Raw genomic sequence first — 94182 nt, forward strand, 5'->3', positions numbered from 1 at the left:
TTGGAGCCGGGATCGAACTTGTAGCCGCTCACGAAGCGGGCCGCCAGTCCCATGGCCCGGCAGACGTCCACCAGGAGAACGGCCAGGTCCCGGCAGGCCCCTTCCCGCCGTTTGAGGGTCTTGTGGGCGGGCAGGGCGTCGCCCTGGGGGCGCGCCACGTGCTGGAACTCCCGGTGGATATGGTCGGTGGCGTGGAAGAGGAAGTTCAGGGCGTTGTCGTCGCTTTCCTTCAACAGGTCCTGGGCCAGGTTGACGACCGAGGGGTCGGGCGCGGGCTTGAGATAGGGGGTGAGCCCCGCCTGATCGGGGCCGTAGCGGGCGGGCAGGTGGAGCACCAGGGGGTCGGTGATGAGGTAGTGGAAGGGATTGTCCAGGAGGGTGCTGACGCGGCTTCGCACCGTGAGGTTGAAATGGGAGTGCTTGCCGGCGAACCAGGCCAGCACCTCGTGGTTGTTGTAGAGGTCCAGGGTCTCGGAAAGCCCCTGGGGCCCGGGATCGACCTTGAGCTCGAAGGATTCCAGGCTTTGGCTGAAATCGGCCCGGGGCTTGAGGCGGATGGAGGTTGGCTCCAGGAACACCTCCCGGCTATAGGTGTAGTTCAACCGATGTTCGATCTCGAAACGCATAAGCACCTCCAACAAGAACGGCTGGAACCGCCCCCTGACCGCGAAGGAACGAAGGGGCGAAGTTCAAAAATATTTTTTCTTCCGCTTCCTCAGGGTGAAAAATTCATTTTTCAGGCAGTTTCTGAAGGGCCTTTTGGGCCCAATCGGCCGGGCAAAGCTCGACCGTTTCCCGGACCCGTTTCTTCCACCAGGCCGTGACGTTGGCCAGGTCCTCCCGCTCGTAGCGGGTCTCCAGCATCTTGTAGGTCCCCTTGCGGTAGAGGACCATGTCGATGGGGAAGTCCACGTCGGTGGCGCTGGTGCGCGTGGCCTCGAAGGCCAGGTAACCGAGTTTCATGGCCAGTTCCATGGAACTTTCGTAATGGAGCGCCCGGTCGATGAGGGGTTTTCCATAGGCCGACTCCCCGATGGCGTAATAAGGGGTGCTCTCGGTGACCTCCACCCAGTTGCCCTGGGGATAGACCAGGTAGAGCTTGTGCTCGGCGTCGTTGGAAAGCTGGCCCCCCACGATGGAGTAGAGGTTGAAGTGGTATCCCGCCTCCTCCAGGGCCTTCTTGTCCTCGTGGATGACCCGGCGCACCTGTTCGGAAAAGATGTTCACCGCCTTGTAGAGCTTGTCGTAGGAATCCCAACTGGCCTCCAGCTTCTCCTCGAAGTAGGTGAGGGCCTTGTCCCGGGCGGAGCGGAGCCCGGAGGTCATCAGAAAAAAGGAGTGGTTGCCGTTCTGGTGGACGGAAACCTTGCGGGCGGTGATCTGCTCCATGCCGCTGGTGATGCGGGTATCGGCCAGGGCCACCAGGCCCTCCTTCACCTTCATGGCGATGCAAAAGGTCATTGTTCCTGCCTTTCCTGATCGGGATCGGGTGCCCCCCAGGCGGGGGACGCGGCGAAATAATAGGCGAAAAGGGCCTCGCCCACGGAATTCAATTTGGCCTGGAAATTATCCAGGTATTCGTGCAGTCCCGAGGCGATGATCGCGCTGATATCGGCATAGTCGAGCTCGGATCGCAGGCGGCCCATGCGCTGTTCCACCGGGTTGCAGTAGGTCCCGGCGGGGGACCCGGTGATGGCCCTCAAGGAACGTTCGGATTCGGTGACGCAATAGCTCATGGAGCGGGGGAAGTCCCGGTCGAGGATGAGGAACTCGGCCACTTTCGGGGGTTGGATGAGGCTGTGTTTCTTCCGGTACATCTCGCTGGCGCTGGCCGACCGCAACAGGGCCGTCCAGAGGATGTTGTCGTAGGGGGTCCCCACGTCCTCCACCTTGGGCAGGAGGATGAAGTATTTCACGTCCAGGATGCGGGCGGTCTTGTCGGCCCGCTCCATCAGGCGGCCCATGTTGAAGAAGTGCCAGGCCTCACCGTGGGAGAGGGTGGCGTCGGTGATGCCGGAGAAAAGGTGGCTGAGGACCTTCACGTTGCGGCAGAAGGTGTTGAGGGTCTCGATGCCCGCGTCCGGGTGGCCGGCGGCGCCCTGCACCATGAGATAGAAGCTGTTCAACTGCTCCCACATCTCGCTGGAAATGACCTCCCGCATGGTGCGGGCGTTCTCCCGGGCCTGTCGGATGCTGGAGAAGACCGAATTGGGGTTGTCCGGGTCCCAGAGGAGGAAGCGGGTGACGTTCTGGGCCGAGGGTTCGTCGTAGCGCAGTTCGAAGTCGTGATAGTCGCCGGTGGTCACCACCAGGGGCTGCCATTGGCGGTAGCCGTCGAGTTCGGGCGTGTCGAGGATGAGATTGAGGTTCACCCCGATGAAACGGGCAACGTTCTCGGCCCGCTCCACGTAACGGCCCGTCCAGTAAAGGGAATCGGCGAGGCGGCTTAGCATGGGGCCACCCGTGAGGAGTTGGAAGTGGAGAGCGAGGAGTTCAAAGCCATATTCGAGCCTTTAACTCCCGACTCAAAACCCCCGGATCTTGAATTTCTCGAACCTGATCGAGCGTGATCGGTCATGACGTTTCCTTTAAGCGTTGTTACTCGATGCGATCGGTCAAACCGCCGGCCCCTCCACTCCGTATCCAGTCGGCATCTTGGCCGGGTCCTCCAGCACCCAGGTATCCTTGCTGCCGCCCCCCTGGGATGAATTGACCACCAGGGACCCTTTCTTCAGGGCCACCCGGGTGAGCCCTCCGGGAAGCACATAGACGTTCTTGCCGTAGAGCACGTAAGGCCGCAGGTCCACGTGCCGCCCCTCGAAGTGGTCCTCCACGATGACGGGGACCCGCGAGAGGGAGAGGGTCGGCTGGGCGATGTAGTTGCGGGGGTTGGCCTGGATGAGCCCGGCGAACTTCTCGCGCTCGGCCTTGGTCGAGTGCGGCCCCACCAGCATGCCGTAGCCCCCCGCCTGACCGACGGCTTTCACCACGAACTTTTCGAGGTTCTGGAGGACGTGCTTGCGTTGGTCCTCCTCCCAACAGACGAAGGTGGTCACGTTGGGAAGGACCGGGTCCTCCTTGAGGTAATAGCGGATCATGTCGGGCACGTAGGGATAGATGCCCTTGTCGTCGGCGATGCCGGTGCCGATGGCATTGGCCAAGGCCACCTTGCCGGCCTTATAGACCTCGAAGAGGCCGGGGACGCCCAAAGTGGAATCGCCGTTGAAGGTCTGGGGGTCCATGAAGTCGTCGTCCACCCGGCGGTAGATGACGTCCACCCGTTCATAACCCCGGGTGGTGCGAAGCTTCACGTAACCGCCCGAGACCACCAGGTCGCGGCCCTCCACCAGTTCGGCGCCCATCTGTTGGGCCAGGAAGGCGTGCTCGAAATAGGCCGAGTTGTAGGGCCCGGGAGTGAGCACCACGATCCGGGGTTTGGAAACCCCGCTGGGGGAAACATGGCCGAGGGTCTCCAGCAGGCGCAGGGGATAATCCTCCACGGGCTTGACCGCCATGTTCTGGAAGACCTGGGGCAGGGTGCGCTTGAGGACGTTGCGGTTCTCCAGTACATAGGACACGCCCGAGGGGCAGCGCAGGTTGTCCTCCAGCACGTAATAGCCGCCGTCCTTATCGCGCACCAGGTCGGTGCCGGTGATGTGGATCCAGATGCCCTTGGAGGGGTTGAGCCCCTGGCACTGGGTCTTGAGGCCGTGGGAGGAAAGGATCACCTCGGTGGGGATGGTCTTGTCCTTGACGATCTTGCGGTCGTGATAGATGTCGTCGATGAAGAGGTTCAAGGCGGTGATGCGCTGGATGAGGCCCTTCTCGATGGCCTTCCAATCGGGGTTGGGCACGATGCGGGGGATGATGTCGAAGGGAAATATTTTTTCGGTGCCGTCGTTGTTGCCGTAAACGGTGAAGGTGATGCCCATCTGGAGCAGTTCGGTCTCGGCGGCCTTCTGCCGTCGGACCAGGTCGCCCGGCGCCATGGCCTTGATGCGGTCGATCAGCGGCGCGGCGCTCTTGCGGGGCCGTCCGGAATTCTCGAAAAGTTCGTCATAGAAGGTCTCGGTCTGGTAGTTCTCGAATTGCATGGGGCACCTCGGATCGGCGATCGGTCATGTTGAGGTATAAGAAAAGCAATTAAGGGGCCAATTCGGGACCAGGAAACCGAAGGAAATCGCGGGAAAGACAAGCTTGGGAAGGACAATTTTGTTGGACCAGGCAAAAATGTGAAGTTAGCGAGGTAGGCGGCTTTTGCCGGGATATTATGTCTTTTCTTTTAAGGCGAGGCTAAAACCTGTTCAGCCACCGATGAACGAGATGTACACGGATGGTTAAGTCTTCCGGACTATCCCATTCATCGCCTTCATCGGTGGCCAATCCATTCTTTCGGCGGTGATTTAGTGGGCAAGATCGCAATGATGTTCCTGAAGGGGATCGGACTGGGGCTTGGCATCGGCCTGTGCCTGGCGGGCGGGGTCGCCCTTTTGTTCCGGGGTCTTTATCCCGCGACTTCAGCCAAACCGTTGATCTATATCTTCGTGGTGGGGGTCCTGAACGGCGCTTTCGGGGGTTGGGTCTTCTCGCTCCAGATGGTCCTGGAGAGCCTCCTGGGTTCGCTCTTCCTCAAGGCGGCGGAGTTAGTGCCCCTGCCGGCCCGGGTGGTGGGGCGGGAATGGGCGCAAAAGATGGAGACCTTTTTTCGGGAGGTCGTCCGGCCCTTCCCGGGGTTCTTCCGCAAGTTCATCGAGTTCTTTCTGGTGGCCCGCTTCGAGAATATCGACCGCATCAACCGCGCCCTGGACAAGGCGGAGCGCAAAGGACATTCCCAAGGGGCCACCCATCAGTGGGCCCTGATGGTCATCCTGCATTACCTGCTGGAACCGCTCTGGGTCTTTTTCTACGCGGTCTATGCGATACTATTGCTCCTGAGCTGTGCCCTTTGGACCTTTCCGTTCTTTCGGTGAAGTGAGTCCCTGATCATCCTTCGGAAGGTATCCGTTGACCGAATCCAATTACCAAAAATGGAGATCCCTTCAATCCCATTGGGATGACGACGACTTCCTCAAGTCCCTGACCGCCCTCATGAGGCTCCGCTACCGGCGCTTGGACGAGAAGGTCGAGGCCATCCTGGACAAGAATTTCCATGAGTCCGGGGCCATGACCGGCCGTCCGCTTTTGGTGGACCTGGGAGCCGGGCGGGGTGAATTCGCCGCATTCCTCCAAGCTCGTGGGCGTGCCAGGGTCTGGAATTACCTGGGGGTGGAACCCTCCGGGGAGCAGTTGAAACAAAGGGATATCGAGACTTTCGGGATAGGCTTCATCCGGGGCATGGCCGAACAGGTGCCCCTGCCCGATATGACCGCCCAGGGTGTGCTGGTGAAGGAAGCCATCGATCATTGTTACGACCCGGCCAGGGTCTTTGCCGAGGCGAGGCGGCTTTTGAAGCCCGGCGGGGTCCTGGTGGTGACGGTGACCAACGACAAGTCCTACTTCAAAAGGCTCCTGCCTTTCGTGAACAAGGCCCACAAGGCCAAGCAGACCGACCATCTTTTCTTCTTCGGTCCCGCCGAACTGAGGGAGTTGGGCCGGAAGGCGGGGTTCGAAAGCGTGACCGTCGAGACCATCCATTTCCTTAAATTGCCCCGGTTTTTGGAGAGGCTATTGGGTCTTTTGGGCGAGCCATTCGGCCGTGCAGTCCTGGATATTACGGATATAATCGGGAACGGTCTTTTGCCCGGCATGGGCGGGGGGATCGTCCTGACCGCTAAGACGAGGCAGTTTTGAGTTTTTAATTCTTAATTTTTAATGGACGAAATTAAGCATTAAAAATTCAAAATTAAGAATTAGAAGAATCCAAAACCTCAAAGGAAAGTGAAATTATGATCTCGAGCGAGCTACTCAATATCTTGATCTGCCCGGCCTGCGGTTCGGCGGTACGGGAGAAGGACAATGCGATCGAATGCACGGCCTGCCACAACCGCTACCCTGTCGAGAACGGCATTCCCGTGATGCTCGTTGACCATGCCGAAAAGACAAGAAAGAAATAGTCCACCGCCAAGACGCCAAGACGCCAAGAAAGGCTATTGAGGTCATGGCAAAACCCCCCGGCAAGAGAACCGTCTCCCAACGACCTCTCTACATCGGGATCGACGCCCGGTTGGCCTACAAGCGGGGCGTCGGCACCTATACGGCCAATCTGATCCTGGGCCTCTCCCGCGTCGACAAGGTCAATCGTTACGCGCTTTTCAACGCGCCCAAGGCCCTCCGGGACCGGCTTTCCAACCCCCGATTCCGTGGGGTCGAAGTGCCCATTTCGAATCCCGCTTATTACGAACAGGTCCTTTTGCCCAGGGCGGCCGAACGGATGGGGCTCGACCTGCTCCATTACACGGACAATTCGGGTACGACCTTTGGCGATCTCCCCTATGTGCTGACCCTGCATGACACCTTCCACTTGAGGCCCTTGCGGGAAGTGCGGCCCCACGCGGGACCCTGGTACCGCCTGGTCTATCTCTATAAACGTTGGGCCAATCCCCGCTCGGCGGAAAAGGCCCGGGCCATCCTGACGGTCTCCGAGTACTCCAAGAAATGCATCGTCGAACAGATGGGCGTCGCTCCAGGAAAGATCACCGTGACCCTGGAAGGCGTGGACCGGAGCCTTTTCCCCCGGCGGCCCCGCAAGCCCTCGAAGCTCTTCAAGATCCTGGTGCATGGCGCGGCGGATGAGCGAAAGAACATCCCGAACATCCTCAAATGCGCCAAGTGGTTGAAGGACGAGGGGTTTTCCTTCCAGATGGTCATCGTGGGGATGGACCAGGCCGAACTGCGGTCCACGAACTACCTGGAGGAGGCCATCCAGTTGGGTGTGGGCGACCGGCTGGAATGGGCGGGCCAGGTCCCATCCTGGGTCTTGGCCGCCACCTACGCCGAAGTGGACCTGTTCCTTTTCCCCTCCTTGCTGGAAGGTTTCGGCTTGCCGGTGTTAGAGGCTTTTTCGAGCGGGGTTCCGGTGGTGACCTCCAATGGTTCGGCCCTGCCCGAGGTGGCGGGGGACGCGGCGCTGACCGTGGACCCGAGGGACCCGGTGGCCATGGCCAAAGCGGTGGAGAGGGCCATGAAGAGCCCGGCTCTTCGAAGGTCGCTCATCCGGAAGGGCCTCAAGCGGGCCGCGTTGTTCAATTGGGACCGCACCGCCCGGGAGACCCTGAAGGTCTATGAGAAGGTGAAAGGTTCCGCCCTTTGAACTTCGCGATCCTTCCCGACAGTCATACGAACTTTTCTTTGTCCTTCCAGTTCCTCTGGGTCTTGCCCTTCGTTGGGTCGCTCCTTTTGTTCCTGGAATGGGCGCTGGCGAAGAAGCTCCTGCCGAAGAAGGTCGGACCCTTCTGGAAGCCGATCCTCCTGACCCATTTGCCCTGGCTTGGGTTGCTGGCGGCGCCTTGGGTGTTGTCCTTGCACTTGCCCGCCCCGCACGACTTCCCGGAAAGGAAACTGGAGGTCCTTTTCGGCGTCCTTTGGCTCACCCACCTGTTCCTTTTCGCGCGGTTGCTGTTGGCGGGTTCCTATAAGACCGGCCCCAAGGATTCCACCTTGTTCGGATCCGTCGGCCTGTTCCTTTTCCTGGGCGCGACCTTATGGACGGCCTCCGTTTGCGACCTGAGCGGCGACGAACCTCATTACCTTTTGATGGCCTATAGCCTGGCCCATGACGGGGACCTGGACCTGGCGAACAACTACGCCAACCACGACTACGAAAAGTTCTATCACCGGGGAGTTTTGGAGCCCCAAGGGTTGGAGCATGTGATCGAGGGACGGCGTTATAGTCATCATCCTTTGGGGCCGGCCTTGCTGGTCCTGCCGGGTTTCGTCCTGGCGGGACGATTGGGGGCGGCCCTGACCATGGCCCTTCTAGCGGCCCTGGCCCTTTTTCTTTCCCTCCGGGTCCTGGAGGAATCGGGGGCCAAGGGTTGGCCGGTCCACGCGACGGGCATCATCGGTCTTTTCTCGAGCCCGCTCCTTTTGTTCTCGGGACTGGTGTTCCCGGAGATCCCCACGGCGGTCTTGGTAGCCTTGGGAATGCTCCTTTTCCTCAAAAAACGTTGGAACTGGCTGGGTTTGACGCTGGGCCTGATGCTTTGGATGCACAACCGTAACGCGCTGATCCTGATCCCATTTGGGTTGGTGACGCTCTGGGAGATCTTGAAAGAAAAGGATTCACCGCGAAGACGCGAAGACGCGAAGAAAAACAAAATCCCTAAAACCAAATTTCGGGACATTTTGAATCTGGCGGTGGGATTCGCCATACCCGTGGCTTTGTTGTCCCTCTACTTCCGCGTCCTCTACGGGGTTTGGACGCCCTTGGGCGCGCATAACGAACCCTTCACTTCGCTCTTCCGGTTGGACCACTTCTGGAACGGTTTTTTCGGGCTTTTGCTCGACCAAGAGTGCGGGCTCTGGTTCCACTTCCCGGCCTTCGGTTTGGCGGTGACGGGTGGCGCCTTGCTGTGGATGGGGAAAAAGCCCTTGGGGCGTTTGGTGGTGGCGACGAGCCTCTTCTTCTACCTTTTCATGTCCTTCTACGAAAATCTGGGGCTGACCCCCGCCGCCCGTTACTGGGTGGGACTCACCCCCATGCTCCTGGTGATGATCCATCCGGCGGTGGAGGACCTGAAGAACGATGGATGGGGAAAGCGGCTGGCGTTGCTTTCGGTGGCCGTTGGGGTCCTGGTGGATTGGCTTTTGGCCGCCGTGCCCTGGATGCGGTATAACAAGCTGGAAGGCGAGAACATGATCCTCAAGATCGCCGGGGGCTTCCTCCATCTTCCCTTGGCCTCCTGGGAACCGGCCTTCCAAGCCCCGGTGGTGGCTTGGCAAAGCTACGTCGTCGGCGCTTTTTGGGTGCTCGTGTCGGTCGGGTTCACGGCCTGGGTCGCGAAAAGGAAGACCCATTGAACATCCTTGTCCTGACCCCCCTCGTCCCCTATCCGCCCCACGATGGGGACAAGCTCCGCCTTTACCATTTCCTCCGCTACCTCAAAAGCCGCGGCCACAAGATCGATCTCTTCTGCCTGACCCGGGTCGAGGAGGACTTGGCCCACCTCGGGAAGTTGGAACCGCTCTGCCGCCAGGCCACGGCCCTGCCCATCCATGACCTGGACTTCTTCTTCAACCTCTTGGGCGGGGCCTTGATCGGCCAGTCCCTGAACGTGTCGGCCTATTTCTCCCCGGACCTGCGGGAGATCCTCAAGGGCTACTGGGAGACCCCGGACGGCCGGTCCATCAATGTGGTCCTGGCCCATCGCCTTCGCATGGCGCCCGCGGCTTTCGAGGGGAACCCCGGCGTTCCCGTCGTGATGGAACTGACCGACAGCCTGGCGGGCTATTCCGGCCAACTACGGAACATCCCGAATGCCCGGTTCTCCCGGCGGATGGCGGCCAAGTGGGACCATTGGTTCCTCCAGAGGGAGGAGGTCGAATGGTCCGACAAGGCGGCCCGGACGGTCGTCATCAGCAGGACCGACGCGCAGGTCCTCCTGGAGAACGGCGTGCCCGCCGGCAAGGTCGTCGTCATTCCCAATGGGGTGGATCCCCAAAAGCCGGCGGGATCGAAGAAGGACCGGATCTATCCCTCGGATAAGGCCGTCAGCTTCGTCGGGAACATGGGCTACGCCCCCAACGAGGATGGAGCCCTTTGGTTCCTGAAGAGGGTCTGGCCCAAGGTCAAACGAGAGGTCCCGGATGCGGTCTTCGCCGCGGTGGGGGGGAGCCCCCGGAGGAGATTGGCCCGATATCACAATGGCCGGGACCTTTTGGTCACCGGATGGGTGCCTTTCGTGGAACCTTATGTGTCCCAGGCGTGTCTGACCCTGGCGCCCTTACGGGTCGCCTCGGGGATGCAGAACAAGGTCGCTTTATCGCTCGCGATGGGGGTTCCGGTCGTGGCCACGCCCCAAGCGGTGGGCTGGCTACCGGCCAAGGACCGCAGCGGGGTTATAGTAGGTGGGACCGAAGGGGAACTGGCCGCCCAGGTGGTCAAGGTCCTCAGATCCCCCCGCCGTTACCAGACCGAAGCGAAAAAGGGCAGGCGCTTCATCCTCAAGAATTACCGATGGAAGGCTTCGGGCGCCCTTTTGGAAAAAGTGCTGAAAGAGGCCGCGAGGAAAGGTGGCAAGGCATGAGAACGATCAAGAATAGGAACTGGATGGTGTTGAGTTTTTTCGTCCTGGCGGTGAGCGGGGCTTGGGCCCAGGACATTTCCAAACAACGCACGGTGCGGGTGCAGGGAGAAGGGAAGATCACGGCGGTGCCCGACCAGGCGGAGATCGTCTTCGGGGTGGTCGAGGACAGCGCCCAACTCAAGGACGCGTCGGCCAAGGCCCGCAAGAAGATGCAGGCCATCTTCGCCGCCATCAAGTCCTTCGGCATTTCCGAGAAGGACTTCCAGACCATCGATTACAACATCCAGCCCAAGTACAAATACGACAAGAACGGCAACCAGGCCCAACGGGTGGGTTATACCGTGACCAACCGCATCAAGGTCCTGGTCAAGGACCTGGACCAGGTGGGGCAGGTGCTGGAGGCGGTGACCGAGAAAGAGGTGGGCCAGGTCGAAGGGCCCAGCTTCGGTTTTTCGGACCCTTCCAAATTGGGACTGGAGGCCCTCAAGGCCGCCATGGCGGACGCCCATACCAAGGCCCAGACCCTCGCCCGCTCGGCCGACGCCGAACTGGACAAGGTCTTTTCCATCAACCAAGTCTCGTCCTATATCCCCACTCCGCGCCCCATGATGGCCATGCGGGCGAACGTCGCGATGGAGTCGAACGCGCCCCCCATCGCCCAAGGACAAAGCGAAGTGAACGCCCAGGTGGAAGTGGTCTATCTGCTGAAATAAAATTTTGAATGTTGAGTTCTTGATTTTGAATGATGGTCCATTTCCACGAAGTGGAAATTCCTCGAATTCATAATTCAACGTTAAGAATTGAAAATTGGGGTGTTCTGCATGTGCGGCATCGCCGGTTTCAACCAATTCAAGCCGGGCCTGCCGCTGAAGATGCGGCACCTGGAAGCCATGACCGAGGCCCTCAAACACCGGGGCCCGGACGATCACGGCTATTACCAGAAGGGTCCGGTGGGCCTGGGCATGACCCGCCTTTCCATCGTGGACGTAGAGGGTGGCGCCCAGCCCATGTCCAACCACCGCAACAACATCTGGGTCGTCTGCAACGGCGAGATCTACAACCATAAGGAATTGCGGGAGCCCCTTCTCGAGAAGGGACACCATTTCTCCAGCCATTCGGACGTGGAGGTCCTCGTCCACGCTTACGCCGAATACGGCGAGAAGTTCGTGGAGAAACTGCGGGGCATGTTCGCCTTCGCCTTGTGGGACGAGACCTACCAAAAGCTCGTCCTGGGCCGGGACCACCTGGGGGTCAAACCCCTCTATTACACGGTGGCCGACGGCAACCTGGTCTTCGCCTCCGAGATCAAGTCGCTCCTGACGCTCGACACGGTGCCGAGGACCGTCGATTCGAAACAGATCCTCACCCTCATGACCCTGCAATATGTGCCGACCCCCGACACCCTTTTCAAAGGCATCCGTAAGCTCCCGGCGGGCCACACGCTGGTCTGCCAGGGCGGGCGTATGGCGGTGAAGCCCTTTTGGACCCTGCCGAAGGTCACCACCCACAGCAAGGAAAAGGTCAGCGCCTCGGAGGAGAAGAGCCTGGTCGAGGAACTGCGCATCCGGTTCTCCGAGAGCGTCAAGGAACAGCTGATGGCGGACGTGCCCCTGGGGGCCTTCCTTTCGGGCGGGGTGGACTCCTCCTACGTGGTGGCGACCATGGTCCAGTTGGGCCAGAAACCCATCCGTACCTACGCGGTGGGTTTCGAGAACCAACGTGATTTCAACGAATTGCGTTTCGCCCAGAGGGTGGCCAACCACTTCAAGACCCAGCACCGGGAGATCATGGTCAACGCCCAGATGCTGAACGACCTCATTCCCAAGTTGATGAAATACCAGGACGATCCGGTCATCGATCCGGCCATCCTGCCCACTTTCGTGGTATCCCTTTTCGCCCGGCAGGAAGTGAAAGGCGTGCTGACGGGGGAGGGGGCGGACGAGCTTTTTGGAGGCTACCGCCGCTATTCCTACGACCAGCTTTCGGGCAAGGTGAGCCTGGCGCCTGGCTGGCTCAAGGCCTTGGTGCCCTTCGTGACGGGAAGGATGAAGGACCCGTACAAACAGGCCTGGCAGGCCTTGAACAAAGAGGACCTGGTGAAGCGCCATATCGCCTGGTCGAGGCTTTGCCTGGAGGAGACCCTGCAGGGGCTGGCCGGGGACAAGCTTTTGTACGAGATGGAACATTCCAAGGTCGAGGAATCACTGGAGCGAATCTTCGAGGGCGCCGAGCCCTATGGCTTCGACAACCTGAACCTGATGCTCTATATGGACCTGAAGACCTGGCTACCGGACGATCTCTTGACCAAGGTGGACCGCATGAGCATGGCGGCTTCCTTGGAGGCCCGGGTGCCCTACCTGGACCACCGTTTGGTGGAATTCGCCTTTTCGTTGCCTTCGAGCTTAAAACTCAAGGGAAGCACGGGGAAATACATCCTCAAGAAGGCTGCGGCCAAGAATCTGCCGAAAGAGATCATCAACCGCCGCAAGATGGGTTTCGGCGTGCCCCTGGGCCCCTGGTTCCGGAAAGAATTAAGGCCTCTGTTGGTGGATATTCTCCATTCCGAGAAATTTCAGAAGCGAGGCTATTTCAATATCGCCCGCACCGAGGAACTGTTGCAGGAGCATCTGTCCGGCAAGAAGGATCATCACCTGCTTTTGTATGGGTTGTTGACGGTGGAGTTGTGGCATAGAAGGTTCATCGACGAATAAAAACCGGGGATAGGCAATGTCCAAAGAGCGATTTGAAAAAGGGTTCAAAAAATTCGAAGAGATCCATGGCCCGGTCGCTAAGGCGACCTTGGAGAGCGTGAAGGACATCGCCCCGGACCTAGGGAGGTTCGTGACCGAGTTCGCCTTCGGGGATATCTATACCCGCCCAGGGTTGGACTTGAAGACTCGCCAACTGTTGACCATTGCCTCCTTGACCACTTTGGGATCGGCTCCGCTCCAACTGAAGTCCCATATCAAAGGGGCCTTGCGAGTGGGATGTACCCGGGAAGAGATCGTGGAGACGCTCCTGCAGATGTCGGTCTATGCGGGGTTCCCTAAGGCCATGAACGCGATCTATAACGCGAAGGAAGTGTTCAAAGAGCTGGACCGGAAGAAAAAGAAGTCCAAGGGATGATTTATTTAGACTGGGGTTGCTTCGTCATAAACGTCCGCCTATTCGGCGGCCATTCATCGCAATGACAGCTATTAAAAAGACCCTGCGCGTCATTTTTGAGGATCCCCACCTCATCGTGGTCGATAAGCCCGTTGGGCAATTGGTCATTCCCGGGCGGGGAGAGGAGCAAGGAACCCTCCTAGTCGATGAGGTCTCCAGCCATATCCGAAAAAAGGCCTATGTGGTCCACCGGATCGACCGGGAGACCAGCGGCCTCGTCGCTTTCGCCAAGGACGCCCCGACCCACCGGGCCTTGAACCTTCTTTGGGAAGGCCGGGAGGTGGGCAAGACCTATCTCGGCTGGGTGCAAGGGGTGCCTGACCCCCGGGAGGGTCGCATCGATTCTCCCCTGAAGACCTTCGGGTCGGGGAGGGTGGGGGTGGACCCCAAGGGTAAACCCAGTCAGACCATCTACCGTGTCCTGAAAGTGGATGAAAGCCCTGATAGCACAGGCTCCAGGGGGTCCGTCAGCCTTCTGGAACTGGACCTTTTGACCGGACGGCGGCACCAGATCCGGGTCCATCTCTTCCGCTTAGGTCATCCCCTTCTGGGGGACCCCCTCTATGGCGACCCATTGCCGGTTGGAGGCTATCCCCGCCTGATGCTTCATGCCTATCGGCTGACCCTGCCTTGGGAGAGCAAGACCCTTTCGGTCCAGGTGGACCCTCCTACCGACTTCCACCCTTAGTTGTTCAAAGGGTTTTAAAGTAAAATCTTGGGCCAAAAATAAGGCTTTTTCAGGCTTTCATACTCGACTGTTTGACGGCCTGGATAAGTTCCTGTAAAATGCCCCCTCTTTTGCCAAAAAAACCGCTAAAAATAAGGGTTTTTTTAGGTTTTTTGTGTAAAAAGTCAACAAAATAAGGGTTTTTCCTGATTCCTCTGGAGGCTTTTCGATGATCACTGTCATGGACCTGCGGGCCGGCAATATGGCCGAATTTGACAATATCCTCTACCGGGTCGTTTCTTTTCAGCACGTGAAGCCGGGCAAGGGCGGGGGGTTTGTCCGCTTGAAGCTTAAGAACGTCGAAATGGGCACCGTTACCGATAAGACCCTGGATAGCTGGGAATCGGTCAAGGAGCCGCCGGTCGAAGAGAAGGAAATGCAGTATCTCTATAAACAAGGCGATAAGTTCGTCTTCATGGATACCGAGACCTACGAGCAGTTAGAACTCACCGAGGATGAAGTGGGCGAGGGGCATCAATGGCTGAAGGACGAGATGGCCATCGAGGTCCTTTTTTACAAGGAGCGCCCCATCAGCGTGAAGCTGCCGATCACCGTCAACCTGAAGGTCGCATCTTCCGAACCGGGCATCAAGGGCGATCGCGTGTCGAACGCCACCAAGCCGGCGACCCTGGAGACCGGAGCGGAGATCCAGGTCCCCCTTTTCGTGAAAGAAGGGGACACGATCAAGGTCGATACCCGCACCGGCGAATACATCGAGCGCGTCTAACCCAACCTTTACCAGCCGTTCCTATCCGAAAGGAGCCGTCATGTCGAACGCCGCTGAAAAGAGCGAAGGATCCAAGCCCGAAAAGAAAAAGAAGGTCGAGACCCCGGCCGTGAAGAAGGTCAAGGTCAGCTCCAAACTCGCCCTCGTCCAGGACGTCATCGCCCTGATGGATGCTTCGGACCTCTCCGAGGTCCATTTCGAGCAGGGCGGGATGAAGGTCCACCTGCGCCGTGGGCCAGCCGCCGCTTACGCCGCTCCCATGATGCCCGCCATGCCGATGGTCGCCGCTGCGGCCGCCCCTGCTTCCGGCGCCCCGGCTCCGGCCGCTCCCGCCGCCAAGGCGGAATCCGGGAATACCCTGAACTCCCCCATGGTTGGCACCTTCTACCGGTCGCCGTCGCCTGACGCGAAGCCCTTCATCGAGGAAGGGGACTCCATCAAGGTGGGCCAGGTCTATTGCATCATCGAAGCCATGAAGCTCATGAACGAAGTGAAATCCGAGGTGGCCGGCAAGGTCACCAAGATCCTGGTGCAAAATGGCCAGGCCGTCGAGTTCAACCAGCCCCTGATCGTCGTCGAATCGAATTAAGACCAAAACCCGGCGCGGAGACACGGGGACGCGAAGTAAGGCCGCGCCTTGAAGAACATCAACAGACCAACAAAGGGAAACATCGAGTGTTCAAAAAGATCCTGATCGCCAACCGCGGGGAGATCGCCCTGCGCATCATCCGGGCCTGCAAGGAATTGGGCGTGAAGACCGTGGCGGTCTATTCCCAGGCCGACGCCGATTCGCTCCATGTGCACCTGGCCGACGAGAGCGTCTGCATCGGCAAGGCCTTCAGCAAGGAAAGCTACCTCAACATCCCGGCCCTCATCAGCGCCGCCGAGATCACCGACGCCGAGGCCATCCATCCCGGCTACGGCTTCCTCGCCGAGAACGCGCACTTCGCCGAGGTCTGTTCCAGCTGCCAGATCAAATTCATCGGCCCCAAGCCCGAGGTCATCCGTCTCATGGGCGACAAGGTGGCGGCCATCCGCACCGCCAAGGCGGCCGGTGCGCCGACCACACCGGGTTCCGACGGGCCGGTGAAGGACGAGAAGCAGGCCCTCGAGGTCGCCAAGCGGGTGAAATACCCGGTCATCATCAAGGCCTCCGCCGGCGGCGGCGGCAAGGGCATGCGGGTGGCCCACACCGACCTTTCCCTGACCCAGGCCTTCCAGACGGCCCGCACCGAGGCCGAGGCCGCTTTCGGCAACCCCGAGGTCTATATCGAGAAATACATCGAGGACCCGCGCCACATCGAGGTGCAGATCCTGGGCGACGAGTTCGGCCATGTGATGCACTTGGGCGAGCGGGATTGCACCATCCAACGGAACCACCAGAAGCTCATCGAAGAGGCGCCTTCCTCCGCCCTGACCGACAAAATGCGTAAAAAGCTGGGGAAATACGCCCTAAAGCTGGCCAAGGAGGTCAAATACACCTCCGCCGGGACCATCGAGTTCCTCATGGATAAGCACGGGGATTTCTACTTCATGGAAATGAACACCCGTGTCCAGGTCGAGCATCCGGTGACCGAGCTGACGACCGGGATCGATATCATCAAAGAACAGATCAAGATCGCGGCGGGCGAGCGCCTGTCCATCAAGAAGGACGTGCTGGAGCCCCGGGGACATGCCATTGAATGCCGCATCAACGCCGAGAACCCGGACGACGGCTTCCGCCCCTCGCCGGGCACCGTCACGACCTACCATGTGCCGGGTGGCCCCGGTGTGCGGGTGGATACGCACCTTTATCAGGGCTACAAGATCCCCCCCTATTACGATTCGATGCTCGCCAAGATCATCGTCCATGCCCCTACCCGGATCGAGGCCATCAAACGCATGCTCCGTGCCTTGGATGAGCTGGTGGTCGAGGGGGTGTACACCACCACCGACTTCCTGAAGGTGATCCTGGAGAGCGACGCCTTCAAGCGGGGACATTATTCGACACACTATGTGGAGCAGTTCATGAAGAACAAGAAGGACCGGGGCGGGGACAGCCAACACTGACCTGGGACCGTTGCCGTTATAAATCCGATCGATGGAGCCGCCATTGAAGATCACCGTCTATTTCGAGTTCAAGGACGCCAAGCCGACGGTCATGCAGAACGCGACCGTGGTGCTGGCGGATGTCCTGCGCGCCACGACCTCCATCCCCGTCTATCTCTACCACGGCGCCACGGCGGTGGCCATGTGCCCCGAACCGGGTTCGGCCAAGAGGATCTTCGAGAAACAAAAGCGCGGCGAGGGTCTCCTGGCCGGTGAGCGTGATTGGGAGAAGATCCCCGGGTTCCACCTGGGGGGCTCTCCGTTGGATTCGAACCGTGATAAGGTGAAGGGGAGGTTGGTGGCCTTCTCCTCACCCTCTCCCCTGCGTCTCCTGAAGAATACCAAGGCGACCCTGTTGGGTTCCTTCGTGAACCTGGGCGATGTCTATGATTCCTGCCTTCGCGCCAAGCGCGATGTGGTCGTGGTCTGTGCCGGCGGTCCGGAAGATTCGGTCTTCGCGGGCATGTTGGTGGATTTCCTCCAAAGCACCTTGGGCTCCGATCCGGTGGTCCTGAGCGAGAGCGCCAAGGAAGCGCTGGCCTATTACAAGCCTTGGCAAGGACGCATCCCTGACCTGTTACGCGAGGTCAACGAGGGAAAGGCGCTGATCCAAAAGGGCTATGGGAAGGACCTGGATTTCGCAGGCAAGATCAGCCGTATCTCGGCCGTGCCCATCCTCAAGAATGACGTTTTTGTGAAGGAAGAGGTCCCCAAGCGCAAGACTTCCTCCGACGAGGCCAGGAAGCCCGTGACCCCCCAAAAGGGCAAGTCCATCAAGATCACCGCTCCCCTCTTCCCGAAGAATCCCGAGCACCCGGTACCGGGCATGGACAAGGGCAAGAAACCCGCCGTTCCTCCGGTGGAGGACAAAAAGGCCGCGGCCGCAAAAGGCGACAAGAAGGGGGACAAGGGTGCTGCTCCTTTGGGCAAGAAGAGCGAGGTCAAAGGGACCCTCTTGAAGCCCAAGAAGGCCCCCAAGCCCATGTTCAGCAAGAAGACCGTAGCCAACGCGGTCCCCAAGATGGTCCGGAAGGAATCCTGAGGATCTCCCCTTTTTTCCCGCATGGACGAGGGTCTTTTTGAAAACTTCTCCACCGATCCGGAAGGTCCAACGTGCCCTGGATGCCAACTGCAACCGGGTCCGTGAGGGTTTGCGGGTGGCCGAGGATGTGGCCCGGTTCCTCCTGGACGACCCCGCCCTTTTGAACCGATTGAAAAAACTCCGCCACCAAGTGACCGAGGCCGAAAAGGGCCTGTTCGCTTCCGACCGCCTGCGCCGGATTTCCCGGGATGTGGCGGGCGATCTGGGGCGTGGCACGAGGGAAAACGGCGAGAAACAACGGGGCAATGCGGGCGACCTTTTGAAGGCCAACTTGAAGCGGGCCCAGGAGGGCCTGCGATCATTGGAGGAATTCTCCAAGCTCCTGGGGCATCCCGCCGCCTTGAAGTTCAAGAAGATCCGCTATGGATGTTACCGGGTGGAAGAGGGTTTGCCCTGAGGAGCCAAAGGCGTCTCGAAGGGTTGCCCTAGAGCCTGGGTTCGGTTGCAATCCCCCTTGGTCGCCTTTATGCTTTCCTTTACACGTTTTTAACTCCCTGAAAAACAAGGACAATCCATGGGCCCGAGCAACGGAAGCCGAAAAGCCATCCTTCAGGAAGGCGTGACCCGCACCCCCTTCCCCGGCTCCCGGAAGGTCTATGTTGGCGGTGGCGAACACCATGTCCATGTGCCCATGCGGGAGATCCAGCTGAACCCGACCAAGACCGGGAATGGCCAGGAAGAGAACGCCCCCTTCACCGTTTATGACACTAGTGGTCCCTACACGGACCCCACCGCCATCATCGACCTGCGCAAGGGATTGGAACCCCTTCGGAAGGATTGGATCCTGAAGCGTGGGGATGTGGAGGAGGTCGAAAGCTCCTATAAAGGCAAGGCGGCCCAAGATGTGGAAGTGTTCCCGGGAGCCGCGGGCCGCAAGCCCCTGAAGGCCAAGGCGGGGAAGAACGTCAGTCAGATGCATTACGCCAAGAAGGGCATCATCACCCCCGAGATGGAATATATCGCCATCCGGGAGAACCAACTGGTCCAGGAAGGCGCCGGTAAGGGCCGCATCCACCCGGGTCAGGCTTTTGGGGCCATCATGCCCCCGGTCATTACTCCCGAGTTCGTTCGTGACGAGGTGGCCCGAGGCCGGGCCATCATCCCGTCCAACATCAATCATCTGGAAGTGGAGCCGATGGCCATCGGACGCAACTTCCTGGTGAAGATCAACACCAACATCGGAAATTCTGCCGTGGCCTCCTCCATCGAAGAAGAGGTCGAGAAGATGGTCTGGTCGGTCCGCTGGGGCGGGGACACCTTGATGGACCTGTCCACCGGGAAGAACATCCACGAGACACGGGAATGGATCATCCGCAATTGCCCCGTGCCCGTTGGCACTGTGCCCATCTACCAGGCCCTGGAAAAGGTCGGCGGCATCGCCGAGGACCTGACCTGGGAGATCTTCCGGGACACCCTCATCGAGCAGGCTGAGCAGGGTGTTGATTACTTCACCATTCACGCCGGTGTGCTGCTTCGTTATGTGCCCCTGACAGCCAACCGCCGCACCGGCATCGTTTCCCGGGGCGGGTCCATCCACGCCAAGTGGTGCCTGGCGCACCACAAAGAGAACTTCACCTATACGCATTTCGAGGAGATCTGCGAGATCATGAAGGCCTACAACGTCTCCTTCAGCTTAGGCGATGGTTTGCGGCCAGGTTCGATCGAGGACGCTAATGACGAAGCCCAATTCGGCGAGCTCCATACCTTGGGTGAACTGACCCAGAAGGCCTGGAAGCACGATGTGCAGGTCATGATCGAGGGTCCGGGCCACGTGCCTATGCATTTGATCAAGGAGAACATGGATCGCCAATTGAAGGAGTGCCACGAAGCGCCTTTCTATACTTTGGGGCCCCTGACCACCGATATCGCCCCGGGTTACGACCACATTACCAGCGCCATCGGCGCGGCCATGATCGGCTGGTACGGGACGGCCATGCTCTGCTACGTGACCCCGAAGGAGCATTTGGGTTTGCCGAACAAAGAGGACGTGCGCGCCGGGGTCATCGCCTACAAGATCGCGGCCCATGCGGCGGATCTGGCCAAGGGCCATCCGGCCGCCCAGCGATGGGACAACGCCTTGTCCAAGGCCCGCTTCGAGTTCCGTTGGGAGGACCAGTTCAACCTGGCCTTGGACCCGGAACGCGCGCGGGAATACCACGATGAGACCCTGCCGGCGGACGGCGCCAAGGTGGCGCATTTCTGCTCCATGTGCGGCCCCAAGTTCTGCAGCATGAAGATCACCCAGGACGTGCGGGACTACGCGAAGGAACTGGGGATGACCGAGGATAAGGCGCTGGAGGAGGGCATGAAGAAGATGTCCGAGACCTTCGTTGAGACCGGGTCGGAGATCTACCAGAAGGTCTAATATTTTCTAGAAGAGATTATCGGGCAAGGTCTTCATGAAAATTCGACAGCTTTTAAGATGGCGAGTATTGGTCTATTTGTTGTGTTTCTTGATTTTCAGCTCGTTAATTTATGTTTTTGCCTTGCCTCAAGTATTGAGCCAAGGTTACCTATGGCTAGCCAACAGAAACAATGCGACCGCCCAGTTCAAAATTGGAGCTTATTTCGAACAGGGCTATGGTTTTTCGAAAGACTACAAAACGGCCTTTGAATGGTATTTGAGAGCTGCACGTGGTGGTTATTCTAAAGCTGTCGAAAAATCGGCGAACCTTTGTTCTCAAGGCTTGGCGGATATTATTGTCCGACCAAATGGCCAGATTGTCCTTGGCGATCTCCTAAACCAAACGATCGAAATAAAAGACGATTTTGATGTTTTGTATTTCAAGGCCGAACATCTGGAAGAGAAAATAAAAGTCAAAAACGTATGGGCGTTGGAAAAAGCATTTGACAACGACGTTCTTTGTTTTTTTGTGAAATTAGAAGATGGTGACTATGTCTTGTGTGGTTCGGAAAAAATTGACAATGTTGTTCAGGATTTACCCGATGCATTTTCATTGATTGGCGACGCTGTTAGACGAGATATTTTGATACAGTCGCTCACTACTGAATATAAGGGAAATGTGTTCGATCTTAGCGGGCTGAGTTATCAATATGTTATGGATGTAATTCGTGAAAAAGGCGATTACGACCCGGCAGATTTTGGAAACAACGTGAGCTTTACTGATGACGGAAGTATGAATGTCGTTACAAGTGCAACTATGCATCATAATGACGATGCTGACATAAGAAAAGTTAATGGAAAGATTGTCATTACTTACCACAATTACTCGGTCGATCCAAAAACGGCAGATAGAGGAATGTGTTGTGTTGATTGGATTGAGGAGAAAAGGGTGGAAGAGATACCTGTTCATCGAAATACAAAATGCGATCCCGCTAGCTACACAAAGGAACTCGGGAAAATGTATTACTATTTCTAGTTCTAGGGTTAGTGAAATAAAAAAGGCCGCTCCCCTTTGGGGGAAGCGGCCTTTGTCGTCTTAAGCCTTAGTTGACCAGCTTGTTGACGTCCGGACGCTTCGGAGGATCGTTGGCCGGGCGGGTGGCGACCGGAGGATTGTTCTTGAAGGTCGGGGCCAATTCCGCGTTGATCTTGGCGTATTCCGGATCCTTGTCCGCGCCTTCCACGATGGCGCCGATGGGGCAGGCCGAGTAGCAGCTGGTGCATTCGGTGCACTCCTCGGGGTTGATGATCATGAAGGGCTGGCCCTTGTAATCCCCCGGGTGGATGCAATTCACGGGGCAAACATCGACACATTGGGCATAGACCTCGCCCAGGCACTTCTCGGTAATCACATAAGGCATGATCTGCCTCCTTCTAATTTCGCTCTCCCCGTGGGGAGGGACCCATGCTTTTCCTTGAAAAAGCTTTCGTAGTTTAGAAGAGAAGAGCTTTTTATCGCAAGGCCAATTTGATCTTTTTCCCCGATAACTGCCCTCTTTACGCCCCTGAGCCCCAATGGTAGTTTGAGCGCGACGAGGCGGTCCGAAATCGAACGGACCGTGAAACCCGCCCCACGACCCTCGTGCCGGTGATTGAAACCCGGCGGCTCCCTCCCTAAATTTCAGGCGTTTGGGAGCTGAAAATGAAAGAAACCATGGCAAATAAAAAAGATTATTATGAGCTTCTCGGAGTTCCCAAGTCCGCGTCGGCCGATGACCTCAAGAAGGCCTATCGGACCATGGCTAAAAAATACCATCCGGACGCCAATCCCAACAACAAAGAGGCCGAAGAGAAGTTCAAAGAGATCAACGAAGCCTATGAGGTGCTTTCCGATCCCCAGAAGAAGACCGCCTACGACCAGTTCGGCCATGCCGGGGTCGGGGCAGGCGGCCCGGGAGGGTTCGGTGGCGGGGGCTTCCGGCCCCAGGACTTCGGAAATGCCGCCGACTTCGAGGATATTTTCGGGGACGTTTTCAGCAACTTCTTCACCGGTGGCGCCGCCGGCGGGCGGGGACGGGCCCGGTCCCAAGCCCAGGAGGGCGACGACCTTCGCTATGACCTGCACCTGACCTTCGAAGAGGCCGCCTTCGGGACCTCGAAGGAGATCAAGGTCCAAAAGCTGTCCACCTGCGAGACCTGTCACGGATCCGGCGCCAAGCCGGGATCGGGCCGGGTGGTCTGCACGACCTGCAAGGGGACCGGACAGATCCGTGCTTCCCAAGGGTTCTTCACCATTGCCCGGACCTGCACCCGTTGCGGGGGCCAAGGCGAGATGCCGGGTTCACCCTGCACCACCTGCAAGGGGAACGGCCGGGTCGAAAAAGAAAAGGTCATCTCCGTAAAAGTGCCCGCTGGGGTGGATGAGGGTTCCCGCTTGCGCCTGCGCGGTGAGGGGGAAGCCGGGGTGAACGGCGGTCCGGCGGGGGACCTTTACGTGTTCCTCCATGTGGAGGCCCATGACTTTTTTGAGCGGGATGGGAGCGATCTTCATTGCAAGGTCCCCATCTCCTTCGTGCAAGCCGCGCTTGGCACCGAGGTCGAGGTCCCGACCCTGACGGGTCCGGTCAAGATGAAGGTGCCGGCGGGGACCCAGTCGGGCAAGGTGTTCCGTCTGCGAGAAAAAGGGATGAAGAACCCGCAAACGGAAGATACGGGCGATCTGATGGCGACGGTCGTGGTGGAGACCCCGACCGACCTGAATTCCAAGCAAAAGAAACTGTTGGAGGAGTTCCAGGCCATGACCCAGGAGAACAATACGCCTCAGATGACCAAGTTCCTGCATCAAGTCAAGAACCTTTTCGCCCGCAAAAAATGACCGGGCCTGAAGGCCCACCCGAGGGACCGGTGAGCTTCATTCCGCGACTTTTCCTGAAGAAGGTGGCCGCTGACCGGACCGAGGTCCGTCTTGAGGCCTCCGCTTCTTCCTATCTTCTCAAGGTCCTGCGTTTTTCCGAAGGCGCGCCGCTCAAGGGTTTCGATGAGAGTGGCCATGAGTACGACATGATCCTGGTCGATACAGACCCGGAGGCGGCAATGGTCCGGATCGTCTCCCGAAAAGGGCCTTCTTCGCAAACGACGGGGGCGCGGATCACCCTGGCCCAAAGTCTTCCCAAAGCTTCCAAAATGGACCTAGTCCTCCGGCAAGGATGTGAGGCCGGAGCCGATGGATTCATTCCCTTCCTGTCGCGACGGAGCGTTTCCAGACCCGATCCCGCCCAGTTCGGGCATAAGAACGATCGTTGGGGAAAGATCCTTGTGGAAGCCTGCCGGCAATCGGGCCGTAATCAGGTTCCCGGGTTGGATCCGGTGACCGAGTGGGAGGACCTCTTGGCCCGGTTCAAGGATTTCGACCTGGTCCTGCTTCCCTATGAAAAGGAAGCCCCGACCCTACGCACGGTGCTAGAATCAAAATCAAAGGCGGGAAAGATCCTGGTCTTGGTCGGACCCGAAGGTGGTTGGGACCCGGACGAGGTCCGGGAAGCCGAACTGCAAGGGGCCCTCGCGGTCCACCTGCCGACACCTATTTTGAGGACCGAGACGGCCGGAGTTTCGATCCTATCGATGTTGCAATTCTTTTATGGGGGGATCTCCCCCATGGGAGCCTGACCCTGGAGGGCCGAATGAGCCGTCCTTTCCTTTTCTTGATGGGTCATCCGGTGAGCCATAGTTTTTCACCTGCCATGCAGAACGCCGCCCTACGGGCATTGAACCTTCCCTGGGACTTTGTCCCCATCGATCTTTTGTCCGAAGAGATCCCGCAAGCCCTTGAGCGCTTCAGGGCGTCCGGTGTCTTGGGTGGCAACGTCACGGTCCCGCATAAAGAGAAGATCTCCCCTTGGATCGATCGAGTGGAGGGAGCGGCACGGGACCTGGGATCGGTCAATACGGTCTATCGAAAAGGTGGACGCTGGATCGGGACCTCCACCGACGGTGAGGGATTCCTACGTTCTCTGGGACCTTGGAGGAAAAAGCTGAAGGGATCCCGTGGGTTGCTGATCGGGGCCGGAGGATCGGCCCTAGCGGTGGGGCATGCCATGGCCTTGAGCGGTGTGCGGGAGATATGGGTCGGGAACCGGACCCTTAAAAATTCGGAAAGGATGATCCGCGTCCTTCGGGAACGATTCCGAGGCTTATCCTTGGTCGCCCTGCCCCTTGCAGAGAGCGAAAGGGCGCTTCGGAGCCGGGATTGGGTCATCCAAACGACCTCGTTGGGCTTGGATACTGGGGATCCCTCACCGATCCGATTGGCAAGGGCACGTCCGGGGACCTGGGTGGTCGATCTTCTTTACCACCGGGAGACCGCTTTTCTTCGCCTGGCCAAGCGGCAAGGGTTACCCGCTTTGGGAGGTTTGGGGATGCTTCTGCATCAGGGAGCCCTGTCTTTGGAACTTTGGACCGGCCGGAAGGCTCCGCTGGAGGTCATGAAGCGGGCCTTGCTGGACCGCTTGTCCCAATCGAGGGTTCGATAGGCCCTGGTCCCACAATCGTTGACTTAAAAATTCTTGGATTTTATACTTTTTCCCGAAGTTCCGTTCCTGCCGCCACCTTTCCCATCCGAGGGTTTCCATGCCTGAATCAATGAAAAAGCGCCTCGGCGAAATGCTGGTCGATGAAGGCATTATCAGCGAGGAACAGCTCCAAGAAGCCCTTCATGAGCAGAAGATCAAGGGGGGACGTCTCGAGAAGATTCTGATCAGCCAGGGTTACGTCACTCAGGACGTCATCATGGCATTCGTCGGCACTCAGTTAGGCATCCCGCACGTTAACTTGACCGAGATAGGCGATATCCCGAACGATGTGGTCTTTTCGGTCCCCGAATCCATCGCGGTCAACCATTGTTTGATCCCCATCGTCAAAAAAGACAAGAAGCTTACTGTGGCCATGGCGGATCCCCTGAACGTATTCGCCATCGACGATATCAAGATGATGACGGGGTTCGAGGTCGAACCGGCGATTGCAGGCGAGACCGAGATCCGTGCCATGCAATCCAAATACTATGGGTCGGCTGCGGCCTTGGGCGGTGGTGGCGGAGGTGCGGAAGCCGGCGGGGACATGCAGGAGATCATCAACTCTATGGGAGCTGGGGATAACCTGGAGGTCATGGAGGAGAAGGCCGAGGAGATGGACATCTCCAAACTGGAAGCCGCGGGCGAGGATGCCCCGGTGGTTCGGTTGGTGAACCTGATCCTCACCGAGGCCGTGCGCTCAGGCGCCAGTGACATCCATATTGAACCCTACGAGAAATCACTGCGGTGCCGTTACCGGATCGACGGTGTGCTCCACGAAGTCCAGTCGCCGCCCCGGCAGTTATCAGCGGCCATTTCGTCCCGCCTCAAGATCATGTCTTCCTTGGATATCGCGGAACGCAGACTTCCTCAGGACGGACGCATCAAGATTAAGGTTTTGGGCAAGGAGATCGATCTTCGTGTTTCCATTTGTCCCATTCAATTCGGGGAAAAGATCGTCATGCGTATCCTGGATTCTTCCAACCTTTCCCTTGACCTTCCTAAATTGGGTTTCGAGGATGATATTCTTCCGAAATTCGAAAAAGCCATTGTGGAACCTTATGGATTGGTCCTGGTCACGGGCCCCACGGGGTCCGGAAAATCCACAACGCTTTACTCGGCGCTCCATTACATCAATGATCCCGACACCAATATCTCCACTATTGAGGACCCGGTTGAATACAACCTGCCTGGTATCAACCAAGTCAATGCGAAGGCTGGTATTGGCCTGACCTTTGCGGCGGGCTTGAGATCCTTCTTGCGGCAAGATCCGGATGTCATCATGGTCGGTGAAATCCGTGATAAGGAGACGGGTGAGATCGCTATCAACGCGGCCTTGACCGGCCACTTGGTTTTTTCGACCCTTCATACCAACGATGCTCCCGGGGCCGTCACTCGCATGACCAATATGGGGATCGAGCCATTCCTGATCACGTCCACCGTCCATTGTGTCGTGGCTCAGCGTTTGTTGCGGCGTATCTGCAAGGATTGCAAGGAGTCCTTTGAAGCGACCCCGGAGTTGCTGGAGGAACTCGGAATGGATCCAAATGGGGAAAAGGTGACTCTTTACCGTGGAGCGGGATGTGCTACTTGTTCCAGTACCGGTTATAAAGGCCGTATGGCGATCCACGAGGTCATGATCTTGAGCGAGGATTTTAAGAAAGGTGTTCTCCAGAGAAAACCCGCCTCTGAATTGAAGAAATTGGCTCGGGCCGGTGGTATGCAAACGCTGCGGGAATGTGGGGTCAAGAAGGTCCTCAAAGGGATGACCACGGTGGAGGAACTTCTCCGCGTGGCCCATGCGGACGAGGCGGATGATGAAGGGCATTGATGGGCCGTCAAATCGATAAAGGAGATTCCCGGACCCTATGGTAAATATCGACACATTGTTGAGGCTGATGTTCGAGCGGGGTGCGTCCGACCTTCATATCACTGCTGGAGCCCCCCCCATGCTCCGCGTGGATGGGGTCATTACTCCAACCGAATATGAAAAGTTGAGGCCCGAGACGACACAGCAACTCATCTATAGTATCCTCACCGATGAACAAAAGGAGAAATTCGAAAAAGATAACGAATTGGATGTTTCCTTCGGTGTGGAAGGCGTTGGACGTGTCCGTATGAACGTTTACCAGCAACGCGGGGCCGTTGCGGCCGCTCTTCGTAACATTCCTACCAGTATCCGTTCCTTCGAAGACCTTAAACTTCCTGCTGTGGTCCAGGACATCGTGAAGCTTCCCAAGGGACTGGTATTGGTAACAGGGCCAACGGGTTCAGGGAAGTCAACGACCTTGGCCGCCATGCTGGACTGGATCAATACAAACCAACAACACCATATCATCACCATCGAGGACCCGATCGAGTACGTACATACCCACAAGTCCTCCATTGTGAACCAGCGGGAAGTCGGGACCGATACCCACACTTTCGCCACGGCGCTCAAATATGCACTTCGTCAAGATCCTGACGTGATCCTCATCGGGGAAATGCGCGATCTGGAAACCGTCAATGCCGCCTTGACCATCGCCGAAACGGGCCATTTGGTCTTTGCAACCTTGCATACGGTCGACGCTATCCAAACCATTAACCGTATCATCGACGTTTTCCCGGCGGGACAACAACAGCAGATCCGGGCTCAGAGTTCATTCGTGCTTCAAGCCGTGCTTTCCCAGCAACTCCTGCCTAAAGCTTATGGATCCGGTCGTTGCATGGGCATTGAAGTTCTGATCCCCACGGCGGCTGTTCGTAACCTGATCCGCGAGGAAAAGATCCATCAGATATATTCATCCATGCAAACCGGAACCGAGTACGGGATGCAAACCATGAACCAATCCCTTTTCGAGCTCTACCAAAAGCAATTGGTGACCTATAACGAGATTTTTTCCAGAACCTTGGATCCCAAGGAACTTCAGCGGATGATCAAAGGTGTAATTTAGGACTTTCTTTTTTTAAGGGGAACTGTGCCAACATTTAAGTACAAAGCCAAGAACAGTATGGGCAAGGTAGTGGATGGGACGATTGATGCACAGAATGAGGCGTCCGCTGCCGCCGCGATCCGACAGAAGCGTTTAGAGATCGTTTCCATTTCGGCGCTGAACAGCATCGATGCTTTCCTAGCCTCCCTGACAAAAAAAGGCGGAAAAGTAACCACGAAGGATATCGTCGTTTTCAGTCGTCAATTCTCCACTATGGTCAATGCTGGGCTTCCGATCCTTCAAGGATTGACGATCGTTGCAGAACAGGCGGAGAATCCGGAATTTCGAACGGTCATGACCAAAGTTCGTGATGATATTTCAAACGGTGTTCCTTTATCCGAAGCTATGGCAAAGTTCCCAAAAGTCTTTAATACCCTCTATGTCAATATGGTCAAAGCGGGAGAACAAGGGGGTATTTTGGATGTCATTTTTGAACGATTGTCCGAGTACCTTGAAAAGGCAGAAGGCGTCGCGAGGAAAGTTAAATCGGCCATGATGTACCCAGTGGTGGTCATGTCAGTCGCGGTTTTGGTTGTTATATTTTTGATGGTGAAGGTTGTGCCGACATTTCGCGATGTTTTTGCTTCTTTTGGTGCCAAGCTACCGGCGCCGACCCAATTTTTGATTAATGTGAGCGATTTTCTATCTAGCAAAAAAGCACTTCTTTTACTCGTCTTTTTTGCATTAGTGTGGGTCGCCGTTGCTCTGTATCGCAAAACCAAGACGGGCGCCTATAACTGGGACAAAATGATATTGGGATTGCCTATTTTTGGAATATTGGCTCAAAAAGCGTCCGTTGCAAAGTTCGCAAGGACCCTGGGAACACTGATCAAATCAGGGGTTCCGATCATGGATGCATTAGAAACGGTTGCCAAGACTTCGGGAAATTTGGTTTTGGAAAGGGCCATTTTCAATGCCCGGGATTCGGTAAGAGAGGGGAAAACTCTTACCCAGCCTTTGAAGGAAAGTAAGGTTTTCCCGCCAATGGTCACTCAAATGATCAATGTCGGAGAAGAAACAGGTGCTTTGGACACGATGTTGTCTAAAATCGCAGATTTTTATGAAGATGAAGTTGATGCTGCCGTTGAAGGTCTTACGTCCATTATTGAGCCGATTTTGATCGTTTTTCTTGGGGTAACAATTGGTTTTATTGTTGTTGCCATGTTTATGCCGATGTTTGAAATCGGAAATGTTGTCGGGTAAGGCTCAAGTTGACAAAAAAAGTTCCGTAAAGGTAAAATTTGTACAGGCTTAATGGGTCGAAAATTAGGCCTAGAAAAATGGAGGTAGTTATGATTCGTTTGAAGAACAAGGGGTTTACCCTTATTGAACTGATGATCGTTGTCGCGATCATCGGTATTTTGGCCGCAATCGCTATTCCGCGGTTTGCGCAAATGTTGGAAAAGTCGCGCGAAGGATCAACCAAAGGAAACTTAGGTTCCTTGAAATCCGCCGCTTCGATTTATTATGGGGATCAACAGGGTATTTGGCCTACCACGTTGAACTCTTTTAGCACGTACGCTTTCAGCCGCTATTTGGACAACATTTCGCCCGTTAAAGTGACGGGGGCGTTCGTTGCCAATGCGACTAGCCCTTCGGGGAGCGGTGTGGCTTTGACCGGTCAAAGCCAGGTTCCGACAGGTAGCGCTACGGGCTGGATGTATGATTCTGGCTTGGGGAATGTTTATGTAAACAGCACTGTCAAGGATTCAAAAGGCATTCCTTATTCCTTCTATGGTTTTGAATAATTAAGGAAATTTTGGCCGCGAAAAACAATGGGCGGTATAAGCCGCCCATTGTTTTAACCTCAAACAAGAGGTGGAAATATTTTTCCGACGCCTTTACAACTCTTATCGATTTGTAAAATTCAAGCCGTACCAGCCGACTCTTCAAGCCCCAGTCTTTTTCCTTCCTGTGTTCCTTTCATTTGGCATTCCCCAATAAACTATTTTCATGGCCTTTTCAAACATAATATTTTGGTTTTAAAGCTAAGTTTTTTAGAATCAACACAGGCAGATGTTTTAAAAAAGGCAAACTAGGAAAAAAATGTCTCTCTTTTCCAAGAACATAGTCGGATTGGATATAGGTTCCTCCAGCATTAAGGCTATTCAGGTCAGGAGCCAGAATGGTCAATTTCATTTGGTCAACGGTGGGATGATCGAAATCCCGAGAGATTCAGCTGATACGAAAGTATTTGACGGACAAAAAGGCCTATTGGCCGATTCAATTAAAAAACTATTCAAAGATACCGGAATAAAAACGAAAAATGTTGTCACTTCTTTATCCGGTGACTCGGTGATCATCCGTTATGTAAAACTACCATTCATGACTCCGGAAGAACTTCGTGGAGCAATTTCGAAAGAGGCTGAGCAATACATTCCTTTGAATATCGATCAGGTGGTCCTTGATTTTCAGATTTTGGGTGAGACGCAGGAAGATGGGCAAAAAAAATTAGATGTTCTCTTGGTAGCGGCAAAAGTGGATGTGGTCGATCAACACCTTTCTACCCTAAAGAGCTTGGGGCTGATACCCAGAATAATTGATATTGATGCTTTTGCCCTTCAAAACGCTTTTGAAATTAACAAAGTCGAAGATAGTGATGAAACAGTAGCGTTGATAAACCTGGGAGCTTCTCTAACTACGATCAATATTCTCGAGGGCAAAAACACTCGATTTACGCGGGATGTTCCGGTTGCGGGAAACGAATTCACTAGAGAAATTCAAAAAGAGTTTAATATAAAGTTTTCAGAAGCAGAGGAGCTGAAAAAATCCCATGGAGCAATTTCCATGGAAGAAGATGATTTTAGTTTGTCGACCGTTTCCCAAAAAGATGACAGGGTGCTTAGGATGTCGGATGTCATGACTCCGATCTTGAATAAACTCTTGGGGGAAATTAGACGCTCGTTCGATTATTATGAAACCCAAGCTAGGAAAAAAACGGTCGAGAGAGTGATATTACTTGGTGGAAGCGCCAGACTGAAGAATGTAAATAGGTTTTTGGCCAATAAATTGGGTATCCCTGTAGAGCTTTTTTCCCCATTCAGAAATTTGGAACTGAACAAAAAAGACGCAAAGGCTGAAGCCCTTTCCGAAAAGGAATATCACATGGGAGTTTGTTTAGGGCTTGCTTTGCGTCAAGGGGAAAAATAAACGTGATTAGAATCAATCTAGTTCCCGTTAAAGAGAAAAAAAAGCGCCAAGAATTTATTTTTATTTTGGGCGGGATAGGTGTTTTAGCATTTGTGGTTTTAACTCTGGCGTATTTTTATGTCCAAAAAGTAAGAGTTGTTAATGATTTGAACAAACAAATCGAGGAAGTTCGAAAAGAGTCGGAAAGTTATCAGGATAAAATCAACGAAGTAAAAGATTTGGAAGGGAAAGAGGCGAGCCTAGCGGCTGCTAAAAAGACAATTGGAACGATCACGGAAACCCAAAGAAAGGTTCTTGTTGCCGTTGACCTAATTGCTTTAAATATGCCCGATGGTGTTTGGATAACAGCGATTACGCAAGGTACTGGAAATGATTCGAATAAATTCACAGTCAAAGGTAATTCCTTTACCGACCAGGGCTATCGAAATTTTTGGAAAAATTTTCAAAAATCGCAGGGATTAGTGAAAGACATATTGTTTGACGAAACCAATCCGGCTGCGGTGGTTGGAATCAATTCCAAAATGCGCCAATTCACCATTGATTTTAGAGTAATGGATTCAAATCAATGAAATTGACCCCCATTCAACAATACCTCATCCTTGGTGTGATCTTGGTTTGCGGATTGGTTTTTGCCTACTATCAATTTTTATTAAAACCAAAAATGGCTGAAATAGAAAAATTGCGCAGTACTTTGGAAGAGAAAAAAAAGGACTTAGAAGACGCAAAAAAGATCGTTGCGAAGTATGCTGAATTTAAAAAGCGGGCGGATACAGTTCAGCGTGAATTGGAGTGGGTGCAAAATCGGATCCCAAAAACGATTGACAAGTCTAAATTGGTTGAAGCCATTGGGCTCATACAAAACCGTTCGGGTGTTTACTTGACTAATTTCAACATGAATACCGGTCCTAGTTCTAGGGATGTTTTTGTGGAACTTCCCGCTATCGTAAGGATTTCTACGAATTTCGATGGTCTATTGCGGTTCTTAAAAGAGATAAGTCTCAATAGCGGATTTCTCATGATTGCAAAGGACCTCTCGGTTACGCCTTTGGGTTCAACCGATGATCCAAAAATAACTATTTCCGCCCAAATGACAGTATGTGGAGTGCAAGCAAAATGAAAATGCTCAGTATTTTTCTTTTGATGTTTTTTTCCCTGATATTGGATCGATCCTTTTGTCAGCAACAGGATGTTCCAGAACCGGTCTTTGTCAATTTTTCTATAACCGTTCCTTATGTTCCGACCTACAAAGGAAGAGACCCTTTTGTGCCATTGGACAACATGGATCGGCCCACACAAATTTCAATCGCCGATTTGGAATTCCACGGAACCATAGTAATGAATGGTGAAACTTATGGACTCTTTGCCTGGAAAGGGAATCCAAGCATTCGTTATACTTTGAAATCAAGAAGGCTTTACAGTGACTCGAACGAGCTTATTGACGGTGTAATAGGTGACATAACGGATAGCAAAGTAATCTTGATCCAAGGGGACCAGAAGGTCGCTTGTTCTCGAGAAAGATAAAGGAGAATTTAAATGAGATGTTTGGGTCAAAATAAAATGCTCCTGTTTGTCCTGTTCTTTTTGATGTTTAGTTTTGGTTTGGCGGCCGATCTTGACATTGATTTAAGTGGAGGAGAAAAACCGAAGGTTGTCGCCAATTCGGAAGACACAAAAAAGGAACCAATTAAGCCAAAGGGTGATCAGTCAAAGATCAAGAAAAATGATGACGAAAGTTCAATCGCCCAAATAAACCATGTGGGAAGCCCAGATGAATCATTGGAGATCATCGGAAAAGCTCTTCCTGAACCGTCAGAAGATTCAAGCGATTCTAAGATTGTTTTCAAATTCAAGAATACAAAACTTCAAATTAAATCCCTTATCAAACTTGGTGGAGAGCGTATCTCGCAAATTCGCTCTTCAATGCACGGGACTACCGCTTGGTTGGTAGTTGATGGAAGAGGTTTAAAATCATTCAAGCTTATAAAAAATGACAATGGTTTTGCTCTTGAGTCAGGATCGTCTGAGGAGAAAGCCAATGAGACTGGGGCGAAAATCCAGGCCAACAAAGAGAGTCACGAAAAGAACATTTTTTCAAGGCTTATCGATGCTTCCATACGGCCAACCAATAGTGGATTGAAATTAGTTTTGACGGCGGATGGGCCTTCAAAATATACGGTTCGCAAATTGACACAGCCTGAAAGGCTAATTATCCATTTAAACGACACCAAACTTGAAATTTCTTCAAAAGTAAAGTCTTTTAAAAGTGACGCAGTCGAGGCCAAGCAAGGAGGGCTACTCTCGATCGAATTTCGGCAGATACGCCAAGGATTCTCTCCCATGACCGAAATCCTTCTTTCGATCCTTCCTGGAACAACGTATCAGGTGGACCGAGACCTCAATCAAATAGTTGTTTCTCTTTCTGCCCCCGAGCCGGTCGTTAAGGATAATGAAAAAAAAGGAAATCTTAATCAATTGGTTTCCCTTGATGTGGAGAGTGCGGATATCAATCTTGTTGTCAAGACGCTGGTATCTGAAGCTGGGTTTGATATTAACTTTGTAGGCGGCCCTCTCAACGGAATTGTTTCTCAAAAATTTAAAAACATACCGTTTAAAGCTGCCCTTTCGGATCTTCTTTCTCCTGGTAACTATGATTATGATCTTCAAGGGAATACGTTAAGAATTGGGCAACAGGCTGTTTTGAAGCAGGCAAAAGCGAATCTTCCACATGTTACAGAGTTAGTCACGCCAGCGGGGGGGCTTAATTCTGCTAATTTGGACCTTATGGTCCGACAAATACTTCCGACTTCAAACGCTGTCAATTCAATCATCGATCCCAGCAGAAATGTAATTGTTCTTAACGGAACAAGTGCAGACATTGATGGTTACAAAAAAGCAATTAAAGATTTGAAACTAGATAGTGATTCGGCCAGCGATAAAATTACGCGTGTCGTAAAGTTGAATTATGCGGATCCAACAAGTGTTAGTACGGTTCTTAAGCCTTATATATCGGCCGTTGGGTCGATTCAAATAAATGGAAATAGTTTGGTGATATGGGAAACAGCATCAAACATGGGTGTTCTTTTGGAGCTAATCAAAGAGTTGGACGCAAAGCCGGCCCAAGTCCTGATTGAATCCAGTATTATCGAAGTCGATGATGAAAATGATCTTGGTATTGGCGTCAATTGGAAAGGGAATAAGACAACTGGAGATCCCACGTTCACCGCAGGCGTAAGCCAAGTGCCTTCGAATGGGGTGGCTGGAATCCTTACCTTTGGCACTGTGCGGAGTGGGTTGAACATCAACGCGACTATTGAAGCGATTGTCACGAAGAAAAAGGGAAAAGTAGTTTCGCGCCCAAGGGTTGCGACGCAAAGTGGTCATCCGGCCGAAATCCAGGAAACTGAGAACGTCATCATTACACAAAAGACCGACACGACTGTGCCGAATGTCGGTATTCAAACAACCACTACTTTTCAACAAGTGGGACTACCAATCGACCTTAAAGTAACACCGCTTATTACTGATGATGGAAGAATTACCACGGATATCAATGCCTCCATCACATCGCAGTCGGGGCCAGCACCACCCAGCGGCCCTCCACCCACTAACGTCCAGACCGCAACGACGAAGTTGACAACAAAAAATGGTGAAACAATCGTGATTGGGGGGTTGGTTCGGGAGGTTTCCACGGATCAAGTCAATGGTGTTCCCCTTCTTTCGAGTATCCCGATCATTGGGGGGTTGTTCCAAGATCACGAGAAGGTGAATAGGAAGCAGGAACTTATCATCTTCATCACTCCAACTATCTTAGAGGATTAAACTTAACCTTTTAAAAGCGCCTGCAAAGGCGCTTTTTTTTTGCCACAACGCTGAAGTTATGGAGTTTGAAATTGCCAATTCGTTATTTGACAGCCGGTGAATCCCACGGAAAAGGGTTGATCGCCATCCTGGAGGGTATTCCCGCTCACCTTTCCGTTCTTCCGGAGGAGATCGATCGAGATCTAGCTCGCCGTCAAAAAGGCTATGGTCGGGGTGGTCGTATGAGTATTGAAACGGACCGGGTCGAGATTCTTTCCGGCGTTCGGAAAGGGAAGACCTTAGGTTCGCCCATCACCCTTTGGGTCGAGAATAAGGACTATGAGAACTGGGAAAGGATCATGTCCCCCGAGATCGGGGAAGGGACGATCGAGCGCGCATTGGTCCGTCCGCGACCGGGACACGCGGACCTGCCCGGCGGATTGAAATACGACCATCGGGACCTTCGCAACATCCTTGAGAGGGCAAGCGCCCGTGAAACGACAATTCGGGTCGCGGCCGGAGCGGTGGCGAAGAAATTCCTGGCTTCTTTCGGGATCCAGGTGCAAAGTTTTGTCTTGGCCCTGGGACCGGTGACCGCCAAAGCGATGAAATTTAATGAGAAGTCCCTCAATACTTTGGCAGACCGTTCGCCGGTGAGGATGTTAGACCATTCCGCGGAGCAAAAAGCGATCCAGGCCATCGATCAAGCCAAATCCAAGGGAGACACCTTGGGCGGGATATTTGAAATTAGGATCACGGGTGTTCCGGCGGGTCTGGGTAGTCACGTTCAATGGGACCGGAAATTGGACGGACGGTTTGCTCAAGCCATGATGAGCATCCAAGCGGTCAAAGGCGTGGAGATCGGATCCGGTTTCGAAAATTCCCTCAATTACGGTTCCAAGGTCCATGACGAGATCGCCTATTCACGAAAGAATGGTTTTTTCCATCCGACAAATCGAGCTGGAGGCATCGAGGGGGGGATGAGCAATGGAGAAACGATTGTGATCCGGGTTGCTAAAAAACCCATTTCGACCTTGAAAACCCCCCTCCGGTCGGTGGATATCAATACAAAGAAAGTCCTCAAGGCGGCTTATGAGAGGTCTGATGTTTGTGCTTTACCGGCCGCTTCGGTCATAGGCGAATCGGTCGCTGCTTGGGTCTTGATGGACGCTTTTTTAGAAAAAATGGGTGGCGACTTCATGGCCGAGATAAAAAAGCGATATAGCCAATATTTAAATCATCTCAAAAATTACTAATTTGAAAACCCGGATCCCCGATTCAAAGAATATTGTGCTGATCGGGTTCATGGGGTCTGGAAAATCCGTTGTTGGTAAAAAAATAGCTAAAGTTTTGAATATTGGTTTTTATGATTTAGACCATTGGATCGAGCAAAAAGCTCGGTCACCGATACATGTGATCTTCAAATCGAAAGGCGAAAAATATTTTCGAAAAATAGAGCGCCAAGGAGTGCGTGTTCTCACAAAAAAAAAATCAGTTGTTTTGGCCACCGGCGGGGGGGCTTGGGCCGACCCTGAAAACCGTCGGCGATTAAGGCGATGGGGGAAGGTCGTTTGGCTTAGGGTGAAATTTAACACAGTTTGGAAGAGGGTCGTTAAAAAGAGAACTCAAAGACCTCTGGTCGGAATTTCAAAAAAACCAACTCCCGAATTTAAAAATCTTTTTTCAAGCCGAGAAAAACTCTATTCCATGGCCGATATTATGATCCGAACAGATGAAAGAACCCCAGCCCAATCCTGTAAACTACTCCTGAAGAAATTGCTAATGAAGAATTCTTCTCAATAAATCCAAAGATTTTTGGAGCTCGAGCCTTGACCTTTCGAATCGATCTTTCCCTCGGAAGAAACGGTTATCCAATATTTGTCCGGGCTGGAATGCTCAAAAATCCAGAAAAGGGGCTCGTCCGCCATTTTTTCCCCAGGAAGACGGCAATCGTCGCATCAAAGAAAATATATCGTGTCCATGGAAGGCAACTGGCCACCTGGCTCTCAAGGCAGGGGATTCCAGTTCAAAAGATATTTGTAAATGATTCGGAAACAAGGAAGAATGAGAAAACTCTTTTCGCTATCTTAAGAAAAATGGCGGAATTTGGGTTTAATCGTGATTCGGGTTTGGTCGCCTTAGGTGGTGGCGTAATCGGCGATATGACCGGCTTGGCCGCTTCTTTATATATGCGTGGGATACCCTATATCCAATGTCCAACGACACTGCTTGCACAGGTCGATGCCGGTATTGGTGGAAAAACCGCAATCGATTTCTGCGGGACCAAGAATCTGATTGGTGCCTTTTATCAACCCAAAGCAGTTTTGATAGATCCGGACGCTCTTAAAACACTTCCCCAAAGACAATTCATTTCCGGCTTGGCAGAGGTTGTCAAATATGGAGTTATTCGGGACGAGAATTTGTTCAGTTTTATGGAGGCGAATAAACAGCCGATATTGAGCCGTGATTCAAAGTTTCTTCGGTATATCATCGCTCGCTCTTGTGCGATTAAAGCCGATGTTGTTTCGCGTGACGAAAGGGAAGGCGGACTGAGAGCTGTGTTGAATTATGGCCATACCTTAGGACACGCCCTCGAGTCCTATTTTGAATACGAATATCTGACCCACGGCGAGGCAATTTCCTACGGAATGTGGTTTGCGGGGTTGCTTTCGTCCTCATTGGGACTTTGTGGTCAAGAAATCGTTGATCGACAAGTAAAGCTTCTGCAGTCACTGGGTCTCTTCCGTGCGCTCCCCAAGTTGGATAACAATCGGCTTCTCAAAATAATGGCATTAGACAAAAAGTCGAAAAATGGCCAAGTCCAATTTGTATTGACAAGAAAAATAGGCCTTGTTAACATTCGAAAAAATATTCCCCGGTCCACAATCCTTTCGGCCTTAACCCGGCTCCAGGCTGAAGCAAGAGAGTTAATTTAGGCTCATGGCCAAGGATACCCTCTCCCCCGAAATCGCCGAACTGAAGAAAAAACTCGAAGAAAATCCAGACTCCCTCGTTTTTGCCCCCCTTGCAGACAACTATCGGAAATCGGGTCAACTTGATGAAGCTCTTTCTATCTGCAAAAGAGGGCTCGAAAAGCATCCCAATTACACTAGCGCAAGAGTAGTCTTGGGCCGGGTTTTTCAAGATCAAGGAAAGACCGACGAGGCCCAAACTGAGTTCAAGAAGGTCCTTGATTCCGATCCGGAAAATATCCAGGCCCATTCATTATTGGGATCGCTTTTTATCCAAAAAGGGGAGCATCAGGCCGCCATTGAGGAATTCCAAAAGGTCTTGACGCTGAACCCGGATGATGAACAGGTCCAAGAATCTTTGCGCCAGGCCATTGAGAAAGCGGCATCCCAGCAAAAAAATCCAAAAGCAGACAAAAAAGAAACGGCCGCGATAGAAAAAAAGACGGGTACAAAAGATTCAACCGCTTCCGTTACGATCGCCGAACTTTATCTCAAACAGGGACACTTTGACAAAGCTATTGAGGTCTACCAAGAGCTTTTGGGAAATGACCCACAAAACCTGATGCTGCGGCAGAAATTGGCGGAGGTCGTCGAAAAGCAACAGAAGGAAAATTCCAAAGAGGTCTCGGGATCCGGATTGAAGAAAAGCGAGTTCACAAAACCCCCGGACCAAAAGGAAGACGTCCTTGAGGAAACGGTCGAAACAAAACAATTCGGAAAACCTAAGAAAGAAGACGACTCGAAGTTCACTAGCGATGAGATCCTCCAAGTTATGAGACGTGGAGGGAAAGATGATGTTGTGGTCGAAGATAAAAAAAGAGCGACTCCAAACACGAAAGCCCCGCCAAATTCCGGTGATTCTGTTATTCCTTCGGAACCTGCTCCGACCGCAAGTTCTTCGGGGTCGACAAAGGCTTCTGCGGTTTCGAAAGACATGGAAGTTATCCCTGCCGACAAGGTGGATGGCTATAAGGGAATCCTGGCGGACCTTAGCTCCGTGGAAGGCATCATGCGAAGCTTCATCACCGATTCCAAAGGGGCTCTTTTGGTTGCGTTAGGGGAGAGCGGGAACAATGCGGATCATGGAAAACAGGCGGCGGCCATCTTTGAAAGCACTCACCGCTCGGTTTCTCAATTGAACCAGGGGAAGATCAATCAGGTCCTGGTCACGGCTGAAACCGGTCACATTTTACTGGTTTCTTTTGCCAAATATATTCTTGTCGTGTTGGCCAACAGCAGAACAAACCTCGGGCTTTTAAGATTGGCCCTGGATTCGGCCCAGAAAAAACTCGAAAAAATCTTGTAGTTTTCTCAGCCTAAAAAACATAACATTGTTCCTCTTGTACATCCCCGCAGATGCTTTTTGGGAAGGCCATGGATTTCAAAAAAATATTGGAAGAAACACTGTCGAATGTTGAAGGCGCCATTGGGGCCGGATTGGTCGGGATGGACGGAATTGTCATCGACCAAATCTCTCATAATACCTCGTTCGATATCAATGCCGTCGGTGCGGAATACTCCAGTATCATCAAGAACGCGATGCGCGCATCCTCCAATTTTGGATTGGGAAATACAGCGGAGATATTGATCACGACGGACAAGGCCACCATGATCATGATGATGGTCGGGCAAAATTATTTTGTCACCTTGGCCATCAATCTAGATGGCAATCTAGGACGTGGACGGTTAGAACTCAAAAAAGCCATCCCCAAATTCGAGAAAGAGCTGGCCTAAAATTTGGATGCTGATCCAAATATGCTTGTTCCTTTCGATGAAGAAAAACTGCAAGTTTCCCTTCCTCCTTCAGAAGTGTTTCGCACTTGGTTCTGGTCCTATTACGATCAATTCGGATTCTTACTATTACTCAATTTGGGGTGGGCCCTTCTTGCGTTAGGGATCGCTTGGCTATGGTCTTTGATCTGGACATCGCCTCTGGGGATATTAAAGCCCTTTTTAATATTTTTTTTCGTTCTTTCCGAATCCGTAGTTTCAATCGGATGGGCCTATGGGGTTTTCAAGAATTGCATGGACCGGAAAAGCGCCTGGATGGATATTCTTGATGGGTACTCATTTTTTTGGGCCAAAGGAATGGCGGTCGCCGGGATCTTTTGGCTCGTGGCGATATTAGGCGCTTTCAACCTTCAGTTCCTATGGTTCCATCCTTTGCCACATCGAATACTGAACTATGGGTTAGTCATCGGGATAGTTTGGATCCTTATCTTTTGGATATTGATCGGGTTCTATCTTTGGCCGGTTCTTTTTTTTCAAAACGCCCCCATTTCAAAGGTTTTTTACCGGTCATTCCTACTGGCTTGGGATTCGGGTGCCAAGAATATCCTCTATTTGACAAGTATTGGAATTTTGGCAACTGTATTCACGATCTTCTGGCCTCTTTGGTTCTTCGTCGGACCGACCTCCATTTTTGCCTTACAAAGTGTTGCCCTTGAAAAGGCCTTTTTAAAATATAAAATAACCTTCAAGGATAAGGACCTTTCGGGGTTTTTAGAAAACTTGGAGCGCGAAAGGAATCGTACTTGGCGAGAGTTTTTGCGGCCATGGGAACATCGATGAAAAATTCCCAGAGAAAATGGATCGGGGCCTTGCTCGTCCTGGCCGGGATATATCTTTTCATTGGCGGGAACAGGGGACTTTGGAATCTTTATAAACTTCACGAGGATAAGGCCCAACTCCAGAAGGAAGTCGGACAATTGAAGGCCGATATCATGCGCGGCCATGCGGAATACCAAGCTTATCAAAATGATCCTTCGGTCATTGAAAAACAGGCCCGCGAGGAATTGAACCTGGCAAAGCCCGGAGAGATCATCTATCGCTTTTCCGCCGCTCCTTCCGAACATTGACGCTTTCCCGGTTGACTTGACATCGGGAGGCCGATATCCTAACCCTTCTTTCGTCCACTTGTTCGAAGTCGAATTTTTTTGGGAAAGTCTTAGGTTCCCCCGCGGCATTGTTCGGGAAAGCGAGCTGGGCCGAGCCGAGATGGCGGAACTGGCAGACGCAAGGGACTTAAAATCCCTCGGGCCTAAAGCCCGTCCCGGTTCGATTCCGGGTCTCGGCACCAAAATTCCAGGCGCGATGAGCGCCAAAAAGACGCGGGGTGGAGCAGCCTGGTAGCTCGTTGGGCTCATAACCCAAAGGTCGCTGGTTCAAATCCAGCCCCCGCAACCAACGAAGCCCCCTTTAATCCAAAGGGGGCTTTTTTTTTATCAAGGCAGCCATGGAAACTTTGAGACTTTCTATCGTGAAAAAGGACCGGGGAGGAAAGATAGTGACCCTGGTCTCTGGATTCACCCGCCGTCAAGGGGAATTGGAGGTTCTTTCCAGTCGTCTTAAAAAAGCCTGTGGTACCGGTGGAACGGTCCGGGGACAGGTCCTTGAGATCCAAGGGGATGCCCGATCGCGTCTTCGCGATCTCCTGGCGAAAGACGGCTTCGAGGTCCGAGGATAGCATGAGACTCGTTCCTTCCATCGGTCCTTGGCTCCCCGCGCTTCGAGACCTTTTGACCCAATCCGTTCTTTTAGGCGGAAAAGCCGCCGAACTTTATTATTTTTCGATCCTGGAAAAACCGACACCTGCGTTGTTGGTGCGAGAAACCCGATTCGGAGTTGAAAAAGGAGGCAAGGCCATGCAATCACTGCATGAAGCCTTGATCCGTCAAGGGTTCCAACGCCGGACCATGACCGCCGTTGGATCCAAATCCGTTTTACCTCTTTATCATCGGGAAGACCTGGGGTCCCTTGAATTCCTCTGCCCGGATCGGGGCATCCTGAAGAATCCCTATGCGACCGGTTTGGCGGCGGTCCCGGATCCGATGGTCGAGTTGCTTTTGGAGGATCCCCATGAAGTCGGCATCAAATATCTTGGCGATGATTATTCGGTCCGTATCCCCCAAACAGGTCGGTTCATTCTCGTGAACGGCCTCCAACTGAAGGTCGGCCTTAAGGCCAAACCGGAGTTACACTTCCGGGCGGCCCAAAGTCTCATTCTGATCCTCTATTTGCTGGTCCTTCACGAGGATCTTCGCGAGGAAGCTCTGAACGATCTTTTGCATGTTCGCCAGGCTTCTTTGATCAGGGACTTTCAACAGAACTTGAAAGATAATGGTCCTGGGTCAGCCGTTTGGGAAGCCGCCCAACGGTCCTTTTTGGAACTTTTCCCTGAAGCCAAAGCCGTCCAACTCACGACCTGGTATTGGAAATTCCTTCCCGCCTTGACCAAGGTATTAAAAGAGCAAAGGGAAGATAAGGAAAAATGAACGAATCTTGAAATCTTCACGCCGATCCAAAAATCCAGTTGTTTTGATCACCGGAAGCGCCAGTTTTCTGGGAGCAGCGATCAGTCGTCGGTTCGCCGAATCGGGTTATGACCTGGGACTTCATTACCGCCGTTCGAAGGGGAAGACGCAGAAATTATCCGTTGAAATGGAAGGATTGGGGATCCGGACCATGATCCTCGCGGCTGACTTAGAAGTGGAAAATGACGTGAGGACATTGGTCCCAAAAATCCTGAAGAGGTTCGGTCGCCTGGATGTCCTCGTGAACAATGCTTCACTGTTCTTGCCGGACCCGCCGCTGCATCGCTACCAAGAAAAGAAGTCACTCTTTTCGACGAATGTTTTCGCGCCTTTTCTCTTGGTGGACCAGGCTAAGCCCCATCTGAAGAAAACCAAGGGTAGTGTGGTCAACTTGACCGATATTTATGGAGAGAAGCCCATCCTGAAAGGTTATGAGACCTATAGTGCCACCAAGGCGGCTTTGATCAATCTGACCCGAAGCCTGGCCCGGGAATTGGGGCCCGAGATCCGGGTGAACGCCGTTTCGCCTGGGGCATTCTTTATCCCTAAGACCTACAGCAAGGAAAAAACAAAAAGCCTTTTGGACAAAAGTGCGCTCAAGCGGAGCGGGGAGCCCCGTGAATTGGCCGAGGCCGTCTATTTCATGGCTTCCCACCCCTTTATCACCGGCCAAGTCCTGAACGTGGACGGCGGCAGGTTCCTGATCTGACGGATCTTTTGGTCCTTGGCCTTGAAAGAATGGGCCAATTCAACGACAGGTCTTTCCAATCCAGGGATCACCAAGTTCGGGGCGATCTCCAGTAACGGAAACAGAACGAAAGCCTTTTGGGTGATGTCGGGATGGGGAAGGGTGAAACCTTCAAAATGACCCGAGAGATTTCCCCAAAGGACCATATCAATGTCCAGGGTCCGGGCTCCATTACGGTCCTTGCTCCTTTTCCGGCCGGCCTTTTTTTCGGTAGCGATGATCCATTGACGGATCGAAATGGGATCCAAGCTCGTTCCCACTGAGGCCATCAAATTCAGGAAAGATGGCTGACCCCTTCTCCCGCCAACGGGCGATGTTTCATAAAGGTGGGAAAGAGAACTGATCCCAAAACGACGGTCCAGGGATTCCAAGCCTCTTTTGATGTTGAAAAGGGGTTCAATGTTCGAGCCGAAACTGAAATAGATCCTTTCGGTATTTTCGGCCGTAGCTTCTCGAAGTATTTCAACTCCCACGTTCTGGGAGCCTCGGATGGCCCCTGGTTTTGAGACGCTTAGCCTGACGCGAGGAAGACCGAATTTTTCGATCAAATGCTGGGCCAACCGCTCGGCCAAGGTTTCGACCAATTGGTAACTACTTTTTTCCACGAAAGCGATCGTGGACTTGGCGATCCTTTTGTAATCCAGGGCGTCCTGGATCCGATCCCTTTGGGCGGCCCGGGCAACGCTGGTAGGAAAGCTCAGGTCCAAAATTACATCCTGCTTCCTTTTCCTTTCCCATTCGAAGATCCCGATGATGCAACGGACCTTTAGACCTTTCAGATGGATCAAATCGCCCATGGATGCCCTCTCGTTCTTTTACCTGAATTTCCCTTAATCCTTCAAAAAAGCTGTTGACGGGGTCTGGCCCCTTTGTTCCCATGAATCCATGGTCAAAACCCAATTCCCCCGAGCCCCTGGTCCTTGGACCGCCCTCGTCATCCTGGCCGGGCTTAACCTCATCCTTTTCGGGGATGTCCTTTTTAACGGGGGGGGGCGGGTCCTTTCAAGCGAACAGAACGATCTTTTCCTGCATTTTTCGATCTGGCGTCAGTTTGCCCTGGAACAGCTTCGACAGGGCCATTTTCCACTTTGGAATCCCCACTATCTTTGTGGCTCCCCTTTCCTGGGAAATTTCGAGTCGGCGCTTCTTTATCCCTTGTTTTGGCCAGGAGCTTGGATGGGACTCCCCTTGGCTTTGAACTTTGCGCTGGTGACGCATGTCCTTCTGGCGGGTCTTTTCACTTTTCTTTGGGCCCGCAACCGGGGTTTGTCGTTCCAAGGTAGCCTCTTGTCCGGGGTCATTTTCATGTGGGGTGGGGCTTTCTATCTCCATCTTTACGCGGGGCACCTGCCTAATTTGACGGTCATGGCTTGGGCGCCCCTTTATTTTCTCGCGTTGGACAAGTTGTCGGAAGAAAGCGGAAGTTCTTGGTTCTTTTGGGGCGTCCTCGCCTTGAGCATGCAGGTCTTGGGAGGCCATCCCCAGTATGTTTATTTCACCTCCATTTTGGGTGTTTTTTACATCGCATTTTCATGGAGAGGAAAGGTCGTTCGCACCCTGGGACGATTCGTTTCCATCTATATCGGGGCGGGGTTGATCACGGCCGCCCAATGGGGTCCCGGTCTGGAAGCCTATCTGGAAAGCGTTCGCCGGATCCCAATGGACCCAACCTCCGCGAAAGCCTTCTCATTTTCTCCGGAGAACATACTGACCCTTTTTCTCCCGGATCTTTTCGGGAACCTGCATTCGTGCCCCTATTGGGGCCGCTGGTACTTATGGGAGGTCTCGTTGTTCATGGGAGTGGCCCCTTTCATCTTGGCCGCGATAAGCGTTGTCGCCGGGGGAAAAAGGGCGATCAAGTTGGCCATCTTGGCCGGTATCGCATTCGTTTTTTCTTTGGGAGCCTTTACCCCACTTTTTCCCGTCCTCCAATGGATCCCAGGTTTTCAGGGTATCCGGGGCATGTGTAAATTCGATTTTTTAACGGCACTTTTCTTGGCGATGCTTGCGGGACAAGGGTTGGATATCCTTCCGAGCAAAAAAATCGACCGGGTGACCTTGTTGAGGGTCGTCTCCATCCTTGGGATCGGAATAGCCGCTTTTTCCATTATTTTGTTCGATTCATTGCAATCGGGATGGAGGGGACTTTGGGGTGGGTTCTTTTCCCGTGTTCCTTGGCTCACCCAAACGCTCTCGTCCATGGACCCGATCGCAAGAGGGGACTATGCCCTCCATTCCGGGCTCCAAGCCGCGCATAGTTTATTTTGGGGAAGCGGGACCATGGCCGCTTTCTGTGTACTTTTGGTGATCCGAAAAGTGCCCGCACTGTCGAGTTTTGGCGTCCCCGCATTGGCGGCCCTTGAACTGTTCCTTTTTGCCCGACCGAACCGCCCCACCTTCAATATTCATGACCTTCAAGACCGAATTGGCCAAGTCCGTGCCCTTTACCAAAGGGACCCGGGTGATTACCGGGTCTATGGATCGGTGGACGCGGCCATGGGAATGGGAGGTTACGACATTTGGGAGGATGAGCCGATGGTCCCCCTTCGTTATGCCCAATTCTTATGCCGGACCCAAGGGATCCCCGCGGACAAATTCTTTTCGACATCCCCTTTCTTCACTCGCTTTAACAAAATCTATTCCTTGATCCGGTTGAAATATCTTTTGGGTTGGGGAACCCATGGACTGGAAGCCTATCGTCTTCCTTTTGAACCGTTGCCGAGGATGATCCTTCTTTCCGATTGGGAAAAGGCCGAAGGAGGGAACACTTTGGACCGCCTTTTGGACGGTGGATTCGACCCCCGAAAGAAGGTCCTCCTCGAGCGCGATCCTTCCCTCCCTCCGATCGCGGGGAAGCCTGAAGGAAACGTTCAATGGAAGGACCTTACCAGCGATTCGATCGAAATAACCGCGGATATCCCCAAACCCGAGATCCTTTTAGTAACGGATAATTTCGCGAAAGGCTGGAAAGCCGAAGCTTTCCCGGACAGCTCCTGTGCCCGCTATATCGTCATTCCGGGGGACTATTTCCTTAGGGCCGTGCCCTTGGCGGCCGGTCATCATCATTTTCGGATGGTTTACCGGCCGTTATGGTTCGTGGCGGGGAAGTGGGTCTCGATTCTTTCTTGCCTTTTATTCGGCGCTATGTTTTTATCCTGGCGTCTTTCATCCCCGGTCATCGAGTAGCCCCCCATGAAGATCAAGGACATTTTTGGGGCCCAAAAGCGGGTCCTTTCCTTCGAACTCTTTCCCCCGAAAAGGGACGGCAACTTGGAAGGGCTTTTCCGCACCGTGGGAGAGCTCAAAAGATCGAGCCCGGATTATGTTTCCATTACCTATGGAGCCGGTGGCTCCACTCGGGAGATGACCACCGAGATCGCTTTTCGCCTCAAGGACCAAGGCCTCCTTCCGCTGGTCCATTTCACCTGCGTGGGCCACTCCCGTTCCGAGATAAGACAACTCCTGTCCAAGCTGCGTGACGCGGGCATCGAGAACCTCTTGGCCTTGAGGGGCGACCCTCCCAAAGGTGAGGCTACCTTTACGCCCGCTCCGGATGGGTTCCGCTATGCCCAGGAACTGATCCGTTTCATCCGGTCCGAGGGATTCGATTTCTGTCTTGGGGTGGCCGGCTATCCTGAAGGCCACCCGGAAGCCCTGTCCAAGCAGGACGACCTATTGAACCTGAAAGCCAAACTTTCGGCGGGTGGCGATTTCGTCGTGACCCAGTTGTTCTTCGACAACCAGGATTATTTCGACTATGTGCAACGGCTCCGGGCATTGGGGGTCGCCCAACCCATCCAGCCCGGCATTTGGTTACTGACGGATTATGTTCAGATCGAGAAGATCTGCCATCTCTCCGGCGCCAAATATCCGCAATCATTGAAGGACGTGATCGAGCCGATCAAGGGGGACAAGGAAAAGGTCGCCCAGGCCGGCATCGAATACGCGGCCCAACAGTGCGAAGAATTGTTGCGAAAGGGAGCTCCCGGCATCCATTTTTATGTGATGAATAAAAGCCAATCGGTCCAGGCGGTTTTGGCCCTTCTGAAAGATCGCGGTTTGATGTTCCATTGATACTGGCCGGGTTTTCGCCCTTTGTGAGCCGTAATTTTCGGGATATACTCCTCTTCGAGCCCATCCTTGCCAGCGGAGAAGGTCATGACCGATACCGCCTCTATCTTCAGCCGTTTGCGTAACGTCCTACAGAACACCTATTTCTTTCAATCCCTTAAACTGAACGAGTTGGATGAATTGATCGGCCACCTCCGGATGATCCGGGTCCAAAAGGGCTATGAGATCATCAAACAAGGGGATCCGGGCGATGCCTTCTATTTGATCGCGTCGGGCAAGGTCTCTGTTTGGATGAAGAAGGGTTTCCGCAAGTCCCAGGTCGCCGCCCTCCAGGCCGATGACTTTTTCGGGGAAATGGCCTTGATCTCCAATGAACCCCGCAATGCCACGGTGGTGGCCGAGGAGGTCACCGAGCTTTTCATCCTCCAACGTTACGATTTCGATAAGATCCTCATGAAGAATCCGGTCATCGCCCAAGAGCTCAAAAAAGCCTATTACGAGCGGAAGAAAAAGAACGGGTAAACCCCGCCTCAATCGAATTGACATCCCCTTTCAAGATTGGCATATTCTTCGCCCTGGCCCGGGTCTCCGGCCTTTCCCTTGGGTGTCCAAGGGCACCTCATTCACCGGATGGCGGGGTAGCTCAGTTGGTTAGAGCGACGGTCTCATAATCCGTAGGTCGAGAGTTCGAATCTCTCCCCCGCTACCATTTTCATCGGTCCCAGGCTTGTCCCCATGGAAAGCATCCTCCGTCTTCCCCAAGCTCCTTTCTCTCCCAAGGATCGGCTGATCGTGGCCGTTTCGGGCGGATCCGATTCCGTCGGCCTCCTTTTCCTTCTCCTACGGGACCTTCCCGATGCGTCCGAACGCTTGAGGGTGGCCCATGTCAATTATGGCCTGCGGGGCAAGGCTTCGTTGGCCGATGAAAAAAAGGTCCGCGACCTATGTTCGGACCTGGGGATCCCTTTTCGATGCTTTCGCATCCGGGGATTCGAGGGAATGGTCCGAAAAGAAAAAAGGTCCCCGCAAGACCTGGCCCGGACCATCCGTTACGCTTTTTTCCAAGATCTCGCTCGGCGGGAACGGGCATGGGGGGTCGCCGTTGCCCATCATTGGGAGGACCAGGTGGAGACCCTTTTGGACCGCTTGCTCAGGGGAGCCGGGCCGAAAGGGCTTTCGGGTCTTCGACCCCTCCAAACTTTGGGCCTGACCGCCCGGGGGCGGCCTCTAAGGGTCTGGCGGCCCCTGCTTGGTTTTCCCAAGGCCCGGATCCAGGGATTCCTCAAAAGTAATGGGATCCCGTGGCGGGAGGACCGGTCCAATCGAAAAGATGCCTATCGTCGCAACCAGATCAGGCATCAAATCATCCCCTTCCTTTCCCGATGGAACCCCGGCTTCTCGAGGAACCTGGTCCGACTCGCCGAGGTCCTCCAGGCTGAAAATGAGTTCATCGAGGGACTTCTCCCTTTTCTCGATAAAAAGTTAAGGAGCCGTCGTCGGGGAAAAGACCATGAGTGTTCCTCGTCCGCTTTCTTACGGATGCCCTTGGCCCTCCAAAGGCGATGGGTCCGGCGGGTCGCGGAGGGGTTCACGCCCTTGGCCCGGGGATTCTCGTTCGAAAGGGTGGAAGCGGTCCTTCGGGTCTGGAAGGGGGAGGAAAAAGGGCCTCGGGACCTCGGGTTCGGGCTTTCGGCCGATCGCCGGGGCCAAAAGTTGGTCTTAGCCTATCAGCGGCTACCCTCCAAGGTTTCCCGCCGGTGATGGATCGGTAGGGGTCCTTTTGGGCCTTTTCGGCCCTTGCTTGCAAATGGAAAAGTGGCTCGGTTATCATTCTATTCCTTGCTTCCCTGGATGATCCTTCCTAGGTTGTCCTTGGATCTCACCGCCCATTCCCGTCTTAGAGGAGCCCTTTCGTGAACCAAACCTTCAAAGTCATCGCCGGTTGGCTGGCCTTCTTCGTGATCTTCATGTATTTCGTCAAACAGTTCAACAATACCAAGACCCAGGAAGAGATGGACTATTCGCAGTTCGTGGCCACGGTCCAGAACGGCGAAGCCCAAGCGGTCACCCTCCATACCGAGGATAAGACCATCACCGGCACCACCAAGGACAAGAAGGAGTTCCGGGTGGCCATGCCGGACGATCCGAACCTGGGCCTGACCAACATGCTCCTCAAGGCCGGTGTGGATGTGAAGGTGGAACCGCCCGTCAAGATCGGGCTGGTTTGGCAGATCCTCCTGGGCGCCCTTCCTTATCTCATCATCTTCGGATGGATCTACTTCATGATGCGCCAGGCCCAGTCGGGCAGCGGGGGGGCCTTGGCCTTCGGCAAAAGCCGGGCCCGGCTCGTTACTTCGGGGCAACAGAAGGTCACCTTCGCGGATGTGGCCGGGGTGGAGGAAGCCAAGACCGAGTTGATGGAAGTGGTCGATTTCCTCAAGGACCCCAAGAAATACCAACTCCTGGGCGGCAAGATCCCCAAGGGCGTGATCCTTTTGGGCCCCCCGGGGACGGGGAAAACCCTGTTAGCCAAGGCCGTGGCCGGGGAGGCGGGCGTACCGTTCTTCTCCATTTCAGGTTCGGATTTCGTGGAAATGTTCGTCGGGGTCGGGGCCGCGCGCGTGAGGGACCTTTTCGAACAAGGCAAAAAACACGCACCCTGCATCATCTTCATCGATGAGATCGACGCGGTCGGGCGCCAACGCGGCGCCGGACTGGGAGGCGGCCACGACGAGCGGGAACAGACCCTGAACGCCATGTTGGTGGAGATGGACGGTTTCAATACGAACACAGGCGTCATCCTCATCGCAGCCACCAACCGCATGGACGTGCTCGACCCGGCGTTGCTCCGTCCCGGCCGTTTCGACCGGCAAGTGGTCGTGGACCGCCCGGACCTGGGCGGCCGCGAGGCCATCCTGCGGGTCCATGCCAAGAACGTGAAGCTGGCCGACGGCGTGGATCTGGCGGTCATCGCCCGCCGCACCCCTGGTTTTTCGGGAGCGGACCTGGCCAACCTTATCAATGAAGCGGCGCTCTTGGCCGCCCGGCGGAACAAAAAGGCCGTTGAAATGCCCGAGATGGAAGAGGCGATCGACCGTGTCATGGCGGGGCCCGAGCGCCGCACCCGGGTCATTTCCGACGAAGAAAAGAAGATCGTGGCCTTCCACGAATCGGGGCACACCATCGTGGGCAAGATCGTGGATAAATCCCACAATGTGCACAAGGTCTCCATCATCCCCCGGGGTCACGCCGCCTTGGGCGCGACCTGGTACCTGCCCAACGAAGAAAGGTTCCTTTCTTCCAAGACCGAGTTGCTCAACAGCATTACCGCCCTATTGGGCGGCCGGACCGCCGAAGAGCTGACCTTTGGGGACGTGACAACCGGGGCCGGGAACGACCTGAACCGGGCCACCGATATCGCTCGGGCCATGGTCTGCGACTACGGTATGAGCGAGAAGTTGGGGTCCATCACCCTGGGCCGGAAGGACGACATGGTCTTCATCGGCCGGGACCTCATGAAAGAAAAGACCTATTCGGAACAGACGGCCCAAATGATCGACGCCGAAGTGAAACGCATCGTGGAGGATTGCCACAAGCGCGCCATGGAGATCCTCAAGAAAAACCGGAAGACGCTCAAGCTCATGGCCGAAGTACTGTTGGAAAGGGAGGTGTTGGATGCTTCGGAGGTGGACTCCCTGATGGCCGGTAAAAAGCTGCCCCCCAAGCCTCCCTCAAAGGACAACGCACCCCCGTCCACTCCTTCCTCCCCGGCTCCCGTCGCGCCTGGTGTGGTGCTGAAGCCCCAGACATCGCCTTCCCAAGCCATCCGGGGTGGTATGGACCTTGGATAAGGCCCGGATCGAAAGAGCCGTCCGTGAGATCCTCATCGCCATCGGGGAGGACCCAAAGCGGGAAGGGCTGAGGGATACCCCCAAGCGGGTCGCCCGCATGTACGAAGAGGTCTTTTCCTGCATCGGCAAGGACCCCCAGAAGGCCATCACGGTCTTCGAAACCGAGGGGCATGAGGAAATGGTCATCCTCAAGGACATCCCCTTCTATTCCATGTGCGAACATCACCTCTTGCCTTTCTATGGGAAGGCCCATGTGGCCTATATCCCCAAGAAGGACCGTTTGGCCGGGCTCTCCAAATTGGCCCGGGTAGTGGAGATGGTCTCCCGGGCTCCCCAATTGCAGGAACGGATCACGACGCAAGTGGCCGACACGCTCATGCGGGTGCTCAAGCCCCACGGGGTCTTGGTCATCGTGGACGCCGAACACCTTTGCATGACCATGCGGGGGGTCAAAAAACCAGGTTCCCATATGACCACTTCCGCCGTCCGGGGGGTCTTCCAAAAGAACGACATCACCCGCAAGGAAGCCCTTCAGCTCATCGGAAGGTAGACCCCTCCGAACCCCGAGCATCCACCCGGTGATCTCCGATCCGCGCGAGGCCATCCCAATGAAATCCCAAGCTTGGTCCCTTCCCTTGGCCCAGGGGAAACCTTTCCGCTGGAAGGGACGCACCTTGGTCATGGGCATCCTGAACGTTACCCCCGATTCTTTTTCCGATGGAGGGCGTAGCTTGGATCCGGCCCATGCGGTCGAACATGCCCTTCAAATGCAGGAAGAGGGGGCTGATTGGATCGATGTCGGCGGGGAATCCACCCGTCCCGGGGCCCATGGGGTGACCCCCTCCGAGGAGAGAAAAAGGGTCCTACCCGTTTTGAAGGCCTGCGCCAAGGTCCTGAAGATCCCCCTTTCCATCGACACCTATAAGTCGGAAGTGGCCGAAGCAGCGGTCGAGGCCGGCGCAAGGCTTGTCAATGATGTGGGGGCTTTGAAGCTGGACCCGCGCATGGCCAGGACCCTGGCGCGTCTCCAAGTGCCGGTCATCCTCATGCATATGAAGGGCAAGCCCCGTACGATGCAAAAAGCCCCCCGTTACCGGGACTTGATGGGCGAGTTGATCGGGTTCTTCGAGGAAAGGGTCCGATACGCCGTTTCCCAGGGGATCCTAAAAGAAAGGATCCTGTTGGACCCGGGATTCGGGTTCGGGAAGATGCCTTGGCACAACATCGAAATGACGCGGCGCTTGGGCGAACTCCAGTGCCTGGGGCGGCCCATTGTTTTTGGCCCCTCCCGTAAATCCACCCTAGGCCATCTTTTGGGCGGTCTTCCGCCGGAGGAACGGGTCGAGGCCACCGCGGCCGCGGTAACGGCGGGCATCCTCCACGGAGCCGACTGGGTGAGGGTTCATGATGTCAAAGCCATGGTCCGTGTGGTAAAAATAGCCGATGGCATCCGTTACGACCGGGGGCTGACCCAACCTTGAACAACCTGTCCGCGCTGTTTTCCAACCTGCGGCTGGCCGACCTTTTGGACATCCTGGTCGTCAGTTTCCTCATCTATCAACTCCTCCTGCTCATTCGCGAGGTGCGGGCGGTGAGGATCGTCCTGGGTTTCACCATCCTTTTCCTGGCCGCGGCGGTGGCCAGCCAGTTCCATCTGCTCACCCTGGACTGGCTCTTGAGCAATTTAGGCCCCTTTTTTCTCATCGCCTTCGTGGTCGTCTTCCAGCCGGACCTGCGGCGCCTCATCACCCAACTCGGCCGGGGCGGCCTCTGGGGCGGGGTCTTCCAGGGGGATGCGGTCCTTTTCAAGGAGATCACCCAAACGGTCCGCGACCTGGTCAAATCCAAACGGGGCGGCCTCATCGTCCTGGAGCGGGACGACAGCCTCCAGAGCGTCATCGAGACCGGGACCAAGATCGAGGCCGAGGTGACCTCCGAGTTGATGGGGGCCCTTTTCGTGCCCCGCTCCCCCTTGCATGACGGGGCCGTCGTCATCCGCTCCGGAAAGATCGCGGCGGCGGGCTGCATCCTGCCCTTGAGCCAGAACCCGCAGCTCAGCCGATCCTTCGGAACCCGGCACCGGGCGGCGGTGGGAATCACCGAGGAGACCGACGCCCTGGCCATCGTGGTATCCGAGGAGAACCATACCATCGCCTTCGCCATGGCCGGCAAGGTCACGCCGGAGATCGACGGGGACACCCTGGAAGAGATGCTGACCCTTTACGGCACGAAGGTGGACTGATGAAACGGCTTTTCTTCGAGAACCTGGGGTTGAAGATATTGGCGGTCCTGATCGCCATCGTGCTTTGGGCCTATGTGGGTTCCCGCCAGGTGCTGGAACGGCGATTGAGCCTGCGGATCGAATATTCGGAGATCCCCCCCAGGATCACCCTCGGATCCAATGTCCGGACCTGGGTACAGGTCACCCTCATCGGCCGCAAGGACAGCGTGCTGGACATCAACCCGGAGGACCTGAAGGCGACGGTCAGCTTGAAGGGCTATCCGGTCGGCCAAAAGGAGATCCTGGTGCATCCCAAGGTGCTGAACCTGCCGGCAGGAGTGATCGCCAATGTAGCCGATTTCACCGTTCCATTGGTCATCCAGCCGGAGGCCAAGCCGTCACCGGGCCCAGCCAGGCACAACGGAAAGAAGTAAAGATGGCCAAACTTTGCGTGAACATCGACCATATCGCGACACTGCGCCAGGCCCGGTTGGAAGAGGAACCGGATCCGATCCAGGCGGCGCGCCTTGTGGAAAGGGCCGGCGCCCATGGCATTACCGTCCACCTTCGGGAGGACCGCAGGCACATCCAGGACCGTGATGTCCTTGAGCTGCGAAAAAAGGTCGAGACCAAGCTCAACCTTGAGATGGCCGCCACCGACGCCATGATCCGTTTCGCCCTCAAGGTCAGGCCCGACCAGGTGACCTTGGTCCCTGAAAAACGGAAGGAACTGACCACCGAAGGAGGTCTTGCTTTGGCCGGCTCTCCGGCCCGCTATGAGCGGGCCATCGACATGCTCCAGTCCCAGAACATCCCCGTGTCCCTGTTCATCGCGCCCATCGCCCGGGACATCCAGCTCTCCTCGAGGCTGGGGGCCACCTTCATCGAGCTCCACACCGGATCCTATTCCCGGGCCTTTCGACAGGGTGGTCCGGTCCGTAAGGAGTTCGTCAAGCTCGCTCTCGGGGTCCGGCTGGCCCATGACCTGGGTTTGCGGGTCCATGCGGGCCACGGGCTGACCTACCAGAACGTGTCCCCGGTGGCCGAAATGCGCGAGATCGAGGACCTCAACATCGGGCATAACATCGTCGCCCGGGCCGCTATGGTAGGATTGGAGAAGGCCACCCGGGAGATGTTGGCCATCCTGAAAAAAGCCGAACGTTAGGGGGGAACATGGGTAAATTCATCGTTGTTGTGGCGTTGCTGATCGCGGGATGGATCGGCTGGTACCTATGGAGCCAGGTCCAAGAGGCGCCCAAGGAAGCCACCTACGACGCCTATACCAAAAGGGTCGTCGCCCAGGAACAAAAGGCCAAAGTGGTGGCCTCGGGGGCGAACGTGGAAACGGTCCGCGATGCCGTCGAAAAATACAAGAGCATGAAAGGCGGCAATCCCGCTTCCTTGCAAGACCTTGTTCCCGATTATCTCGACCACATCCCGGGTGGTGTGGGTTATGACCCCGCTTCAGGCGCCGTTTCCGCCATCCAATGACCGAAGGGGATCCCACTTGAAGGGCCGGATCCTTCCGGCCCTTTTTTCTTCCCATGAAACGATCGAAGCCCCTCCAAACCGAAGACCAAGCCTACCGTTACGCCCTTTGGCTCCTGAACCGCCGGGCCCATAGCCGTGGGGAGATGATCGGGAAATTGAAGCGAAGGGACCTTCCCTTCGAACTCCAAGGGAAGGTCCTGGCCCGGTTGGAGGCCAAGCGCTTCATCGATGACCGGCAGTTCACGGAGATCTTCATCCGGTCCAAACGTTCGCAGAATTGGGGCCCCCGCAAGATCGAACTGGCACTTTTACAAAAGAAGGTGCCCCGGGAACTCGTCCAAAGGTCCTTAGGCACGGATTTCACCCGGGACCAGGAGAAGGAACAGGCTCGCGAATTATTGAGCCGGCAAAGAGCGCGTTTTATGGGCCAAAAGGAGAAAAAGCCCGGGGACCGCAAGCGCAGGGCCTTCGACTTCCTGGCCCGCAAGGGCTATTCCCTGGAGGCGGCCCGCCTCGCGGTGCTGGAAATTTTCCGCTATAATCCCGAACTTCCTTGAACGAGGAAAATTCCCCGAGGGGCCCCATGAAAGTTCCCACCACCGGTCATGAGATCCGCCAAGCCTACCTGGACTTCTTCAAGTCCAAGGACCACAAGGTCGTGCCTTCGTCCTCCCTGGTCCCCGAGAACGACCCTTCGCTCCTCCTGTCCAATGCCGGAATGAACCAGTTCAAGCCCTATTTCCTGGGGACCATCCCTTTCCCCCACAAGGTCCCCTATGCCGCTTCCTGCCAGAAATGCTTCCGCACCGGCGACCTGGAACGGGTGGGTTATACCGCCCGCCACCATACCTTCTTCGAGATGCTCGGCAATTTCTCCTTCGGCGGTTATTTCAAGAAAGAAGCCGTCGAATGGGCCTGGGAGTTCGTGACCGGCATCCTGCAACTGGACAAGTCCCGGCTCTGGGTCTCGGTCTATGAGAAGGACGACGAAGCCATCGAACTGTGGAAAAAGGCCGCCCAACTGCCCCCGGAGCGGATCGTCCGAATGGGGGAGGATTCCAATTTCTGGACCATGGGGCCGACCGGGCCTTGCGGGCCCTGCTCCGAGATCTATGTGGACCTTCAACCCGAAAAGGGCTCCCCGAAGGATTTTGAAAAAGAGGCCGATGCGGGCCGGTTCCTGGAGATCTGGAACCTGGTCTTCACCCAATTCGATCGCCAAGCGGACGGGACGCTCAAACCCCTGCCCAAACCCAATATCGACACCGGGATGGGCCTGGAACGGGTGGCCAGCGTCATGCAGAAAGCGCCCTCCAATTTCGAGACCGATTTGATCGCGCCCCTCATGCAGGCCATCGCGAAGGCCGGCAACATCCAGTTCCAGCCCGATGGTTCCCAAACCTATACCTCCATGAAGGTCATCAGCGACCACCTGCGGGCCACGACTTTCCTCATCGCCGATGGGGTGCTTCCCTCCAACGAGGGCCGGGGTTATGTGCTCCGCCGGATCCTGCGTCGGGCGGTGCGGCACGGGAAATTGATGGGGTTCAACGGGCCTTTCCTCGCCCCCTTGACCCTGAAGGTCGGGGAGCTGATGGGTTCGGTCTATCCCGAGGTCAGGGACCGCAAGGACCATATCGTGAACGTGGTGCGCGCCGAGGAAGAGCGCTTTTTTGAAACGCTGGCCGCGGGCACCGAACGTTTGCTGGAGAAGATCGAGGGTCTGAAGAAGACCCAGGCGACCGTTCTCTCCGGCGAAGAAGCCTTCACCCTCTACGATACTTATGGGTTCCCCTTGGACATCACCAAGGAGATCCTCCGGGAAAAGGGTTTCGGATTGGACGAGGCCGGTTTCGAAAAGGCCATGGAAAGCCAAAAAGAGAAGGCCCGTTCCGGCTGGAAGGGAAGCGGCGACGCCGCCCTGCCCCCTCTTTATAAAGAGATCGCCGCCAAGGTGCCCGCGACGCAATTCAAAGGCTATGAAAAGACCAAGGACCTGGGCCAAGTGATCCATTTGACCCGGGTGAAGGACAAGAAACACGAATCGGTGGCGCAGTTGAACGAAGGGGAATACGGGTTCGTGATCCTGAACCAAACCCCTTTCTACGCCGAGAAGGGCGGACAGGTGGGCGATAAGGGCGTCCTCCAAGGCTTCAATTCGGCCGAGATGTCCTGGGCCGATGTCCTGGATACCCAGATGGTTTCCGACACCCTGGTGGGCCATTGGTGCTTCATGAAGCGGGGCAAGCTCGAGGTGGGCCAGAAGGTGGAGGCCACGGTCGAGGAAAGCGAACGACGGGCCACCATGCGCAACCACACCGCCACCCACCTGCTCCACGCGGCCCTTCGGCAGGTCCTGGGCACCCATGTGGGCCAGGCCGGTAGTTACGTGGGTCCGGACCGTCTCCGCTTTGATTTCACCCATTTCGAAGGTGTCAAGCCCGACCAATTGCGCCGCATCGAGACCTTGGTCAACCAGCGCATCCTGGACAATATCGAGGTCACCAAGCAGGAAATGTCCTTCGATGAGGCCAAGAAGAAGGGCGCCATGGCCTTCTTCAGCGAGAAATACGGGGAGCGGGTCCGGGTGGTGGATGTGCCCGGGTTCTCGACGGAGCTTTGCGGCGGCACCCACGTGACGCGGACGGGGGACATCGGGTTCTTCAAGATCGAGAGCGAGGCCTCCGTGGCCTCGGGGGTCCGTCGTATCGAGGCGGTGACGGGCGAGGGCTCCATGAACCGGGTCTATCAGGAAGAAGAGACCCTGAAAGGGATCGGCCAATTGCTCAAGACCCCGGTCCCCGACGTGGCGGCCAGGGTCCAGGCCCTTCTGGATGAATTGAAGACGAAGGAGAAAGAGCTCTCCTCCCTCAAATCCAAGCTCGCGGGAAGCCTGGTGGACGAGGTCCTGGGAAAGAAAAAGGACATCAAAGGGATCCCGGTGGTGGTGGCCCGTACCGACGAACTGGATGCCGAAGGGATGCGCCAATTGATCGATACCCTGAAATCCAAATTGGGGAGCGGGGTGATCGTGTTGGGGAGCGGAAAGCCCGACCAGATCGCCTTTATCGCCGGGGTCACCAAGGACCTGACGGCCAAGGTCAAGGCCGGCGATATCGTCAAGGAAGTGGCCAAGATCACCGGCGGCGGTGGCGGCGGCCGGCCCGACCTGGCCCAGGCCGGGGGCAAGGACGCCTCCAAGGTGGATGAGGCCTTGCGGCAGGTCTTCCTTATCCTCGAAAAGAGCATTCCCTGAAGAGTGGTGTCCCTATGGAACGATCGTTCCACCATTCCGGCCGTTCGATCCCGATGGGTGAACGGCGCAAGCCGACCCTTTGTGCTGGGGGGATCGTCCGATGAAGCGTTGGCTGGCGCTGGACCTCGGTCAAGTCCGCATCGGTGTGGCCCTGTCGGACCCGCTCGGGATCACGGCCCAACCCCTGACCGTCCTCAAGGCCGCCGGCACCCAAAAGGACATCATCGCTATCGGGGAGTTGGTCGACCAGAACCAGGTCACCCAGGTCATTGTGGGGCTTCCCCTCAACATGGACGGGACCGAAAGCACGACCACGCAGCGCGTCCGGGATTTCACCCGAAAACTTGCCGGGCGGTTGAGCGTTCCCGTCCTTTTCGTCGATGAACGCCTGACCAGCAAGCAGGCCGAACGTATCATGATCGAAGGGGATACCCGCCGGGAGGACCGCCGGGAGAAGATCGATAAAGTGGCCGCCGCCCTCTTGTTGCAATCCGCCCTCCAGGGGGCGGCCCTGGTCCCGTTGGATCCCCCGAAGGAACAAGCATGAAGATCCTCAAGATCTATGGTTATGTTTTCCTGGTCCTGTGCCTGGCGGGGACCTTCCTCTTCGTCCCGACCTTTTTCTTCCCCGGCCCCGAATCGGATGTCCCGGTCTATTCCAAGACCACGGCCCGCCAGATCGCCCAAAGCCTGGAGGAAAAAGGGATCATCCATTTTCCGGTGTTGTTCCGGGCCCTGGCCAAGTTCACCCACGCCGATCGGAAACTGAAGGCGGGTCTCTACCGGTTGAACCCCCGCATGAGCCTTTGGCAGGTCCTTTCCATCCTGGCGGAGGGCCGAAGCCAACTCCTGGCGCTCAAGGTCCCGGAAGGCTATACGGTCGAGCAGATCGGGAGGGAACTGGAACGGATGAAGGTCATGCCCATGACCGATTTTGTCGCGGCCGCCGAGGACAAGGAACTCCTGAAGGCCCTGGGCATCCCCGGCCCCAGCGCGGAGGGCTATCTTTTCCCCGAGACCTACCGGGTGCCGGTGGGCGCCAGCGCCCAAGCCTTGGTGGAGCTCATGGTCCGCCAATTCTTCGATTCCGTCGGGGCCGATTTCGAACCCAAGGCACGGGCCAAGGGATTGAGCCCTTATCAAGCGGTCATCCTGGCTTCCATCGTCGAGAAGGAAACGGGGCGCGCCGAGGAAAGGCCGCTGGTGGCGGCAGTGCTCTATAACCGGCTCCACCAAAAGATAAGGTTGGAGGTCAACGCCACCCTCAATTACATCCTCTCCGACAAGCGGGCTTGGCTGACCCATGAGCAGTTGGGCACCCAATCCCCCTACAACACCTACCAGCACCGGGGGCTCCCGCCGACCCCCATCTGCAATCCGGGTTTGGCGGCCTTACAGGCGACCCTGGATCCGGCCGAAGTTCCCTATCTTTTCTATGTCGCCAAGGGTGACGGGACCCAGCTTTTCTCCTCGACCTTGGCCGAGCATGACCGCAACGTAGCCCTGGCCAAAAGGATCCGCCATCAGCAGCGGCTCAAAAAAAAGCTGGAAGGGTCCCAATAGGTCCGCGGCTTAGCTTTCCCTTGCTCTCCCTCGTCTCCTGCCTTAATTTAGCTTCCATGTCGTCCTTCCTCCGGGCAATCCATGACCAGCCTCCGGGCCCTTCCCGCGGGAGCGCCGCCGAATGATGATCCAGGCCTTCCACCTGACCAAGGTCCATCCTTCGGGCGTCAAGACGCTCGATGACGCCCATTTCTCCGCCACTGAGGGCTCTTTTACGGTGATCGTGGGCGAAAGCCGCACCGGGAAAAGCACTTTCTTGCGGATCCTGGGCGGGGAGGAAAAGCCCACTTCGGGCGTGCTCCGCGTCGACCACAAGGATATCCATTCCCTGAGCTCCCGGGAAAAGCGGGAATGGCTCTCGGAAGTGGGGTTGGTCCTCTCCGACCTCACCCTTTTTCCCGAAAAGACCGTGGAGGAGAACATCCTTTTCATCCTCCAGATGAAGGGCGCGGCGGGTGAAGGGGACCGGGAAGCCATCCGGAAGCTCTTGGCCAAGGCCGGCCTGGGTTCCAAGATCGGCGCCAAGCCCAAGGACCTTTCCTCCGGAGAGCATCGGATGGTACTGGCCTTGCGCTCCATGATCTTCCGGCCACGGTTGCTCCTGGCCGATGAGCCTTTCCAGGGATTGGACGAGGCGAGCGTGGCGGTCCTTTCCAAGTTCTTCCTGGAGCTCCATAAGGGCGGTTGCACCATCGTCCTTTCGACCCAGGAGGCATCCTTCCTCACCGAACTCCGGAAACAGGGAGCCCAGGGATCCATCCAGTGGACCAAGTTGGAAAAGGGCCGCTTGTGGCCCATGGAGGCCCTATGAACCCCTCTCGCCTTTTTTATGTCCTCCGGGAAGGGTTGGCCCAGGTGCTGCGGGCCAAGGGCCTTTCGGCCGCCGTCATCGTCATCGTCGCCTCCACCTTGCTCCAGCTTTCGGTCTTCCTGGGAATCTCCAAGACCTTCGAGAGGGCCTTGGGAACGGCCCGGGAAAAATTCGAAATGGCGGTCTTCCTCACCGCCACCGCCGACAAGACCGACCATCAGAGGATCCAGAACCTCCTGTTGGGCGACCCCCGGGTGGCTTCGGTGCGGTTGGTCACGAAGGAGGAGGCCCTGCAGGAGTTCCGCAAGGATCCCGAGATCGACCGGATGCTGGATGCCCTGGACGAGAACCCACTGACCGATTCCTTCACGGTGGTCCTACGGCAGGATGTTTCCGGGAAGTTGGACGATCTAGCGGGGACATTAAAGAGCGACCCGAGGGTCGAGGACGTGGATTATGGTAAGGGCGAGTGGGAAACGGTCTCCAATATCTCCCGCCTGGTCCGTTGGGGCGGGGTGGGCCTGGGTTCCCTGGTGTTCCTCGCGGCCCTTTTCATCGTTTCCAACACCCTGACGCTGGCCCTTTGGGCCCGCCGGGAGGACCTTCTGCTCATGGCACGCATGGGGGCCCCGGGATGGATGCAGAAGGGCCCTTACCTGGTCGAAGGGATCCTGCAAGGGCTCCTGGGTGCCCTACCGGTCCTGTTTTTCCTGGAGCTCCTGCGGCACGGTGTCGTGTTCGCGGCCCAGGAATGGGCGGGACTCCAGGCTTGGTTCGACCTGCCCCGTTCGGATTGGTGGGAGCTTTACGGGATCCTCCTGTTCCTCGGGACCATCCTGGGCTTCTTGGGGGCCTTCCTGGCCGTCCAAAAGAAATGGGTCCGGGAATTGAAGTGAGATCCATCCGCGCTGAAGGAAGGGCCGTTTGAAGACAATCCTCAAGATCTTCCTCCCCATGGCGTTGCTTGCGCCCGCCGTTCTTTCCGCCCAAGAAGCGGCCCCCACCCCCAGCTACCGCCAGATCAAGAAGAACCTCCGCCAACACAAGAAGGACCTGGACGCCATCCGCAAGAAGATCGACGAAGAAAAACGGAAGAAGCATATCGATGAGGTCCGGGAGAAAAGGACCCTCGGCCGATTGGAACAGGTGGACCGTGCCTTGGGGAGATTGAAACGGGAAAAGGAGGTCAACCAAGCCGACCTCCAGGAGACCCGGACGCGGCTTTCCGCGTTGTTGGACCGTAAAGCCCTCAATGAGAAGGACCTGGCGGCCAGCCGGGCCCTGTTGAAAAAAAGGCTCCGGGACCTTAACCGCATGTCCTTCCGCAAGCCCTTCCTCGGCGGGCTCCTGGACTCGGAGAACTTCAGCGAACTTTCCCGTAAACTCCGGTTCGAACTGATGCTCGCCCAGAGCAATGAAAAGATATTGAACGCCACCCTTTCCCAAAAGGACCGCTTGGACAGGTCCACCGCCCTTTGGGACAGCGAGCAACGCCGGAAAGAAAGGGTGTTGGGGGCCCTGGGCCGCCAGGAAAAGAACTATTCCCGGGAAAAAAAGAACCGGACCCGGATCCTGGCCTCCATCCAAAAGAAAAAAGAAGACCACGAACGTTATATCGAGGAGCTCAACCAAGCCGCCCGGGAGCTCCAGGAGAAGGTCTCGGTCTTCCTCAAACAGGCGGAAGAAGCCCAGAAACAGAAAGCCGCTTGGGTGCCCGCCGGGAAGGGCCTGGCCTCCGGCCGGGGACGACTGGCTTGGCCGGTGTCCGGACAGGTCATCCAGCACTTCGGGCACCGCAAGAACGTCCAATTCAAAGAGGTGGTGGATAACAGCGGTATCCAGATCCAGGCCGACGCCGGAACGCCCATCAAGGCCATCGCCGGCGGCAAGGTCCGTTTCGCCGATTGGTTCAAAGGTTATGGAAAACTGGTGATTTTGGACCATGGGGAAGGGTATTATTCCATCTACGCCCAAGCCTCGGAATTGGCCGTGGCCGAGGGCCAAACCGTGGCTTCCGGTCAGGTCATCGGCGCCGTGGGGGATACGGGTTCCCTGGTCGGGAACAGTCTCTATTTCGAGATCCGCAAGAACGGCATTCCCCAAGACCCCCTTCTTTGGCTCAAGCCCCGCTAGTCACCGCCATTCCCGCACCCAAATACGCCGTCTTCGGAGGTCTTCATGGATCGTCGTCCATCACCCTGGAAAGTGACCCTTTTGCTCCTGGCCCTTTGCGGGGTCAGTTTCGCCGCCGGGGTGGCCACCCAATCCATCAGCCAAAAGAAGGCCGACCAAGAGGATGTCTATAAATACCTCCAGCCCTTCGCGGACGCGCTGGCGATCATCCGCGAGAAATACGTGGATGTGGACAAGACCGATCCCAAGGCCCTCGTTTACGGGGCCCTGAACGGCATGGTCAATACCCTGGACCCCTTCAGCCAGTTCATGCCGCCGGACCAGTTCAAGGACATGCAGACCGAGACCTCCGGCAAGTTCGGGGGGCTGGGCATCGAGATCGCCATGAAGGACGAGCGGCTGACCATCATTTCCCCCATCGAAGGGACCCCGGCGGACCGGGCGGGCCTGAAGGCGGGGGACCGTATCGTCAAGATCAACGACATCACGACCCTGGGCATGACCATCAACGACGCCGTCAAGCGCCTGCGCGGCAAGGTGGGGACCAAGGTCACGATCTCCGTCCTGCGGGACGGCCTGGCCGAACCCTTCGACGTGACCCTGGTACGGGACAACATCAAGATCGAGAGCATCCACGCCTATATGCTGCCCCATGACATCGGTTATGTGCGCATCTCGGAGTTCATCGACAACACCACCGATGATTTCATCAACGCCGTCCACAAGCTCCAGGAACAGCATGCCCTGAAGGGCCTGGTGGTGGACCTGCGCAACGATCCGGGCGGTCTTTTGAACGAGGCCATTGGGGTCTCCGATTATTTCGGAAAACCGGGGGATATGATCGTCTCCACCAAGGGACGCAGTGAATACCAGACCCAGGAATACAAGGCGTCCAACGGTGAGAAGTTCGATGAAAAGAAGCCGGTGGTGGTCATGGTCAACGAGGGAAGCGCTTCGGGCGCCGAGATCGTGTCGGGGGCCTTGAAGGACTGGAAAAGGGCCGTCCTAATCGGTTCCAAGACCTTCGGCAAGGGGTCGGTCCAGACCATCCTGCCCCTGGAGGGCAGCGATGGGGCGGCCCTGCGGCTCACCATGGCCAAGTACTACACGCCCTCGGGCGTCTGCATCCACGGCATCGGGATCAACCCGGACCTGGACCTGCGGGGGCATGACCTTTCCGAATCGACCCTGAAGGTCTACAGCAAGCAGATGCCCGAGAAGTTCGCCGAGGAGAAGGTGAAAACGGGCCTCCCGGCCGGCGCGGACAACGAAGTGACCCCGGCGCTCATGAACGAATTCCTCGATTATTGCGTGAAGAACGTGAAGAAGGTGGACCTGGAGGAACTGAAAAAGGACAAGGATTATCTGTCCGACAGCCTCTACGTGGAGCTGATGCAGGAAAAGGTGGGGGAAAAGAAGGCCCGCGAATTGGCCGTGATCCACGATCCGCAGGTGAAGGTGGCCGAGGAGATCGTTGAGAACGGGGGCCGTATCAGCAAGGATCTTTACGCCAAATACCCAAAACGCAGGGATGATGAGAAGGCCGGCGAGAAGAAGCTGGAAGAACAAAGGGCCAACAAGCACGGGGATGACGGAGAATAGCTTCCTTGGGTCTTTTCGCGAGGCGTTATCGGATCTCTGAGAAAGGGGCCCTTGGGCCCTGGTTGGCCATCCTTTTGGCCTTGGTCGTTGCGGGGGCGGCCATTTGGCTCTACCTACGGACGCCCGCTCCCCCGGAGAACAACCCACCGACCCCCATTCCCAGGGCGGCGACCCCGACGCAGGTCGCCGTGGCCCCGTCGCCCGTGCCGACCCTCTCCCCGGGCCCCAAGATATGCCTCATCATCGACGACGGGGGCTATCAACGGGGTGAGGCCCTGAAGGCCCTCTACACCATCCGGGTCCCCATCACCGTTTCCATCATCCCGGACGTGGAATTCTCCACGGTTTTGGCCGAGGAGTTCCCGGAGCACGGGATCGAGGTGATGTGCCATATGCCCATGGAAGGCCATGAAAAGGGAATGGTCGGCAATGCCTACAAGGCGTTGTTGCGCAAGGGGATGGATCCGTCCCTGGCCCGGCAACAGGTCATCGATGCCTTGAAAGGCCTGCCCCATTGCCGGGGCCTGAACAACCACATGGGAAGCGTGGCGACGGAGGACCTGACCTTGATGAAAGCGGTTTGTTCGGTCCTCCGGGACCAAGGCCTTTATGTCATTGATTCCAGGACGACCGCGAAAAGCCAGGTGGCCCGTGCCGCCCGGCAGGAAGGGGTCCCTTGCGCTTCGCGCAACGTGTTCCTGGATAATCAGGAAACACCGGGCGCCATCCAGGCTCAATTGGTCCAAGCGGCCGCTTATGCCCGAAAGCATGGGCTGGTCGTGGCCATCGGTCATTTCAAGGTCACCACCTTGAGGACCTTGAGCGAGGTCATCCCAGGGCTCGAAGAACAGGGTTTCCAGTTCGTCCATCCCAGCCAAGTGGTGAAGTGAGGATGGCCCGGGAAAAGGACCTGGTCCTGGGGATCGAATCCTCCTGCGATGAGACCGCGGCCGCGGTGGTGTTGGACGGGCACCGGGTCCTGGCCAACGAAGTGGCTTCCCAAGTCGATATCCATTCGCGTTATGGCGGCGTCGTACCGGAGGTCGCCTCCCGCCGCCATTTGGAGACCCTGCCCCTCCTGGTGGAAGAGGTCCTCAAACAGTCCCAGGTGGCCTATGACGATCTGTCGGGGATCGCCGTCACCGCTTCTCCCGGCCTGATCGGAGCCCTTTTGGTGGGGCTCTCGGCGGCCAAGGGCCTGGCTTTTCGTTTGCGCTTGCCCCTGGCCACGGTCCATCACATCGAGGCCCATCTTTATGCGGTCCAATTGGACGCCGACCCGGTGGTGTTCCCGGCGGTGGGGCTCGCCATTTCTGGAGGCCATACCGAGCTCTATCGGATCGAGGATTGGGGGTCCTACCGTCTGCTGGCCTCGACCCGGGACGACGCGGCCGGGGAGGCTTTCGATAAGGTGGCCAAGTTGATGGGGTTGGGCTATCCGGGAGGACCGGTCATCGAAAAGCTCGCCCAAAGTTCCTTGGGGCCGGTCGATCGGTTCCCGGTTTCCCGGATGAAGGACGGGAGCCTCGATTTTTCCTTCAGCGGCTTGAAGACGGCGGTGATGCTGGAGATCAAGAAGACCCCTCCCCGGGATGACGGCGACCGGGCCCGGCTGGCCGCCCGTTTCCAGAAGACGGTCCTGGAAGAGGTCCTGACCCGGGTCGAAGAGGTCTTGGACCGGGAAAGACCGAGGTCCCTGGTCATGGGTGGCGGGGTGGCCTGCAACCAGGCCCTTCGCGAAGGATTGGGAACGGCCGCCCGGTCCCGGGGCATCGCCTTCCACGTTCCGCCCCCCAAATATTGTGCCGATAACGCCGCCATGATCGCGGGTTTGGGCGCCTATCGGATCGCCAAGGGCCAGGTCGCCTCCCTCTCGGCCACTGCCGCCCCTTACGCCAAGTTGTGACCTGGGCCGCCAAGCCTTGGGGGCCCTAATTCGGACCTGCTACAATGCCCCTATGAACGACCTCCCTTTTTTCCAGGATATCGGCCCCATCGCCATCCGGCTTTTGATCTCGATCTTTTGCGCCGGACTCATTGGATGGGACCGCGAGCGCCTGAGGAAGCCCGCGGGGCTGAGGACCCATATCCTGGTGGGGATCGGGGCCTGTCTCATGACCCTGATCTCCCTTTTGATGAGCCGGGTCGAGAACGGAACGGTGATCTTCGATTCCCGGATCGCGGCCAATGTGGTGGTCGGGATCGGATTCCTGGGGGCGGGAACCATCCTCCATCCGCGGGAAGGGGTGGTGTCGGGTTTGACCACGGCCGCCAGCCTCTGGGTCGTGGCCGGGATCGGCATCGCGGTGGGTTGCGGCTTTTATGCCGGGGCTTTTTTGACCACGGTCCTGGTGCTTTTGACCCTCTATCTCATGAACCGACTGGACGACCACATCGAGGGCACCCTTTACCATAGTGTGACCATCCATGCTAGGATGACGCCCCATTTGACCGAAGATGCCAAGGAACTCCTGAGGACCATCGGCATCAGGATCGTCCGGACCATGACGGTCAACGAAGCGCCGGAGGGAAAGACCGTGACCATCCATATCCATCCGGTCCCCCTGGCCAAGGGAAAGCAGGCCGCCCGCCGCATCGAGAAACTCAGGGGCGTCCGGGAAGTGGAGTTGAACTGATGAGCGTGCTGCCACGAGAGGATAAAGGGGCCATCGACCAGGCCCCAGGGACCCCGCCCCCCCAGGCCCTGGATGGCGCCCCCATGGCCGCGTTCGGCAAGGCCGCCCGCGAGTTCAAGCTGGGCGACCTGATCCTGAACGGCCGGGTCTTCCTGGCCCCCATGGCGGGGTATACGGATACCGCCTTCCGCCGCCTGGCAAGGCGCTATGGCGCGGCCATGGTGGTCACCGAGATGGTGTCCTCGCGGGCACTGATCGCCGGGAGCGACAAGACCAACGACCTGATGGAATTCACCGAGCCCGAGCGTCCCGTGGGCGTGCAGCTTTTCGGCGGCGACCCCGGCATCATGGGGGAAGCGGCGGCCCGGGTGGCCGAGGAAGTGAAGCCCGACCTCATCGACATCAATTTCGGCTGTCCCGTGGGAAAGATCCTCAAGTGCGACGCGGGGGCCGCGGTCCTGAAGGAGCCCCAACGGGCCGGATGGATCGTGGAGGCCATGGTGAAGGCCACGGACGGCAAGGTGCCCATCACGGTCAAGACCCGGGCCGGGTTCGACACCATGGACAATTCGGTCTTCGAGCTCTTGCAGTCGGTGGAAGAGGCGGGGGCCTCGGCCCTGGCCATCCACGCCCGCACCCGCAACCAGATGTTCGAGGGAAAGGCCGATTGGGAGATCATCGCGAGGCTCAAGCAGAAGGCGCACATCCCCATCATCGGGAACGGGGACGTGAAGAGCGCCGCCGATGCCTATCGCCTATTCCAGCAGACCCATTGCGACGGCATCATGATCGGGCGGGGAAGCATGGGCGCGCCCTGGATCTTCGAGGAGATCAACCATTACCTGGAAACGGGGAAACCCCTGCAGGGTTTCAGCCTGAAATTCCGCTTGGGAGTCGCCCTCGAACAGTTGAAGTGCTCCATCGAGGTGAAGGGACCGAGGATGGGGCTCATGGAGATGAAAAAGCACCTGACCCATTACCTCAAGGGCTTCGAGGGCGCGAAGGACCTTCGACAGAAATTGCTCACTTCCGACGACGCCGATTGGGTGGTCAAAACCCTGGGTGAGATCATCGGGACATTGCCCGAAATGGACCCTATCCCGGTCCAGGCTTCCTGACCCTTGGAGGACCTCCTCTATTCGGCGGACGTGGCGGTCTTCCGTTGGATCAACCGGGGCTGGTCCTGCCCCTTCCTGGATTCTTTTTTTTCCTATATCACGGACTACCGTCATCCCCTCATGTTGGCTCTCATTGTGGTCCCGGTCTTTTATTGGCTTTGGAAGGGAGGGTCCCAGGGGCGCTGGCTGGTCTTGAGCCTTTTCGCCGCCGTCCTGATCTCCGACCAGACGGCCAGCCATGCGATCAAGGGCCTGGTCGAACGGGTCCGGCCCTGCAACGCCCTGGACGGTGTGCTGACCCCCTTGGGGAAGAGCGGGGCTTTCTCCTTTCCCTCCAGCCACGCGGCGAACATGGGTTCTTCCATGTTCCTTTTGTCGATGGCCTTTCCCGCCCGGCGGCCCCTCTTCCTCCTCATCGCCCTTTTGGTCGGTCTGTCTCGGGTCTATTTAGGCCTCCATTACCCTTCGGACGTCCTTTCGGGTTATGTCCTCGGGGTCCTCTGTGGTTGGGGTGTTTGGTGGATGGTGGAAAGGATAAGAAAACCCGTTTTGGAGACCGGGGAGGTCAAACGGGGACCATTGGCCGCGAAGAAGCGAAGGAAAACCAAAAAAGCGTAGAATATGGGATATTCGCGCCTTCGGCTCTTCGCGGTGCGATCCAGGAAAGTATGAATGTCCGAAAAGAACGCCATTAAACCCGCCACCCTTTACCTGGTCGCCACTCCCATCGGGAACCTGGAGGATATGACCTTCCGGGCCCTGAAGGTCCTCCGGGAGGTCCAACTGGTGGCCGCGGAGGACACCCGCAACAGCCTCAAGCTCCTGACCCATTTCGGCATCCAACCGGCCAAGCTCATTTCCTGCTTCGAACACAATGAGGTCAAACGTACCTCGGAGATCCTGGACGTGCTGGGTGGAGGAGGGGCGGTCGCCTTGATCACCGATGCCGGGATGCCGGGCATCTCGGATCCCGGGTCCCAGGTGGTCAAAGCGGTGGTGGAGAAAGGATTCGCGGTGGTCCCGGTGCCGGGGCCTTCGGCCTTGATCGCAGCCCTTCCGGCCTCGGGTTTTCCCGCGAGCCCCTTCACCTTCGCGGGGTTCCTGCCCGCCAAGGCCTCGGACCGGCAAAAGGCCCTGCACCAAATGAAATCCTTCGAACAGACGCTGGTCTTCTATGAATCGCCCCACCGCTTGCGCGCCAGCCTCAAGGATATGATGAACGTTTTCGGGAACCGGTCAGGGGTGGTGGGCCGGGAGCTGACCAAACTCCATGAGGAATTCGTGCGTGGGAACCTTCAGGAGCTTTGGAAGCATTTCAAAGCGGTGGAGCCCAAGGGAGAGTTCGTGGTCATGGTGGAGGGGGCCGAGCCCTTCGATCGCTCCATGCCGGAAAAATGGGCGGGGGTCTCCATCGCCGATCAATTGGTGCGGATGATGAAGGATCAGGGGTTGTCCAAGACCGAGGCGGTCAAGTCGGTCGCTAAACTCCGGGACCTGCCCCGGGAAGTGGTCTATCGGATCGCCACCGAGATCAAATGGGAAGAGGCCGGGGATCCGGGATCGGCCGCCGGCCCCGGGGAAGAATAAAGGCACAAGGGACGCTTTTGGCCAAGGTCAGAAAATTCTTGTTCGGGATCATCCTCAAGTTTTTTTCCGGGTGCCTGATGTTGTGGCTTTCCGCCGTGGCCGTCTGCGTGGTGGGATCCGCCTTGCCGCAGGTCCCTTGGGGCGAAACCCCGACCTGGGTCTTTCTCGGCGGGTTCGCCGCCTATTTCGCCGTCCATTTCCTTCTTTCCAAACCCATCCTGACCCATGTCATGGCCCACGAATTGACACACGCGTTGGCCGCCATGGCCCTGGGCGGCAAGGTCACTTCCATCCAAGCCTCGACGAGCGGCGGGACGACGGTCACGAACCGCTCCCATCTTTTCGTCAGTTTGGCGCCTTATATCTTCCCTTTTTACACCGCCGTGACATTGATGGTCTATGCGATCGCGGCGGACCGCTTCAAGGTCTATCTTCTTTTCCTGGTCGGCTTCACCTATGCGTTCCATTTGGCGCTGACGGTTTGGTCCTTGTCCCATCACCAACCCGACCTGGATGAGGGTGGGGTGGCCTTCTCCTTGATTTTCATTTTTACGGGAAATATGATTGTCTTAATGCTCCTCTTCACCTTCGTGTGGCCGCAGGCGCTTCCGCTTTCCGCCGTGTTTTCCGGGTCTCTGAGTTGGTCCCATCGTTTCGGTTCGACCCTTTTCCATTTCCTGAAGCCGTATTTCGTCCCACCGGAGGCTAAGCCATGAAGAAGACCTTCGTCCTGGATACCAACGTCCTCATCCACAACCCCCATTCGCTGGAATCCTTCGAGGACAATACGGTGGTGATCCCCCTGGGGGTCCTGGAGGAACTGGACACCTTCAAAAAATACGAGGACGAACGGGGCCGGAACGCCCGGGAAGTGGCCCGGATGCTGGACAACCTCCGCGCCAAGGGGAACCTGCAGGAGGGGATCCCCCTGGCGAGCGGGGGCATCCTGAAGGTCGACATCAGTTCCCCCACGACCCACCTGCCGGCCTCTTTGGCCCATATCAAGATCGACAACAACATCATTGGGATCGCCCTGGACCTCAAGGAAAAGGGCGAGAACGTCAAGTTCATCACCAAGGACATCAACCTGCGCATCAAGGCCGACGCCTTGGGCGTTGTGTCGGAGGATTTCGAGACCAATAAGGTCAATATCGACGAGCTCTATCCCGGCTGGGCCCAGGTCACGGTGAAGGATGCCCAGATCGACGAGTTCTATAAAAAGGGATCCATTTCCCTCAAGGATTTCGACGAAAGGCCCCTTTACGAGAACGAGTTCCTCGTGCTCAAAAGCGACATCCACGAATCCAAGACGGCCTTGGGGATCTACCGGGAGGCCAATAAGGACGCCCAAGCCCTTTGGTTCAAGGAACCGGAAGCTTGGGGCATCCGGCACCTGAACCGGGAGCAACTCTTCGCCTTGAACCTTCTCTTGAACGACCGGATTTGCATGGTGACCCTGGTGGGATCCGCCGGGACGGGCAAGACCCTTTTGGCCCTGGCCACGGGGCTCTTGAAGACCTTGGACGAGAAGAAATACCGACGGGTCCTGGTATCCCGGCCCATCGTCCCCATGGGCAAGGACATCGGTTATCTTCCCGGGACCAAGGACGAAAAGCTGATGAACTGGATGCAACCCATTTTCGACAACCTGGAATTCATCCTGGACAAAGGGCACCTGCAAAGCGATGCGGAGGAGGTGGACGACAAGGTCCAATACTTGCTGGATTCCCATAAATTGGAAATGGAGGCCCTGACCTATATCCGGGGCCGTTCCATCCCCAAGCAATTCATGATCGTGGACGAGGCCCAGAACCTGACCCCCCATGAGATCAAGACCATCGTGTCCCGCGCCGGGGTGGGCACCAAGATCGTGCTGACCGGCGATCCCTACCAGATCGACAACCCCTACCTGGACGCTTCCTCCAACGGCATGGTCTACCTGGCCGAACGCTTCAAAGGCAACGAGATGTTCGGGCACATCACCCTCTCCAAGAGCGAACGTTCGCCCTTGGCGGCCTTGGCCGCGAAAGCGCTCTGAACCGGGGGACTTCATGGCTTCCACGAAAAGACCATTGATCGGGATCACCATGGGCGATCCGGGTGGGATCGGAGGGGAAGTGACCCTCAAGGCCCTTTCGAAGATGACCGGATCTTCCAGGGCCCAGTTCCTTCTGTTAGGCGATTTCAAACTCTGGAAGACGCTCGCCAAGAAATTCCATTTCAAAAAATCGTTGATCTGGGTCAACGACGCCGAACTGGGCCGGGACCTGAAAAAAGGGATCGCGGTCCTCGACCTGGGTGGCGTCAAGAAGGTCCGGTGGGGAAAGGTCACCGCTCCCCAGGGTGCCGCAGCGGTCCGTTATATTTGCGAGGGGGCGCGGCTGGCCTTGGAGGGGGAAGTGGATGCCTTGGTCACGGCGCCCATCCATAAGGAAGCCATCCATAAGGCGGGTTGTCCTTATCCCGGCCACACGGAATTATTGGCCAAGCTTTCGGGCACCCAGGATTACGCCATGATGATGGTGGGTGGACCTTTCCGTATCGTCCTGCAGTCCATTCACGAACCTTTGTCCAAGGCGTTCTCCTTCATCAAGCCGAGCTTGGTTTGGGAAAAATTGGAGCTGACCCATAGGACCTTACGGAAGTGGTTCGGGATCAAGGGCCCCCGTATCGCGGTGGCGGGAGTGAATCCCCACGCGGGAGAAGGCGGAGCGTTCGGGAAGGAAGAGATCAAGGTGTTGGCCCCGATCGTCCAAAAGGCGCAAAAAATGGGGTGGCAGGTCTCGGGCCCCCATCCACCTGACACCTTGTTCTATTGGGCGTCCAAGAAGCCCTATGACGCCATCCTCTGCATGTACCACGACCAGGGCCTGATCCCGCTGAAGCTGGCGGCCTTCGACGAGGGGGTCAATTTGACCCTGGGGCTACCCTTTATCCGGACCTCACCGGACCACGGGACGGCCTTTGATATCGCTGGGAAGGGGGTGGCCAAGCCCGAAAGCATGGTGGCGGCCATCCATATGGCGGAAATGCTGGCGAATAAAAGGCTCCATTAAACCGATAGTCCCGCAGTTGCCGTGTTGAGGCCCCCAAAGTCCAATCCCTCAAAACAACCTAAAAAAGCGGCCGACGCCCAAGGCAGCGGAAACCCCTTTTTTAACCGCAAAAATGACTTATATCAAAAAGACAATGGATTGTTATGAGAATTGACCCCGGGTGATAACGTTCTTTCCAGAACGGGAAAACCAATGCGGAGGGGTCCAGTGAAATACAGTTCCAAATGGAAGTTCCAGGTGGCGGCTTTGGTGGCTTTTTTGGGATTGTCCTTCAGTTGTACCCGCGATATCTCGGTCCCGGTCTCCCCCAGTTTCACGCAATCCACTCCGACGGGAACCCCGACCAATACGGGTACCTCGACCTTTACGGTGACCAACACGCCCACGTTCACCTTCACCAATGTTCCGACCAATACCTCCACTTTCACATTCACGACCACCAATACCTTCACCTTTACATTCACCCCAACCTTTAGCCCGACCGATACCCCGGGCGGCAACACCTCGACGCCCACCAATACCGGGACCAACACCGCAACATCGACCGCGACGGGTACTCCAACAGACACCTTTACACCCACCCAAACGCCCACCAATACCGCCACCAGCACTGCGACCAGCACGCCGACGAACACGGCGACTAACACGCCGGACCCGAACCTGATCGACGATTTCGAGGATGGGGATGGGCAGATTTCGCCGGGTTCCGGCGCCTTCAACGGTTTTTGGAACGCCAATAGTGATGGAACAGCGGGGTCGAATATTTATCCCGCAGCCGCCAGTTGGGTGGATTCTTCCGCGCCGGGGAACGGCTCGTCCTATGCCGCTCACGTGACATGCGGGGCGGTGACCCAGTATGCGAATTTCGGATTCACTTTGATGAACCCTGCGGCGGCAGCCGACCTCTCGGCCTACACCGGGATCGTCTTCGATGTGAAGATGGACGTGGGAAGCGGAAGTCTTTTAACGGTGGCCGTTTCAGATGTGGATACGGATATGGCGGGTGGGGTTTGTTCTTCCTGCAGTGACTACCACAGTACCAAGGTTTGCATGACGACCGCCTGGACCCCGGTCACCGTTTTCTGGAACCAGTTGGCCCAGGCGGGTTGGGGAGTTCCTCAAGCCGCTTTCAAACCGGCCCAGATCTTTGGCGTCTATTTCCAATTCCCGACGGCCACCAATATGGGGGTCTGGATCGATAATGTCCGGCTGACCACTGCGACGGCACCGGGGCCCGAGCCAAATACTCGGGTCGATACCCTGCCTGCTGGTAGCGTGTTGAACAATCCGTCGTTGACGGGATTGCCCACGGGAACGCAAGGATGGAACAACTACTTTATCGGGGATGGCGGTTACATCATCCCGACGGTGGCAAACATCATCCAGTGTGGTGGTTATGTTTCCACCTTCCGGGCTCGTAATTTCGGTCATATCAGCATCACCAATGGCCCGGGAAGTTATCATTCCTACGTGATGACCGATGTGCTGAACGCCGGAGGGCCCCTGTTCGACGTATCCGGCTTTACCGGCATCAAGTTCTACCTCAACAACAACAATGGTACGCCCACTTCCGGCGGGCCTCTCTCCAGTTATTTCTACGTAATGATCCAGGAGACCTCGGCGGCAGGAGATGGCGGTAATTGCTCCGCTCATTGCTATGATCATCCGGGGGTGGATCTGACTTCTTATAGGGGGATGGGATGGACTTTAGTAACAGCGCCTTTTACTTCAATTAACTGGTGCAATGTGGCTGGCGGATATACTTATGGTAGTCCTCCGGCGCCGCCGGGAGGAGGCGCTTCCTGCGGCGGCTGGGGAACCACAGGTAATTTGGGGAACTATCCCACTGGACTACAGAACGTTACCAATTTCCAATTCGCAAGCACGTCCGGCGGGAATAACGTTGAGGTCGATATTGATCTGAGCGTGGACGACATCGAATTCTATTGATCGCCAGGCTGAAAGCCCGGTTCCCGAAAGGGGCCGGGCTTTTTTGTTTTAAGACCCGATCAAAACGGCCCGCTATAATGCGCCGATGGATCCCTTGGCCGGTCTTTTTCGTGAATATGCCTATCGTCCCCGAAAGTCCGCGGGACAGAACTTCCTGACCGATACCCGGATCCTCGACCAGATCGAGGGGGTCATCCAATGTCCCCCGGGCGATGTTTTGGTGGAGGTGGGCGGGGGATATGGGGCCCTGACGGAACGGTTGCTAAAGAAGGAACGCCCCCTCACGGTCATCGAGATCGACCATAAGCTTTTCGCCGTGCTCGAAAAACGCTTCGGGGGCCGGCCTGGGATCGCGCTCCAAAAAGGGGACATCCTCGAGTACGACTTGGCTCCCCTAGCGCCCCCGCCACCGGCCAAGATCACCTTGGCGGGGAACATCCCTTACTACCTGACTTCTCCCCTTATCACCCGGCTTTTGACCCAATATCATTCCCGACTCCGGTCGGTCTATCTCATGGTGCAAAAAGAGGTGGCCGAACGTTTGACCGCCGGCCCTGGGACCAAGGCCTATGGGGCGCTCACCCTTTGCGCTCAATACTACTCGGAACCTTCCCAGAAAGTGGCTGTGCCGGCCCGGTGCTTCCGTCCAAAACCAAAGGTCGATTCGGCCTTCGTGGAGTTAAGGATGCGGGAAACCCTTCCGTTGGAAGGGAAGGCGGAAGCGGAACTTTTTCGATTGGTGAGGGCCATTTTTCAGAGCCGCCGAAAAATGCTTTCCAATTCTTTGAAGTCCTTGGGAAAAACGCCGGACAAGGTCCAAGAAGCCCTCCAAAGGACCGGGATCGACCCCCAGGTCCGGGGGGAAACTTTGTCATTGGAAAGAATGATGGAGCTTTCTCAGGCATTGGCCTGAGCGCATTGTTCGTCCGGATTTTGCCGTGTTAAGATGCCGGGCCTTTTCGGGAAAGAAACAAGGGGGCGGTTCATGTGCGGTATCGTCGGCTACACGGGGACTAAACCGGCCGGGAATATCCTCCTGAACGGTCTGGCCAAGCTCGAATACCGGGGATATGACTCGGCGGGTTTGGCGTTGATGGTCCCTGGAAGTCCCCTGCGGACCGTTAAAAAAGCCGGGAAGATCCAGAACCTGATCAAGGCCTTTCAAGCCCTTCCTGCGGCCAAGCGCCAAGGGCCCAAGGCCGGTATCGGCCATACCCGGTGGGCCACTCACGGCCATCCGACCGATTCCAATGCCCATCCCCATACCGACTGCCATAACCGGGTGGCGGTGGTCCACAATGGCATCATCGAGAATTATCAGGCCCTTAAAACAAAGCTACGGGCCAAGGGACACCGTTTCCGGTCGCAGACCGATTCCGAGGTTTTAGCCCATCTGATCGAGGACCAACTGAAGAGATATCCCTGGGTGGAGGCGGTCCGTCGGGCCCTTTCCCTCATCGAGGGAACCTATTCGGTCGTGGCTGTTTATCAGGGGGAACCCGAGACCCTGATCGGTGCCCGCTCGGGAGGAGGGGGCCTGGTGGTGGGATGGGGCAATGGAGAGACCCTTTTGGCCTCGGATGTCCCCGCCTTGCTGGCCCATACCCGGCGGGTTTCTTATTTGGACGATGACGAAATGGCGGTCATCCGGCCGGAGGGGCCCCGATTCCTTAAAGTAGGGAACGGACAGGCCGTCACCAAAACGGTCTCTGAGATCGAATGGTCCGCCGAGCAGGCCGAAAAGGGTGGATATCCCCATTTCATGCTGAAAGAGATCATGGAACAACCCCGGGCGTTGGAGGACACATTCACTTCCCGGTTGGATCCGCGTACGGGCCAGATCCTGTTGGAGGGGGCCTTTTGGGCCTCGCCGTTCCTGAAAAGATTCAAAAAGATCACTCTTTTGGCGATGGGGACTTCCTATTACGCCGCTTTGGTGGGGAAGTTCCTGCTGGAAAAGCATCTCCGCATCCCGGCGGAGGTCGATAACGCCTCAGAGTTCCGTTACCGGGATCCCGTGATCGGGCCCGATACCCTGGTCGTCGTCATCTCTCAAAGCGGGGAAACGGTCGATACTTTAGTGGCCTTGCGGGAAGCCAAAGCGAGGGGAGCGCGGATCGCCGTCATTTGTAATGTCATGGGCAGTTCCGCCACGCGGGAGGCCGATGGGGTGCTTTTAACCCGGGCAGGCCCTGAGATCGGCGTGGCCTCTACGAAGGCCTTTACCACCCAGTTAGGGGCCCTTTGGCTCCTAGCCTTGCATTTGGCCAAGGAACGTAAAAGCCTGTCTTTAGGGCGGATCAAGGCGAAGGCCCTGGCTCTTTCCCATATTCCGCGGGTCATGCGGGGGATGTTGAAACAACGGAAGGCCATCGAAAAGGTGGCCCAAAGGTTCGCGGGGCACTTTAATTTTCTTTATATCGGAAGGGGCATCCAATACCCCATTGCCCTGGAAGGCGCCCTGAAATTGAAAGAGATCTCCTACATCCATGCCGAAGGTTACCCAGGCGGGGAAATGAAACATGGACCCATCGCTTTGATCGACAAGGCCATGCCGGTGGTGGCCATTGCCCTGCGCTCCTCCCGGGTTTACGAGAAAATGCTGAATAACATGGAGGAGGTAAAGGCCCGCTCCGGTCAATTGATCGCTCTTGTTGAAAAGGGGGATGGAATTGCGGCCCGAAAGGCGGATGCGGTGGTTGAGATCCCTGCGGTGGCCGAGGACCTTTCCCCGCTCCTGTCGGTCGTTCCCCTCCAACTCTTGGCCTATGAGATCGCTAAAAAGAAAGGCCGAGAGATCGACCAACCCCGCAATTTGGCAAAGAGTGTTACGGTCGAGTAAAAGGAAAAGGGTTTACCCTTTTCCTTTTCGAAAGAAAGCTCCGTTAATGGAGCTGTATCAGACCCCCATTTTGGGGCCTTTTTGAACATAAGCACCACAATATCTAGCGGTTTAGGGCCTTTTTGTTGGATTTTGGTGCTTGACAGGCCAAAAACACCCCCTTATATTTGGCCCGGTTGTTTGGGGGTCCCTTTTTTCCTTTGTTTTTAGGGAGTAAGGGGATTCGCGTGGAAATTTCACGCGCTTCGACTCAAGCGGAACCGTGAACACGACCGTTTGTTTGTCGAGGAGCCTATCGAGGGTGGCGCTTTTTTGGGAAGCGGCCCACGCTCGTATTGTTCTTCGGTCGTTGGGGCTGTTGGCAAGGCCCTGGAGCAGTGCCCCGGAGTTATTGGCCGGGGTTTCGGGTGTGGCACTCTTCCCTGAGGAGTGCAACCTAATAAAAGCTTTAAGGAGAGAGAAGCATGAAGAAAGGACTTTTGATGCTGTTGGCCGGTTTCATGGCCCTCGGCGTTGCGGTGAAGGCTTCCGCGAGCGCCCGTTTGGACGGTATGGCGGCCGATGTTCGTCAAGTTGAGGATATCGACCTGATTTGGTTGTATCCCAACAAGGTGATCGACTACAAGAATACTGTCGATTTCCGCTTGGCCGACGATTACAACGGCTGGGGCGGGGGCACCAACGAGTGGGGTGGCGCGATTGTGGATGAGAAGGCCGCCGGATTGGGTGTCATCGGCGTTTATGTCAATCGTCCTCACCGGATGTATTCGGCTTGGGCTAATTTAGCCAACCATCCTTATGGCCTCCAACCGTTGAGCGGAGAAACCTGGGCCAATGTCGGGAACGATTGGTTTGTTTATGGCTTGCATAACAATCAACGTAACCTCGACTTGTTCTGGGCCGATTCATTGGGAAGCACCGCCGACTTGGGCATTCACTTCACTTATGGTGATGGCTTGGATAACCAAGGTGGGTTCCCCAGCACCTATGACAGCCAGGATTATTCCTTGGCCGTTGGGCTGGGTTTTACCGACGTGGCTCCCTTTAACCAATTGAACGTCCACGCCGAATATCAAATGCAGAACGCCTCTTTCAACAATGGGAGCCTGAAGGATAATGGGATTAGCTCTATCCTGATTGGCGCCATGGGTTCTGCGGATTTGTCCTCCGACAATTCGATCCGTCCCTTTATTGACACTAGGATTGATAGCGAAAACCTGACAGACATCGCGGGAGATCCATTCAGCTGGTCGGGCTGGGGTTTAATGTTCGGTGCTTCCTGTGCCCATAAGGTCAATGGCGGCAAGGGTACGGTTTCGACCGGCCTTACCTTCGACTACTATGGCGCGGACCAAAAGGACCCGAATTTCGATTCTTTTGGATCCTTCACGGCTGATCAGTACTACGCTATCTGGAACGCCATGGTGGAATCCCAGATGAATAGCTGGTTGACCCTTCGGACTGGTATTGCCAAGCTCATTTTCGCCCGTGATTATGTTTCGAACAACACGGCAAATGCTACTTGGTATGATCCAACCAACGATCCGGTGGTCTTCAGCATGGGCTTCTCGGTTGCGGTCGAGAACTTCACGTTGGATGCTTCGATCGATGTGAATTCCTTGGAGAATAGCTTGGCCAATATCCAGCCGGGTAATGGCATCTTCTTCGGTTCAGATTACAACGAGAACAACAACAACGTGGGCGCGATGTTCCAGGTTGCCACTGCGGACTTGAAGTACAAGTTCTAAGTAGTTGGTTGAATACCCCGTCCCGCGTAAGCGGGACGGGGTTTTTTTTTATTCCGTAAAGCCAAAGGATGTGATCATGCGCAAAATGTCGAGGCCGATCCTTTTTTTTCTTTTTTCGTCCCTCTGTTTTTCGACCGTCCTTTATGCCCAAACCCCGATCTCCATGGCTGCCCCGACTTCCTTGGAACTCGAGAAAGAGAAATTGGATATCGAGCGCCTGAAACTCGAGAATGAGAAATTGAAGATGGAATTGGAAAAGGCGAAGTTACAAGCCTCGACTCCCTCTGCGACGGTGCCCACTTCGACGCCGAGTGGGGAGAAACCAAAGGATCCTACGGAAAAAGAAGTTAAAGGTTATCAACAAGATGTTTCCAATAAGGCCCGCGACCTGTCATTGGCCCATAAGGCGGAGGAAGACCTTCTCGTGATCGATTTTGTCAATGCTGAATTCTGGTACATGGGGGTCCGTTACAGTCTCCATGATTTTTATGATATTGAAGAGGCAAAGGTAAAGGTCGCGAAGCACTTGGACCAGAGGTTGGCCAACGGGACTCCGCGCTATCGTTACACAGTCCACAACGCGGCCTTGCTCCGGTATGAGTCCCGAGACCGGGGGATATTCGAGATGATACCGCCCGAAAAGCCGGGCGATTTCAGGATCATGACGCCCGAGGGGATCACATTGGACTCGGAAGTGGGGGATCTGCGGAATGCTTACCAGGGTCTCTATTTCAAGTACGAAGGGGTGGGGGAGACGGATGGGTTCAAAACGATCCGCTATCAACATAGCCAGGACCTTTTGGCTTTTGGGGACAAGCTCGAGTTCCTGGTCACGAAACAAGGAAAGATCCATAAGGTCCGTTATGGGGCCTTGGACGAAAGATGAGCTGCACTTGAAGGGCTGGACGCTTTGTGCATAATGCGTCCAACTGAATTTCATCTTTCTTTTTGAGGTGACCCATGCTCGACACCGCATTCGCACAGACCGCCACCCAAGCCGCTCCCGGCACGGCCGGGGGGGCCTTCATGAGCCTTTTCGTGACGACCATCCTACCCATCATGGCTCTCTACTATTTCTTTTTCATCTATCCGCAGGGCAAGGAAAAGAAGAAGAGGGAAGAAATGCTGGGAGCCATCCAGCGGGGGGACCGGGTGTTGACCCGGGGCGGGATCTACGGGACCGTGGCCGACATCAAGGAAAACATCCTTGTCTTGAAGATAAGCGATAATACCAAGGTCGAATTCGATAAAAGCTCCGTTGAAACGGTCGAAAAGCCTTCCTGAGGGCCATCTTCATCCTGATCGGGTGATCAGGAAGGCGATCGGTCAGGCAACCATTTACCAGGCAACTTCCGGAACTTTGTTAAGACCCCTATTTAAATAAAGATTTGGATAAATCCAGCCTTTCATCCATGGACCGAGGGATGGGATATAATCTCCCCATACCCGAAGGGACGTGAGCGGACCTATGAACGAGATCATGACGGCCCAGGAACTATCGGCCTACCTCAAGATCACGACGACTACCATTTACAAGTTGGCCCAACAGGGCGACCTTCCCTCTTTCAAAGTGGGAAGCGAATGGCGTTTCAAGAAAGAGCTCATCGACCGATGGCTCGAGAAGGGGACGAAGGCCGCCAAAAAGGTCTTGGTGGTGGATGACGAGCCCGCGATCTGTGAGCTTTATCAAAGGGCGTTGGATAGGAAAAAGTTCCAGGTCGATACCGCTAGGTCCGGTGCCGAGGCCGTCCAACTGGCCGCCAACGCCCAATACGATTTCGTGTTCCTTGATCTGAAGATGCCCGGGATGAACGGGGTGGAGACCTTCAAGGAACTCCGCAAGACCCAACCCAAGGCCGTGGTGGCCTTCGTCACCGCCTATCCGGACAGTGAACTGTTGAACGAGGCCATGCGTTTGGGCCCCCTGACCGTCATCTTGAAGCCCATTGATCTGGGCGAGATCCAGAAAGCCGTTGAATCCCTGGTCTTGATGACTTCCAAAACCTGAACCGTCCTCCTCTCGTCTTCGTCCCCCTGCTGGGTTAAACTTTCCCCATCCATGAGCTTCTCATCCCTTTCCAATGATCGTTATTTCCAAAAGTCCGGTGTCCTCGAGCGCTCCTTGGACCTCGTTGGGCTTTGGGAGAAGTGGTGCGGGGAAGGATTGGCTGCGTTGCTGGAAAGCGGGGGTCCACCCAATGAGGCGGCCCGTTGGTCCATCCTGGCGGGGTTTCCATCCGAAGAGGTCCTGGAAAGCCAAGGTGCGCTTTGGTATTGGAAGAACGGCGAACGCGGCCCCTTGGGCGGTTCTCTTGAAGATTGGATGAACTCCCAGGCGCCCAGTTCCGATTCGTACCTGCCATTTCCCTGGTGTTTGCGCGAAGCTTGGTTCGGAGTGTGGGGCTATGAATGGGGCCAGCCTGACACCGAAAAAGATCCCGGGCCACCCACGGCCCACTTTTTCAAACCCGCTCGGGTCATCGCCATTGACCGGTTGACCCGGGAATATTTCCTGATGGGGGACGGGCCCTTTGAGGTTGTGGAGCGTGGGTCCGCTCCAGAGACTTTCCGTTCATGGGGTCTTCGCGCCGGGATCGAACGGGAAAAATATGAAGGGATGGTCCGGAAGGCCCAGGTCTACATCGCCCAAGGGGATATCTATCAGGCCAACCTTGCCCACCCTTTCGAAGCCTGTTGGGAAGGACAACCTTCCGGTCTTTACCGATTGATCCGGGAACTGAACCCGGGTCCTTTCATGGGGATCTTCAAGGGAAGGGGATGCACCATCGTTTCTTCCTCTCCGGAACGTTTGATCTTGGGGCGTGGCGATCTTTTGGAAACAAAGCCCATCGCGGGGACCCGGCCACGGGACCTGGATGAGGTACGGGACCTTCAGTTGCGGGAAGAGCTACGGACGAACCCGAAGGAAAGGGCCGAGCATCTGATGCTAGTGGACCTCGCCCGGAACGATCTGGGCCGGGTGTCCAGGTTCGGGACGGTGGAAGTGAACCGTTTTTCCGAAGTGGAAGCCTATTCCAAGGTGCAGCATTTGGTCTCCACCGTCCGGGCGCAAAAAAAAGAAGAAGTGACCTTTTCCCAGGTGCTCCATTCCCTTTTCCCGGGAGGGACCATCACCGGTTGCCCGAAGGTGCGATGCATGGAGATCATCCGTGAATTGGAAGGACGCCCCCGAGGGTATTACACCGGAAGCCTCGGTTATTTCGGGCCGGGTCCCATTTTCGACCTGAACATCCTGATCCGAACCTTCACCCTTTTTGAGGATGGGACATTGGAGTTCCTGGCGGGAGCCGGGGTCGTGGCCGACTCGGATCCAGGCCGGGAATACCAGGAAACCCTTTATAAGGTCCAGGCCTTGGCCAAGGCTTTGGGAGCGGATTGGGAGGTGGGGCCGTGAAGGAAAGGATCTTCATGAACGGGCGCTGGGTCCCCTTGGCCCAGGCCCATTTATCCCCGCTTAATTCGGCGGTCCTCTATGGAGAATCGCTGTTGGAAGCCATCCCGGTCTATGGCGGTAAAGCCTTGTTCTTGAAGGAACATATGGGCCGATTGGACCGTGGCTGCCGTTTTTTAGGCTGGTCCCGGTTGGCGTTACCTAAGGTCGATCAGGCGATAAGAACCTATCGCTCGAAGGGAAAAGATTACATGTTACGGGTAGGCCTGGTCCAAGAGCTGGAGCCGCCCGCAGCTCCGAGGGATTTTTCGAAAAAACCACCCCTGTTCTTTGCGATGGCCCGCCCTTTGCGCCACTCCCTCACGGATCCCCGGCCCCTTCGAGGACGGATCGGGGTCGGCCGTTGGAGGGTACCTGGGCCCGAGGTCTATCCGGGACAATTCAAATGGATCTTTTACATGATGATCCGGGAGGATTTTCGCCATCATCCCACCTGGACGGAAATGCTGCGGCTGGATCGTGATGGATACGTAGTGGATGGAGGAAGTTCCTCACCCCTTTGGGCCAAGAATGGCGTCCTTCATCCACCCCTCCAGACCACGGGTGGCCTTGAAAGTGTCACTCGCACCAAGATCCTTCGTTTTGCCAGGTCCTTGGGCATCCCGGTCCGCCCACGGCGTTGGCGGCCCCAGGACGTCCTGAAGGGCGGGGAGCTTTTCTTGGTCGGCTCCGGTATCGGTGTGCTCCAAGCGACCCACTTATCGGGGAAAGTCTTACGGGGATCGCGCAGTATCAGTTCCCGTTTGTGGGAGCATTACCGGTCCCATGCCCTAGGGCTCAAGAGCTGATAACGGGGCCCGAGGAATCTTTCTCCTTTGTCCGGTTTCACCTTGAACTAGTCATTATTTTTCTTGGATCAAGATTGAACCGGTTCCGCTTTCCTTCTGGGCCGTAATTTCCTGAAACTTTGGCAAAAACCCTTGGTAAAAAGTGATAGATTGTTCCGGAAAATTCCAGGAGTTGGAGGGTTTATGCCCTTGTTGTTGGATGGGAATGCCGCTTCGAAGGCGGTCCAAGAACAGGTCGCCCGGCGCCTTGCCGCCCTTCCGGCCGGGGCTGGTAAGCCAGGGCTTGCCGTTGTTTTGGTCGGGGATGACCCCGCATCTCAGGTTTACGTCGGGCGCAAAAAGAAAGCCTGCGAGAACCTTGGGTTCTACTCTGAAGAACATCGCTTGCCCAAAGAGACCACCCAGGACCAGCTTCTGGACCTGGTCCGGACCTTGAACCAGAAGGCCCAAGTCCACGGGATCCTCGTCCAGCTTCCCTTGCCGGGCCATTTGAGCGCCCAAAGGGTCATTGAAACCATCGATCCGGCCAAGGATGTGGATGGGATGCATCCGATGAGCCTGGGGCGGTTAGTGGCGGGCCTGCCCGGCCTTCGGTCCTGCACTCCGGCGGGCGTTATGGCCATGCTGGAACATTACAAAATACCCGTGTCGGGAAAAAGAGCGGTCGTGATCGGCCGTAGCATCATGGTCGGAAAGCCGATGGCCCAACTTTTGGTGGAGGCCAACGCGACCGTGACCGTCTGCCATAGCAAGACCCGGGACATCGCTTCCGTCGTCCGGGAGGCGGAATTGGTGGTGGCGGCCATCGGCAAGCCCCGCTACGTCACAGCGGATATGGTGCGGGATGGGGCGGTGGTCGTGGATGTGGGGATCAACCGGCTTCCGGATGGGAAACTCTGCGGCGATGTGGATTTTGAGGCGGTTTCTCCAACAGCTTCCGCCATTACGCCGGTGCCTGGTGGCGTCGGCCCCATGACCATCGCGCTCCTTATGAGGAACACCTTCGATGCATTCTGGAGCCAAACCCACCCATAAAGCCGACCAGCGGGGATCCCATGACAAGCCATAAAAGGCCCTGGAAGATTGGGTTGACCGGTGGCCCCGGGGCAGGGAAGAGCCTAGCCCTCCGGTTCCTGGCCCGAAAAGGGGTCCCGACCCTTCAAACCGACCATTTGGGGCATGAACTATTGCGGGATAAAGGGTTCAGTGGAAGACTTTCCCGCCGTTTGGGGAAAGAGATATTGGATGTCCGGGGCCATGCGGACCGGGGCAAACTTGGGGAACTCGTATTCAAGGATCCCCGAAAGCGTGTGCTTTTGAACCGAATGATCCACCCGATGATCCGCCGAAAGGTCGCCCAGTGGGTCCTGGCCCAAAGGCGTGCCAAGGCGGGACTGGTGGTGGTGGAGGTTCCCCTGTTGTTCGAAAGGGGTTTTTACAAATATTTTGACGGTTGTCTTTCGGTCTCGGCCCCATCGGCCTTGAGGCGAAAAAGGTTGAGAGCCCGTGGTTGGGACCGATCCGAGGTCCGCAGGCGGGAAGGGACCCAATGGTCCCAATCGCGGAAGGACCGGAAGGCCGATTGGGTCCTGAGGAACGACCGGAGCCCGGCGGAGCTAAGGAAAAAGGTCGACCTTTGGTTGTCATCCATCAAGGATGGCCCCCAAGGGATGAAGAAAAAGGTGTTTTGATCCTATGGACATCCTAGTCCTTTTCGAGAATTGGAAAGCCTCCAAACGTTGGGCCTTCGTTGGCGTCCTTTTCGTGGCCGCCATTGGGGTCAATTATTTGGCGGCCCTGCGTAATTGGGAGCCCATTTCTCCCATATGGCTGTATTTCTTGCCGCTGATCTTTTCCGCCATGCTCCTGGGTCCTTGGGTGACCTATACGATGGGGGGCATTATCGGGACCCTTTGCTTGCTGTCCTTGGCCACCTCCAACATGCCCGCCTGGTTCTTCCTGACCTTCATCGCGGCCTTGTGCATCAACGCCTGGGGGTGGCAACGCTGGAGCCGGGCGAGGGACATGAGGTCCTTTGACCTCCATAAAAGATCGGAAGAACTGGAGCTGAGCATCAACGATACCCAAATCGCCCACGAGAAGGTGAAGGTGGCCCTCCAAGCCAACCAGATCAAGATCCAGCGCTATACAGCCCTGAACGAACTGGCCCGGAACCTCGCCATGACCTTCAAGACCCAGGAGGTGGTGGTGCTCTTGATCGAGACGATCTCCAAGACCTTCATGGTGCCCGGGGGGGTTTATTCACTGCTTTTGTTCGATAGTTCCATGGGGAAAGCCCTGCATTCGGTGCGCTATAGCGTGGACACGGACATGGAAGTCCGGCTGAACCGGGAGAGGCTCAACCCGGAAGAGACCTTCAATGCCTGGGTCGTTGCCCAGGGTAAACCCCTTTTGATCACCGATGCGGCCAATGATTTCCGCTTCCAGAACTACACCCCGGAAGCCCAGGTGCGAAGCCTGGTGGCGGCTCCTTTCATGGAGGGCCAGGAGGTCATGGGACTCATCCGAATGGAAAGCTGTTTTCCGGGTGCTTTCCGGCAGGAGGACGCGAGGCTCCTGTCCAATTTCTGCGACCTCGGGATCGTCGCCCTGGAGCATGTCGCCCTTTACCGCCAGACCATCGAACTGGCCATTACCGACGGCCTGACGGGGCTATATGTCCAGCGTTATTACAAAGAAAGGGTCCGGGACGAGGTGTTCCGGGCCCTGGAACACAAACTCCCGCTTTGCCTCATGATGATCGATGTGGACCACTTCAAGCGCTATAACGATACCTATGGCCATTTGGTGGGGGACAAGGTCCTGAAGGCCGTCGCCAAGATCCTCAAGGAAACGGTCCGCACCGTGGACCTGGTGGCCCGTTATGGCGGCGAGGAATTCTCCGTGCTCCTGCTCAAAACGCCCTGGAACGGCGCCAAAACGGTGGCGGAGCGAATCCGGCAGAAAGTGGAGGCCCAGGAGATCGTCGCCGGACAGACCGTGACCCATATCACGGTCAGCATCGGGGTGTCCGAATTGAGCCCCCAGTTCAAGGACGTGGAAGGCTTCATCGATACCGCCGACCAAGCCCTCTACCGGGCCAAGGGGGAGGGCCGGAACCGTGTCCGGGTGGCCAATGAGGGGAAGGTCCCATGAACGGCTTCCTTCAAAAAGCTTCCGGGGTCGGGTTGGCGGTTTTCATCCTGGTCCTGGGGCTTCTCCCTAGTCCGGGAGCTTTCCTTCTTTGCCTTCCTTTTTTCTTCATCGGGCCCCTGGGATTCACTTCGTCCATCACCGCCCGCTGGTTCGCGGTGACCTTTGGTTTGGGGTTGGCGCTCGGCCGGTTCCAATTCGGGCATTATCCCCAAAGTTGGGTCGTGCCGGAGGTGCTGGTCCTGGGTGCGATGGCCATTGTCCCTGAATTCATGGCCCGGCGGGTGGAGGAGATCCGTTCGAAGATCCAATTGCAATTGAGCGGCCGGGAAGCCGAATACCAATCCCTCCGGGAGTCTTCCGACTCCACCAAAGCCCAGAACACCCAGATCGAGAAGCAGCTCCGCCAGATCGAACATCTTTACGATGTCATCAAGGAAGCGGGAAGTACGCTGAACGTTCAGGAGATGATCGAACTCACCAAGGATTTCACCGAACGGATGTTTGACCTTCCACATTTCATCATCGCGGTGCTTTCCAACGACGGCAGGAAATTCGAGATCCGCATCGCTTCGGGATGTGACGATTCGCTCTTCCGGTCCTTTGAATTGGACCCGGAAGCCAATTCCATGGGGGCCCTTTTTGCCCGCCAGAAAAAGCCCCTTTGGGTGCCGAATGTGGAGGATCAAGACCCCTACCGGAAGCTCTCCAACCTCGCCATCCAATCTTTCCTGTTCATGCCCTTCCTGATCCAGGACCGGGTCATCGGGTTCCTTTGTTCCTTTTCCCCCGAAGGGGACCTTTTGGACAACGAGCGCTTCTCCAATTTCCAGGTCTTTTCCAACCAGATCTCCATCGGGCTGCAAAAAGCCCTTCTCTATGAAAAGGTCCAAAAACTCTCCATCACGGACGGGCTCACCAAGCTCAATTCGCATCGTCATTTCAAACAACGTTTGGAGGAAGAACTGGTCCTGGCCAGTCGTTACAACTCCGAATTGAGCCTGCTCATCCTCGATATCGATCACTTCAAGAAGTACAACGACAATTTCGGGCATGTGGCGGGTGACCATGTACTGATGGAGGTGGCCCGGCTGCTCAGGGAGCAGACCGAGAAGACCCATATTCCAGCCCGTTATGGCGGGGAGGAAATGGTGTTGGTGGCCCCTGAGACCTCCAAGGAGCAAGCCATGGAGTTGGCCGAGAAGATACGCCGGTCCATCGAAACCTTTTCATTCACGGTAGGTAAGGAAACCACCCAAGTGACCGTTTCCATCGGGGTGGCGACCTTTCCAGCGGACGCTCAAACCAACTTGGACCTCATCAGCAAAGCGGATAAAGCCCTCTATGCCGCCAAAGCCCGGGGTCGGAACCGGATCGTGGCCTATCCCCTCTAGGACCTTGCCGGCGCCAAAAAATAGTTGACAGAGGAGGGGTGGATGGTAGGATGACCCATCTTCGCAAGACTTCCCGTGTCATCCCCTTAAAACGGTCTTACTTCCGGAACCACCCCATTTCCCCCATACAACTTTTGGGCATTTGACCCGCCGGAATACGGTTTTCGTTTTAATTCTGATCAAAAATCCATTCGTTAAGGCCTGACTCCTCCGGGGTGGCCGATCTTGGAAAGGACCTTCCTTTTATGGATATCGCGGATCTCAAGAAAAAGACCATCGCCGAGCTCACGGAGCTCGCCCGGGGGTTGAACCTCGAGGACATCAGCGCGATGAAAAAACAGGACCTGATCTTCAAGATCCTGGAGACCCAGACCCAGCGGAACGGTGTCATCAACGCGGAAGGGGTGCTGGAGATCCTGCCCGATGGATTCGGGTTCCTACGGTCCGCCAATTACAACTACTTGCCCGGACCCGACGACATCTACGTCTCTCCATCCCAGATCCGCCGCTTCAACCTGCGCACGGGCGATACGGTCACCGGCCAGGTCCGCCCGCCCAAGGAAGGAGAGCGTTATTTCGCCCTCCTCAAGGTCGATACGATCAATTTCGAAGCGCCCGAAGCCATCAAGCACAAGTTGCTTTTTGACAACCTGACCCCCATCTATCCCAACAAGCGTATCGTCCTGGAAACGACCCCGGACGAGCTGTCCATGCGTGTCATGGATCTTCTGATCCCCCTGGGAAAAGGCCAACGCGGTCTCATCGTGGCGCCTCCCCGAACCGGCAAGACCATCCTGCTCCAGAAGATCGCCAACAGCATCGCCAAGAACCATCCCGAGGTCTATCTCATCGTCCTTTTGATCGATGAGCGTCCGGAAGAGGTCACCGATATGCAACGGTCGGTCAAGGGCGAAGTGGTCTCCTCGACCTTTGATGAACCGCCCGAGCGGCACGTGACCGTCGCCGAGATCATCATCGAAAAGGCCAAGCGATTGGTCGAGCATAAGCGCGATGTGGTCATCCTGTTGGATTCGATCACCCGCCTGGGCCGGGCCTATAACACCATCGTCCCCTCGTCGGGGAAAGTTCTCTCCGGCGGTGTGGACTCCAACGCCCTGCAGCGTCCCAAGCGTTTCTTCGGCGCGGCCCGCGACCTGGAGGAAGGAGGGAGCCTGACCATCCTGGCCACCGCCTTGATCGATACGGGAAGCAGGATGGACGAGGTCATCTTCGAGGAATTCAAGGGCACCGGCAACCAGGAGATCATCCTGGACCGAAAACTGGCGGAGCGCCGTGTTTTCCCGGCCTTCGACATCACCCGTTCCGGGACCCGCCGTGAGGAACTCCTGATGAGCGACGAGGAGTTGAACAAAGTCTGGGTCCTCAGAAAGATCCTCAATCCCAACAACCCCGTGGAAGCCATGGAATTCCTTCTGGACAAGATGCGCCGCACCAAGACCAACAAGGCCTTCCTGGAATCCATGAAGGGCCCCGTCAGCGATTAGGCCCATGGATCCCTTCCTGCGGCGGGTCTACCTCACCGTCGCCGGCGTCTTGGTCGTACTCTGGAGCGCCATGGCGCTCCTGACCTTCGACCGTTGGGCTCCCAGCCTCGCCGAACGATTGAGGGCCCCTGCCGCGAGCCCCGCGTCATCCCTGCAGGATTTCACCCCTTTTCTCAAGACCCCTGGCATCCGGTATTCCCTTTACCATCCCCAATCGGGCGAGACCTTCGCCACATTGGCTAAAAAATTCGACCTCCTGGAGACCACCCTTCGGAGCCTCAATCAGGCCAATGACGAAAGCCAGCCCAAAGCCGGGAGCCCCATCTTCATCCCTTCCAAGGACGGCATTTATCACTTGGTCCATTCCGGACAGGGATTGGCGGACATTTCCCGCGCTTACGGCATTCCCTTAAGGGACATCCTCATCGCCAACCAAAAGAGGGATGACTCGGACCTGCACGCGGGCGATGTGCTCTATCTACCCGGAGCTTCTTACTTGGGCCAGAAGGACCCGCGTTGGGTCGCGCTCATGAGCCTAGGGGCCCAAAAAGGTTTCTTGAAACCCACCACCGGGCGGTTCGCGGACGGATTCGGGTACAGGATCCATCCCATCACCCACAAGCTCACCTTTCATGAGGGACTGGACCTGGCGCCAGGGTTCGGCCACGCCGTGGTCGCGGCCCAGGATGGGAAGGTGGTCTTCGCCAACCTGCGGGCGGGGTACGGCCGGCTCATCATCCTGGACCACGGGGCGGGTCTGACATCCTATTACGCCCATCTGGACGAGATCCTGGTGAAGCCCAATCAGTGGGTCAAACGGGGACAATTGATCGGCAAAGTGGGGAAGACCGGGCGGGTCACCGGGCCCCATCTCCATTTCGAGGTTCGGCTCTATGGAAAACCTCAAAATCCCCTGCTTTACCTCGTCCAATGACCGACTTTCCGGGAAACAAGCCCGAAAAAGGATCGCCGATCCTCCAAGGTTGATTTTTTAGGTTTTTACCCTAAACTTACCAGTCCCTTGGGGCTCCGGCCGATCCGAGCCGGTCCTGGGGCAAAAAAAACGGAGTCTTAGCATGAAAACTGGCATCCATCCGAAGTACTACAAGACCAAGGTCGTCTGCATTTGTGGGAACGTCATTGAGACCGCTTCTACCAAGGGCGAGACCTTTTCGGTCGAGATCTGTTCCGCTTGCCACCCCTTCTTCACCGGGAAGATCAAGCTGGTGGATATGGCCGGCCGGGTCGAGAAATTCCAAAAGAAGACCGTTGTTGCAGCCAATGCCCAGGCCGAGAACAAGGCCCGCTTGGAAGCGAAGGCTGTCGCCGCCGCGGCCAAGAAGGCCAAACGGCAAGCCGCCCCTCCCCCCGCCGAAAAGAACAACTAGCTTCCATTTCATGACCTAAAGCCTCAGGAATTCAATTCCTGGGGCTTTCTGTTTTTTGTCGTGAAAACCCGATGCGATCTACCCACCGAGAAATGACGGACCATGATCGAGACCAAGATCCTACAAGCCGAAAAGAGGTTCAAAGAACTCTCGGACCGGTTGACCCATCCTGAGACCTTTTCCAATTCGTCCGAGCTGCAGAAGATATCGAAGGAGCATGCGGACCTGGAACCCTTGGCCCGCAAGATCGAGGAATTCCGCAGGTCCCAGAAGGAACGGGAAGAAGCCGTCCACCTGGCGCAGGGTGCGGAGCCGGAAATGAAGTCCCTGGCCGAATCCGAGATCCCTCTGTTGGACAGGCGGATCGAAGAGATCCAAAAAGAGCTCAAGACGCTTCTTTTGCCTAAGGATCCCAATGGGGACCGGAACGCACTGATCGAGATCAGGGCGGGCACAGGCGGCCATGAAGCGGCCCTTTTCGCGGCCGATCTTTTCCGTATGTATTCCCGCTATATCGAGCGGATCGGGATGAAGGTGGAGCTCATGGATTCAAGTCCGACCGACCTGGGCGGGTTCAAAGAGATCGTATTCATGGTGATGGGGAAGGGCGCCTTCGGCCGCTTCCGCTTCGAGAGCGGCACCCATCGGGTCCAACGGGTCCCTGCCACCGAAGCCTCGGGCCGTATCCATACTTCCGCGGCCACCGTGGCCGTCCTTCCCGAGGTCGATGAAGTGGATGTGGAGATCAAGGACTCGGACCTTCGCATCGACACCTTCTGTTCCTCGGGGGCCGGGGGGCAAAGCGTCAATACCACCTATTCGGCCGTGCGCATCACCCATTTGCCTTCGGGGATCGTGGTGCAGTGCCAGGACGAACGTTCCCAGCTCAAGAACAAGGCAAAGGCCATGAAGGTGCTTTACGCCCGTTTGAAGGAAAGGGCGGATGTGGAGGCGCAGGCGAAGGTGTCGGCCACGCGCAAAAGCCAGGTGGGGAGCGGGGACCGCAGTGAAAAGATAAGGACCTATAATTTCCCCCAGAACCGTGTGACCGACCATCGGATCGGGATGACCCTCTACCAATTGGACAAGGTCATGGAGGGTTATTTGGACGAGTTCGTCGAGGCCTTGGCCCTGGCCCGGCAAGAAGAACTGTTGAAGGAAGAAGGCTAAGAGTGGAGGACAAAGTCCCCGAGTCCTGGACCCCCTTGAGGATCCTCCAGTGGGCGGTCCCTTTTTTGGCCCAAAAAGGCCTCTCCAACCCCCGGTTGGATGCCGAGGTCCTGGTCGCCCACGCCTTGGGGATCAAGAGGCTCCAAGTGTATCTCCAATATGACCGGCCCTTGGACAAGGAAGAACTGGCCAGGATGCGGTGTCTTTTCCAACGTCGGGCCCAACATGAGCCGATCCAGTACATCACGGGAATTAGGGAATTCTACGGGTTGGCCTTTTACGTCGCCCCTGGGGTCCTTATCCCAAGGCCTGAAACCGAGCTTTTGGTCGAAAGGGCTTTGACTCACTTGAAGACCCTCCCCGAAGAAAAACGGCTGGTTTTGGACTTGGGAACAGGAAGCGGGTGTATCGCTCTTGCGATCGCCAAGACCTTATCTTGCCGCGTTTGGGGTGTTGATCGGTCCGAAAAGGCCCTGGAATTGGCTGTATCCAATGCCACGAAGCTGGAAGTACCAGGGGTGATTTGGCGCCTGGGAAGCTGGTTCGATGCTTTGAAGGCCGAGGATCCCACCCGGTTCGGGGTGATCGTAAGCAATCCACCCTATATCCCCTTCGAGGAAAAGCAGGGCTTGGCCCCGGAAGTAAGGGATTTTGAGCCTCCGGAGGCTCTTTTCGCTGAAAACAAAGGATTAGGGGCCTATCAAGAGATTCAAAAGGATTTGATGGATCATTTGGATCCTGATGGGGCGGCTTTTTTCGAATTGGAGGCCAATGGCTACGACAAAGTCCGGGGGCTTTTTGGCACGGAGTGGGAGATGAGTCCCTATTCCGACCTCCAGGGTATCACCCGGGTCTTGGGGCTTTTTCCTAGGCAAAAGAGTTGACTCTTTTCAAGTTAAATCTATATAATTCGCCCTCTTTGGCCCTAAACGGGGAAACCCCTTCCCCGCTTTAGTTTTTCAGGACGTTTCCGATCCATTCCTAAATGTTCGATCTGGAGGACCCTTCGTGAAGAAAATGAAATTTGGTCGTCGTGAACGCATCGACTTCAGCCGCATTCCCGTCATCATGGATATGCCGGACCTGATCGAATTCCAACGCAAGTCCTACGACGCCTTTCTTCAAAAGGAAGTTTCCCTCGAACAGCGGATCGACCAAGGCCTTCAATCGGTCTTCTCCAGCGTTTTCCCGATCTGGGATTTCAATGAGGTTTCCTCCCTGGAGTTCGTTTCCTACACGCTTTTAGAGCCCAAATACAACGTGCGCGAATGCCAGGAACGCGGGATGACCTATTCGGTCCCCATGAAGGTCACCCTGCGGCTGGTCATCCGCGAGGAGGACCCTGAGACCCACACGAAAAAGGTGAAGGACATCCGTGAGCAGGAGGTCTTCTTCTGCGACCTGCCCATGATGACCGATCGCGGGACCTTCATGATCAACGGCGCGGAGCGGGTGATCGTTTCCCAGTTGCACCGTTCGCCCGGCGTGACCTTTGACGAGGATGATAAGCTCTCGGCCGCAGGTAAGAAGATGTTCATGACCAGCGTCATTCCCTACCATGGCAGCTGGCTCGAGTTCGAGTTCGATGTGAACGGCATCCTTTATGCCCGCATCGACCGCAAGCGCAAATTCGTGGCCTCGACCCTGCTTCGCGCCTGGGGCTTCTCCACCGACGAGGATATCCTCAAGATCTTTTTCGACGTGGAGACCTTGGAGGTCTCCGACAAGAAACTGCAAGGAAAGGCCGCTGCGTCCGATGTGGCCCATCCTGAGACGGGCGAGGTCGTGGTCGAGACCGGCGCCGATTTCACGGCCGAGGTCGTTGCCGCCCTCAAGAAGATCGGGGTCAAGAACGTGAAAGCCGTTCCCTCCAACCCCAATGACGTCTCCATTCTCAATACCCTGCGCAAGGACAACACCAACAACCAGGACACGGCTCTGGTGGAGATCTACAAGAAAATGCGTCCTGGCGACCCTCCGACCTTGGAGAACGCCCGCAGCCTCATGGACAACCTTTTCTTCAACAAGAAGCGTTATGACCTGGCCCGCGTCGGCCGCTACAAGATGAACAAGAAGCTGGCCATGAAGACCAGCCTGGAGAACCGTACCCTTTCCAAGGAAGACCTGGTGGCGATCATGCGTTACCTCTTCGACCTGTGCAACGGCAAGGGCGAGAAGGACGATATCGACCACTTGGGCAATCGCCGCATCCGCACCGCCGGCGAGCTCCTGGAGAACAAGCTCCGCTTGGGCTTCACCCGGATGGAACGGGCGGTCCGGGAACGCATGTCGATCGTCGACATGGACATGAACCCGATGCCCAGCCAGCTCATTTCCACCAAGCCCATCACGGCCGCGGTGAAGGAGTTCTTCGGAACTTCCCAGTTGTCCCAGTTCATGGACCAGACCAATCCCCTGGCCGAGCTCACCCACAAGCGTCGCTTGTCGGCCTTGGGACCGGGCGGCTTGAACCGGGAGCGCGCCGGCTTCGAGGTCCGCGACGTGCACCATACCCATTATG

92 protein-coding genes and 3 tRNA genes (1 of these 95 cut by a window edge) are annotated in these 94182 nt (G+C 56.1%); 88 read left to right on the forward strand and 7 right to left on the reverse strand.

The window, feature by feature from the left end; all coding sequences use genetic code 11:
- The 4 genes from VHE12_02130 to VHE12_02145 form a co-directional block, all read right to left on the reverse strand.
- Positions 1–626 carry the 5' portion of a transglutaminase family protein gene (locus tag VHE12_02130; GenBank protein ID HVZ79582.1) on the reverse strand. 244 nt of this gene lie to the left of the window's left edge, so only the first 626 of its 870 coding nucleotides appear in the window; it begins with the start codon at positions 624–626; its stop codon lies off the left edge, out of view.
- Between the two features lie 103 nt (positions 627–729).
- The gene (locus VHE12_02135; GenBank protein HVZ79583.1) at positions 730–1461 is read right to left on the reverse strand and encodes a peptidase; all 732 of its coding nucleotides are present in this window, start codon (positions 1459–1461) and stop codon (positions 730–732) included.
- Positions 1458–2453 carry an alpha-E domain-containing protein gene (locus VHE12_02140; protein HVZ79584.1) on the reverse strand — a complete coding sequence of 332 codons (996 nt, stop codon included), beginning with the start codon at positions 2451–2453 and terminating at the stop codon, positions 1458–1460. Before VHE12_02140 ends, VHE12_02135 begins: the two co-directional genes overlap by 4 nt.
- Positions 2454–2615: 162 nt before the next feature.
- Entirely contained in the window at positions 2616–4094 is a 1479-nt protein-coding gene (locus VHE12_02145; protein ID HVZ79585.1) for a circularly permuted type 2 ATP-grasp protein, read from the reverse strand.
- 312 nt (positions 4095–4406) lie between these two features.
- Here VHE12_02145 and VHE12_02150 point away from each other — a divergent pair, with 312 nt between their 5' ends.
- From VHE12_02150 to VHE12_02230, 17 genes are all read left to right on the forward strand, one after another.
- Positions 4407–4970, forward strand: coding sequence for a hypothetical protein (locus tag VHE12_02150; GenBank protein ID HVZ79586.1), 564 nt, complete (start codon positions 4407–4409; stop codon positions 4968–4970).
- Positions 4971–5004: 34 nt separating this feature from the next.
- Entirely contained in the window at positions 5005–5790 is a 786-nt protein-coding gene (locus tag VHE12_02155; protein ID HVZ79587.1) for a class I SAM-dependent methyltransferase, read from the forward strand.
- A gap of 95 nt (positions 5791–5885) precedes the next feature.
- Positions 5886–6053 (forward strand): Trm112 family protein, encoded by a 168-nt coding sequence (locus VHE12_02160; GenBank protein ID HVZ79588.1) that lies wholly within the window; start codon positions 5886–5888, stop codon positions 6051–6053.
- Positions 6054–6097: 44 nt separating this feature from the next.
- Entirely contained in the window at positions 6098–7249 is a 1152-nt protein-coding gene (locus tag VHE12_02165; protein ID HVZ79589.1) for a glycosyltransferase family 1 protein, read from the forward strand.
- Positions 7246–8958, forward strand: a complete 1713-nt coding sequence (locus VHE12_02170) for a hypothetical protein (protein HVZ79590.1) — start codon at positions 7246–7248, stop codon at positions 8956–8958. Before VHE12_02165 ends, VHE12_02170 begins: the two co-directional genes overlap by 4 nt.
- Positions 8955–10184: a glycosyltransferase gene (locus tag VHE12_02175; protein ID HVZ79591.1), complete on the forward strand. Its 1230-nt coding sequence runs from the start codon at positions 8955–8957 to the stop codon at positions 10182–10184. Before VHE12_02170 ends, VHE12_02175 begins: the two co-directional genes overlap by 4 nt.
- Complete coding sequence (locus VHE12_02180) at positions 10181–10897, forward strand: SIMPL domain-containing protein (GenBank protein HVZ79592.1); 717 nt, start codon at positions 10181–10183, stop codon at positions 10895–10897. The genes VHE12_02175 and VHE12_02180 overlap by 4 nt, the downstream gene beginning before the upstream one ends.
- 87 nt (positions 10898–10984) lie before the next feature.
- Positions 10985–12895, forward strand: coding sequence for an asparagine synthase (glutamine-hydrolyzing) (gene asnB / locus VHE12_02185; protein ID HVZ79593.1), 1911 nt, complete (start codon positions 10985–10987; stop codon positions 12893–12895).
- Positions 12896–12911: 16 nt separating this feature from the next.
- A complete protein-coding gene (locus VHE12_02190) occupies positions 12912–13310 on the forward strand; it encodes a carboxymuconolactone decarboxylase family protein (protein ID HVZ79594.1) in 399 nt (132 codons plus the stop codon).
- Positions 13311–13371: 61 nt separating this feature from the next.
- Positions 13372–14037: an RNA pseudouridine synthase gene (locus VHE12_02195; protein ID HVZ79595.1), complete on the forward strand. Its 666-nt coding sequence runs from the start codon at positions 13372–13374 to the stop codon at positions 14035–14037.
- Positions 14038–14245: 208 nt separating this feature from the next.
- The gene (gene efp, locus VHE12_02200; GenBank protein ID HVZ79596.1) at positions 14246–14803 is read left to right on the forward strand and encodes an elongation factor P; all 558 of its coding nucleotides are present in this window, start codon (positions 14246–14248) and stop codon (positions 14801–14803) included.
- Positions 14804–14843: 40 nt separating this feature from the next.
- The gene (accB, locus tag VHE12_02205) at positions 14844–15392 is read left to right on the forward strand and encodes an acetyl-CoA carboxylase biotin carboxyl carrier protein (protein HVZ79597.1); all 549 of its coding nucleotides are present in this window, start codon (positions 14844–14846) and stop codon (positions 15390–15392) included.
- An 86-nt stretch (positions 15393–15478) separates the two neighbouring features.
- Positions 15479–16852 carry an acetyl-CoA carboxylase biotin carboxylase subunit gene (accC, locus tag VHE12_02210; protein ID HVZ79598.1) on the forward strand — a complete coding sequence of 458 codons (1374 nt, stop codon included), beginning with the start codon at positions 15479–15481 and terminating at the stop codon, positions 16850–16852.
- Between the two features lie 43 nt (positions 16853–16895).
- Positions 16896–17933: a 2-phosphosulfolactate phosphatase gene (locus VHE12_02215; GenBank protein HVZ79599.1), complete on the forward strand. Its 1038-nt coding sequence runs from the start codon at positions 16896–16898 to the stop codon at positions 17931–17933.
- Positions 17934–17970: 37 nt separating this feature from the next.
- Positions 17971–18390: a thiamine-phosphate pyrophosphorylase gene (locus tag VHE12_02220; GenBank protein ID HVZ79600.1), complete on the forward strand. Its 420-nt coding sequence runs from the start codon at positions 17971–17973 to the stop codon at positions 18388–18390.
- 117 nt (positions 18391–18507) lie between these two features.
- Complete coding sequence (gene thiC / locus VHE12_02225; protein ID HVZ79601.1) at positions 18508–20358, forward strand: phosphomethylpyrimidine synthase ThiC; 1851 nt, start codon at positions 18508–18510, stop codon at positions 20356–20358.
- A 34-nt stretch (positions 20359–20392) separates the two neighbouring features.
- Positions 20393–21373: a hypothetical protein gene (locus VHE12_02230; protein HVZ79602.1), complete on the forward strand. Its 981-nt coding sequence runs from the start codon at positions 20393–20395 to the stop codon at positions 21371–21373.
- A 67-nt stretch (positions 21374–21440) separates the two neighbouring features.
- On the opposite strand, the gene VHE12_02235 is transcribed toward VHE12_02230, so the two are convergent.
- The gene (locus VHE12_02235) at positions 21441–21758 is read right to left on the reverse strand and encodes a ferredoxin family protein (protein ID HVZ79603.1); all 318 of its coding nucleotides are present in this window, start codon (positions 21756–21758) and stop codon (positions 21441–21443) included.
- A gap of 293 nt (positions 21759–22051) precedes the next feature.
- Here VHE12_02235 and dnaJ point away from each other — a divergent pair, with 293 nt between their 5' ends.
- The 23 genes from dnaJ to VHE12_02350 all read left to right on the forward strand — a co-directional run bounded on the left by dnaJ (position 22052) and on the right by VHE12_02350 (position 42816).
- Positions 22052–23212 carry a molecular chaperone DnaJ gene (dnaJ, locus tag VHE12_02240; protein HVZ79604.1) on the forward strand — a complete coding sequence of 387 codons (1161 nt, stop codon included), beginning with the start codon at positions 22052–22054 and terminating at the stop codon, positions 23210–23212.
- Positions 23213–23241: 29 nt separating this feature from the next.
- On the forward strand, positions 23242–24003 hold the full coding sequence (locus VHE12_02245; GenBank protein ID HVZ79605.1) for an RsmE family RNA methyltransferase: 762 nt from the start codon (positions 23242–23244) through the stop codon (positions 24001–24003).
- Positions 24004–24017: 14 nt separating this feature from the next.
- Entirely contained in the window at positions 24018–24866 is an 849-nt protein-coding gene (aroE, locus tag VHE12_02250) for a shikimate dehydrogenase (protein HVZ79606.1), read from the forward strand.
- Positions 24867–24975: 109 nt separating this feature from the next.
- Positions 24976–26733, forward strand: a complete 1758-nt coding sequence (gene pilB, locus VHE12_02255) for a type IV-A pilus assembly ATPase PilB (GenBank protein ID HVZ79607.1) — start codon at positions 24976–24978, stop codon at positions 26731–26733.
- Between the two features lie 37 nt (positions 26734–26770).
- A complete protein-coding gene (locus VHE12_02260) occupies positions 26771–27835 on the forward strand; it encodes a type IV pilus twitching motility protein PilT (GenBank protein ID HVZ79608.1) in 1065 nt (354 codons plus the stop codon).
- Positions 27836–27859: 24 nt separating this feature from the next.
- A complete protein-coding gene (locus tag VHE12_02265) occupies positions 27860–29077 on the forward strand; it encodes a type II secretion system F family protein (GenBank protein HVZ79609.1) in 1218 nt (405 codons plus the stop codon).
- Between the two features lie 89 nt (positions 29078–29166).
- Positions 29167–29622 (forward strand): prepilin-type N-terminal cleavage/methylation domain-containing protein, encoded by a 456-nt coding sequence (locus VHE12_02270; protein HVZ79610.1) that lies wholly within the window; start codon positions 29167–29169, stop codon positions 29620–29622.
- A 328-nt stretch (positions 29623–29950) separates the two neighbouring features.
- Positions 29951–31024: a type IV pilus assembly protein PilM gene (pilM, locus tag VHE12_02275; protein HVZ79611.1), complete on the forward strand. Its 1074-nt coding sequence runs from the start codon at positions 29951–29953 to the stop codon at positions 31022–31024.
- 2 nt (positions 31025–31026) lie between these two features.
- The gene (locus VHE12_02280; GenBank protein ID HVZ79612.1) at positions 31027–31593 is read left to right on the forward strand and encodes a hypothetical protein; all 567 of its coding nucleotides are present in this window, start codon (positions 31027–31029) and stop codon (positions 31591–31593) included.
- The gene (gene pilO, locus VHE12_02285; protein ID HVZ79613.1) at positions 31590–32141 is read left to right on the forward strand and encodes a type 4a pilus biogenesis protein PilO; all 552 of its coding nucleotides are present in this window, start codon (positions 31590–31592) and stop codon (positions 32139–32141) included. The genes VHE12_02280 and pilO overlap by 4 nt, the downstream gene beginning before the upstream one ends.
- On the forward strand, positions 32138–32545 hold the full coding sequence (locus VHE12_02290; GenBank protein ID HVZ79614.1) for a hypothetical protein: 408 nt from the start codon (positions 32138–32140) through the stop codon (positions 32543–32545). Before pilO ends, VHE12_02290 begins: the two co-directional genes overlap by 4 nt.
- A 12-nt stretch (positions 32546–32557) precedes the next feature.
- Positions 32558–34843 carry a secretin N-terminal domain-containing protein gene (locus VHE12_02295; protein ID HVZ79615.1) on the forward strand — a complete coding sequence of 762 codons (2286 nt, stop codon included), beginning with the start codon at positions 32558–32560 and terminating at the stop codon, positions 34841–34843.
- 77 nt (positions 34844–34920) lie between these two features.
- Positions 34921–36078 carry a chorismate synthase gene (gene aroC, locus VHE12_02300; GenBank protein HVZ79616.1) on the forward strand — a complete coding sequence of 386 codons (1158 nt, stop codon included), beginning with the start codon at positions 34921–34923 and terminating at the stop codon, positions 36076–36078.
- 1 nt (position 36079) lies between these two features.
- Positions 36080–36625 (forward strand): shikimate kinase, encoded by a 546-nt coding sequence (locus VHE12_02305; GenBank protein ID HVZ79617.1) that lies wholly within the window; start codon positions 36080–36082, stop codon positions 36623–36625.
- Between the two features lie 26 nt (positions 36626–36651).
- Positions 36652–37758, forward strand: coding sequence for a 3-dehydroquinate synthase (gene aroB, locus VHE12_02310; GenBank protein ID HVZ79618.1), 1107 nt, complete (start codon positions 36652–36654; stop codon positions 37756–37758).
- A 4-nt stretch (positions 37759–37762) separates the two neighbouring features.
- A complete protein-coding gene (locus VHE12_02315) occupies positions 37763–39100 on the forward strand; it encodes a tetratricopeptide repeat protein (protein HVZ79619.1) in 1338 nt (445 codons plus the stop codon).
- Positions 39101–39168: 68 nt separating this feature from the next.
- A complete protein-coding gene (locus VHE12_02320; GenBank protein HVZ79620.1) occupies positions 39169–39528 on the forward strand; it encodes a roadblock/LC7 domain-containing protein in 360 nt (119 codons plus the stop codon).
- Positions 39529–39531: 3 nt separating this feature from the next.
- Positions 39532–40365 carry a hypothetical protein gene (locus VHE12_02325; GenBank protein ID HVZ79621.1) on the forward strand — a complete coding sequence of 278 codons (834 nt, stop codon included), beginning with the start codon at positions 39532–39534 and terminating at the stop codon, positions 40363–40365.
- A complete protein-coding gene (locus VHE12_02330) occupies positions 40362–40652 on the forward strand; it encodes a septum formation initiator family protein (protein ID HVZ79622.1) in 291 nt (96 codons plus the stop codon). Before VHE12_02325 ends, VHE12_02330 begins: the two co-directional genes overlap by 4 nt.
- A 133-nt stretch (positions 40653–40785) precedes the next feature.
- Positions 40786–40873: transfer RNA gene (locus tag VHE12_02335), tRNA-Leu, on the forward strand.
- 30 nt (positions 40874–40903) lie between these two features.
- Positions 40904–40980: transfer RNA gene (locus tag VHE12_02340), tRNA-Met, on the forward strand.
- A 458-nt stretch (positions 40981–41438) separates the two neighbouring features.
- Entirely contained in the window at positions 41439–42068 is a 630-nt protein-coding gene (locus VHE12_02345) for a hypothetical protein (protein ID HVZ79623.1), read from the forward strand.
- A 43-nt stretch (positions 42069–42111) separates the two neighbouring features.
- On the forward strand, positions 42112–42816 hold the full coding sequence (locus tag VHE12_02350) for an SDR family oxidoreductase (GenBank protein ID HVZ79624.1): 705 nt from the start codon (positions 42112–42114) through the stop codon (positions 42814–42816).
- On the opposite strand, the gene folK is transcribed toward VHE12_02350, so the two are convergent.
- Both folK and VHE12_02360 read right to left on the reverse strand, forming a co-directional pair.
- The gene (gene folK, locus VHE12_02355) at positions 42744–43652 is read right to left on the reverse strand and encodes a 2-amino-4-hydroxy-6-hydroxymethyldihydropteridine diphosphokinase (GenBank protein HVZ79625.1); all 909 of its coding nucleotides are present in this window, start codon (positions 43650–43652) and stop codon (positions 42744–42746) included. The two genes, VHE12_02350 and folK, sit on opposite strands and share 73 nt — an antisense overlap.
- A gap of 205 nt (positions 43653–43857) precedes the next feature.
- Complete coding sequence (locus VHE12_02360) at positions 43858–44133, reverse strand: hypothetical protein (protein HVZ79626.1); 276 nt, start codon at positions 44131–44133, stop codon at positions 43858–43860.
- 9 nt (positions 44134–44142) lie between these two features.
- Here VHE12_02360 and VHE12_02365 point away from each other — a divergent pair, with 9 nt between their 5' ends.
- The 48 genes from VHE12_02365 to rpoB all read left to right on the forward strand — a co-directional run.
- Positions 44143–46041 (forward strand): hypothetical protein, encoded by a 1899-nt coding sequence (locus VHE12_02365; GenBank protein HVZ79627.1) that lies wholly within the window; start codon positions 44143–44145, stop codon positions 46039–46041.
- A 6-nt stretch (positions 46042–46047) separates the two neighbouring features.
- The gene (gene metF / locus VHE12_02370; protein HVZ79628.1) at positions 46048–46929 is read left to right on the forward strand and encodes a methylenetetrahydrofolate reductase [NAD(P)H]; all 882 of its coding nucleotides are present in this window, start codon (positions 46048–46050) and stop codon (positions 46927–46929) included.
- An 84-nt stretch (positions 46930–47013) separates the two neighbouring features.
- Positions 47014–47448, forward strand: coding sequence for a cyclic nucleotide-binding domain-containing protein (locus VHE12_02375; protein HVZ79629.1), 435 nt, complete (start codon positions 47014–47016; stop codon positions 47446–47448).
- Between the two features lie 110 nt (positions 47449–47558).
- A tRNA-Met gene (locus VHE12_02380) sits at positions 47559–47635 on the forward strand.
- A 26-nt stretch (positions 47636–47661) separates the two neighbouring features.
- Positions 47662–48687 carry a tRNA lysidine(34) synthetase TilS gene (tilS, locus tag VHE12_02385; protein ID HVZ79630.1) on the forward strand — a complete coding sequence of 342 codons (1026 nt, stop codon included), beginning with the start codon at positions 47662–47664 and terminating at the stop codon, positions 48685–48687.
- 152 nt (positions 48688–48839) lie between these two features.
- Positions 48840–50777 (forward strand): ATP-dependent zinc metalloprotease FtsH, encoded by a 1938-nt coding sequence (gene ftsH / locus VHE12_02390; GenBank protein HVZ79631.1) that lies wholly within the window; start codon positions 48840–48842, stop codon positions 50775–50777.
- Complete coding sequence (gene folE / locus VHE12_02395) at positions 50770–51327, forward strand: GTP cyclohydrolase I FolE (GenBank protein HVZ79632.1); 558 nt, start codon at positions 50770–50772, stop codon at positions 51325–51327. Before ftsH ends, folE begins: the two co-directional genes overlap by 8 nt.
- Before the next feature lie 58 nt (positions 51328–51385).
- Positions 51386–52258 carry a dihydropteroate synthase gene (folP, locus tag VHE12_02400; protein ID HVZ79633.1) on the forward strand — a complete coding sequence of 291 codons (873 nt, stop codon included), beginning with the start codon at positions 51386–51388 and terminating at the stop codon, positions 52256–52258.
- Positions 52255–53019, forward strand: coding sequence for a diadenylate cyclase CdaA (gene cdaA / locus VHE12_02405; GenBank protein ID HVZ79634.1), 765 nt, complete (start codon positions 52255–52257; stop codon positions 53017–53019). The genes folP and cdaA overlap by 4 nt, the downstream gene beginning before the upstream one ends.
- Entirely contained in the window at positions 53019–53432 is a 414-nt protein-coding gene (locus VHE12_02410) for a hypothetical protein (protein HVZ79635.1), read from the forward strand. Before cdaA ends, VHE12_02410 begins: the two co-directional genes overlap by 1 nt.
- 2 nt (positions 53433–53434) lie before the next feature.
- Entirely contained in the window at positions 53435–54163 is a 729-nt protein-coding gene (locus tag VHE12_02415) for a pyridoxine 5'-phosphate synthase (GenBank protein ID HVZ79636.1), read from the forward strand.
- 8 nt (positions 54164–54171) lie between these two features.
- On the forward strand, positions 54172–54489 hold the full coding sequence (locus VHE12_02420; protein ID HVZ79637.1) for a hypothetical protein: 318 nt from the start codon (positions 54172–54174) through the stop codon (positions 54487–54489).
- A 53-nt stretch (positions 54490–54542) separates the two neighbouring features.
- The gene (locus tag VHE12_02425; GenBank protein HVZ79638.1) at positions 54543–55046 is read left to right on the forward strand and encodes a regulatory protein RecX; all 504 of its coding nucleotides are present in this window, start codon (positions 54543–54545) and stop codon (positions 55044–55046) included.
- Positions 55047–55072: 26 nt separating this feature from the next.
- Positions 55073–57745 carry an alanine--tRNA ligase gene (gene alaS, locus VHE12_02430; protein ID HVZ79639.1) on the forward strand — a complete coding sequence of 891 codons (2673 nt, stop codon included), beginning with the start codon at positions 55073–55075 and terminating at the stop codon, positions 57743–57745.
- 100 nt (positions 57746–57845) lie between these two features.
- A complete protein-coding gene (ruvX, locus tag VHE12_02435; GenBank protein ID HVZ79640.1) occupies positions 57846–58292 on the forward strand; it encodes a Holliday junction resolvase RuvX in 447 nt (148 codons plus the stop codon).
- Positions 58289–59308, forward strand: coding sequence for an endolytic transglycosylase MltG (gene mltG / locus VHE12_02440; protein ID HVZ79641.1), 1020 nt, complete (start codon positions 58289–58291; stop codon positions 59306–59308). The genes ruvX and mltG overlap by 4 nt, the downstream gene beginning before the upstream one ends.
- 121 nt (positions 59309–59429) lie before the next feature.
- On the forward strand, positions 59430–60119 hold the full coding sequence (locus VHE12_02445) for an ATP-binding cassette domain-containing protein (protein HVZ79642.1): 690 nt from the start codon (positions 59430–59432) through the stop codon (positions 60117–60119).
- Complete coding sequence (locus VHE12_02450; GenBank protein ID HVZ79643.1) at positions 60116–61015, forward strand: permease-like cell division protein FtsX; 900 nt, start codon at positions 60116–60118, stop codon at positions 61013–61015. Before VHE12_02445 ends, VHE12_02450 begins: the two co-directional genes overlap by 4 nt.
- 28 nt (positions 61016–61043) lie before the next feature.
- Positions 61044–62252 (forward strand): peptidoglycan DD-metalloendopeptidase family protein, encoded by a 1209-nt coding sequence (locus tag VHE12_02455; GenBank protein ID HVZ79644.1) that lies wholly within the window; start codon positions 61044–61046, stop codon positions 62250–62252.
- 45 nt (positions 62253–62297) lie between these two features.
- Positions 62298–63854 (forward strand): S41 family peptidase, encoded by a 1557-nt coding sequence (locus VHE12_02460; GenBank protein HVZ79645.1) that lies wholly within the window; start codon positions 62298–62300, stop codon positions 63852–63854.
- A 62-nt stretch (positions 63855–63916) separates the two neighbouring features.
- Positions 63917–64744 carry a divergent polysaccharide deacetylase family protein gene (locus tag VHE12_02465; protein HVZ79646.1) on the forward strand — a complete coding sequence of 276 codons (828 nt, stop codon included), beginning with the start codon at positions 63917–63919 and terminating at the stop codon, positions 64742–64744.
- Positions 64745–64746: 2 nt separating this feature from the next.
- Positions 64747–65760 carry a tRNA (adenosine(37)-N6)-threonylcarbamoyltransferase complex transferase subunit TsaD gene (gene tsaD, locus VHE12_02470; protein HVZ79647.1) on the forward strand — a complete coding sequence of 338 codons (1014 nt, stop codon included), beginning with the start codon at positions 64747–64749 and terminating at the stop codon, positions 65758–65760.
- A 52-nt stretch (positions 65761–65812) separates the two neighbouring features.
- Positions 65813–66490, forward strand: coding sequence for an MgtC/SapB family protein (locus VHE12_02475; protein ID HVZ79648.1), 678 nt, complete (start codon positions 65813–65815; stop codon positions 66488–66490).
- The gene (dusB, locus tag VHE12_02480) at positions 66490–67608 is read left to right on the forward strand and encodes a tRNA dihydrouridine synthase DusB (protein HVZ79649.1); all 1119 of its coding nucleotides are present in this window, start codon (positions 66490–66492) and stop codon (positions 67606–67608) included. The genes VHE12_02475 and dusB overlap by 1 nt, the downstream gene beginning before the upstream one ends.
- Before the next feature lie 3 nt (positions 67609–67611).
- Positions 67612–68226 (forward strand): phosphatase PAP2 family protein, encoded by a 615-nt coding sequence (locus VHE12_02485; protein HVZ79650.1) that lies wholly within the window; start codon positions 67612–67614, stop codon positions 68224–68226.
- 54 nt (positions 68227–68280) lie between these two features.
- Positions 68281–69195, forward strand: coding sequence for a 16S rRNA (cytidine(1402)-2'-O)-methyltransferase (rsmI, locus tag VHE12_02490; protein ID HVZ79651.1), 915 nt, complete (start codon positions 68281–68283; stop codon positions 69193–69195).
- A gap of 17 nt (positions 69196–69212) precedes the next feature.
- A complete protein-coding gene (locus VHE12_02495; protein ID HVZ79652.1) occupies positions 69213–69911 on the forward strand; it encodes a hypothetical protein in 699 nt (232 codons plus the stop codon).
- Positions 69908–71233 (forward strand): PhoH family protein, encoded by a 1326-nt coding sequence (locus VHE12_02500; protein HVZ79653.1) that lies wholly within the window; start codon positions 69908–69910, stop codon positions 71231–71233. The genes VHE12_02495 and VHE12_02500 overlap by 4 nt, the downstream gene beginning before the upstream one ends.
- A 13-nt stretch (positions 71234–71246) precedes the next feature.
- Entirely contained in the window at positions 71247–72251 is a 1005-nt protein-coding gene (pdxA, locus tag VHE12_02505; protein HVZ79654.1) for a 4-hydroxythreonine-4-phosphate dehydrogenase PdxA, read from the forward strand.
- A 207-nt stretch (positions 72252–72458) separates the two neighbouring features.
- Positions 72459–74201 (forward strand): carbohydrate binding domain-containing protein, encoded by a 1743-nt coding sequence (locus VHE12_02510; GenBank protein ID HVZ79655.1) that lies wholly within the window; start codon positions 72459–72461, stop codon positions 74199–74201.
- 85 nt (positions 74202–74286) lie between these two features.
- Complete coding sequence (gene rsmA / locus VHE12_02515) at positions 74287–75114, forward strand: 16S rRNA (adenine(1518)-N(6)/adenine(1519)-N(6))-dimethyltransferase RsmA (protein HVZ79656.1); 828 nt, start codon at positions 74287–74289, stop codon at positions 75112–75114.
- 72 nt (positions 75115–75186) lie between these two features.
- The gene (glmS, locus tag VHE12_02520; GenBank protein HVZ79657.1) at positions 75187–77043 is read left to right on the forward strand and encodes a glutamine--fructose-6-phosphate transaminase (isomerizing); all 1857 of its coding nucleotides are present in this window, start codon (positions 75187–75189) and stop codon (positions 77041–77043) included.
- Between the two features lie 464 nt (positions 77044–77507).
- Positions 77508–78791, forward strand: a complete 1284-nt coding sequence (locus VHE12_02525; protein HVZ79658.1) for a hypothetical protein — start codon at positions 77508–77510, stop codon at positions 78789–78791.
- Positions 78792–78876: 85 nt separating this feature from the next.
- Positions 78877–79677 carry a hypothetical protein gene (locus tag VHE12_02530; protein ID HVZ79659.1) on the forward strand — a complete coding sequence of 267 codons (801 nt, stop codon included), beginning with the start codon at positions 78877–78879 and terminating at the stop codon, positions 79675–79677.
- Between the two features lie 74 nt (positions 79678–79751).
- Positions 79752–80075, forward strand: coding sequence for a preprotein translocase subunit YajC (gene yajC / locus VHE12_02535; protein ID HVZ79660.1), 324 nt, complete (start codon positions 79752–79754; stop codon positions 80073–80075).
- A gap of 184 nt (positions 80076–80259) precedes the next feature.
- Complete coding sequence (locus VHE12_02540) at positions 80260–80799, forward strand: response regulator (protein HVZ79661.1); 540 nt, start codon at positions 80260–80262, stop codon at positions 80797–80799.
- A 51-nt stretch (positions 80800–80850) separates the two neighbouring features.
- Positions 80851–82206, forward strand: a complete 1356-nt coding sequence (locus VHE12_02545; GenBank protein HVZ79662.1) for an anthranilate synthase component I family protein — start codon at positions 80851–80853, stop codon at positions 82204–82206.
- A complete protein-coding gene (locus VHE12_02550) occupies positions 82203–83051 on the forward strand; it encodes an aminotransferase class IV (GenBank protein HVZ79663.1) in 849 nt (282 codons plus the stop codon). The genes VHE12_02545 and VHE12_02550 overlap by 4 nt, the downstream gene beginning before the upstream one ends.
- 183 nt (positions 83052–83234) lie before the next feature.
- Positions 83235–84086, forward strand: a complete 852-nt coding sequence (gene folD, locus VHE12_02555) for a bifunctional methylenetetrahydrofolate dehydrogenase/methenyltetrahydrofolate cyclohydrolase FolD (protein ID HVZ79664.1) — start codon at positions 83235–83237, stop codon at positions 84084–84086.
- 20 nt (positions 84087–84106) lie between these two features.
- Positions 84107–84742 carry a dephospho-CoA kinase gene (coaE, locus tag VHE12_02560; GenBank protein ID HVZ79665.1) on the forward strand — a complete coding sequence of 212 codons (636 nt, stop codon included), beginning with the start codon at positions 84107–84109 and terminating at the stop codon, positions 84740–84742.
- A 4-nt stretch (positions 84743–84746) separates the two neighbouring features.
- Positions 84747–86207 (forward strand): diguanylate cyclase, encoded by a 1461-nt coding sequence (locus VHE12_02565; protein ID HVZ79666.1) that lies wholly within the window; start codon positions 84747–84749, stop codon positions 86205–86207.
- Entirely contained in the window at positions 86204–87598 is a 1395-nt protein-coding gene (locus tag VHE12_02570) for a GGDEF domain-containing protein (protein HVZ79667.1), read from the forward strand. The genes VHE12_02565 and VHE12_02570 overlap by 4 nt, the downstream gene beginning before the upstream one ends.
- Positions 87599–87843: 245 nt before the next feature.
- Positions 87844–89103 (forward strand): transcription termination factor Rho, encoded by a 1260-nt coding sequence (rho, locus tag VHE12_02575; GenBank protein HVZ79668.1) that lies wholly within the window; start codon positions 87844–87846, stop codon positions 89101–89103.
- 4 nt (positions 89104–89107) lie between these two features.
- On the forward strand, positions 89108–90037 hold the full coding sequence (locus VHE12_02580) for a M23 family metallopeptidase (protein ID HVZ79669.1): 930 nt from the start codon (positions 89108–89110) through the stop codon (positions 90035–90037).
- A gap of 142 nt (positions 90038–90179) precedes the next feature.
- A complete protein-coding gene (gene rpmE, locus VHE12_02585) occupies positions 90180–90491 on the forward strand; it encodes a 50S ribosomal protein L31 (protein ID HVZ79670.1) in 312 nt (103 codons plus the stop codon).
- Positions 90492–90593: 102 nt separating this feature from the next.
- Complete coding sequence (prfA, locus tag VHE12_02590; GenBank protein HVZ79671.1) at positions 90594–91661, forward strand: peptide chain release factor 1; 1068 nt, start codon at positions 90594–90596, stop codon at positions 91659–91661.
- Positions 91662–91663: 2 nt separating this feature from the next.
- Complete coding sequence (gene prmC, locus VHE12_02595) at positions 91664–92545, forward strand: peptide chain release factor N(5)-glutamine methyltransferase (GenBank protein ID HVZ79672.1); 882 nt, start codon at positions 91664–91666, stop codon at positions 92543–92545.
- Positions 92546–92678: 133 nt separating this feature from the next.
- On the forward strand, positions 92679–94182 hold a 1504-nt coding region (rpoB, locus tag VHE12_02600), incomplete at its 3' end, for a DNA-directed RNA polymerase subunit beta (protein HVZ79673.1).

The sequence above is a fragment of the bacterium genome (assembly GCA_035549195.1).
Taxonomy (GTDB): Bacteria; Oederibacteriota; Muellerivitia; order Muellerivitales; family Muellerivitaceae; genus DASZRK01.

Bases quoted from the DNA above. Each gene is read 5' to 3' on its own strand.
- VHE12_02135 (HVZ79583.1), bottom strand. From the start codon at position 1,461: ATGACCTTTTGCATCGCCATGAAGGTGAAGGAGGGCCTGGTGGCCCTG.
- VHE12_02140 (HVZ79584.1), bottom strand. From the start codon at position 2,453: ATGCTAAGCCGCCTCGCCGATTCCCTTTACTGGACGGGCCGTTACGTG.
- VHE12_02145 (HVZ79585.1), bottom strand. From the start codon at position 4,094: ATGCAATTCGAGAACTACCAGACCGAGACCTTCTATGACGAACTTTTC.
- VHE12_02160 (HVZ79588.1), top strand. From the start codon at position 5,886: ATGATCTCGAGCGAGCTACTCAATATCTTGATCTGCCCGGCCTGCGGT.
- VHE12_02165 (HVZ79589.1), top strand. From the start codon at position 6,098: ATGGCAAAACCCCCCGGCAAGAGAACCGTCTCCCAACGACCTCTCTAC.
- VHE12_02180 (HVZ79592.1), top strand. From the start codon at position 10,181: ATGAGAACGATCAAGAATAGGAACTGGATGGTGTTGAGTTTTTTCGTC.
- VHE12_02190 (HVZ79594.1), top strand. From the start codon at position 12,912: ATGTCCAAAGAGCGATTTGAAAAAGGGTTCAAAAAATTCGAAGAGATC.
- VHE12_02195 (HVZ79595.1), top strand. From the start codon at position 13,372: ATGACAGCTATTAAAAAGACCCTGCGCGTCATTTTTGAGGATCCCCAC.
- efp (HVZ79596.1), top strand. From the start codon at position 14,246: ATGATCACTGTCATGGACCTGCGGGCCGGCAATATGGCCGAATTTGAC.
- accB (HVZ79597.1), top strand. From the start codon at position 14,844: ATGTCGAACGCCGCTGAAAAGAGCGAAGGATCCAAGCCCGAAAAGAAA.
- thiC (HVZ79601.1), top strand. From the start codon at position 18,508: ATGGGCCCGAGCAACGGAAGCCGAAAAGCCATCCTTCAGGAAGGCGTG.
- VHE12_02230 (HVZ79602.1), top strand. From the start codon at position 20,393: ATGAAAATTCGACAGCTTTTAAGATGGCGAGTATTGGTCTATTTGTTG.
- VHE12_02235 (HVZ79603.1), bottom strand. From the start codon at position 21,758: ATGCCTTATGTGATTACCGAGAAGTGCCTGGGCGAGGTCTATGCCCAA.
- dnaJ (HVZ79604.1), top strand. From the start codon at position 22,052: ATGGCAAATAAAAAAGATTATTATGAGCTTCTCGGAGTTCCCAAGTCC.
- aroE (HVZ79606.1), top strand. From the start codon at position 24,018: ATGAGCCGTCCTTTCCTTTTCTTGATGGGTCATCCGGTGAGCCATAGT.
- pilB (HVZ79607.1), top strand. From the start codon at position 24,976: ATGAAAAAGCGCCTCGGCGAAATGCTGGTCGATGAAGGCATTATCAGC.
- VHE12_02260 (HVZ79608.1), top strand. From the start codon at position 26,771: ATGGTAAATATCGACACATTGTTGAGGCTGATGTTCGAGCGGGGTGCG.
- VHE12_02270 (HVZ79610.1), top strand. From the start codon at position 29,167: ATGATTCGTTTGAAGAACAAGGGGTTTACCCTTATTGAACTGATGATC.
- pilO (HVZ79613.1), top strand. From the start codon at position 31,590: ATGAAATTGACCCCCATTCAACAATACCTCATCCTTGGTGTGATCTTG.
- VHE12_02290 (HVZ79614.1), top strand. From the start codon at position 32,138: ATGAAAATGCTCAGTATTTTTCTTTTGATGTTTTTTTCCCTGATATTG.
- VHE12_02295 (HVZ79615.1), top strand. From the start codon at position 32,558: ATGAGATGTTTGGGTCAAAATAAAATGCTCCTGTTTGTCCTGTTCTTT.
- VHE12_02315 (HVZ79619.1), top strand. From the start codon at position 37,763: ATGGCCAAGGATACCCTCTCCCCCGAAATCGCCGAACTGAAGAAAAAA.
- VHE12_02320 (HVZ79620.1), top strand. From the start codon at position 39,169: ATGGATTTCAAAAAAATATTGGAAGAAACACTGTCGAATGTTGAAGGC.
- VHE12_02330 (HVZ79622.1), top strand. From the start codon at position 40,362: ATGAAAAATTCCCAGAGAAAATGGATCGGGGCCTTGCTCGTCCTGGCC.
- VHE12_02345 (HVZ79623.1), top strand. From the start codon at position 41,439: ATGCAATCACTGCATGAAGCCTTGATCCGTCAAGGGTTCCAACGCCGG.
- folK (HVZ79625.1), bottom strand. From the start codon at position 43,652: ATGGGCGATTTGATCCATCTGAAAGGTCTAAAGGTCCGTTGCATCATC.
- metF (HVZ79628.1), top strand. From the start codon at position 46,048: ATGAAGATCAAGGACATTTTTGGGGCCCAAAAGCGGGTCCTTTCCTTC.
- VHE12_02375 (HVZ79629.1), top strand. From the start codon at position 47,014: ATGACCGATACCGCCTCTATCTTCAGCCGTTTGCGTAACGTCCTACAG.
- tilS (HVZ79630.1), top strand. From the start codon at position 47,662: ATGGAAAGCATCCTCCGTCTTCCCCAAGCTCCTTTCTCTCCCAAGGAT.
- folP (HVZ79633.1), top strand. From the start codon at position 51,386: ATGAAATCCCAAGCTTGGTCCCTTCCCTTGGCCCAGGGGAAACCTTTC.
- VHE12_02410 (HVZ79635.1), top strand. From the start codon at position 53,019: ATGAAACGGCTTTTCTTCGAGAACCTGGGGTTGAAGATATTGGCGGTC.
- VHE12_02415 (HVZ79636.1), top strand. From the start codon at position 53,435: ATGGCCAAACTTTGCGTGAACATCGACCATATCGCGACACTGCGCCAG.
- VHE12_02420 (HVZ79637.1), top strand. From the start codon at position 54,172: ATGGGTAAATTCATCGTTGTTGTGGCGTTGCTGATCGCGGGATGGATC.
- VHE12_02425 (HVZ79638.1), top strand. From the start codon at position 54,543: ATGAAACGATCGAAGCCCCTCCAAACCGAAGACCAAGCCTACCGTTAC.
- alaS (HVZ79639.1), top strand. From the start codon at position 55,073: ATGAAAGTTCCCACCACCGGTCATGAGATCCGCCAAGCCTACCTGGAC.
- ruvX (HVZ79640.1), top strand. From the start codon at position 57,846: ATGAAGCGTTGGCTGGCGCTGGACCTCGGTCAAGTCCGCATCGGTGTG.
- mltG (HVZ79641.1), top strand. From the start codon at position 58,289: ATGAAGATCCTCAAGATCTATGGTTATGTTTTCCTGGTCCTGTGCCTG.
- VHE12_02445 (HVZ79642.1), top strand. From the start codon at position 59,430: ATGATGATCCAGGCCTTCCACCTGACCAAGGTCCATCCTTCGGGCGTC.
- VHE12_02450 (HVZ79643.1), top strand. From the start codon at position 60,116: ATGAACCCCTCTCGCCTTTTTTATGTCCTCCGGGAAGGGTTGGCCCAG.
- VHE12_02460 (HVZ79645.1), top strand. From the start codon at position 62,298: ATGGATCGTCGTCCATCACCCTGGAAAGTGACCCTTTTGCTCCTGGCC.
- tsaD (HVZ79647.1), top strand. From the start codon at position 64,747: ATGGCCCGGGAAAAGGACCTGGTCCTGGGGATCGAATCCTCCTGCGAT.
- VHE12_02475 (HVZ79648.1), top strand. From the start codon at position 65,813: ATGAACGACCTCCCTTTTTTCCAGGATATCGGCCCCATCGCCATCCGG.
- dusB (HVZ79649.1), top strand. From the start codon at position 66,490: ATGAGCGTGCTGCCACGAGAGGATAAAGGGGCCATCGACCAGGCCCCA.
- rsmI (HVZ79651.1), top strand. From the start codon at position 68,281: ATGTCCGAAAAGAACGCCATTAAACCCGCCACCCTTTACCTGGTCGCC.
- VHE12_02500 (HVZ79653.1), top strand. From the start codon at position 69,908: ATGAAGAAGACCTTCGTCCTGGATACCAACGTCCTCATCCACAACCCC.
- pdxA (HVZ79654.1), top strand. From the start codon at position 71,247: ATGGCTTCCACGAAAAGACCATTGATCGGGATCACCATGGGCGATCCG.
- rsmA (HVZ79656.1), top strand. From the start codon at position 74,287: ATGGATCCCTTGGCCGGTCTTTTTCGTGAATATGCCTATCGTCCCCGA.
- glmS (HVZ79657.1), top strand. From the start codon at position 75,187: ATGTGCGGTATCGTCGGCTACACGGGGACTAAACCGGCCGGGAATATC.
- VHE12_02525 (HVZ79658.1), top strand. From the start codon at position 77,508: ATGAAGAAAGGACTTTTGATGCTGTTGGCCGGTTTCATGGCCCTCGGC.
- VHE12_02530 (HVZ79659.1), top strand. From the start codon at position 78,877: ATGTCGAGGCCGATCCTTTTTTTTCTTTTTTCGTCCCTCTGTTTTTCG.
- yajC (HVZ79660.1), top strand. From the start codon at position 79,752: ATGCTCGACACCGCATTCGCACAGACCGCCACCCAAGCCGCTCCCGGC.
- VHE12_02540 (HVZ79661.1), top strand. From the start codon at position 80,260: ATGAACGAGATCATGACGGCCCAGGAACTATCGGCCTACCTCAAGATC.
- VHE12_02545 (HVZ79662.1), top strand. From the start codon at position 80,851: ATGAGCTTCTCATCCCTTTCCAATGATCGTTATTTCCAAAAGTCCGGT.
- folD (HVZ79664.1), top strand. From the start codon at position 83,235: ATGCCCTTGTTGTTGGATGGGAATGCCGCTTCGAAGGCGGTCCAAGAA.
- coaE (HVZ79665.1), top strand. From the start codon at position 84,107: ATGACAAGCCATAAAAGGCCCTGGAAGATTGGGTTGACCGGTGGCCCC.
- VHE12_02565 (HVZ79666.1), top strand. From the start codon at position 84,747: ATGGACATCCTAGTCCTTTTCGAGAATTGGAAAGCCTCCAAACGTTGG.
- VHE12_02570 (HVZ79667.1), top strand. From the start codon at position 86,204: ATGAACGGCTTCCTTCAAAAAGCTTCCGGGGTCGGGTTGGCGGTTTTC.
- rho (HVZ79668.1), top strand. From the start codon at position 87,844: ATGGATATCGCGGATCTCAAGAAAAAGACCATCGCCGAGCTCACGGAG.
- VHE12_02580 (HVZ79669.1), top strand. From the start codon at position 89,108: ATGGATCCCTTCCTGCGGCGGGTCTACCTCACCGTCGCCGGCGTCTTG.
- rpmE (HVZ79670.1), top strand. From the start codon at position 90,180: ATGAAAACTGGCATCCATCCGAAGTACTACAAGACCAAGGTCGTCTGC.
- prfA (HVZ79671.1), top strand. From the start codon at position 90,594: ATGATCGAGACCAAGATCCTACAAGCCGAAAAGAGGTTCAAAGAACTC.